Raw genomic sequence first — 115,343 nt, forward strand, 5'->3', positions numbered from 1 at the left:
ATGGCTAAGAGCAAGTTTGAACGTAACAAGCCGCACGTCAACATTGGCACGATTGGTCACGTTGACCATGGCAAGACGTCGTTGACGGCAGCGATTACGAAGTATTTTGGTGAGTACAAGGCGTACGACCAGATCGACGCAGCGCCGGAAGAAAAGGCGCGCGGCATCACGATCTCGACGGCGCACGTCGAGTACGAGACGGCCAACCGTCACTATGCCCACGTCGATTGCCCCGGCCACGCCGACTATGTGAAGAACATGATCACTGGCGCGGCGCAGATGGACGGCGCGATCCTCGTCGTTTCGGCTGCCGACGGCCCGATGCCGCAGACCCGCGAGCACATCCTCTTGGCCCGTCAGGTTGGCGTTCCGGCGATCGTCGTGTTCCTGAACAAGGTCGACCAGGTTGATGACGCCGAGCTCCTCGAGCTCGTCGAACTCGAAGTGCGCGAGCTTCTGTCGAAGTACGACTTCCCGGGCGACGACATTCCGATCGTCAAGGGTTCGGCGCTTGCCGCGCTTGAAGACAGCAACAAGGAAATCGGCGAAGACGCGGTTCGCGCGCTGATGGCGGAAGTCGACAAGTACATTCCGACGCCGGAGCGTCCGATCGACCAGCCGTTCCTGATGCCGATCGAAGACGTGTTCTCGATCTCGGGCCGCGGCACGGTTGTGACGGGTCGCGTCGAGCGCGGTATCGTCAAGGTGGGCGAGGAAGTCGAGATCATCGGCATCCGTCCGACCTCGAAGACGACGGTGACGGGCGTTGAAATGTTCCGCAAGCTGCTCGACCAGGGCCAGGCCGGCGACAACATCGGTGCACTGATCCGCGGCGTTGGCCGTGAGGACGTCGAGCGCGGCCAGATTCTGGCCAAGCCCGGTTCCGTGAAGCCGCACACCAAGTTCAAGGCGGAAGCCTATATCCTGACCAAGGACGAAGGTGGCCGTCATACGCCGTTCTTCTCCAACTACCGTCCGCAGTTCTACTTCCGCACGACCGACGTGACGGGTGTTGTGACGCTGCCGGAAGGCACGGAAATGGTCATGCCCGGCGACAACATCGCAGTCGATGTGACGCTGATCGTGCCGATCGCCATGGAAGAGAAGCTCCGCTTCGCTATCCGTGAAGGCGGCCGCACCGTTGGTGCCGGCATCGTCTCGTCGATCATTGAGTAAAATTAAGGTTTTATGCAGAGGCGCCTGTTACATGGCGTCTCCGCTAAACAAGGAAAAGATGAAATGAACGGTCAAAACATCCGCATTCGCCTCAAGGCGTTTGATCATCGGATCCTTGACGATTCGACGCGGGAAATCGTGTCGACTGCCAAGCGTACCGGTGCCAACGTGCGCGGACCGATCCCGCTTCCTACACGGATCGAGAAGTTCACTGTTAACCGGTCGCCGCACATCGACAAGAAGAGCCGCGAACAGTTCGAGATGCGCACTCATAAGCGTCTTCTCGATATCGTAGACCCAACGCCGCAGACTGTAGACGCGCTGATGAAGCTCGATCTCTCCGCTGGTGTTGATGTCGAGATCAAGCTGTAAGGCTTGAGGACGGAAGGACGAACCGATGCGTTCAGGTGTAATTGCACAGAAGCTGGGCATGACTCGCGTCTATAACGACGCAGGTGAGCATGTGCCGGTGACAGTACTCCGGATGGAGAATTGTCAGGTTGTGGCTCAGCGTACAGTCGAGAAGAATGGCTACACGGCCGTTCAGCTCGGTGTTGGTCTGGCCAAGGTTAAGAATACGACGAAGGGCCTGCGCGGCCATTTCGCGACTGCCTCGGTCGAGCCGAAGGCCAAGGTCGCGGAGTTCCGCGTCTCTGCCGATAATCTTCTTGATGTCGGCGTCGAGATCACTGCGGAGCATTACGTTGCCGGCCAGAAGGTCGACGTGACCGGTACTTCGATCGGCAAGGGTTTTGCCGGTTCGATGAAGCGGCACAACTTCGGCGGTCACCGCGCTTCGCACGGTAACTCCGTTACCCACCGCGCACACGGTTCAACTGGTCAGCGCCAGGATCCGGGCAAGGTGTTCAAGGGCAAGAAGATGGCCGGTCACATGGGTCAGACCCGCGTGACGACGCAGAATATCGAAGTCGTTTCGACCGATCTCGATCGCGGGCTCATTCTGGTTCGTGGTGCGGTTCCGGGTTCGAAGGGTGCTTGGATTCTGGTACGCGATGCCGTCAAGGTAGCGCTGCCGGACAACGCTCCGAAGCCGGCTGGTCTCCGCCAGGCAGCAAACGCGACAGCCGCTGTGTCTGATGCAGAAGTGGCGCAGACAACTGAGGGAGCCGAATAATGGACCTTTCGATTACAACACTTGAAGGCAAGGACGCCGGCAAGGTGGAACTCTCCGAGGAGATTTTCGGCCTTGAACCGCGCGACGACATCCTTCAGCGCATGGTCCGTTACCAGCTCGCCAAGAAGCAGCAGGGAACGCACAAGGCAAAGGGCCGTTCGGAAATCGCACGCACCGGCGCCAAGATGTACAAGCAGAAGGGTACGGGCCGCGCCCGTCACCATTCGGCACGTGCACCGCAGTTCCGCGGCGGCGGCAAGGCTCATGGTCCGGTTGTTCACAGCCACGAACATGCGCTGCCGAAGAAGGTCCGCGCCCTTGCGCTTCGTCATGCCCTGTCTGCCAAGGTCAAGGCTTCCGACCTGATCATCGTCGATGACCTGGCCGCAGCCGAAGGCAAGACCAAGGTTCTTGTTTCGCAGTTCGCCAAGCTTGGCCTCGAAAATGCGCTTCTCATCGGCGGTGCCGAGATCGATGCGAATTTCCGTCGCGCTGCTTCGAACATTCCGAACATCGACGTCCTGCCGATCCAGGGCATCAATGTTTACGACATCCTGCGCCGTGGCAAGCTCGTGCTTTCCAAGGCAGCGGTTGAAGCTCTCGAGGAGCGTTTCAAATGACTGATCTTCGCCATTACGACGTGATCGTCAGCCCGGTCATCACCGAGAAGTCGACCCTGGTTTCTGAAAACAACCAGGTCGTCTTCAACGTAGCCCGCAAGGCAACGAAGCCGGAAATCAAGGCCGCAGTCGAAGCGCTGTTCCGCGTGAAGGTCACTGCAGTCAATACAGCTGTGCGCAAAGGCAAGGTGAAGCGGTTCCGCGGCATCGTCGGGCGCCAGAGTGATGTCAAGAAAGCAGTCGTGACGCTCGCCGAAGGGCAGTCGATCGATGTTTCGACTGGTCTCTGAGGGGCCGTGGAGTAAAGACAATGGCACTCAAGAATTATAATCCAACCACACCAAGCCAGCGTCAGCTGGTGATCGTGGACCGTTCGGAGCTCTACAAGGGCAAACCTGTCAAGGCTCTGACCGAAGGTCTCGTATCGAAGGGTGGTCGCAACAACACGGGTCGCGTCACTGCACGCTACCAGGGTGGCGGGCACAAGCGCACCTATCGCTTCGTCGACTTCAAGCGTCGCAAGCATGATGTCGCTGCCAAGGTTGAACGGCTTGAATACGATCCGAACCGGACCGCATTCATCGCGCTCATCCGTTACGAAGATGGCGAGCTGAGCTACATCCTGGCGCCGCAGCGCCTGGCCGTTGGCGACAGCGTCATCGCCGGTGCACAGACCGACGTCAAGCCGGGCAATGCAATGCCCCTGTCGGCAATCCCGGTCGGCACCATCATCCACAATGTGGAGATGAAGCCGGGCAAGGGTGGCCAGATCGCCCGTTCGGCTGGCACCTATGCACAGCTCGTCGGCCGCGACCAGGGCATGGCGATCCTTCGCCTGAACTCGGGTGAACAGCGCCTCGTTCACGGCTCGTGCTTTGCAACGGTCGGTGCGGTTTCGAACCCGGACCATGGCAATATCAGCCTCGGCAAGGCAGGTCGCAGCCGCTGGCTGGGCAAGCGCCCGCACGTTCGCGGCGTCGCCATGAACCCTGTCGATCACCCGCACGGTGGTGGTGAAGGTCGTACGTCCGGTGGTCGTCATCCGGTTTCTCCGTGGGGCAAGCCCACGAAGGGCAAGAAGACGCGCTCCAACAAGTCGACGGACAAGTTCATCGCTCGTTCGCGTCATCAGCGCAAGAAGTAAGAGAGGTAGTCTGAAATGGCTCGTTCAGTTTGGAAAGGCCCGTTCATCGATGGCTATCTTCTCAAGAAGGCTGAGAAGGTACGTGAGGGCGGTCGCAGCGAAGTTATCAAGATCTGGAGCCGTCGCTCCACGATCCTGCCGCAGTTCGTCGGTCTGACGTTCGGCGTCTACAACGGTAACAAGCATGTTCCCGTTTCGGTCAACGAAGAGATGATCGGACACAAGTTTGGTGAATTCGCTCCGACGCGGACCTACTACGGTCACGGCGCGGACAAGAAGGCGAAGAGGAAATAACGATGGGCAAGGCTAAGGCTCCGCGCCAGCTTAAGGACAACGAGGCGAAAGCCGTTGCCCGCACGCTCCGCATCAGCCCTCAGAAGCTTAATCTGGTGGCTGCAATGATCCGCGGCAAGAAGGTCAATGCCGCTCTTGCCGATCTGGAATTTTCGCGCAAGCGGATTGCAGGCACGGTGAAAAAGACTCTCGAATCGGCTATCGCCAACGCGGAAAACAACCATGACCTGGATGTTGATGCTCTGGTTGTTGCCGAAGCCTATGTAGGCAAGTCAATCGTGATGAAGCGCTTCCATGTTCGTGGTCGCGGTCGTGCAAGCCGGATCGAGAAGCCGTTCTCGCATCTGACGATCGTCGTTCGCGAAGCACAGGAAAAAGGGGAGGCCGCATAATGGGCCAGAAGATTAATCCGGTTGGCTTCCGCCTCGGTATCAATCGGACCTGGGATTCGCGTTGGTATGCGAATACGGGTGAATACGGCAAGCTGCTGCATGAAGACCTGAAGATCCGCAAGTATCTGATGGACGAACTGAAGCAGGCTGCGATCTCCAAGGTTGTGATCGAGCGTCCGCACAAGAAGTGCCGCGTAACGATCCATGCCGCCCGTCCGGGCCTGATCATCGGCAAGAAGGGCGCCGATATCGAGAAGCTGCGTCGCAAGCTGTCAGAAATGACCAATGCCGATGCCGCGCTCAATATCGTCGAAGTCCGCAAGCCGGAGACTGACGCAACGCTCGTTGCCCAGTCGATCGCTCAGCAGCTCGAGCGCCGCGTTGCATTCCGCCGTGCCATGAAGCGCGCCGTTCAGTCGGCCATGCGTCTTGGTGCTGAAGGCATTCGTATCAATTGCTCGGGTCGCCTCGGCGGCGCGGAAATTGCGCGTATGGAATGGTACCGTGAAGGCCGCGTGCCTTTGCACACCCTTCGTGCCGATATCGATTACGGAACTGCTGAAGCTCACACTGCTTATGGCATTTGCGGCGTCAAGGTCTGGGTCTTCAAGGGCGAAATCCTTGAGCACGATCCCATGGCTTCCGAGCGCCGTGCTGTCGAGGGTGATAGCCATCAGGGTTCGAACCGTCGCCGCGAAAACGCTTAATTAGCGTCTTTCCGGATCGTGAATTTTGGAGTAGAGAACAATGCTGCAGCCTAAGCGCACAAAGTTCCGCAAGCAGTTCAAGGGCCGTATCCACGGCGCGTCGAAGGGCGGTACGGATCTTAATTTTGGTGCTTTCGGCCTGAAGGCCCTCGAGCCGAACCGCGTTACGGCGCGTGAGATCGAAGCCGCTCGCCGTGCAATTACCCGTCACATGAAGCGTGCCGGTCGTGTTTGGATCCGGGTATTCCCGGATGTTCCGGTCACATCGAAGCCTACCGAAGTCCGTATGGGTAAGGGCAAGGGTTCGGTCGATTATTGGGCAGCCCGCGTCGCACCAGGCCGCGTCATGTTCGAGCTCGACGGCGTTTCGGAAGAGCTTGCCCGTGAGGCACTGCGTCTCGGCGCGGCCAAGCTTTCGGTCAAGACGCGCTTTATTCAGCGCATCGCAGAATAAGGGGTGGATGTTATGAAATCCGCAGAAGTCCGGGCGATGAGCCTCGATCAGTTGAATGAAGAATTGGGTTCCCTGAAGAAAGAGCAGTTCAACCTGCGCTTCCAGAAGGCAACCGGCCAGTTGGAAAAAACCGCTCGCGTCCGGCAGATCCGCCGTGATATTGCGCGCATCAAGACTGTCGCCCGCCAGAAAGCGGTCGAGAGCAAGGCTTAAGGAAGAAAACCATGCCTAAACGCATTCTGCAGGGCGTTGTCGTGAGCGACAAAAACGACAAGACCGTTGTGGTCAAGGTCGAGCGGCGCTATTCGCACCCGCTCCTCCAGAAGACTGTGCGCCAGTCGAAGAAGTACAAGGCGCATGACGAGAATAACCAGTTCAAGGTCGGCGACGCGGTTTCCATCGAGGAATCCAAGCCGATTTCGAAAGACAAGCGTTGGGTTGTCGTAACGGACGCCCCGGCGAGCTAATTATCTGTATGTAAGTACGCAACAATCGCGAGGGGCAAGGAAAGCCCAGTCCGGTTGAACAAGAAGAAGGCGGCTAGTCATGATTCAGATGCAAACAAACCTCGACGTGGCGGATAATTCCGGCGCACGTCGTGTCATGTGCATCAAGGTGCTGGGCGGTTCGAAGCGGAAATATGCTTCGGTCGGCGACATCATTGTCGTTTCGATCAAGGAAGCAATTCCGCGCGGCCGCGTTAAAAAAGGTGACGTGATGAAGGCAGTGGTTGTTCGCACTGCCAAGGACATCCGCCGCCCGGACGGTAGCGTTATTCGTTTCGACAAGAACGCAGCCGTTTTGATCGACAACAAGAAAGAGCCTATCGGCACACGTATCTTCGGACCGGTTCCGCGCGAACTCCGCGCAAAAAGCCACATGAAGATCATCTCGCTGGCTCCAGAAGTTTTGTAAGGAGCAGACGATGCAGAAGATCCGTAAAGGCGACCGCGTTGTCGTTCTGGCTGGTAAGGACAAGGGCCGTACCGGCGAAGTAATCAAAGTTTTGCCGAAGGATGAGCAGGCGCTCGTTCGCGGCGTCAATGTTGTCAAGCGTCACCAGAAGCAGACACAGAACCAGGAAGCCGGCATCATTTCGAAAGAAGCGCCGCTCCATCTGTCGAACCTCGCGATCGCCGACCCTAAGGATGGCAAGCCGACCCGTGTTGGCTTCAAGGTCCTCGAAGACGGCAAGAAGGTACGTGTAGCAAAGCGTTCAGGAGATCTGATCGATGGCTGATGCAAAAATCGAACCCCGCTTGAAGAAGCAGTACCAGGACGTGGTACGCAAGGCTCTTCTCGAGCAGTTCAAATATGACAACGAGATGCAGATCCCGCGCATCACCAAGGTTGTTCTCAACATGGGCGTTGGTGAAGCTACTGCTGACTCCAAGAAGCCAACTGTCGCAGCTGAAGATCTGGCATTGATTGCCGGTCAGAAGCCGGTTATTACGCGTGCGCGCAATTCGATCGCTACCTTCAAGGTTCGTGAGAATATGCCGATCGGAACGAAGGTCACTCTTCGTAAAGAGCGCATGTATGAATTCCTGGATCGCCTGATCACGATCGCGCTGCCGCGCGTTCGAGATTTCCGCGGTCTGAATCCAAAGAGCTTTGACGGTCGTGGCAATTTCGCCATGGGCATCAAGGAGCACATTGTGTTCCCGGAAATCAACTACGACAAGGTTGATCAGATCTGGGGCATGGACATCATCGTTTGTACGACTGCAAAGACGGATGATGAAGCACGCGCATTGCTGCGCGCCTTCAACTTCCCCTTCCGGCAGTAACGGCAAGCGTAGCGAGGTATTAGAAATGGCTAAGACGAGCGCAGTCGAAAAGAACAAGCGCCGTGGTCTTCTGGTGAAGCGTTTCGCTGCAAAGCGCGCGCGCCTGAAGGCTATCGTGATGAACCAGTCGCTGCCGCTGGATGAGCGCTTCCGCGCCACCATTCAGCTGGCAGAACTGCCACGCAATTCCACCAAGGTCCGTATCCGCAATCGTTGCGAAGTTTCGGGCCGTCCGCGCGGTTACTACCGCAAGCTTAAAATGTCGCGTATCGCATTGCGCCAGCTGGGTTCGTCCGGCCAGGTGCCCGGCGTCGTGAAGTCGAGCTGGTAAGGGAGCAAACAGATGTCTGTAAATGATCCTCTCGGCGATATGCTGACCCGCATCCGCAACGCGACGATGCGCAAGAAGGGCAAGGTTTCGACCCCTGCCTCTAAGCTTCGCGCCCGCGTTCTGGATGTTCTTCAGTCCGAAGGCTATATCCGCGGATACAGCCAGGTTGATTTCGAAAACGGCAAGTCCGAGATCGAAATCGAGCTGAAGTATTTTGAGAACGTACCGGTAATTCGCGAGATTACCCGTATTTCGAAGCCCGGCCGTCGCGTTTACGTTTCGGTCAAGTCGATCCCGCAGGTTGCAAACGGCCTTGGTATTTCGATCCTGTCGACGCCGAAGGGCGTGATGGCGGATCACGAGGCACGTGAACAGAATGTTGGTGGCGAGTTGCTCTGCCGCATATTCTAATGCGTGGGCTGTAAACAGGAAGAAACGGACAGGTTGAAAAATGTCTCGTATCGGTAAAAAACCCGTGGCAGTCCCGCAGGGCGTAACAGCCAGCGTAGACGGCCAGACCATCAAGGCCAAGGGCCCGAAGGGAGAACTCTCCTTCGTCGCCAATGACGACATTGTGGTCAAGTTCGAGGATGGCGCGGTAAGCGTCAATCCTCGTGACAATACGAAGCTCGCACGCTCGAAGTGGGGCATGAGCCGCACGATGGTCGTCAACATCTTCACAGGTGTTAAGGACGGCTTCGAAAAGCGTCTCGAGATCAGCGGCGTCGGCTATCGTGCGGCAATGCAGGGCAAGAACCTGCAGCTGTCGCTCGGCTTCAGTCATGAAGTGGTCTACGAAGTGCCAGCCGGCATCACTGTTGCCGTACCGAAGCCGACGGAAATCGTCGTGACCGGTATCGACAAGCAGCAGGTCGGCCAGGTCGCTGCCGAGATCCGCGAATATCGTGGTCCGGAACCCTACAAGGGCAAGGGCGTCAAGTACGCGGGCGAGAAGATCGTTCGCAAAGAAGGCAAGAAGAAGTAAGGAATTCGTGTCATGGCATCGCCGAAAGAAATCATTCAGCGTCGCGCTGCGCGTGTTCGCCGCCAGCTCAAGGCGGTTGCCGGTGACCGTCCGCGGCTCAGCGTCCACCGTTCTTCAAAGAATATCTATGCGCAGGTCATCGACGACGCGCGTGGACATACGATTGCATCCGCATCTACCCTCGAAGCTGACCTCAAGGGCAAGCTGAAGACCGGTGCAGATTCGGATGCAGCAGCCCTCATCGGCAAGCTCGTCGCCGAGCGCGCCGTCAAGGCTGGCATCAAGGAAGTCGTCTTCGACCGTGGCGCCTATATTTACCACGGCCGCGTGAAGGCGCTTGCCGAAGCTGCTCGCGAAGCTGGCCTTAGCTTCTAGGGTCAGACTTTAAAAAACCATTCGTGCTACCGGAAAAGAAAAAGGAATTAGGAGCATGGCACAGGAAAAGAGAAGCCGCGAAGATCGCGGCCGCAACGAAGAGCGCGATAGCGAATTCGTTGACAAGCTGGTCCATATCAACCGTGTTGCCAAGGTCGTCAAGGGCGGCCGGCGTTTCGGTTTTGCTGCTCTCGTCGTCGTTGGCGACCAGAAGGGCCGCGTAGGCTTCGGTCATGGCAAGGCACGCGAAGTGCCGGAAGCCATCCGCAAGGCAACCGAGTCCGCCAAGCGTGAGATGATCTTCGTACCGCTTCGTTCGGGCCGTACGCTGCATCACGACGTCGAAGGCCGTCATGGCGCCGGCAAGGTTCTGCTGCGTGCAGCAACGGCAGGTACCGGCATCATCGCCGGTGGTCCGATGCGCGCCGTCTTCGAAACGCTCGGCGTTCAGGACGTTGTCGCCAAGTCGCTCGGTTCGTCGAACCCCTACAACATGGTTCGCGCGACCTTTGATGCCCTCAAGCATCAGATGCATCCGAAGGAAATCGCTGCACAGCGCGGTATCAAGTATTCGACACTGCAGGCTCGCCGCCGCGACGTGGTCGGTTCGGAAGAATAGGCCAGGAACTGGCGCAGCGGGGCAGGGGCCGTTGGCTCCGCCCACTGTAGACAAAGGACAAAGTCATGGTTGAGAAAAAGAAGGGTAAGACGGTTACGGTCGAACAGATCGGTAGCCCTATCCGCCGTCCGGTTGAACAGCGCGCAACGCTCGTCGGCCTGGGCCTCAATAAGATGCATCGCCGCAGCACGCTTGAAGATACGCCTTCGGTGCGTGGCATGATTGCCAAGGTTCAACATCTCGTCCGCGTCGTGGACGAGGCTTGATACCGGAGATATTCAGATGAAACTCAATGAACTGAGTGAAAACACAGGCGCCACCAAGGCTCGCAAGCGCGTTGGCCGCGGTATCGGCTCCGGTTCCGGCAAGACTGCCGGTCGCGGTGTGAAGGGTCAGAAGTCGCGTTCGGGCGTTGCCATCAACGGTTTCGAAGGCGGCCAGATGCCAATCTATCGCCGCTTGCCGAAGCGCGGTTTCACGAACATCTTCGCCAAGAGCTTCAACGTCGTTTCGGTCGGTCGTATCCAGGCTGCCATCGATGCCAAGAAGCTCGATGCGAAGGCGTCGATCACCCTCGAAGCCCTCAAGGCTGCCGGCGTCATCCGCCGCGCCAAGGATGGCGTTCGCCTGCTGGCCGATGGTGACATCAAGACGGCGGTAACGCTTGAAGTGGCCGGTGCCTCCAAGGCTGCGATCGAAAAGATCGAAAAGGCTGGCGGTACCGTCAAGCTTCCGGCAGCCCCTGCTGCTGCAGAATAAAATCTGACTATTCGAGCGGCGATCTCCTGATCGCCGCTTGTACCTTTTATCAAGGGCACATATCTGGGTAGAGCCGCCGATTCCCGTTCGGGTGGCGAGGCCCCGTCGGGCACAGACCGGAGACTATAATGGCTTCAGCCGCAGAACAGCTCGCGTCAAATCTTAATTTCTCTGCTTTCTCGAAGGCTGAAGAGCTCAAGAAGCGCATTTGGTTTACTCTTGGCGCATTGCTGGTCTACCGTCTCGGTACCTACATTCCGCTGCCGGGCATCAATCTTGCCGCTTACGCACAGGCATTCAATCACCAGGCACAGGGCATCCTCGGGATGTTCAACATGTTCGCCGGTGGTGCCGTCGCCCGTATGGCGATCTTTGCGCTCGGCATCATGCCTTATATTTCCGCCTCGATCATCGTGCAGCTGATGACGTCGGTCGTACCGGCGCTGGAGCAGCTGAAGAAGGATGGCGAGCAGGGCCGCAAGGTCATCAACCAGTATACCCGCTACGGCACGGTGCTGCTCGCAACGGTCCAGGCCTATGCGATCGCAGTCGGCCTGCAGGGCAGCCAGGGAATTGTGACCAATCCGGGTCCGTTCTTCCTGTTCTCGACCGTCATCACGCTCGTCGGCGGCACCATGTTCCTGATGTGGCTGGGCGAACAGATCACTGCCCGCGGCATCGGTAACGGCATTTCGCTGATCATTTTCTCGGGCATCGTCGCCAACCTGCCGCAGGCAATCTCCGGAACGCTGGAACTCGGCCGTACCGGCGCTCTGTCGACTACGGTTATCCTTGCGATCATCGTCCTGACGATTGCCGTCATCGGCATCATCGTCTTCGTCGAGCGCGCACAGCGCCGCCTGCTGATCCAGTATCCGAAGCGCCAGGTCGGCAACCGCATGTTCCAGGGCGACACGTCGCATCTGCCGCTGAAGCTGAATACGGCCGGCGTCATTCCGCCGATCTTTGCCTCGTCGCTGCTGCTTCTGCCTGCAACGATCGCCGGCTTCGCGCAGAGCCACAATCTGCCGGCATGGGCAACGACGGTGCTGTCGTCGCTCGGCCATGGCCAGCCGATGTACATGGCGCTCTATGCAGCGATGATCGTGTTCTTTGCCTTCTTCTATACGGCGCTCGTCTTCAATCCGAAGGACACCGCCGACCAGTTGAAGAAGCATTCCGGTTTCATTCCCGGCATTCGCCCCGGCGAGCGTACGGCTGAATACATCGATTACGTCCTGACGCGTATTACAGTTCTTGGCGCTATCTATCTTGTCATCATCTGCATGCTGCCAGAATTCCTGATTTCGTGGGCGGGTGTTCCTTTCTATCTCGGCGGTACGTCGCTGTTGATTGTCGTGAGCGTGACGCTCGATACGGTTGCACAGATCCAGGGTCACCTGATTGCGCATCAGTATGAAGGGCTGATCAAGAAGTCGAAGCTCCGTGGGGGGAAACGCAACAGATGAGATTAATACTTCTCGGACCACCGGGGGCAGGTAAGGGAACTCAGTCTCAGCGCTTGGTAGAAAAACTAGGGATTCCACAGCTCTCGACGGGCGACATGCTGCGCGAGGCGGTGAAAGCCGGAACGGAAGTTGGCCTGAAGGCCAAAGCGGTGATGGATGCCGGGAACCTCGTTTCCGACGAGATCGTCAATGCGATCGTCTCCGAACGCATCGACCAGCCGGATGCGGTCAAGGGGTTCATCCTCGACGGCTATCCGCGCACGCTGGTACAGGCGGATGCGGTTGAGGACATGCTTGCGGCCAAGGGGCTCGAGCTGGACTGCGTGATCGAGCTTGAAGTGGACGACAATGTTCTCGTCGAGCGTATTTCCGGAAGATACTCCTGCGCCAGGTGCGGGACCGGATATCACGACACCAACAAGAAGCCGCATGTTGCCGGCGTCTGCGACAAGTGCGGATCGACCGAGTTCAAGCGCCGGCCGGACGACAATGCCGAGACGGTGCGCACGCGCCTCGAAGCATACTACAAGCAGACCTCGCCATTGATTGGCTACTACTATGCCAAGGGCAAGTTGAAGAAGGTCGATGGCATGGCCGACATGGAAGATGTCACCGCGTCGATCGAAAAAATTCTGTCGGATTTATAGATCTGACATAATTTCATCGAAGGAGTTGACTTTTTGCGGCGATTCCTTCAAGTACGGCGCAAATTCGCTTGGATATGAAGCGGTCGGCGCCGATCCGGTAAAGCAGGTTCGGGGCTGATCGTTTATGTTTGTCCCGGATATAAGTTTTCATCCCGCCATCTGGCTGCCGTGTTGGCACTCCAGCTCTGCCGGTCAACAAGGAGAATAGACGTGGCACGTATCGCTGGCGTCAACATCCCGACGAACAAGCGCGTTGTAATTGCGCTTCAGTACATTCACGGGATTGGTCAAAAGTTTGCGCAGGAAATCGTCGAGAAAGTCGGCATTCCTGCAGAGCGTCGTGTCAACCAGTTGACCGATGCGGAAGTTTTGCAGATTCGCGAAACGATCGACCGCGATTACCAGGTTGAAGGTGATCTGCGTCGTGAAGTTTCGATGAACATCAAGCGTCTGATGGATCTGGGCTGCTACCGCGGTCTGCGTCATCGCCGCTCGCTGCCGGTTCGTGGCCAGCGCACGCATACCAATGCGCGTACCCGCAAGGGTCCTGCCAAGGCAATCGCGGGCAAGAAGAAGTAAGTTCATGCCGGCGCGATTGCTCGCGCCGGCTCTGCCTCTGGCAGATGCAGTGCTGGTTTCGCACTTTAAATGAAACCACGGTGGAGCCTCTGGAAATACGGAGGCGTCGAGATCAACTGAAAGGACTACCATGGCCAAGGAAGCCACGCGCGTTCGCCGCCGCGAGCGCAAGAATATTTCGTCGGGCGTTGCCCACGTCAATTCGACATTCAACAATACGATGATCACCATCACGGACGCACAGGGCAATGCGATTGCCTGGTCTTCCGCAGGTGCACAGGGTTTCAAGGGTTCGCGCAAGTCGACCCCCTTCGCTGCACAGATGGCCGCTGAAGATTGTGCCAAGAAGGCACAGGAACATGGCATGCGTTCGCTTGAAGTCGAGGTCTGCGGACCTGGTTCCGGCCGTGAATCGGCTCTGCGCGCGCTCCAGGCTGCTGGTTTCACGATTACGTCGATCCGCGACGTAACGCCGATCCCGCACAATGGCTGCCGTCCGCGCAAGCGTCGCCGCGTCTAATCTTCGCGACAGGATTTTGACCGCATGAGCTGGGTTTCCAGCTCCTCTGCGGTTTCCACGCCTCAATGCCACGATTGGATGGTGGTAAAGGCAAGGATAGGGAAAAGCTAAATGATCCAGAAGAACTGGCAAGAACTTATCAAGCCGAACAAGGTCGAGTTTCAGACCTCCGGCTCGAAGACCAAGGCAACGGTAGTCGCCGAACCGCTCGAGCGCGGTTATGGCCTGACGCTCGGCAATGCCCTGCGCCGCGTGCTTTTGTCCTCGCTGCGCGGCGCTGCCGTGACGGCGGTACAGATCGACGGCGTTCTGCACGAATTCTCGTCGATTCCGGGCGTTCGCGAGGATGTCACGGATATCGTCCTCAACATCAAGGAAATCGCAATCCACATGGAGAGCGATGGTCCGAAGCGCATGGTCGTGCGCAAGGAAGGCCCGGGCGTCGTTACGGCTGGTGACATCCAGACCGTTGGCGACATCGAGATCCTCAACCCGGAACACGTCATCTGCACGCTCGACGAAGGCGCTGAAATCCGTATGGAATTCACCGTCAACACCGGCAAGGGTTACGTGCCCGCCGACCGTAACCGCGCTGAAGACGCGCCGATCGGGCTCATCCCGGTCGACAGCCTCTATTCGCCGGTACGCAAGGTTTCGTACAAGATCGAGAACACCCGTGAAGGTCAGGTTCTCGACTATGACAAGCTGATCCTTTCGATCGAAACCGATGGCTCGATCTCCGGTGAAGATGCGGTTGCTTATGCAGCGCGCATTCTGCAGGACCAGCTTGCGATCTTCGTCAACTTCGATGAGCCGCAGAAGGAAGTTCAGCAGGAACAGGTTACCGAACTGGCGTTCAATCCGGCCCTTCTCAAGAAGGTCGATGAACTCGAGCTTTCGGTCCGTTCGGCAAACTGCCTCAAGAATGATAACATCGTCTACATTGGCGATCTCATTCAGAAGACAGAAGCAGAAATGTTGCGCACCCCGAACTTCGGCCGCAAGTCGCTGAACGAAATCAAGGAAGTTCTGGCTTCCATGGGTCTCCATCTTGGCATGGAAGTACCGTCGTGGCCGCCGGAGAACATCGAAGATCTCGCGAAGCGCTACGAAGACCAGTATTAAGAACCCGGGCAGATCGCCCGACAGTCTAAAGCCCGGGCAGTGAGCCCGAACAAAGAAACTAAGGAGAAGGCTCATGCGCCACGGTAATTCAGGCCGCAAGCTTAACCGGACTGCCAGCCACCGCAAGGCGATGTTTGCCAATATGGCCGCATCGTTGATCGAGCATGAGCAGATCGTGACAACGCTGCCCAAGGCCAAGGAAATTCGTCCCATCGTTGAAAAGCTTGTCACGCTCGGCAAGCGGGGTGACTTGCACGCTCGTCGTCAGGCCATCTCGGCTATCCGCGATGCCAAGCTCGTTGCCAAGCTGTTCGATACGCTTGCACCGCGCTATGGCCAGCGCAACGGTGGTTACATCCGCATCATGAAGGCAGGCTTCCGCACCGGTGATAATGCACCGCTCGCAGTTGTCGAATTCGTTGATCGCGACACCAGCGCCAAGGGTTCCAAGGACTTGGCTCGCGTTGCTGCCGAGCAGGCCAACGAAGCCGAAGCAGCGTAAGCACCGCGTGCCAGCTATAGCAGTTGATTTGGGGGCCTCGTGCCCCCTTTCCGCGTTAAAGGTGCTGCCGAGCTAGGACACCACGACCCGCTCCAAGACGGGCGATGGAGTACAAAGGCTGGCGGCTCTGGCGCTTGTCGGAAATCGCTTTACAACGTCCGACTTGTTGTCAAACCTGCATGGTCCGTTCCACACGTTGCAGAAGTCGGGCGCGATATGATCCCGATCAGGGAGTTCCTTGGTTATGGCACGCTTTGTAATTGGCCCTGACGTTGCCTTGCATCTTGCGGAGATCGGCGCGGCAGTCCCTGCGAAACATAAGCTGCTCGCGCCAACGCTTTTAAGGTCGCAAGTTCTGGCGCTGCTCTATAAGGCCGTTCGGCGTGGGGATATCAATCGCAACGCCGCCAACGCAAAACTTGACTATCTTCGGGCGCTGAAGCTCCGTCTGCTCGGTGATCGGGTCCTCCAGCGGGTTGCTTGGGACATTGCCCAGCAACTGGATTGGCCTGACACTTATCAGGCAGAATATCTCGCCTTGACCCGGCTTCAGGCCGATGCCTTTATCACGCTCGACTGTGATCTTGCGCAAACAGCGCAGGCCATCATACCGGTGGCGTCAATCGAAGACCTCATCACCGAGCCCGACTGATCATTGTAGGAACGACCGCAGCCCACCGTCGTGCAAGGCTCTTTCGTGATCGTGTGCCCGGCTCGGGTAACCCTTTTACGTACTTGTGTTGAGGGACCCCGACCGGCAATCTGCCCGCGGTCTATTCCGAGGGAGGGTTCGATGAACGACGACCGGGAAGCAGCATTTCAAATAACAATCAGGCATTTGCAACGCAGCGCGGCTGCATTGGGTGCGTTCGTGGCGGCTGGTATGCTGTTGCTGACGCTTCTTGTCGGAACCGCATATGCGCAGCAGCCGACAGCGGCCCAGCAAAATGCCATCAAGTCCAACTGCCGCAACGATTTCATGGCGCAATGTTCGGGCGTGCAGCCTGGAGGGCAGGCCGCCCTCTCATGTCTGCAACAGCATAGTTCATCACTTTCATCTGCCTGCAAGAGTGCGGTTGCGGCGATCGGCGGATCAAGTGCTCCCGCGGCAGGAGCGACGACACCCGCGCCCGCTGCGACCGCGCCTGCTGCGGCAGCGCCCGCTGCCAAGGCCTTTACGCCGCGCGAGGAAATGGCGATCGCCCGGCAGGAATGCGGACCCGACTTTCGTGCATTCTGTCGATCGGTGGCGCTCGGTGGTGGTCGGGGAATTGCCTGTCTGCGCGAGAACATGGCGCGGCTTTCGCCCGGATGCCAGAAGGTGCTGAGCGCCCGCTAGCGGTCGGCCAGCGCAAGCTTCATCCCCAGCACGACGAATGCGCCGGCAAAACTCCGGCGCAGCCAGGTCAATATGCGTGGCCTGGCGATGACCTGATTGCGTACCGATGCCGCGAATAGTCCATAGAGCACGAAGACGACGAACGTCATCAGCATGAAAACGCTGCTCAGCCAAAGCATGCGCAGCAGCGGATGCGGCTCGTTCGCGCTGACGAATTGCGGCAGGAAGGCGAGGAAGAAGATCGACAGTTTCGGGTTGAGGATGTTGATCAGGATCGCCTTCAGCGTAATTCCCGCCATCGAACTCTGACCGCCATCGGCATCGATCTTGAGCGAGCCGTTCTCGCGCAGCGCGTTCCACGCCATATAGAGCAGATAGGCGACGCCCAGATACTTGAACGTGTGAAACGCGACGGCGCTGGTGTGCAGGATGGCCGCCAATCCGCCGATTGCGGCCGCCATATGCGGTACAATGCCGATCGTGCAGCCGAATGCGGCAGCGACACTCGCCCAGGCGCCGCGGGAAAGGCCGGTTGCCAGCGTATAGACCACGCCCGTGCCCGGCGAAACGACGATGATGAATGATGTAATGAGGAATTCGAGACCCACTTGTGTGCTCCTTTTGTTTCTCGGCCGAAACTGGAGCAAGCCGAACGTGGCGTCTTGAATGAGATTGCAAGGTCAGGCGTATGACGCCGCGTAGGCACCCGGAGAGACCCCGAATTTGCGAACAAAGAGGCGGGTCATGTGGCTCTGGTCAGCGAAGCCGCTGGCCGCTGCGGCTTCCGCAAGGCTGGTGCGCTGCGCAATAAGGTGCCGCGCGAGGTGGAGCCGGCGTTGCATCAAATAGGCATGCGGTGAAAGACCCGTGGCCTTGACGAACCCGCGAAGCACTTGAAAGCGGCTGATACCACAGATGTCGGCGAGATCGGCAAGGCTGATATTTCTCGCAGGATCGTCATCGATCTTCGCCATGGCGCGCAGGACCGGGGCAGGGAACCTGTCCTGGCCCTTTCTTCGTTCGTGATTCATGCTCTTAAGAATGTGCAAGAGCAGTTCGTCGGATAGCAGCTTGCTGGTCCCGTGGCCGGTCGCAGTAAGCGCTTTGAACAGGCTGACAAACGGCACAGCAAATCGCGCATCATCGATCACCGGAAGCGTGAACTCGAAATCGCCATCCACACCCTCATCGAGTTCGCTTGTGGCTTCGGCAATGACGGCCGGATCAAAATAGAGCATGCGCCAGCTGCGCCCGGCATCGCCGATCGGCATCCCGTCATGGATCTCACCGGGATTGACCGTGATCATGTTGCCGGCCCCAGCTTCCACCATGCCGCGGCCGCTCGCGGATTTCTGTGCGCCTTGCTCGATGAGACCAAAACCGTATTGCTCGTGAAAGTGACGCGGAAAGGCATGGGCCGTGGAAGCAGCTACAGCTTCAACCCCGGCAATATGACTGGGGTAGATATGGAACTCGCCCTTGGCCATGCTCGTCTCGCATTGAGCGCCGGTACCACGCCCGCATTTGTTCTACGCCAAATCGCCGATCTTCAGAAGCGGCAATTTGCGCGGGGCAAGCGCACGCTTGCGTCTCAAATTTGCTTTGTTTCTTCGCTGGTATTCGGCTCTAAAAGCGCCACATTGGTCGAGAGTTTGACTGATTCATCACTTCAGGAGATCGCCATGAGTTCCAAGGTTGCCGCCTCGGCGCGGACCCTCATTCTCTGCACAGCACTGCTTTCCGGCGCTGTAGCGCCCGTTTTCGCGCAGACGGCGGCAGACACGACCAGGCAGCTGCCAGCGACGCGAAGTGACATGCAGCTTTCCTTCGCGCCATTGGTCAAGCAGACGGCGGGCGCCGTGGTGAATGTTTATGCCGCCCACGCCGTTCAAAGCCGCTCGCCTTTCGCAGGCGATCCATTTTTCGAGCAGTTTTTCGGCGGTCAGTTCAATGGGCCGCCGCGCGTCCAGTCCGCGCTCGGTTCTGGCGTCATTGCCGATGCTTCCGGCATCATCGTGACCAACAACCACGTGATCCGCGATGCCGATACAGTGAAGGTTGCGCTGTCGGACGGCCGCGAATTCGACTCCAAGGTGCTGCTGAAGGATGAATCAACAGATCTTGCCATCCTCAAGATTGAAGCGGGCGAAGCATTGCCATCGCTTCAACTGGCCGATTCCGACAAGGTGGAGGTTGGTGACCTCGTTCTTGCGATCGGCAATCCCTTCGGTGTCGGCCAGACCGTAACCAGCGGCATCGTCTCGGCGCAGGCGCGGACGCGCGTCGGCATTTCCGATTTCGACTTCTTTATCCAGACCGACGCCGCGATTAATCCGGGTAATTCCGGCGGCGCACTCATCGACATGAGCGGCAAGCTTATCGGCATCAACACCGCGATCTTCTCACGCTCAGGTGGTTCGATCGGCATCGGATTTGCTATTCCTTCCAATATGGTACGCGCCGTTGTTGAGACGGCCAAGGGCGGCGCGGATACGTTCGAGCGGCCCTATATCGGTGCTGCCTTCCAGAACGTGACGCCGGATGTCGCCGAGAGCCTCGGCATGAAGCAGCCCTATGGCGCGCTTGTGACTGCGGTGACCAAGGATAGCCCGGCCGAAAAGGGTGGACTGCTGGTCGGTGACGTCGTCCTCTCCGTCGATGGCGTGCGCATCGAGAATCCGGACGGTCTCGGCTATCGCCTGACGACGGCGGGTATCGGCAAGAGTGTAAAGTTCGACGTGCTCAGCCGCGCGAAGGAAAAGACCGTCACCGTCGCGCTAGAAAAGCCGCGGCCGGATTCTGCCGACAATCAAATGCTTATTCAGGGACGCAATCCCCTTTCCGGCGCGCATGTGATCAAACTCTCGCCCAGCAGTGCGTCGCGTCTCGACCTTCCGTCGGATACGGAGGGTGTGGCAATCGATAAGGTGTTTCCAAACACGCCGGCCGCGCGCATCGGGCTGCAACCCGGCGATATTGTTCGCGGTGTTAACGGCGCGGAGATTGCGAGCGTCTCCGACCTCAGCAAGGCGATGTCAGCGAAGCCGACGCTTTGGCGCTTCGATTTCGAGCGCGGCGGTGCCATAATCCGCCAGGTCATTCGCTGATACGGAAAAAGGAAACATGGCGGATCTCTTTTCAGTCGGCGAGGATCCGGCATTGGACAAAAGTCGGCCGCTTGCGGATCGCTTGCGGCCGAAAACATTGCAGGAAGTAACCGGCCAGGAACATCTTACCGGGCCGGAGGGCGCGTTGACGCGCATGATCGAATCCGGTTCGCTCGGCTCGATGATCTTCTGGGGGCCACCGGGGACGGGCAAGACGACGGTGGCGCGGCTCCTCGCCAATGAAACCGATCTGGCGTTCGAGCAGATTTCCGCGATATTCTCAGGCGTCGCCGACCTGAAGAAAGTCTTCGACGCGGCACGTGCGCGTAAGATGTCGGGACGGCGCACACTGCTTTTCGTCGACGAAATTCATCGTTTCAACCGCGCACAGCAGGATTCCTTTCTGCCTGTCATGGAGGATGGGACCATCGTGCTTGTCGGCGCGACCACCGAGAACCCGTCGTTCGAGCTTAACGCCGCTCTCCTGTCGCGTGCCCGCGTGCTGGTATTTCACCCGCATGATGAGGCAAGCCTCAACGCCCTGATGGAGCGGGCGGAGATTCATGAGGGCCGCGAGCTTCCGCTGACCAAGGAAGCGCGCGCCAGCCTGGTGCGCATGGCCGATGGCGATGGCCGGGCAATCCTCACACTTGCCGAGGAAGTGTGGCGGGCGGCGCGCGACGGCGAAACCTTCGATGCGGAACGGGTCCAACAGATCGTGCAGCGGCGTGCGCCCGTCTATGACAAGGGGCAGGACGGCCATTACAATCTGATCTCCGCGCTGCACAAATCGGTGCGGGGCTCCGATCCGGATGCCGCTCTCTATTATCTCTGCCGTATGTTCGATGCCGGGGAAGATCCGCTCTATATCGGCCGCCGGCTGGTGCGGATGGCGAGCGAGGATATCGGGCTTGCAGACCCGCAGGCGCTGGCGATCTGCAATGCAGCCAAGGACGCTTATGACTATCTCGGCTCACCCGAGGGCGAACTGGCGCTTGCCGAGGCCTGTGTCTATCTGGCGACCGCGCCGAAATCCAACGCCGTCTACACCGCCTACAAGGCGGCGATGCAGGCGGCAAAGCAACATGGCTCCCTCGTGCCGCCCAAGCATATCCTCAACGCGCCGACGAAACTGATGAAGGGCGAGGGCTACGGCAAGGGCTATGCCTATGACCACGATCAGCCCGACGCCTTTTCGGGCCAGAACTATTTCCCCGAAGCCCTTGGCCGCCAGACCTTTTACGACCCGCCGGAGCGCGGGTTCGAACGGGAGTTGCGCAAGCGCATCGATTATTGGAACAAGCTGCGCAAGGAACGCGGTGAGGAGTGAATACAAAAAGGGCCGCTCTTCAGCGGCCCTTGATCATTTCATGTCAGTCTTTTCAAGCGGCTTCCGGCTTGCGCGGGAAGGGCGTGACATTTGCGGTATCGTCGTCGAGCTTCAGGCCACCGGCCTTGAGCAGCGAGGTAAAGCGGCCATTCTGGCGTGCAAGCTCGTCGAAGCTGCCCTTCTCGACGACTTCACCCTGATCCATGAAGAGCACCAAGTCGGCATCACGGACCGTCGAAAGACGGTGAGCGATGATGAAGGTGGTGCGGTTCTGGCAGAGCTTGTCGACTGCAACCTTGACGCGGGCCTCGGTCTCGACGTCGAGCGCACTTGTCGCCTCGTCAAGGACAAGTATCGGCGCATCCTTGAGGATGGCGCGGGCGATAGCGACACGCTGGCGCTCACCACCGGAAAGCTGCGAACCGCGTTCGCCGACGACGGTGCCGTAACCCGCCGACTTGGAGAGGATGAAATCGCTAGCATCGGCTGCTTCCGCTGCGGCCAGAACGTCTTCGTCGCTCGCCTTCGGCCGGCCGACGCGGATATTGTCCTCGATCGAGCGATTGAACATGCCGGCATCCTGGAACACGGTCGCGATGGCATTGCGCAGCGAGCGACGGCTGATCGTCCTCGTATCGATATTGTCGACAAGAATGCGGCCTTCCTTCGGATCGTAGACTCGCTGCAGGAGGTTGATCAGGGTCGTCTTGCCGGCCCCGGTCGGGCCGACGATGGCAACTGTCTGGCCAGCCTTGGCCTTGAACGAGACGTGCTTCAGGCCCTGTGTCGAATTGGCGAAGGCGAAGGAAACGTCCTCGAACTCCACATCGCCCTTAACATTGTCGATGTCGTGCGCCGACTTGGACTCGACTTCATATGCTGCCGAAGCTTCCATCTCGAAGAAGTCTTCGAGCTTGGCGCGTGCCGCAAAGATCTGGTTGACGAAGGCGCTCAGCTGATCGAGGCGGCCGATGAGGAGGGCGGCGAAGCCGGTAAAGGCAACGACCTGGCCGACATTCATCTCGCCGTGGGCGACGAAGTAGGAGCCGAGAAACAAGACGACGATCATCGAAATGGTAGCGGCCATGCGGTTGATGCCGCTGGCAAGGGCCCACCAGTTGAGGACCGGATACTGCGAATCGAGGAGCTGCTTCGCATAGGTCTGGAGCGCACGGGTCTCCTCGTCTATGCGGTTATAGCTCTGCAACACGGAAATGTTGCCCATCGAGTCGGTCACGTGGCTGAACGCCTTGATATGATGACGCTCGACCTGCGCCTGACCATCCTTGGTCTTGGCGGTGACAACGCGGCTGACGATGACATAGACAACGCCGAGCACGGCGAGAACCGAAGCAAGACGCCAATCCTGGGCCAATGCCAGCGGTATGAGGCCAACCAGGGCGACCATCGTAGCAAGGTGCGTGCGCATGAATTCGAGCCACAGACCAAACAGCGTCTCGATGGCGCGCAACAGCGTGTGCATGGAATTAGACGTGCCGCGCTGATGATGCCAGGATAGCGGCATGCTGATGACGCGGTTATAGGATTCGGTCAACACAGCAAGCTTGCGCCGATGCGCCAGGCGATCTGCCTCGCGGGACACCAGTACGTTTGCGCCGATGTGGAACAGGCCGACGGCAGCAAGCTGCGTCAGCGGAAACAAAACGTCCGCTTTCATAGAGATTGCATAGATGACGCGGCCTACAAGAACAGGCTCGATCAGCATGGTTAAGGCCAAGGCGATGTTGACGACACAGATGAATACTGTCGCGCCTTTCTCTTCGCCAAGATATTGGAGCGATTTCCAATAGATACCTAACAATGACACTTTGCCACTCCGCTTGCTTGGGGACGCTACTCGCGCGCAGATTTGACTCTGCATCAGACTCTTGTGCACCGCAATATTCAACACCTGAAAGTCTTCGTAGTTTCAAGCTCCAGGCAGGAACAATTTTCTACGTCGCGTAACGTCCCGTGAAGATTCAACCATTTGAGTTTGCAAAATAAAGAAGCGCGCCTGAATGTAATATGAACGAAATTATACTTGTGGTTTAGGAAGCGTGTTGCCCGCGGTGCGGCGGGTAATCGCATGAGCCTCGCAATATGGCTCGCAAGAGTTGCCGCATAGTGTTATGCGCATGCCTGAAAGGTCAGGTTTATGGCAGTTGTAGAACAAAAAACAGTCGATACAGGTGAGGCGGAGATGCGCCTCGACCGATGGTTCAAGGTGCATTATCCGGGGCTCGGCTTCGGCCATTTGCAGAAATTGCTACGGTCGGGGCAGATCAGGGTCGACGGGTCGCGGGCAAAGTCGGACACCCGCCTGCAGGCGGGTCAGAGCGTGCGAATTCCGCCGCTGCCAGTCGATTCAAAGGCCGAGGGCAATCTCACCGGCAAGAGCATACGCGGCCGTGAGGATGGCGACGTCCTGTCGCAAATGTTGCTATACGAAGACCCCAAGGTATTCGTATTCAACAAGCCGGCGGGGCTCGCGGTCCAGGGTGGCTCCGGAGTCAATCGCCATGTGGACGACATGCTCGAAGCCTGGCGCAACAAGAAGGGCGAAAAGCCGCGTCTCGTGCATCGCCTCGACCGGGATACCTCCGGCGTTCTCGTCGTTGCAAGGACCCGCGGCGCCGCGCAGGCACTCACCGCGGCGTTCCGCGAGCGCGACACGAAGAAGACCTATTGGGCATTGGTGAAGGGCGTGCCGCGCAAGCGCGAGGACAAGATCACCACCTGGCTGGTGAAGGAGGCGACAGCCGATGGCGACCGAATGCGTATCGCCAAGCATGGCGAGCCGGATTCCGACCATGCCGTTTCCTACTACCGCGTCATTGAATCGGCGGGGCAGGTGCTGACCTGGCTCGAGATGGAGCCATATACGGGACGAACCCACCAGTTGCGCGTTCACGCCGCCCATATCGGCTGCCCGATCATCGGGGATCCGAAGTATTTCGAAGCGGATACCAACTGGTCGTTCCCGGGCGGGATTCAAAATCGCCTGCATCTTCATGCGCGGCGCATCCGCGTTCCCAATCCATCGGGTGGGATAATCGATGTCACAGCGCCCTTGCCGCCGCACATGGTGCAATCCTGGAACCTGCTCGGCTTTGACGAGGCCGATGCGGACGAAGAGATGTAAGCGGCTTGCCCGCGCATTCTCTCGCGCCTATATCCGCCGCAACGAATTGAACATCAATGGGTAACGACATGCGCAACGATCTCTTCAACCTCGATGCGAAAGAGGGGCTTTCTGATCCCGATCCGGTTCGGCGCGCCCAGATACAGTCGAAACTCCCACTGCCGAAGCGGTTCTACAAGGAAGCGCAGGTCGCTGAGCGCGACGGCAGGTTCGTCGTCGAACTCGACGGCCGCAGGGTCAAGACGCCGGCGCGCCAGGATCTGGCATTGCCGACGCAGGCCGCTGCGCAATTGGTAGCAGACGAGTTTGCGGCGCAGGAAAAGGAAATCGATCCAGCGCGGATGCCGGCAACGCGCATCGCCAACACGGCGATCGATGGTATCGTGCACGATCCGCAGGCGGTGCTCGAGGATGTGCTGCGCTTTGCTGCGTCGGATATGCTGTGCTATCGCGCCGGCTCGCCCGAGCGGCTGGTGGCACGTCAGACCGAACTTTGGGATCCGCTGGTCGACTGGGCCGGGGCCAGCCTCGGCGCGCGCTTCATGCTCGCGGAAGGTGTCATGCATATCGAACAGCCGCGCGAGGCACTCGCCGCTTTCAGCGTGCATCTCGGGCAGTTCAGCGATCCCTTTGCTATCGCCGCGCTCCATACGATCACGACGCTGACGGGATCTGCCATTCTCGCGCTGGCCGTCGCCAAGGGTGAAATCTCCGGCGCCGAAGCCTGGAAGCTTGCTCATGTGGACGAGGACTGGACGATCGAGCACTGGGGCGAAGATGCGGAAGCGAGCGAGCGCCGGGCGATCCGCGAGCGGGAAATGATGGCGGCCGTCCAAATGCTGGAAGCTGTCGGAATCTGATTGGTCCAAGAGAGGGCCAATAAAAAACCCCGGCCCAAGCCGGGGTTTTTCGTTTTTATATGAGGTGCTTACACCGAGTAATACATGTCATACTCGACCGGATGCGGGGTCATTTCAAAGCGCATAACCTCGGCCATCTTCAGTTCAATGAACGAATCGATCTGATCGTCGTCGAAGACGCCGCCGGCCTTGAGGAAGCCGCGATCCTTGTCGAGGCTCTGCAGGGCCTCGCGCAGGCTGCCGCAAACAGTCGGGATCTTCTTCAGTTCCTTGGCCGGCAAGTCATAGAGATCCTTGTCCATCGGCTGGCCGGGATGGATCTTGTTCTTGATGCCGTCGAGACCAGCCATCAGCATCGCGCTGAAAGCGAGGTAAGGATTGGCCGAAGGATCGGGGAAACGGATTTCCACGCGCTTCGACTTCGGCGATGAGCCGAAGGGGATGCGGCAGGAAGCCGAACGGTTGCGGGCGGAGTAGGCCAGCAGAACCGGCGCTTCGTAGCCCGGTACCAGGCGCTTGTACGAGTTGGTCGACGGGTTGGTGAAAGCGTTGATTGCCTTGGCATGCTTGATGATGCCGCCGATGAAGAACAGGCAGTTCTCGGAAAGACCGGCATATTCATTGCCGGCGAATGTCGGCTTGCCGTCCCTCCAGATCGACATGTGGACGTGCATGCCCGAGCCGTTGTCGCCGAAAACCGGCTTCGGCATGAAGGTCGCGGTCTTGCCGTAGGCATTGGCAACCTGATGCACGACGTACTTATAGATCAGCATCTTGTCGGCGTTGCGGGTGAGCGCATCGAACTTGACGCCGAGCTCGTGCTGGGCAGCCGCCACTTCGTGGTGGTGCTTTTCAACGCGCACGCCCATTTCGGTGAGGACAGTCAGCATTTCCGAGCGCATGTCCTGGCAGGAATCGATCGGCGGGACCGGGAAATAGCCACCCTTGATACGCGGGCGGTGGCCGAGATTGCCGGTCTCGTAGTCGGTGTCGTCGTTGGACGGCAGTTCGGTCGAGTCGAGCTTGAACCCTGTGTTGTAGGGATCGGCCTTGTACTTGACGTCGTCAAAGACGAAGAATTCGGCTTCCGGGCCGACGAAAATCGTATCGCCGACGCCCTGTGCCTTCATGTAGGCTTCGGCCTTCTTGGCGGTGCCGCGCGGGTCGCGATTATAGGCTTCGCCGGAAATCGGGTCGAGGATGTCGCACAGGATGACCATTGTCGACTGGGCGAAGAACGGGTCCATGTGAACCGTGTCAGTGTCGGGCATCAGCACCATGTCGGACTCGTTGATGGCCTTCCAGCCGGCAATCGAGGAACCGTCGAACATGACGCCATCGGCGAACATGTCTTCATCGACTTCTGCAATATCCATCGTCACGTGCTGCAGCTTGCCCTTGGGGTCGGTGAAACGAAGGTCAAGGAACTTTACATCGTTGTCCTTGATCTGTTTCAGGATGTCTTTGGCGGTGGTCATGTTTTTTCCTCACTCGGTGACGATGATTGGGTTTGCCGGCCCGAACGTGCCAGCAGATGGGAGAGTTAGCTTTAGATTGCGTCGATGCCGGACTCGCCTGTCCGGATACGCACGACTTCCTCGATGTTGGAGACGAATATCTTGCCATCGCCGATGCGGCCGGTTTGCGCGGCCTTGCGGATCGCCTCGATGGCGGCCTCGACGGAATCGTCGCCGAGAACGATCTCGACCTTCACTTTCGGCAGGAAATCGACGACGTACTCGGCGCCGCGATAGAGTTCCGTATGGCCCTTCTGGCGGCCGAAGCCCTTTGCTTCGGTAACGGTAATGCCTTGAAGCCCCACTTCCTGCAGTGCCTCTTTCACCTCATCCAGCTTGAATGGTTTGATGATGGCTTCGATTTTCTTCATCAGAGAATAATCTCCCTATGTACACAAAACGAGCCTCTTGCCCGCTTGCCTCAACAAAAGCAGGAACTATGCCAATTCGGCGGCGTAGTCACAAATATCGACGTTACGGCGTAGCAGGCGGCGCATTTGTCCCCGCCGCATTATTCCAAGGTATCACTGCCTCGAAAACCGGTGAGGAGGCAGATTAAAAAATAAGCACACTGCATAAAAATTATGCGGTAATCCGAGGTGCAAGTGTCGGCTTACTGCTTGATTCGCTGTGCGAGTGCCTGAGCTGCCTGCGGAGCGCGCACTTTGCCTTCATGGATGAAATAAACAAACACGTCGCGTTGGCGCTTCTGTGCCTTCTCGTTGGGAGCGGCAAGCGGCAGATCCTCGGGTACGTTGCCGTTTGCCCAATCCTTGGCGCGGTCGGCCCATTTGTCGAGCGCTTCCGTTGGATAGGCGGTCTCCACCGCATCGTCACCTTTCTGCAAACGCGCATAGACGAAATCCGCGGTCACATCGGCGATTTCGGGATATTCGAAGTGCTCGGCGTAAACCACCGCAACGTTCTTCTTGCGGGCAAGCGCAATGAACTCCGGATCGACGAAGGAGGGGTTGCGGACTTCCACGGCATGGCGCAACGCGTGACCGGCCTCCTTCTCCGGCAGAAGATCGAGAAACGCGCCGAAATCCTCGGCGTTGAATTTTTTCGTCGGCGCGAATTGCCAGACGAGAGGGCCGAGCCTGTCCCCAAGTTCGACCACTCCGGACTTGCAGAAAAATTCGATAGATTCACCGGCTTCCGCCAGCACCCGCCGATTGGTGACGAAGCGATGGCCCTTGACCGAGAAGATAAAACCATCCGGCACCTGCGAGGCCCATTTGGCGAAGGTCGCCGGCTTTTGCGTGCTGTAGTAGGTGCTGTTGATCTCAATGGTCTGGAGGTGCTGGCCGGCATATTCCAGTTCCTTGGTCTTTGACAGGCCCTTCGGATAGAAGGTGCCGCGCCAGGGCTCGAAGATCCATCCGCCGATGCCGGTGCGCACGGTGCCGCTGTCGGTCATTTATTCTCCTCCGCTATGCCAATACGAAAAACCCGCCACGGCCGTGGCGGGTTCTTGATCACTCGGCGGCGGCCTGCGCCTTATGGCCGGGACGCCGGTTCAGAAGTTCCTTGAGGAAATGACCGGTATAGGAGCGATCGACCTCGATAATGTCCTCGGGACGTCCGACCGCAACGATCTCACCGCCGCCGTCGCCGCCATGCGGCCCAAGATCGATCACCCAGTCCGCAGTCTTGATCACTTCGAGGTTGTGCTCGATGACCACCACCGTATTGCCCTGGTCGACCAGTTCGTGCAGCACTTCGAGGAGCTTCGCCACGTCGTGGAAGTGCAGGCCGGTCGTCGGCTCATCAAGGATGTAGAGCGTGCGGCCGGTAGCCTTGCGCGACAGTTCCTTGGCGAGCTTGATGCGTTGCGCCTCGCCGCCGGAAAGCGTGTTTGCTTGCTGTCCGACGTGAATATAGCCGAGGCCGACCTTGGCCAGGGTTTGCAACTTGTCGCGAACGGCCGGAACGGCGGCGAAGAACTCCGCGCCTTCCTCTACCGTCATATCAAGCACGTCGGCGATCGACTTGCCCTTGAACAATACTTCGAGCGTTTCGCGATTGTAGCGCTTGCCGTGACAGACGTCGCAGGTGACATAGACGTCGGGCAGGAAGTGCATTTCGATCTTGATGACGCCATCGCCCTGGCAGGCTTCGCAGCGTCCGCCCTTGACGTTAAAGGAAAAGCGGCCGGGCTGGTAGCCGCGGGCTTTCGCCTCGGGAAGCCCGGCAAACCAGTCGCGTATCGGCGTGAACGCACCGGTATAGGTCGCCGGATTTGAGCGCGGCGTGCGACCGATGGGAGACTGGTCGATATCGATCACCTTGTCGAGATATTCGAGCCCATCGATGCGATCGTGCTCCGCCGGATGCTCCCGCGAACCCATGATGCGCCGCGACGCAGCCTTGAAAAGTGTTTCGATGAGGAAGGTCGACTTGCCGCCGCCCGACACGCCCGTCACCGCTGTAAAGGTGCCGAGCGGGATTTCCGCCGAAACATTCTTGAGATTGTTGCCGCGTGCGCCGACGACCTTGATGCGCTTCTTGTTCAGCTTGCGCCGCTCTGATGGCACGGCCACTTCGATCGCGCCGGAAAGGTATTTGCCGGTCAGCGATTTTGGGCTCGCCATGATGTCGGCGGGCGTTCCCTGGGCGATGATTTCGCCGCCATGGATACCAGCCGCCGGTCCAATGTCGACGACATAATCAGCCGTCAGGATCGCGTCTTCATCATGTTCTACGACGATTACCGTGTTGCCGAGATCCCGCAGGTGACGCAGCGTCTTCAATAGTTGCTCGTTGTCGCGCTGGTGCAGGCCAATTGACGGTTCATCAAGGACATAAAGCACGCCCGTCAGGCCAGAGCCGATTTGCGAGGCGAGCCGGATACGCTGGCTCTCGCCGCCCGACAAGGTGCCGGAATTGCGTGACAGCGCGAGATAATCGAGGCCGACATCGTTCAGAAAGCGTAGGCGCTCGCGGATCTCCTTGAGAATGCGCGCGGCAATCTCGGTCTGCTTGTCATTGAACGTCTTGTCGATGTCGCGGAACCAGGCGTCGGCATGGCGGATGGACTTCTCGGTGACCTCGCCGATGTGCAATCCGCCGATCTTGACGGCCAGCGCCTCGGGCTTCAGCCGGTAGCCGTTGCAGGCCGGGCAGGGGGTGCCGGACATGAAGCGTTCGATTTCCTCACGCGACCAGGCGGAATCCGTTTCCTTCCAGCGACGCTCGAGGTTCGGAATGACGCCCTCGAAAGGCTTGGTCGTGCGGTACGACCGCAGACCGTCATCATAGGCGAACTGGACTTCGCGGTTCCCGGTGCCATAGAGGATGGCTTTTTGGGCCTCTTCGCTCAAATCGCTCCAACGGTCGCCAAGCTTGAAGCCATAGGCTGCGCCGAGCGCGTCCAGCGTCTGGTTGTAGTAGGGCGAACTCGACTTCGACCACGGTGCGATGGCTCCGTTCTTGAGTGTCACATTCTCATCAGGCACGATCATGGTCGGATCGATGGCCTTTTGCGTGCCAAGTCCATCGCAGGTCGGGCAGGCGCCGAATGGATTGTTGAACGAGAACAGCCGCGGCTCAATCTCGGGAATGGTAAATCCCGAAACCGGGCAGGCAAATTTTTCCGAGAACATGAGCCGTTCATGGGTCTCGTTCTTCGACTTGTTGGCGGATTCACTCGCCGTCTCGTCAGCCGGCAACGGCTTGTCGGCAAATTCCGCGATGGCGATGCCGTCGGCGAGTTTCAGGCAGGTCTCGAGACTGTCGGCAAGGCGCGCCGACATGTCCGGGCGCACGACGATACGATCGACCACAACGTCGATATCGTGCTTGTACTTCTTGTCGAGGGCGGGGACATCGGCGATTTCATAAAAGATGCCGTCCACCTTGACGCGCTGGAAGCCGCGTTTCTGCAGATCCGCCAGTTCCTTGCGGTACTCACCCTTACGGCCGCGGACAATCGGCGCGAGAATGAAAAGGCGCGTGCCTTCCTCAAGCGCCAGGACGCGATCGACCATCTGGCTGACCGTCTGGCTTTCAATCGGCAGCCCCGTTGCCGGCGAATAGGGAATACCGACGCGCGCGAACAGCAGGCGCAGATAATCATAGATTTCCGTAACCGTGCCGACCGTGGAACGCGGATTGCGGCTGGTTGTCTTCTGCTCGATCGAGATAGCCGGCGACAGGCCATCGATCTGGTCGACGTCCGGCTTCTGCATCATTTCAAGGAATTGCCGCGCATAGGCCGACAGGCTCTCGACATAGCGACGCTGTCCCTCCGCATAGATCGTGTCGAAGGCGAGCGACGACTTCCCCGATCCGGACAGCCCCGTCATGACAATCAGCTTGTCGCGCGGCAGATCGAGGTCAATATTCTTCAAGTTGTGTTCGCGAGCACCGCGAATGGAAATATACTTCTGATCGCTCATGAGTCTTGCCTTTGAGGCACGCCGTTTGGAAGGAGGGATTGCTCTCAGGCGAGAGACTTTCCCTTATTTAGAAAGTCTTTGGCGATTTGCGAGATCAAACCCGGTCGGAATCACCATAGCCATGTTGACATTGCTAGGGCAAGTGATAGAACAAAAATAGAACAAAGGGCAAGAGACTTGCCGATCGTCGCAAAGCGCTTCGCGATGAAAGTGCATTGTGCGGCATCCTGGCGACAGGTTGCACAACAATCATATGCCAAACCTCCTGACAGATTTGGCAGGAGCCTATCAGCTGGACGGCGAAGCGGGAAATGCGCGGGCTGTATATTGTGGATAGCGGTAATCAATTGCCCGCCGTCCATGCGCGTTCTGTATGATGGCCGAAATTTTTAGAACAGGGTTGATGGAGTTCATATCATGGCAGGCAGTGTCAACAAGGTCATTCTGGTAGGCAATCTTGGCGCTGACCCGGAAGTGCGGAGGCTCGGTTCGGGCGATCCTGTCGTCAATCTGCGCATCGCCACCTCAGAAAGCTGGCGCGACAAGAACAGCGGCGAGCGCAAGGAAAAGACCGAGTGGCACAGCGTCGTCATCTTCAACGACAATCTCGCCAAGGTCGCCGAGCAATATTTGAAGAAGGGCATGAAGGTCTATCTCGAAGGCGCCCTGCAGACACGCAAATGGCAGGACCAGACCGGGAATGACCGCTACTCGACCGAGGTCGTGCTGCAGAAGTTCCGCGGCGAACTTCAGATGCTGGATTCGCGCGGCGAGAGCGGTGGCCGGTCCTTCGACAACAATTCGGCGCGCGGGCAGGTTTCCGACAATGACTATGGCTCCGACTTCGGCCGTTCCAACGCATCGTCTTCGAGCAGTTCCTCCAGTTCTGGCGGGAATTTCTCGCGCGATCTCGACGACGAAATCCCGTTCTAGGCCGGAATAGTCGAGTATTTGTAAAGCAATCGCACCTACGAGCGGAAGGTACTCCTAATGCCGACGGCTATCGGCTGCGTAGCAGTTTCGGTTGCCAGATGCTCAGCGACGGGCAATCTTCGAACGCAGAGGGCTCAGATTGCCGACTCGCCTTGGCGAATTCTGAGTGCGGCCGCACGCCGATGGCCCTCCATGCCCTCCGTCCGGCTTTGCCGTACTGCCGGCGGGGCCACCGCAGCGACACCTCGCTTGTCGAGCCACTGGTGCGTGCAAACCTTGACATAGGATCCCACCCAAAGGCCGCCAGTGTAGCGTCCTGCGGCCATTGTTGGGAGGGTATGGTTTGTACCGCAGCACTTGTCGGAATACACTACACTTGCAAGCTTCCCGATGAAGAGAGAGCCGTAATTTCGTAGCTTTGCCGCAGTCGAATGGGGATCGCGGGTGTGAACCTCGAGATGCTCAGCCGCGATATGGTCGGAATATGCTATCATCGTGTCTTCATCGGCACAGACCGCGATCTGGCCGTAATCGCGCCAGGCGACGCCCGCAACGTCGGCCGTGGGCAGCGTTTCAAGCTGACGCTTGACCTCCTTCAAGGTTGCCTCGGCCAGCCCTCGATCAGTCGTGATCAGTCCCACACGGGTCCTGACATCATGTTCCGCCTGCGCCAGAAGATCGGTGGCTATCATCTCAGCGTCCCCGGTTTCGTCAGCAACCACGAATATTTCGCTCGGTCCGGCCAATTGATCGATTCCCACTTGCCCGAACACCTGCCGCTTGGCCTCATTGACATAGGCGTTGCCTGGTCCGACGATCTTGTCCACCGCGGGGATGGTTTCGGTGCCGAACGCCATGGCAGCAACGGCTTGCGCGCCACCCACCTTGAAAATCCTGTCGACACCTGACAGGTGGCAGCCGGCAATCATGGCCGGATGGGCATTGGGCGGTAGGCAAGCGATGATTTGGTCGCAGCCCGCGACCTTTGCTGGGACGATTGTCATGACTGGCGCAGACAGGATCGGATACCGTCCGCCAGGCACATAGGCGCCCACAACCTGCACCGGAATGATCCGATGTCCGAGATGCAGTCCCGGAAGCGCATCGAATTCCAGGGGGAGGATGGTGCGCAATTGCGCCTCGGCAAACGCCTTCACCCGTTCGATGGCAAAGTCTGTGTCTTTTCTGGTCTGAGGGTCGAGATTGGCAATGGCTTCCAGCCGCTCCTCCCTGCTCACTTCGAACGTGGCAAGATCTGACCCGTCAAATGTCCGTGCATACTGTCTTACGGCCTCATCTCCCCGCGCCCTCACGTTCGAAATGATATCCTTCACCGTCGTCTCGATTAGGTCGGTGTCCGATGCCAAGGGCGGCTTGGGTGACTTGAGATGTATAATATTTTCGTCCATTTTTAATCTCTTGTTGGTTTGCGCCGTAGGATATCGTCACAATCCTGCACCCGCCGGTCGACTGCAATTGCCCCCAGAGGATTGTTCAGTATACTCACCAGAAGGTGGAGGCGTCAGGTAGTCCCCGAGAGTCCCTAGGCCTTTGCGTAAGGAGGATGTCATGCCAAAGATTGGCATTAAGCTGAGGGAAATGCGGCGCAGGCGCGATTTGGGCGTGCGTGAACTCGCCGCAAGATCCGGCATATCACACTCCACTATTTCCTTGATCGAAAGGGACAAGATGAGCCCGTCGGTCGACACCCTGAGTGCCGTCCTGGACGCGCTTGGAACAACTTTGCCCGGGTTTTTCAGCGATCTCCAATCGAGCCTTCCCTATACCCCCTTTTATAGAGCCGAGGAATTGGTGGAGATAGGCAAAGTCGAGACAATTTCGTACCGGGTCATCGGCCTCAATCATCCCAACAGGCAACTCTTGATGCTGCATGAGACCTACGCGATAGGAGCTGATACCGGGGAGGCTTTTGCGCATGCTGCGCAGGAGTCAGGTATGGTGATCAGCGGATCGGTCGAAGTGACTGTCGGCAGCCAGAAAAAGGTTCTGAATAAGGGTGACGGCTACTATTTCGATAGCCGACTTTTGCATCGGTTCCGCAATGTCAGTGAGGAGAAAAGCGAGATCTTGAGCGCAATAACGCCGCCGACATATTGATGGCATGACAGCTCAATTCGGTGAATTTAATCACCAACAAATTTAATCGGGCTTTCAATCAAATCAAACTGTGATTTGTTAGCTTGTCATACAAAAACAAGGGGAATGACAATGAAAATCCTGAACGCAGCATTGATTGCATGCGCGCTGACTTCAGTTGGAATTGCAGCAGCGGAAGCGCGTGACCTGACGGTCGTGTCCTGGGGCGGCAACTATCAGGACGCTCAGCGCAAGATCTACTTCGAACCCTTCGCGAAGCAGTTAGGCAAGCCGGTGCTGGATGAAAGTTGGGACGGTGGATACGGCGTGCTCCAGGCCAAGGTGAAAGCGGGTGTTCCGAACTGGGATGCGGTACAGGTAGAGGCTGAGGAATTGGCGCTCGGCTGCGCGGATGGCATTTACGAAAAGATCGATTGGGAAAAGCTCGGCGGCAAATCCAAGTTTTTGCCCGCTGCTGTCAGCGACTGCGGAGTTGGTGCGATCGTTTGGTCTACGGGTATCTCCTATGATGGTGACAAGCTGAAAGAGGCTCCCACTTCATGGGCAGATTTCTGGGATACGAAGAAAATTCCGGGTAAACGTGGCCTGCGCAAGGGCGCCAAATATGCGCTCGAATTCGCCTTGATGGCGGATGGGGTCGCTGCCGATCAAGTCTACACCGTTCTCGCTACCCCGGAAGGTGTTGACAGGGCTTTCAAGAAACTCGATGAACTCAAGCCGAATATCGTCTGGTGGGAAGCCGGAGCACAGCCGCTTCAACTCCTTTCTTCCGGCGAGGTGGTAATGACGAGCGCCTATAACGGGCGCATAACTGGACTGAATAGGACCGAGGGCAAGCATTTCGGTTTCGTGTTTCCCGGCAGCATCTATGCAATCGATAGTTGGGTGGTCCTGAAGGATAGTCCCAACAAGGACGCGGCTTTGGACTTCATAGCTTATGCAAGCAAGCCGGATAACCAATCCCAGTTGCCCCAGTATATTGCCTATGGACTGCCTAACATCGAGGCCGGCAAGCTCGTGCCGGAAAAATATCAAGCTGAGCTTCCTACTTCGCCGGATAATCTGAAAGGCGCGATTACGCTGGATGTCGACTTCTGGACAGACAATTCCGAAGCCCTGACGCAACGTTTCAATGCCTGGCTAGCGCAGTAATGTGGACTACAAAGGCGCTGGTTCGTCGGCGCCTTTGTATTCACAGTCATGACGGACAGGTGGGTCGTTTAATGCGCCGTACCCGTCGCGCACTGTTTCGCGAGAGCCGAGGTGATCGACGATGAGCAATCCTTTCATCCGGTTGGAGGAAGTCAGCAAATCCTTCGGCGCTTTGACCGTTGTCGAGGGCCTGAATCTGGAGATCGGCAAGGGGGAGTTCATCAGCCTGCTTGGACCGTCGGGTTCTGGAAAAACGACCATACTCATGATGCTCGCGGGTTTCGAGAATCCCTCACACGGTACGATCTGGGCTGGCGGTCGGCGGATCGATTGCTTGCCACCACACAAGCGGAACATGGGCGTCGTCTTTCAGAACTATGCGCTTTTTCCGCATATGTCCGTCTCTGAGAATGTGGCTTTTCCGCTAAAAATGCGCGGTCTCTCCCGCACAGAGATGAATGGGCGCGTCGGAAAAGCGCTTGATATGGTGCAATTGGGCGCGCTCGCAGACCGGCGTCCCTCCCAGCTCTCCGGCGGCCAGCAGCAGCGTGTCGCCTTGGCGCGGGCCCTCATCTTCGAGCCAGAGGTGGTTCTGATGGATGAGCCCCTTGGCGCATTGGACAAGCAATTGCGAGAGCAAATGCAACTGGACATTCGGGAACTGCACAGGCGACTCGAACTGACGATCGTGTTTGTCACCCATGATCAGTCCGAGGCACTGACGATGTCGGACCGAATAGCAATCTTCAATGGTGGGAAGATCGAACAAATTGGCACTCCTACGAACATCTACGACCATCCGAATACGCAATTCGTAGCCGAGTTCATCGGCGAGACGAATCTCGTCCGCGGGTCAGTTCAAGGCACCGAGGGTCTCACCACCCGCGTCCGATTGCAAAGCGGCCGGGAGGTTGTCGTCGAGCTTGGTTCGAACCGTCTTCCGAAGGGTAACGTGTGCCTATCAATAAGGCCGGAACGGATAAAGGTGGGACGGGAGAAGATTTCCGGGAACATCATCACCGCGGTAATCTCGGATGTGGTCTATCACGGGGACCACCTACGGTTGATTGCGAAAACCGACGGTCAGTCGATTGTCGTCAAGACGGATCGCAGCCAGCCGGCACTCTCGATTGGCGAAGAAGTGCAACTTTTCTTTCTGCCTACCGATTGCTGGGTGGTCGGGCCATGAATCGATCAGGGCTTAACAGGCGACTTGTTTCCCTGATGCTCGTCGGGCCCCTCTTCCTCTTTCTTGTTTTGTTCTTCGCGGTTCCGCTCGTCTCGATGATGAAATCTGCAGTGTCAGACCCCGTGGCGGCGGAGGTGCTGCCCGCCACCGCTCGTGCGGTTTCGGGCTGGGACCGCACAAGTCCTCCATCTGATGAAATGAAGGCTGCTTTGGTTGCAGACCTACGCCAGATCGGGGAGGACCAGTTGTTCGGAGATCTCGTCCGACGCCTCAACAGCGCGAAATCCGGGTTCAGAACCCTGATGCCAAAGACACGCGCTGCGGCTTTGGAAGCGGGCGGCAATATCGACCTCGTCGCTTTGGACAGGCGATGGGCCGATCCTTCCTACTGGCAAGCCGTCACGGTAGCCACATCGTCAACGATTACAGACCGCAATCTTTTGGCGGCAGTTGATCTGCAACGGGATGCATCCAACACAATCGTAGCGCTGCCACCCGATGCGTCTGCGAACAAGGCTATTATGATCAGGACGTTCGTGATGTCACTGACGGTGACGTTGGCTTGCGTTTTGATCGGACTGCCGTTCGCGATGATCGCCGCGTCCGTCGACGGCTGGAAGCGACAATTGTTGCTGGGTGCAGTCCTGTTGCCGCTTTGGACGTCCCTCCTGGTGCGAACGGCCGCTTGGTTCATCCTGTTGCAGGACAGAGGCCCGATCAATTCCATGTTGACGTATCTTGGGATAATTTCCGCCCCGCTGCCGCTGATTTTCAACCGTACCGGCGTCATCATCGCCATGACCCATGTTCTACTACCCTTTATGGTGCTTCCCATCTTCAGCGTGCTTGTCGGTATTCCCAAGAATCTTATGCCCGCCGCCGCGTCATTGGGCGCTCATCCCCTCAGGGCATTCTTGAGTGTCTTATTGCCGCTCTCAATGCGCGGCGTTGTTTCCGGTGCATTGCTGGTGTTCATGAGTGCGCTCGGCTACTACATCACCCCCGCACTGATCGGCGGAGCCAAGGACCAGATGATCAGCTCGGTCATCGCATACTACGCTACGGGCGCGGCAAATTGGGGAATGGCAGGGGCGCTCGGACTGGTGCTGCTCGCCGCGACGATGATCCTCTATGCGATATACCTCAGACTCTCGTCAGACCGGGAGGCGCGTCCATGAACGTCTTGCGTGTTGCTAAGATCGTTTTCGGAGGCGCAACGATCTTCTTTCTGGTCGCACCGCTGATCGCCATCCTGCCGCTTGCCTTCACCGACAGCGTCTTCCTCAACTATCCGATTCCTAGATACTCGACACGGTGGTTTGTGGAATTGTTCACCGCTGGTGTCTGGCAACGTTCGATCGTAAACAGCCTGGTCATTGGGAGTGGCACAACGGTGCTGGCCACCGTTCTTGGCACCGTCGGTGCGCTTGGACTGCGCGACCGGCAGCTTTCGCCCGTCCTTGCGATCATCAAGACGATCTTTCTCTTGCCGATGGTGGTGCCCGCGGTAGTGCTGGGTGTCGGCATGCAATTGATGTTTGCCCGGTATGGCCTGACGAATACCTACCTTGGAGTGATTATCGCTCACACCGTAGTGGCAGTGCCTTTTGTCGTCGTCAACGTCCTTGCGGTTATCCAAGGGATAGACCGACGATTGGAGCAGGCTGCGGCCAGTCTCGGCGCGGCACCCATTACCGTGCTGAGACAAGTCACCCTGCCGCTGGCACTCCCGGGGATCATATCTGGCGCCGTTTTCGCCTTCGCAACGTCGCTGGATGAAGTCGTATTGACTTTGTTTGTGGCGGGTCCCAACCAGCGGACGCTCGCACGGCAGATGTTTTCAACGATCCGGGAAAACATCAGTCCCGCGATCGCCGCCGCGGCCTTCGTTTTTATTGTGGGCACAGTTCTGATAGCGATAGTTTTAAATCTTTCTCGAAGAACCAAGGCCACTGCGCCATAAGCTCGGCTCGCCTCTGCGCACAGCCGATTCTATCTAAAACTGGCTAATTTCTGACCACCAACTCAAATGCCGGGTCCGTTCAATTTGCCGCGAAGCAGTAGAACAGGTCGTCGCCCCCAGTGCATTTGAAGGCCTCCACCGTCCAGCGGCACGCGGGTCGGGTGTGAGGAATTCCAGGATTTCGCCTCGGGCGGCCCTCGATGCCCTAGATCCACCTTTCTCATCCTGTTCCAGTTCCGCGGCTACCACCTCGCCGATGCAGTCGGATCCGGCGCGCTGTTTGGACCCTCACAGGTCGGAGCGCAAGTCATCGAAATGCTGGCAGGCCGCCACTACCATCCTGTCTGAACGATGCTGGCGTTAGTGCTTCTGATCCGCAGGCGTCAAACTGTTGCTGACAAGTTTCCCGCTTCCGGCGATCGCCCTGATTGCCTATCCACTGGCTAATCGTCATCCGTTCTCCCGGCTTCAGGCCAGCACTGACACGCGCGGATTCGCGTGGAAACGGCCTCGGTCAGGCTGCTACTTAGACAATCCGAAGAATACGCAGATTCGCATTCACGGAAGGCGCGATGCTTTAGAGCGTCTGGTCATAAGCGGAGCGGCTGCGGCAGGAGTGCCCAGTTTTATACCGAATTGGCGCGCCCGAAAGGATTCGAACCTCTGACCCCCAGATTCGTAGAAGCCAAATTCTTGGAGTCAGAGTTATGTATTTATTGCCTTATTTTCGATTTTTCGCCAGTTGGAGAAGCGATTGGCATCGAAGCCCACCAATTGGTAATCTCCTCGACCATCTCTTGACGTCTGGCATCATCGACTTCGAAGAGATGCGACCGCCCGCCTGATAATCATCGGTTCAAACCGGATACTTCAAGACGACGTTCCCAATGAGGTCCTCCACAAAATCGATGACCTTGGACTTGTTGATCGTTACGCCAGACGGGTGAGCGCAAGAATTGCGGGTATCCAGCTTCTGATCCAGAATCTTCCGCACGTCGTTCGAGATGATTTTGGCTGTTCGGCAGAACTCGATGAATTTTGATTCCTTCATCTCGGTAAAATCGTCTCGCTGAGCTATCACCCTCACCTTGACACTCTTGTCGGTGTTCAGCGCAAGGGCAGCGTTAAAATCAGCCAGCTTATGGGCGAGTATGTGCGCAAATAGGTGGTCCATCGCCAGAATCCAAACCATGACAATGGTTCCCCGGTTCGCTCCGACCTCAAAGCAGTCGATGGCTTCTTTAAGGAAGTCCTTATCGGAGCCGTCGGGCATTTTGTTTTCGAGTCCACGCAATGTGGCGCTTGTTTGAGCGGCGACCATTTCGGCACCGAGCTTGCGCGATAGCGCTTCGCGCATGTGCCGTTGGAGCTTGTAGCCACCACCCGCCTTGATGTATTTCGGTGGCTTGCCCTTTAAGCCCTCCGACAAGCGCGCGCCAACGTTTTTAGGAACAACGAGATCACACGCCTCAAAGCAAGTAGACACCTGTTTTGGAGTTGCAGAGTCCCTGTCCCAGCTCCACTGTTAAAAAATAAACAAAGAGCTCCACAAGGGCAGCCTGGCTCTGCGCTTCGACGTTCTCAATAGAATTGTAGAAGCGGTTTACAGCGTCCGTCACTCATCACCCTTCTTTTTTAAATCAAAATGAAAATGATTATTCCCTGCTGTGGTAATCCGAATTTCAGTAGGCGGCCTATACTCTATATAACCAAAGCTTTTCCCACTTGTGTCCCGGAAAGCCTGAGCGAATGCTTTCGGAGGCTTTTGGTTTGCTTTGATATAGCAGGTATAAACTTGATCAGTATTCGGAGCTGCAATTCCCAGCTCTTGTGTCAAAAAAGTAAGAAATATCAATATCTTATCCGAATGGTTCTTGGGTTCGAATTGACCATAGAACGCAGCCAACTTGGCCGTATCGAGATCCCGGTCCAACTTAGGCGCGTCTGCACTTATACCGGAGCTTGCTTCATCTCCCGCGCCGCGCTTTTTGGGTGCGGACTTACGCTTTCCCTTAGCGCGTGGTCGACCATTATCCTCGGGTTCAATTGTCTCTTCGCGCTCGTCTTGTGGAAGAGCGGCAGGAGTGACACCGCTGAGGAGATGCGTTTTGAAATCAGCGTAAATCTCACGCACCAGTTCTGAATCACCTTCGACGTCTATGAGGCCCGGTGAAATATTGATGTGAAGCTTTGCGGTCGTCATATTTCCCGCAACAAAGCGCCTCACGCTACGTGGCGCGCGCTTTGCAGTAGTATTATGTGGCTGGGAGGTTGAGTACAAGTACAGACAGCAGCTTATAAGGATGAAAATGCAGTCCATGCACTGCTATCTGAAAACCGCAAATCTATTGTCGGAACTCCGTCTCTCTAGTCTCTTAAATTCCTGTTGCTTTAGTAGCAACATGCATGATTCACCGGGACAGAAAACTGGCCGTAGGTGCTTAAGCCAGTTCAAGGAAATGTAAGGTAGGTCAAAAACCGCTCACGCAAATTTTCCAACACTTTCCAACAGCCGATTGCGCAAGCACGAGTGGGAACGATAATCAATCTATTGAAGAACAAGAGAAATGGCGCACCAAGGATGATGAAATTGAGAACTTCGACCTCTTCCTAGTGTTTAGTTTTCCGATCGATTCAGATGAAACAGTTAAAGAAAACGCTGACTACAGAGGCGCAATGCATAGTGGCTGCGGACATCAAAACATTTTCCATTGATAACATAGACCAGACGGAGACCGTGATCTGGCTCCGAGACCAACTCGTGCGTCTTTGTGGTTTCGTCGTTCAGCATGAAGGCGACGATGATGTGCTTTAGGCTGTCGAGTATCTGATTGAAGACAAAGAATATTGGATTTTTGAGGAAGTTGAGCAAGCTTTAAGAACCGGCGCATTGTCTAAGAGCGTGGGCTAACTGCGTGTTTGTCATCTTCTCCAAACTGTGACTTTTAAAATAGCCGGATTTCAAACCCGATCGCAGTTGTTACCTCAGAATGTGATCAGGGCGCGAAGACAATGATCGCGCATTCTGTTCGGCGATAGACATTCGGAAAAGTCACGCCCTCGTTGGCCTTTGGTCCAACTACCGTTGCAAGCGAATTTGATAGAGAATCGTTGAGCAATGCGCTTGGCTTTCACTCACGGAATACACGCATGAGGCGAAAAGGACACAACCTCACGTGTTTCTTGGAGGTGGCTTAGAAGCGGCTGGCAAATGTAGTTCTGGTTGATTACTTTGGAATACGCATAAAGAATCAGTTGCAACTCACTACACTGATTTTCTTGGACAGGGGATTTGGCGCCTTTATGGCGCAGCGGTGCTCAGAAGGGGTTCGAACGTATCAGAGTATATGTTCTCAACTGTGCAGGTTTGGAATGGCCTTAAAGTCCTTACTTTTGCTTTCTACGGCTTTAATCATCGCCGGGTGCACAGTTGTCCCAAAGCCGCTCGATGAACTTGCTCTGAGCAAGATCGCCAATAGCAATTTGTCCCGTGTCGTGGCGGCACAGGAGCCGGTTAGCGGTTCCATCGACGTGTATGAAGCTACTGCCCGCGCATTGAAGTACAATCTCGATCAAAGGGTCGAGTTGATGCAGGAGGCAGTTAATCTTCAGGAACTGAACCTTGCCACTTACCAGGGGCTGCCGAACCTGGTTGTCAATTCCGGGTATACTGGCCGAGACAATGTGTTGGCGAGTTCGAGCACCTCGGTTCTGACCAATCAACAGTCTCTTGAACCATCGACCAGTACCGACAAGAACATGCTCGATTCAGACATCACACTGAGCTGGAATGTTCTTGATTTCGGCCTTTCCTATGTTCGCGCCCAACAGGCCGCGGACAAGGTGATGATGCAGCGCGAAGCGCGCCGAAAGGCACTTAACCGGATCGTCGAGGATGTGCGCACCGCCTACTGGCGCGCGATTGCCAGCGAGAAGTTGCTTTCCCGCCTCAACTCCCTCGAAGGTAAGACCCGCCGGGCGATAGCCGACTCGCGCGCGCTCGCAGCCGAGCGGCAGACCTCGCCGATCGTTGCACTAACACATGAACGCGAGTTGCTTGAAATCCGCCGTGACGCACAGCAAATCGAAGGCGAACTTCGCATTGCGCGCAGCCAGCTTGCAGCCTTGATGAATGTGCCGCCGAACTCGCATTTCCGGCTTTCCAGTGAGAGAACCCGCATGGGCAAGCCGCCCGTCGACGTGGATCCAAGCAGGCTCATTCGTGTTGCCATCATGAACCGTCCGGAAGTGCGCGACGTAGCCTATCGCCTGCGAAGCAACGAGAAGGAGCTTGATGCTGCGCTGCTCGAGATGCTGCCTGGTCTAGATGTGTTTGTCGGGCCAAGTGTCAGCACCAACTCGTTCCTTTATAACGACAATTGGGTTGGGTGGGGTGCGCAGGCGAGCTGGAACCTGTTGAAGGTTTTCCAGTATCCGCAAAAGAAGAAGCTGGTCGCATCGCAGGCAGAGTTACTGGATCAGCGCTCGCTGGCTCTGACCATGGCTATCATGACGCAGGTCTATGTAAGCCGCGCACGCTATGTGCATGCACAAAAAGAACTGTCGACTGCCGGCGAGTTGAAGAGCGTTCAGCACAGGTTGCTTGACCAGATTGCTGCGTCCACCACGACCGAACAGACCAGTGAACAGACGCTTATCCGTGAGGAGATGAACACCGTCGTCTCGGACGTCCGCTATGATCTTGCCTATGCCAATCTTCAGAACGCCTATGGCAACATCTACGCGTCGATTGGCCTTGACGCTTATCCGCCCGTCGATATTGAAAGGGCCAGCGTTTCGGAGATCAAGGATGCGTTGCGCAGAACATGGGTGGGCCGCGGCGATCTGACCACGGTGCTGGCCCAGGCGGACGCTGCCGCAACCCAATCTGCCCTTCAGTCGCCACCCGATGCCACGTCTAAACTCACGACCGGATCAGTCTCGACGGTGAAACCTTATGCAGCCGTTATGACGGCTCCCGAAACTTCCGTGGTCCAAGAGGTCGCGACGCCCGGACGAGTGATCAAGGTATCCACGACCTCACTACGGGATTGAGGCGGTGTTCCGCGCGCTATTCATCACTGGATGGATAGGCGTGGCGCTCCTTTCAAACGTAGGAACCGTATCTGCACAGGATGTGCAGCAGCCCGTGCGCGGTCTGGTCCGCGCAATCGACGACGCGCTCATTTCCACGGAGCTCAATGCCCGAATTGTGGAAATTACACGACGGGAGGGCGAAGGGTTCAAGAAGGGCGAAGTGTTGATCACGTTCGACTGTGGCAAATACCAAACCGAACTCAACGCGGCCCGCGCCGAAGTGGAGTTCAACAAGATTGCCCTTAATAACAGTATCGAACTCGATAAGCGCAAGGCTATTGGCCGGTTCGATGTTCAACAGAACCGCGCCAAGTATGAGAAGGCGCAGGCTCAAGCGGAAACGCTCGCGGTTCAGGTCGCGGAGTGTACGATTTCAGCGCCATTCGATGGAAGAATCGCCGAAATGCGGGCCAAGGCATATGAGATGTCCAAGCCAAATGAACCGCTTATGCGGCTGGTCAACACGGACCGTCTGGAAATAGAGCTGATCGTACCGTCATTGTGGCTCCAATGGATAAAGCCCGGTTTGAAATTTCGTGTTACTGTCGATGAAACGGATACCGTGCATGATGCGACCGTGCAGCGCATTGCGGCCACCGTGGACTCCGTAAGCCAGACGGTGAAGATAATGGCTGTTTTTGCTGAGAGCTCCCCGAACATATTGCCCGGCATGAGCCTCAGCGCGGAATTGAAACAACCCGGAACCCAGAGGTAGTGCCTTGACTATCCAAGCCGCGCCTAAAACGGTTGTTCGAATAGGTGGCGGTGCGCCGACAGGCGCACCTAATAACCCCAACACGCCCGTGGCCCAAGTGCCGCAAGACGATGCCGTTGCGGCACTGCGCCATTTGTTACGCGTCGAAGGAGAGATTCGGGCTTGCCGAAGCGTCGACGAGCTTAGCGTTCTGCTCGTTAACGAGGTCCGCAAGATGACGGACGCCCGCATAGCGTATTTCCTTGATACTCGTTCGGGAAATCCCCGCATAATAAAGGTGTCGGGCGCCAGCGAGATCGATCGTAACGCGCCAGCTATTCGCTGGCTTGAGAAGGAACTCAAAACGGATCCACCGCCGCTCGGGTGGGAAAAAATGTGCCCCCTGACGTTGAGGAGCGGCTCTGCGGCCGAAGAATACGAGGCACGTACATTCCCGTTTGCGCAAGCATATTGGCTGCCGCTGAGCTACCCGAATGTGAAACCGGCAGCCGGCTTACTTGTGGTTGGGGAGCAGCCTTTCCAGGAGGGACAAATCGCCATCGGCGACCGGATTGCAGGAACGGCAGCGCACGCTGCGACTGTTCTTGTACACAAGGTGCCACGCCACAAGATGCGGCCCCATTTGCGTGGCCTTTTTTACATGCTTTCAATCGCCGCTGTTGCCGCCATGTTTTATCCGGTGCCGATGACTGCGCTGGCGCCCATGGAAGTGGTTCCGCAAGATCCGTTCGTCGTCGCCGCGCCGGTTGACGGTGTGATCGATAATATTGTTTCGGCTCCCAACTCCATGGTCAAAACCGGGGACGTGGTCGTTCAGTATGTGGACACCGTTCCACGCAACCAGTTGCGCATTGCTGAAGAGGAAGTCAGCGTTGCGGTCGCCAAGCTGCGGCAACTGCAGCAAAGCTCATTTGTCGATGAGAGCGCAAAGCGCGAACTTGCACAGTCGCGTGCCGAACTGAAGCTCAAGATCGCCGAGCGCGACTTTGCGCAAGACACATTTGAAAAGTCGCAAATTCGTGCGGCGCGAGATGGGGTCGTGGTCTACGCGGACCGCAAGGAATGGGTTGGCAAGCCCGTGGTTACCGGGCAACGCATTCTGGAAATCGCCGACGTGAACAAGGTCGAATTGCGAGCCAACCTTCCGGTTGCCGAGGTGCTGAACCTCAAGCCAGGTGCCCGCGTCCGCGCGTTTCTCGATGGCGATCCGCTCAATCCGCTTGAGGCCACGGTCACGTCCACCAGCCAACAAGCCCGAATGGTGGAAGGGCAGGGACTTGTCTATCGCATCGACGGGCAGTTTGACGCCGGTCGTCCGCTGCCCCGGCCGGGCGTACGGGGTACGGCCCAGCTATTCAGTGATAAAGCCCCGCTTGGCTACTATCTTTTCCGACGGCCTCTGACCTGGCTCCGGCAGAAGGTCGGTTTGTGATGACGAATCCTCCCCAAGGCCAAGGGTCGGTTGTTGCTCCGGCATTGCGGCAGGACCTGCGCCTGCACTCGGGCTCGAGGGATAGCGGCGAGGGGCATTGGCTGGTCTACGATCCGATCGCACACCGCTATCACGAGGTCGATGAACGAGCGTACCAGATATTGCAGCACTGGCGCGGCAACGTGCAACTCGATGCGCTGGCTGTCCATTTGACCGCACAACTGGGTGATGAGGTCTCGCTTGAGGATCTCTATCAGTTGACAATGATGCTCGATCAGGCCGGCTTGTTTGCCGAACCCATTGCAGGCTGGAAGTCTGTCTACAAGAAGCAGCAGGACAGGCGGCGCGGGCCTCTCTCCTGGCTTTTGCACAATTACCTCTTTATCCGCGTGCCTTTGCTGAAGCCCGACGGATTTTTGCAGACGACGCTGCCTGTTGCCCGGCTGTTCGCATCGCGCGTGGCCCTGTCGACCATCGCCATACTTGGGCTCGCTGGCTTGTTCATGGCTTCGCGCCAATTGGACACGTTCTCTCACACGTTCCTGTTCTTCTTTTCGCTGGAAGGCGCGCTCGGCTATGCGGTGGCGTTGTTCTTCGTGAAGATTTTTCACGAACTGGGCCATGCTTACACTGCGAAGCATTTCGGCTGCCGCGTGCCAACCATGGGCATCGCATTTCTCGTACTTGCTCCGGTTCTTTATACCGACGTAACCGACACGTGGCGTTTGCAATCCCGTCGGCAGCGCCTGTTGGTGAGCGGTGCCGGCATGATGGTTGAACTCGCCATAGCGGCGATTGCAACATTCCTTTGGGCATTGTTGCCCGACGGGATCCTGAAGAGTGCCTGCTTCTTCATTGCGACCGCGAGTTGGGTGCTGAGCCTTGCGATCAATCTCAGCCCATTGATGCGCTTCGACGGCTACTATCTGCTTAGTGATTATTGGCGGATATCTAATCTGCAACCGCGCGCTTTCGCTCTATTTCGCTGGGCAATACGGGAATTTTTGTTCAACCTTGAGGCTCCGTGCCCGGAGGACTGGCCATGGCGCCGGCGAGCAATGATTGTCTTCTACGCTCTCGCCGTTTGCATATACCGCCTTGGGTTGTTCATTGGTATTGCACTCATCGTCTACCACATGACGCAGGTCAAGATGCTCGGCATCCTCCTGTTTACCGTCGAAATCTTGTGGTTCGTCGCACGACCCGTCGCCAATGAAATCAAGGTCTGGTGGGCTCTACGGGATCAGATTGCCGAGCATCGCCGGTATCGGCTTTCTGGTGCCGCCGCAGTGCTCGTCGTGTTGTCGATCATGATCCCATGGCCGCATCGCGTCGAAATGCCTGCTGTGATGGAGCCGGTTTCGGTCCAACGCATCGCGGCCCCCGTCGCAGCGCAATTGAAGCAGATCATGGTCAAGGCCGGCGTTCACGTCAAACCGGGCGACATCCTCTACAGGCTGGAATCGCCCAAGCTGGCGCTCGAACTCGTAAAGACACAAACCTACCTCGACCTGGCCTTGTTGCGCCGTGCGCGCCGGGTCGCTGACCAGCTTGACCGCAACGCCACGATCGTGATCGATCAGGAAATAGCCAGCCTTGACGAGCAGATGGCTGGCCACCGCCGTCTTGAGAACGACCTGACGATGAGGGCAACTGTTGCCGGTGTGATTGAGGACGTCACGCCTGATTTGCACGTGGATCGTTGGGTCGGCAAAGGAGAGGAGCTGGCGCTAGTGGTTGCCGACGGCGGCCACCAGGTACGCGGCTACGTGCCGGAGGATCTCGTCTCTGCAGTTCAAACCGGTGCACGAGGACAATTCATACCGGACGAACCTTTGACTGCCAAATCCGGCGTTCGTCTTGCCTCAATCAGTGCCGGAGGCGTATCGGCGCTCGATCTACCCTACCTTTCCTCCACCAACGGCGGCGCAATTGCCGTAAATGAAGACAAGGAGAAAGGCGCGGTCCCGGTGGAAGCCCAATATCAGTTCATCATGACAACCGATGCCGCCCAGCCGGTCACTTTGCCGGTCCTGCGCGGTGTCGTGAGGATCGACGCCAATCCTGAAAGTGTATTCAGCAGGACGGCAAGGCGCGCACTTGCCGTGCTCATTCGAGAGTCCGGTTTCTGAAGCATACCAGCATGACGTAGTTTGTGTTAAACCAGCGGGTCAAAGCAGGTTTTGGGGAACATGGCATTTGTGCTCCCAATGAGGTCTGCAACCCTTCGTGATCGATACGAGGTGTGTGATTATGTTCCGTGAGCGCGGTGTCAATACTTTCCCCGGTAATGTTGATCTTGGCGGCGAGAATGCCGAGAGGACGCGCAAAGCGACGAAAACGCCAATGCTGCGCACGCTCGAACCCCGCATGGTCTTCGACGCAGCGGCCGACGTTGCCACCCAGCACGCTTTGGCACCCGCACACCCCGAACCTGCCGTCGATGCAGGGCATCCTTCGATTGTCGAGCCGGCCTGGAACCATCTGGCGGAGGCACTGAAGGCCGCTCCGGTCACGCCGGTAGAGAAGTCGGCGGATGCGAACGGTCCGGCGCCAATTACGCCTGCTGCCGCCCACACAGCGGTAGCCGATAAGGCCATCGACACTGTCGCCAAATTGCCGGCGCTGAACACGATCATCGATGATGCAATCAAGCAAGCTTCTACGGCAGCCGGCGACAAGTTCGCCGAGCAGGGGGAGTTAGCCAAGACGGCAGAGCTCCATGAAGAAGAAATCCACGGTGCGATTGAGGCCGCTGTGCAGAAAGCGCTGGCGGTTGCCAACGGGGAGGTCGTCCGCGCAACCGAGCGCCTTGCAAGCGTGCCTCCCACGTCAAATTATGGGCTGGAGTCGCTGAGTTCAAAACCGATTGCTCTAGCTGAAAGGGCGATCGATAACCTTGCCGCAATAGACCCTAAAGGCGCGCCATCGCAATGGGACGATGCCGGATTTGCTGTGTTGGGGGCTTCAGCATACAGGCAGGAGGTCAGCCCCGCTCACGCCTTGACTGAACATTTAGCGAAGGTCGAACCGGCGCCTGAACACGCCGCGACTTCCGAGAAAGTACAGTCCACTGCGACGGTTGAGGCGACAACCGATCGACCGTCGGAGACGGCGAAACCAGATACGCACGCAGAGCCGACGACCGAAAACCATCTGCCGGTTGCGGCCGATCGGGTCGTCACTGATCCCCGTGCCAGCGACACAAAAAGTGCCGATGTCACCGTCGCGGCCGGAGCGACTGAAACGGCGCCGCAGGAGGTGTACTTCGTTTGGGACAATGTGAAGGACTGGCAACAGATCGTCGCGAGCCTCGGCAGCAGCGCGCGCGTTTACGTGCTCGATTCGACCAAGGATGGCGTGGAGCAGATCGCCGCCATTTTGAAAGGCGAGAGCAATATCTCTGCGATCCATCTCATATCGCACGGCTCGGAGGGTAGTCTAAGCCTCGGAACAGCGGTTCTGGATGCATCCAGCATGCAGGGGCAATATCGCGACGAACTGACAACGATCGGCCAGGCGCTGTCGCAAGATGGCGACATCCTCATCTATGGCTGTGATTTCGCCGCAGGTGATGATGGTCTTCAGGCTGCGGTCATTCTTGGTGGTACCACACATGCAGATATTGCAGCCTCGACGGATGCCACCGGGGCTGCAGCGCTCGGCGGCGACTGGGATCTCGAGCGGCAGACCGGAACGATCGAGACTGCGGTTTTGACGGATTATGCCTATCAGTCCTTGCTGGCGGCGCCTGCGATTGATCTTGATGGAGCCGCCGGGTCGACTGGCAGTTTCACAGCAGGCTACACTGAAAATTCCGCTCCCGTTCCCATTGTCGCCGATGGCGCCCTTGGCGCAACCGTTACTGACAGCGACAATGACATTCAAAGTATCGCCATTACCGCCGATGCCGCTCCAAACGGAAATGCTGAGCACCTTACGATCGGCGGCCAGATAGTGGGTCTGGGTAGTGACTTTACAGGTACGGTTGTGGTTGGGGCGACCACCTTTAACGTCGTCTACACGGCTGCGACGCGGACCTTTACCATCACCAACGCTTCCGGCGGAGCGATCCCGAGCGGCGGTGATACCAACACGCTGATACGTTCGATCACATACGATAACACTTCGGATGATCCGACCAACGGCGGGGCAAGCACCAGCCGGGTGTTTACCTTCACCGCGACGGATGCAACGGCCGTCACGTCGGCCGCAAGCACCGCGACCGTTGCAATCACTGCCGTCAATGATGCACCGGTGGCCGCCAACGACACCAACACAATTGCCGAAGATACGGTCGCGACCGGGAACGTGCTGGCCAACGATACGGATGTTGACGGTGCTCTTACGGTGACGCAGTTCGTGGCGGGCGGGACAACCCATCCGGCTGGCGAGACCGCAACGCTCGCCGGCGTTGGCACCCTCGTCATCAATGCCGACGGCTCGTATACGTTCACGCCAGAGGCCAACTATAACGGACCAGTTCCGGTCGCGACTTATACAGTATCGGACGGCAGTTTGACGGCGACGGCCACACTGACGCTGGACGTCACACCGGTCAACGATGCTCCCGTGGATGGCGATGAAACCAATACTGTCTCCGAAGACACGACCCTGACGGTGGCAGACGGTGCTGCGGGCGATCTTCTCAACAACGCCACGGATATTGACGGCGGCCCGCTGACGATCAGCGGCTTTGCGGTCGCGGGCCAGGCAGGCCCCTTTGTCGTCGGCACCGGCTATCTGATCGCTGGCGTGGGCACGATCACGATCAATGCCAACGGGTCATACTCATTTGCGCCGGCTGCCAATTTCGTCGGCACTATTCCGCTGATCACCTACACAGTGTCGGACGGTGCAGGTGGCACCGATACATCGACGTTGGCGCTGACCATGGTCGGGGCCAACGACGCACCCGCAGGCACCAATAATACTTTGACCATAAGCGAGGATACGTCTTACACCTTCACAGCGGCGTCGTTCGGCTTCACCGATCCCAATGACACACCGGCCAACGCATTCCAGGCCGTGATCATCACGACGCTACCATCGCCAAGTGAAGGCACGCTTCTCCTTAATGGCAATGCCGTGACGGTGGGTCAGACGATAGCCGTCGCCGATATCCCGAACTTGACGTTCCAACCTGCCGCCGACGTCAATGGCACCGGTGTTGGCGCGTTTACCTTCCAGGTCGTCGACAACGGTGGCACGGCGAATGGCGGGCAGGATACCGATCAGAGCCCGAACACCTTTGCCTTCAACATTACTGCGGTCAACGATCTGCCTGTTGCCACCGACGATACGGTGACCACGCCTGAGGATACGACGCTTACGGGCAATGTGCTCGCCAACGACACCGACGTGGATGGCGACACCCTGACGATTACAAGTTTTTCTGCACTCAATGTTACGGCAATACCCGGACAGACAGGGACGATACCGGGCGTTGGCCAGATCACCATGAACGCCGACGGCAGTTACACGTTCGTACCGGTTGCCAACTTCACCGGACCTGTACCGGTGATCACCTACACAATTTCTGACGGCCACGGCGGCACGGACACTGCAACGTTGAATATCACAGTCATATCGGTGAACGACCCGCCAGTTGACGGCAATGAGACCAACACCGTCATCGAGGACACGACGCTGACGGTTGCCGATGGCGGTTCGGGGGATCTCCTCAACAATTCCAGTGATCTCGACGGAGACCCGCTGACGATCACCGATTATACTATACCAGGCGTCAATGGCGGCAACCCGATCGCTGCGGGTACAGCGACCCTCATCCCGAACGTCGGCACGATCACAATCAACGCCAACGGCAGCTACTCTTTCGTACCGGTTGCAAATTATGATGGGCCCATTCCGGTCATCAGCTACACCGTCTCCGACGGTACGGACACTGACACGTCAACACTGACCTTGACCATGACGCCGGTCAACGATGCCCCAATTGCAGTGGATGACGCGGCAACGACACCGGAAAACACCCCTGTTTCGGGCAATGTGTTGGGCAACGACACCGATGTCGATGACCCGACGCTCACTGTGACGTTCTTCACGATCAACGGCACGACCTACGGCGCCGGCACGGCGGCGCCGATTCCGGGGGTCGGCACAATGCAGATCAATACCGACGGGTCGTACACCTTTACGCCGGCCCCGAACTATGACGGTCCGGTTCCGCCTGTAACCTATACCGTTTCGGACGGCGAGTTGACCGACACGGCCATCCTGACGATTACCATCACCCCCGAGAACCAGCCGCCTTTTGCCGGCGACGATACCGGCACCACGCTCGAAGATACGACACTGAGCGTGCCGGCCTCGTCCGGCCTGTTGACCAATGACACCGATGTCGATGGTGATCCATTGACGATTACGGAGTTTACCGTCGCGGGCGATCCAACGGTCTATTCGGCCGGCGATACGGCGACGATCGCGGGGGTCGGCAATCTCACCATCAATGCCGATGGCAGCTACACATTCGTGCCGGCGCCAAACTACAACGGTCCGGTTCCTGTTGCCACCTATACGGTCTCGGACGACAGTGGCGCGACCGACCAGGCTACGCTTACGCTTGACGTTACGCCCGTCAATGATCCGCCCGTCACCATCGACGATACGGGTACGACACCCGAGGACACCCCCCTCAGCGGTAGTGTTCTGACGAACGACAGCGACCCGGATGCCGGTGATACGCTCACCGTCGTCGGCTTTTCCGTAAATGGCAATACGTTCTTTGCTGGTTCGACGGCGACGCTTCCCCAAGGCACGATCACGATCAACGCCGATGGTACCTACACACTGGTTCCGGCCGCCAACTATACCGGCCCGGTGCCAGTGATTACCTATGTAGTGGTCGATGAAAATGGGGCGACATCCACCGCGACACTGACACTCAATGTGACCCCGGTGAATGATCCGCCCGTCGCCAACGACGACAATGCCACAACGCAACAAGATACACCCGTTAACGGCAACGTGCTCGCCAATGACACCGATGTTGACGGCGATGCTCTGACAGTTACCGGATTCGTGGTTGACGGCACCACATATGGTCCTGGCGAAACGGCAAATATCCCTGGCGTCGGCAATCTGACGCTAAACGCGAACGGCAGCTACACCTTCGTGCCTGAGCCCGGCTACACCGGGCCGGTTCCTGATGTGACCTACACCGTTTCAGACGGCACTACATCAGATGATGGCACGCTGACCATAGACGTTATTCCGCCGAATGAGGTGGGTGCAAACAACGACGTCGCCACGACGCCGGAAGACATAACGCTTAACGGCAATGTGCTGGCGAACGACGTCGGTCCCGATAGTGCTCCGATCTCGGTTGTCGATTTCCAGGTTGCGGGCGATCCGACCGTATACACACCCGGCTCGACCGCAACCGTTGCAGGCGTTGGCGCACTGACAATCAACCTGGACGGCAGCTACACCTTCGTTCCGGCACCCAACTATTTTGGTCCAGTTCCGGTGGTAACTTATACGGCTACGAATGGTACGGTAAGCGACGCGGCGACTCTGACCATTACGGTGACGCCGGTGAACGACCCGCCCGTGGCGGTGGATGACACAGGTGTCACTCCGGAAGATACGCCACTTAGCGGCAATGTGCTGACCAACGACACCGACGTCGATGGCAATGCGCTGACGGTCACCCAGTTCGTGGTCGGAGGCATTACTTTAAATGCGGGACAGACCGCGCCGATTCCAAACGTCGGTCAACTGACGATCAACGCGAGCGGCAGCTACACCTTTGTGCCCGCAGCGAATTACAACGGTCAAGTGCCGGTGGCAACCTACACGGTCTCCGACGGCAACGGCGGCACAGATACCGGCACGCTGACAATTACCGTCACGCCGGTGAACGACGCACCGGCCGCCGTCAATGATACCGGCACAACGCAGGAAGACACGACACTTAACGGCAATGTGCTGACGAATGACACTGATGTCGAAGGCGCTACCCTGACGGTAAGCGGATTCGAAGTCGGTGGCACGACCTACACGGCCGGCCAGACAGCGACGATAGCCGGCGTCGGCCAGCTGACGATCAACGCAAACGGTGGCTATACCTTTGTACCTGTAGCAAATTTCAACGGTCCCGTTCCATCGGTCACGTATACCGCATCCGATGGCACGTCGACCGCTACGGCGACGCTGACCATTAACGTCACACCCGTCAACGATGCACCAATTGCTAACGACGACACTGCGACCTTGGCCGAGGACACGACGCTGACGGTTCCCGCGGCCTCCGGATTGCTGGCAAACGACACCGATGTGGAGAATGCGTCACTCACGGTGGATGGGTTCGAGGTTGATGGTGTCCTCTTCGGCGCGGGCACGACCGCGACGATTCCCGGCGTCGGTCAACTGACGATCAATGCGAACGGAAGCTATACCTTCACGCCCGTCGCCAACTTCAACGGCACGGTTCCACCGGTGACCTACAGGATCTCGGACGGCAGTGGCGGAACGGACACCGCCGTGCTGACGATCACGGTGACGCCGGTCAACGACGCCCCAATCGACGGCAACGAGACCAACACTGTCGTCGAGGACACGACGCTCACGGTTACCGACGGAGCCGCGGGCGACCTGCTCAACAATGCGACGGACATAGACGGCATCGATACGCTGACGATCACCGACTACTCGATTCCAGGTGTGAATGGCGGTAATTCAATCGCAGCGGGAACGGCAACCCTTATCCCGGGCGTTGGTACGGTCACCATCAACTCGAATGGCAGCTACACGTTCACGCCTGTCGCGGATTACACTGGACCTATACCGGTCATTACCTACACCGTCTCGGACAACGCCGGCGGCACCGATACCTCGACACTGACCTTGTCGATTACACCGGTCAACGATCCGCCGATTGCCGTGAACGATATCGTATCGACACCGGAAGATACGACGCTCACGGGCAATGTACTTGGAAACGATGTGGACGTGGATGGCGATACGCTGAGGGTCACTTTGTACTCGGTGAACGGCCTTGGTGGCTTCCTTCCCGGTGCGCCGGCGGTGATCCCCAACGTCGGTACCCTTACCATCAATGCCGACGGCAGCTACACCTTCGTACCCGTGGCGAACTACAACGGCCCGGTACCGTTCGCAACCTACACAATCGCCGACGCAAGCGGGATCCAGGATACCGCCGACCTCATCATTGTCGTAACGCCGGTGAATGATCCGCCGGTTGACGGCGACGAAACCAACACCGTTACCGAGGACACGACGCTGACGGTGCCAGCGGCGGGTGGCCTGCTTGCCAATGCGACGGACATCGACGGCGGCCCACTTTCGATCACGGGATATACGGTTGCCGGCATTAACGGTACGGTGGGCAGTGCGGTGGCAATCGCCGGGGTTGGCGCGATCACTATCAACGCCGATGGCTCCTATACATTCGTGCCTGAGCCGAACTACACCGGCCCGATCCCGCTCATTACCTACACCGTCTCGGACGGCGCCGGCGGTAGCGATACCTCGACGCTGACCTTGACAATGGTTCCAGTGAACGATCCGCCGGTTGATGGCGACGAGACCAACACGGTCATCGAGGACACGACACTGACGGTTCCGGCCGGCGGCGGCCTGCTTGTCAACGCCAGTGACATTGACGGCGGCGCGTTGACGATATCGGGGTTTACCATTGCCGGCGTTACTGGCACGCAGCAGATCGGCAGTCCGGTGCCGATAACGGGCGTCGGAACGATCACCATAAACGCCGACGGCTCCTATTCCTTCGCCCCCGCCGCGAACTACACAGGACCGATCCCGGTCATCACCTATACCGTCTCCGATGGCGCCGGCGGCACCGACACTTCGACGCTGACGCTGACGATCACGCCGGTGAATGATGCGCCGGTTGACGGCGACGAGGCCAACTCGGTCACCGAAGACACGACGCTGACGGTGGCCGATGGCGCGGCAGGCGATCTGCTGAACAACGCCGTCGATGTCGAAGGCAACCCACTGACAATAACAGGCTATACGATTGCTGGCGTGATAGGCCCGCGGCCGGTGGGTACCCCGGTTGCGATAACGGGTGTCGGCACGATCACTATTAACGCCAACGGCTCCTACAGCTTTATCCCGGTTGCGAACTACGCCGGTGCAATTCCCGTGATTACCTATACCGTCTCCGACGGCAATGGCGGCACCGATACCTCGACACTGACCCTCACGATCACCCCGGTCAATGACGCACCCGCGGGAACCGACCATAGGGCGACGATCAGCGAAGATACGGCCTATACTTTTGCCGCAGCGGATTTCGGCTTTACTGATCCGAACGATAGCCCGGCGAATGCGTTGCAGGCGGTGATCATCACGACGCTCCCACCCGCGGCCGAGGGCACGCTGCTTCTGTCTGGCGTGCCGGTGACGACGGGCCAGGTCATTACACTGGCGCAGATCCCCGATCTCACCTTCCAGCCGGCGGCCAATGTAGCCGGCCTTGGCATCGGTGCGTTCACCTTCCAGGTCGTGGATAATGGCGGCACGGCGAATGGTGGCCAGGACACCGATCAGAGTCCGAATACCTTTGCCTTTAACATAGCACCGGTGAATGATCCGCCGGTTGATGGCAACGAGACCAACGCGGTCATCGAGGACACGACATTGACGGTTCCGGCCGGCGGAGGCTTGCTTGTCAACGCCAGTGATATCGACGGCGACCCGCTGACGATCACCGGCTATACGATCGCCGGCATCACCGGCACGCAGCCGGTTGGCAGTCCGGTGGTGATTGCCGGCGTTGGCACGATGACCATCAATGCAGACGGTTCCTATTCCTTCGCACCTGCGGCGAACTATACCGGTCCAATCCCTGTGATTACCTACACGGTATCGGACGGCAGAGGAGGTAGCGATACGTCGACGCTGACGCTGACGATGACGCCGGTGAACGATCCGCCGGTTGACGGCGACGAGACCAACTCTGTCACCGAGGATACGACGCTGACGGTGACCGACGGTTCGACGGGGGATCTGCTCAACAACGCCAGCGATGTCGAAGGCGACCCGCTGTCTATCACCGGCTATACGATTGCCGGTATCGCCGGCAATCAGTCGCTGGGCACCCCGGTGCTAATTGACGGCGTCGGTACAATCACCATCAATGCCGATGGCTCCTACAGCTTCGTGCCGGTTGCGAACTATGCCGGCCCGATCCCTGTCATTACCTATACCGTCTCGGACGGTAATGGCGGTACAGACACCTCGACGTTGACGTTGACCATGATACCGGTGAACGATCCGCCGGTCGCATCCGACGATACCGGCACGACGCCGGAAGACACGACGCTGACCGGCAATGTGTTGACCAACGATACGGATATCGACGGAGGGCCACTGAGGGTGACGCAGTTCGTCGTTGGCGGCACCACCTACACAGCGGGACAGACGGCCTCTATAGCCAACGTCGGCTTGCTCACGATAGATGCGCTCGGGACCTACAGTTTCGTGCCTGCACTCAATTACAACGGTCCGGTTCCGACGGCCTCCTACACAATCTCAGACGGCAACGGCGGCACCGACACGGCAACCCTGTCAATTACCATCACGCCGGTCAACGATCCTCCCGGCCCCGATCCAGACCGGGGTGCCCTTCCGCCACAGAGCAGTGTTGACGGTAGGGTCGTGGTTCCCGTCCTTGTAGCGGAACATTTCGCTGACGTGGACGGCGATGTGCTTACCTATTCCGCGCGCGGCTTGCCCCCGGGGCTCTCGATCAACCCGGTCACCGGCATTATCAGCGGCAGGCTCCCGAACGACGCCAGCCAGGCAAGTCCGTACATTGTCGTGGTAACTGCCACCGATCCCTCGGGGCTATCAGCGCGAGAAATTTTCGTCTGGACGGTTATTAATCCCGTTCCAATTGCCAATGATGACGTCGGAACAACTGCAGAAGACACCGTCCTGACCGGTACGGTGATCACAAACGACAGTGACCCTGACGGCGATGCCATCAGCGTGGCGCAGTTCACGATTGGCGGCACAACCTATGCTGCCGGACAGACAGCGAACCTTGCCGGCGTCGGCTCACTGGTCATCAATGCCGACGGCAGCTATACGTTTAGGCCAGCGCTTAACTTCAACGGCGTCGTCCCGATTGCAACCTACACGTTGCGGGACAATGACGGGGGCACAGATACTGCCACCTTGGCGCTTGTTGTTACCCCGGTCGATGACGTTCCGATCCTCGTCGATGACTACGCGAGCGGCAATGAAGACACGACAATAACCGGTAACGTTCTGACGAACGACAGCGATCCGGACGGTGACACGCTATTTGTAACGGGCTTCACGGTTAACGGAGATCCGACAAGCTACCTCCCCGGCGAGACAGCGACAATTCCGGGCGTAGGTACAATTTCCCTGCAATCGAATGGCGATTTTACTTTCATACCCGCGCCTAATTTCGATGGTCCGGTTCCCGACATCCTCTACACCGCTTCGGATGGCAATGGCGGCACTGGCCAGGCAAAGCTTGTGATCACCATCACGCCGGTTGACGACTTTGTACCAGTGCCCGACCAGAACGAACCGAACTTGCCTGTCGGCCTCGATTATGGGTTCGAACCGATCACGGCGGACGGCGCTGTGCTCGATGCGGTTGATGAACTGGGCAGTCTGAACGGCATAGACCATTTTGCCGATCGCCCGATTGATGCGCCGGTTAGGTATGTGCTTGAGCCGTTTCTCGGCGGTTCCTCAACCATTGTCGTTGATCAGCCTGGGGGAGGGGAGGAGAAGATCCACGTCGAAGTGATCAAGCACGCCGGTGTCCTTTACTTGCAGATCATCGACGAGAAGGCAGATGGTGGCGAAACCTCCGTCCTGAACTACAGATTGCGAGCGCAGGATGGCTCGCCGGTCCCGGTTTGGCTCAGGCAGGTCGGGCCGATGACCTTTGCCGGCTACCCTGACGCGAATACCGGCACGCTCGATCTCATTTTGTCGATCGTTCGGCGTGACGGGCAGGTGTCAGACTATCGATTGCAACTGGATACAGTCAGTGGACATCTATCCAGACCGCCGGCCCCGGAAAATCAAGGCTTTGAAGGCAGATTGGCGCCCACGTTCGCTCAACAGATGAATGAAAGGCCACTGAACCAGAATATAGAGCTTCTGGAGAGGGCTTTGGGTTTTCCGTGATTGCAACTCAACGCCTTCGGCCGCAAAGCGACAAGGCCTATTAAGCCGCTAGTGAGCGGCTGCCAGTGAGTTGATGGCCGTTGCAACTGCACTTCGGTCGATCGGCTTCAACAGATACCCTGCGGCACCCGCCTTGATGCACTTCTCCCGCATCTTGGGGGCGTCGGCTCCCGTTATGATGAAAGCCGGGATAGCGCTTCCTTCTGCACGCATTCGCGCCAACAGATCGATGCCATTCAGTTCGGGCATGTGCAGATCGACCAGAGCGCAATAGATGGGCTCCTCATGAAGGCCCGTCAGAAACGCTTCGCCGGAAGCGAATTCAATGGGTCGAAAGGAGAGCGATGATATCAGCCGGCGCAAGGCTCGGCGTACCGAGGCGTCATCATCCACAATTGCCACGCGCAGGCCCACCGTCTCCATACCTGTTTATTACAGCATACTGGCGGCGTGGCGTAGTTGGACTTGGGGCCAATGCCTTCCGTCAGATTTTCGCCTGCGTCACCAGACGCACCAGTTCTGCGATGGTCTTGACGTCCATTTTGACCATCATGCGGCTGCGGTGAACCTTGATCGTCTTCTCGACCGTACCGAGGTCGCCCGCGATCTGTTTGTTGAGCTGGCCCGTCACGACATGATCAAGAACTTCGCGCTCGCGCGGAGTAAGGGTCGCCAGGCGCTGTTCGAACGATTTTCGCTGCTGACCATCGTGGCGGGAGCGCTCATCCTGAGCGAGTGCGGTATCCACCGCCGCAAGAAGCGCCGGCGCGTCCACTGGCTTGGTCAGAAAATCAATCGCGCCCGCCTTCATTGCCCTGACAGTCGTCGGAATGTCTCCGTGACCGGTGAGAAATATGACAGGACGCTCAATATTGGCGGAAGAGAATGCGTCCTGGATACCGAACCCATTCAGACCAGGCAGGTTCAAATCGACAACTGCGCACCCTGGTCGTTCCGGACAATGTTGGTCCAGGAAATCTTCGGCATTGGCATAGGTTGCAACTTCATAGCCTGCGGAGGCTAAAAGTCTGTTTAAAGCGCGAAGCACACGCTCATCGTCATCGACCAGATAGATCAGGGGCGTCAAATCCATCATGTTTCGCCTCTATGCCGGTGGCAGCACCAATATAACACGTGCGCCCGGACTGTAACCTTCATCAAATTTCAGCGTACCGCCGTGGGCCTGAGCGATGGTGTTGCAGATCGCCAAACCCAATCCCAGGCTCTTTTTCTTGGTGCTGACGAATGGCTTGAACACTTGAGAACGAAGCTCCGGAGATACGCCGCGCCCCTTGTCGGAGACAGTGAGCTCGCGCGTGCCGTTCTCACGCGTCCGGGTTTCAATTTCTATCTGCCGCTCTGATGCCGGAAGGTGCGACATCGCATCTGCAGCGTTCAGCACGAGATTAAGAATAACCTGCTGCAGCTGCGGGAAATTCGCACGCACGCGGACTTCAGGCATCTCCTGCTGCAGCTCCACACCGGTTTGGCGTGCCATCAACTCGCTGCGGGCAAGAGCAAGTGTCGTTGAGACCACTTCATTGAGGTCTATGCTGTCGAGATGCGTTTCGCCTTTCAGCATCAATCGCCGCAACTGTACGATTACGGTTGCCGCTCTTTTGTCGTCTTCAATGATGTCGCCCAGAATGTCGCGGATTTCAGCGACATCGACCGGATTATTTTCAAGCAGAAGCGCTCCCGCTTGAGCGTTTGCCAGTATGGAGGTCAAGGGTTGATTGAGTTCGTGCGCCAGAGCGCCGGAAAGCTCACCTAGTTGGGTTGTTCTGGAAAGGTGGGCCAGTTCAAGCCGTTCGAGGACCAGTTCCGCCTGAAGGCGGCGCTTGCGGCGGTCTTGAATAATCAGCGCGGCGATAGTTGCACTCTGCAATACGATCACGGTCAGTGCCGCGATGATCTCGAGGTGATATTTTTCCCAGATCGATGGAGAATAATTGAGTATCTGTGAGCCTTTAGGGATGAGAGTGTGATCAATCCCCAATCTTTTGATCACATTCCAGTCGACGATTGGACCGTCCGGAACAAGCGTGGTTTGTGGCCCAGAGGTGTCTCCGTCGATAATCCGGGTTGCGATGGCCCCCATTTCTTCGCCGATGGCCTTGAACGTTCCGACGTATCCCCCGACCATGCCCGCTCCCATATACGAGCTATACACCGTGTAGACGGGGGCATTGGAGGCGGCGGCGATTTCGGCAGCTGCATCGCGCGGAACGAACTTTCGTCCGTCGGCATCTTGAAACACCGTCAACACCAGGAGCAATGTCTGTCGGGGAAGATCGTGGGCCGCCTTTTTGAAACCATCGAGTGAGAGGCCGGAAAGGTAATTGACTTCCAGCCCACCATACCGATCACCCAGGGCTTGCCGGGCTGACTCCTCCCAGCTGCGGTCGAAGGCGGATGATCCAGTGATCACGACGACCTTTTTGGCATCGGGCTGTAGTTGGGTTGCAAGGTCCACTGTCTTGCGCACGTCGAAGTGGCTGATAACCCCCTTTGCGTCAGGGGGCACTTTCCGATCCCTCATGGAATCTTCGGTTACGGCGCCGAAGACCATTGGGACGTTCGCACCGATCTGCGCGCGATGATCCAGGAGAAACTGTACCGCCCCAGGTCCGATGGCCATCACGACGTCGAAGGATACCCCTTTGTATTTTGCAGCAATTGCATCTGCCAGCCGGTTGACGCGATCCACACCCGGAAAGCGCACCGTATCGAGGTATTCGCTGTAGGATTCAAGGTTGGCGGGCATCCGCTTGTGCAAGCTGTCGGACAGTCCTTGCGCGACTTCAATGGCGGCAAACAGGGTGCTCTCGTTCTCGTATATCGCAAGCACGCGTCGAACCGGTTCAGCATGCGAATGAGAGAAGGACAATATCAATACGGCGCAACACAACACCAGCGCTCTTGTGGCGTCTCCAATTTTCTCAATCGCGGTTGCAGGCAAATCGAGAAAAAAACCGTCCGGACGTGAGCGTAGCCAAGGGCTGACCCGGCGTGCTTTCAGTCCTCCGGAAGGTATTCCTCTCGCAATCTGAAGCAAACAACCGTTCTCCTTAGCGCGCAACGTCTGGATTCGTTCGTTGTTCCTCTAGGTAAAGGCCGTGCAACCCTAAGCTGCAAGTTACGATACAGTAACAAACCCACGTGGGTTTCTCCGAAACCGATGGCGACGTGTGTGTGCGCAAACAGATACGGCGCAGTGAATGCATTTTCGGTCGACCGAATGGCTCCTGTAGGCCCAAGGTCCAACTATCGCTGGATCAGATTCCGATAAAAAATATCCGGGTAGCGATCGAACCTGCGAGTGAACAATTCCCGTTTTCAATCGGGTCCGCGCACCAGAGACCTTCGGGGCCTTCGAGATTAGAGTCGCATCAAATATCCGAGACGATCTACCAGCCCATAATCCAGACTTTCTTGAATGACCCCAGGCGGTCTCAACATGAGGAGAAAACGATGGATACCAAAGGTGATATTCAAAAGAGCAACGCCGCCGGACAGAGCAATGAAGACAGCCAGGATCTCGCCTTGAGCCGCAGAAGCCTCCTGCTCGGAGGCACAGCACTCGCCGGAGCGGCATTGCTGGAGTCTGTCGCCACCAGGGAGGCCGTTGCGCAGACTCAAGCGCAACCTGCCGCATCAGGTCGGCCCCCCAACATACTCGTCATCTGGGGCGATGATATCGGCACCTGGAATATCAGTCACAACAGCCGCGGCATGATGGGATACATGACGCCCAACATCGACCGCATCGCTCAGGAAGGCGTGTCGTTCACCGACTATTACGGCCAGCAAAGCTGTACAGCAGGGCGCGCTGCATTCATCGGAGGCATTGTACCGGTGCGCGCCGGCATGACCAAGGTAGGCCTTCCGGGCGCAAAGGAAGGTTGGCAGAAGAGCGACCCAACAATCGCGGCCCTGTTGAAGGACAAGAATTACGCGACCGGTCAGTTTGGCAAGAACCACTTCGGTGACCGCGACGAACACCTGCCGACGATGCACGGTTTCGACGAGTACTTCGGCAGCCTCTATCACCTGAACGCTTCCGAAGAGCCGGAAAATCTCGACTATCCGAAGGATCCGGAGTTTCTGAAGAAGTTCGGCCCCCGCGGTGTCTTGCGCACGAAGGCGGATGGCAAAGGCGGCCAGACGATCGAAGACACAGGTCCGCTGACCAAGAAGCGAATGGAAACCATCGACGAGGAAACACTGGCTGCCGCGAAGGATTTCATTACACGACAAAAGAATGCGGACAAGCCATTCTTTTGCTGGTGGAATGCGACGCGCATGCATTTTCGTACCCACGTCAAGGCGGAACATCGCGGCATCTCCGGTCAGGACGAGTATTCCGATGGCATGGTCGAACACGACACCATGGTTGGTGACATGCTCAAATTGATCGACGATCTCGGCATCGCCGATGACACGATCGTCATGTACTCGACAGACAATGGCCCGCACTACAACGCCTGGCCGGACGCGGGCACCACGCCGTTCCGAAGCGAAAAGAATTCCAACTGGGAAGGTGCTTATCGTGTTCCGGCATTCGTTCGCTGGCCGGGCCATTTCAAGGCCGGATCAACGCTCACCGGTCTCGTTGCACATGAGGACTGGATGGTCACGTTCCTGACCGCAGCCGGCATGCCGGATGTCAAGGAACGCCTGATGAAGGGCGATACATTCGCCGGGCGCCAATACCGCGCACATCCGGACGGCTACAACATGCTTGACTACTTGAGTGGAGATGCGAAGGAGTCGCCGCGCAATGAGTTCTGGTATGTCAGCGATGATGGTCAGGTCGTGGCTGCGAGGTGGCAGGACTGGAAGGTCGTCTTCCTGGAGAACCGCGGGGAAGCTTTCGGCGTGTGGCGGGAGCCATACGTCGAGTTGCGTGTTCCGCTGCTGTTCAACCTGCGTCGCGATCCTTTCGAGAAAGCACAGCACAACTCCAACACCTATAATGACTGGTTCCTCGACCGAGCATTCGTCCTCGTTCCGATACAAGGTCTTGCCGCGAAGTTCCTTTTAACGATGAAGGACTATCCGCCCAGCCAGACACCCGGTTCGTTCAATCTCAGTAAGATTGAGGAACAACTCAGAGGCGGCGGCGGCGATTAATCGCGTATTGCCAATAAAGTGGAGGGCCGGGTAACTGGCCCTTCTTTGCGCGCCACAACCGATCGGCATATCGCCTCGGATCGGTTCACATCAGGAGAGAACAGATGGGCGGGATATCAAGACGCTTTCTTTTGCAGACGACGCTCTTGGCTTCCACTTTAGCAATGCCTTTCACCGCTCTTGCACAGGGGGCAAAGGCGCCGCTTTCCTCGTGGTCCGACGGTGATGCCAAGGCAAGGATCATCGATTTCGTGAAGGCCGTTACCACCGAAGGGAATGCCGACTTCGTCGACCTCGACAACCGAATTGCCGTCTTTGACAATGACGGCACGCTCTGGGGCGAGCAGCCGATGTATGCCCAGCTCGCATTTGTCCTCGACCGCGTGAAAGCCCTCGCGCCGGAGCATCCGGAATGGCAGACCACCGAACCGTTCAAATCTGTCCTTTCAGGAGATTTGAACGGTGTCGCGGCGTCGGGCGAGCGCGGACTTGTCGAACTTGTGGCGGCAACCCACGCCGGCATGACGAGTGAGGAGTTCAGCAAGATTGTTGCTGACTGGATCGCCAAGGCACGTCATCCCAAACTCGACAAACCGTACACGTCGCTCATCTTCCAGCCTATGCTCGAGGTCATCGACTATCTCAAACAGAACGGCTTCAAGGTGTTCATCGTATCCGGCGGTGGCATTGAATTCATGCGTCCATGGACTGACAAAGTCTATGGGATACCAGCCGAGAATGTCATAGGATCGAGTATCAAGACCAAGTACGAAGTTCGTGACGGGAAGCCTGTAATCATTCGCCTGCCGGAGATCGATTTCATCGACGATAAGGCCGGCAAGCCGGTTGGCATTAACAGATTCATCGGGCGGCAGCCGATTGCAGCTTTCGGCAATTCCGACGGTGACTTCGAAATGCTGGAATGGACGACATCCGGTTCCGGCCGGCGACTGGGCCTTCTTGTTCACCACGATGACGGAGAACGAGAATACGCCTATGATCGCAAGTCACACTTTGGCCGCCTCGACCGTGGTCTGGACGAGGGTCCAAAGCGGGGATGGACCATCGTCAGCATGAAGACCGATTGGAAAAGCATCTATCCCGAATAGGTTGGACTTGTGCCGCCAACCAGAATGTGAGGAGAACCATGATGCCATTTCACAGGAATGCGATTGCTCTTATCGCAACGGCGGCCTTGATGCTGTCGGCGGCACCATGGTGCAGCGCCTTGGCTCAAACCCAACCTGCGCCGGCAACGGCGACCGCCGGGGTTGAAGAGCCATCCTTGCTGACGGAGGACGAACTGGAAACGCTTGTTGCGCGCATCGCCCTTTATCCCGATGACCTTGTCGCGCTGGTGCTCTCCGCAACAGTCAATCCATTGCAGATTGTGCAAGCCGCGCGGTTCATGGACCAGGTCAAAGGTAAGCCCGAGCTCAAGCCCGATTCCAGTTGGGATGGCAGTATCGTTTCCCTGCTCAATTATCCGACCGTTCTGACCATGATGAACGACGATCTCGCGTGGACCGAGCAGCTTGGCGAAGCCGTCGCCAACCAGCAGAAGGATGTCCTCGTCGCAATCCAGCAGTTGCGTGACAAGGCGGTAGCGGACGGCACGATCAAATCGGACAGCAAGGTGATCGTCGAAACCAAGAACGACAACGTCATCATCCGGCCGGCGCAAAAGGAAGTAACCTACGTTCCGACCTACGACCCGGTCATTTTGACCAACCCAACCTATGTCGCGACCGCACCGATCGTCTACGGCGACCCGTATCCTTCCTATTATTATCCTTACGCTCCCTATTGGAGCGGCTTTGTCACCGGTGCGGTCTTTGGCGCAGCGGTGGATTGGGACAACTGGCATTCCTGGGGCGGCGATGACATCGATATCGACATCGACAACATCAACCGCAACGACTTCAACTTCGACAGGAACAACATCAACAACCTCAACTTCGACAGGAACAAGTTCAATTTCGATCGCGATTCCGTCGCCAATAACATTCGCGAGAATCGGGGCAACCGCCTTGATGTGAAGAACAATCTGCAGAACCGCGAACGGACGGGTAACCTGGCCGGTGCGAAATCCAAGATCCAGGCCAGCGATATCCGGCGCGATGTGCAACAAGGCCTTAAGCAGAAAGGCGGCGGCAACATCGCCAACAAGGTTCAGGGGCAGGTTGCAAACCGCGATATCGGGCAAAGAGCAGGAGCCAATCGCCCAAACAAGGGTCAGGTCGCCAATCGGGACCGACCCCGCAATGCGGGACAGCTCAAGAACGCCAACCGTCCGACCAACAGGGCGGCCGGGCGCATTGACAACCGTCCGAGGCAGCCAAGCGCGCTGGGCAACTACGGTGCCGGCCGCGACACCCGTATTGCGTCGCAGCGTGGCAATGTCAGCCGCAATGTCGGCGGCGGAGCGAGGGTCGGGCACGGTGGTGGTGGACCGCGCATTTCCCATGGTGGTGGAGGCCGACGGCAGGGCGGCGGCGGCCGAGGTGGCGGTGGTCGAGGCGGCGGGCGCCGTTAGCTCGAACGCTGCCAACCGAGTTCCGTTTTGAAGGGATTTCAAAATGTATCGCACAACTTTAAAAATGTTCGTCCTCGCCGCAGTGCTTGCAGCGCTGCCCGTGACCACGTCGTCCGCGGCAGAGCAGTCGCTCCAGCGCTTTGTCGGCCCGGAGGCTGAAACATTCAACGATCCGGGCGAGGCGCTCGATGCGCTGAAGAAGGGGCTGGAAGCCAAGGATGTCGACGCTCTGGCGAAGTTGCTCGGACTGAATGCCGAACAGGCCAGGAAATCGGAAGATTTGGGCGAGCGGCTCGCGGAACTGCTGCAGGCATCGAAGGAACGCACGGAGCTGAAAGATCGCGATGACGGCGCCAAGGAAGTCATCCTGGGCAGCCGTGTCTGGCCGTTTCCGTTTCCACTGGTCAAGCACGATGCGGGATGGCAGTTCGACACGGTTGCAGGTCTTGAGGAAATCCTCTCGCGCCGGATAGGCGAGAACGAGTTGCAGGCGATCCAGACCGCTCGCGATGAAGTTCGCGCCCAGGATACCTACGCCGAGGAAGATCATGATGGGGACGGCGTTCTTGAATTTGCGCAAAAACTCATCAGCGAGCCCGGAAAACAGGACGGCCTCTATTGGAAATCTGATGGCGGCGAAGAAAGTCCGGCCGGCAGCTTTGCCGATCCGGCTAAGGTCGAGGGTGCAGCCGCATCGGACCATGGCTATTTCGGCTATCGCTATCGCATCCTCAAATCCCAAGGCAGCAATATTGCCGGTGGCAAATACGATTTCGTCATCAACGGCAACATGATTGCCGGACATGCCTTGATCGCCTGGCCGGCAATCTATGGCGAGACCGGCGTGATGACCTTTGTCGTCAGTCATCACGGGACGGTCTATGAAAAGGACCTTGGCCCGCAAACCGCCAAGCTGGTCAAGCAAATCAACGTCTTCAATCCCGACAAGTCGTGGGAGGAAGTCGAAGAATGAGTGAAACCAGGGCGCGCATCGGCAAACATGTTGCTCGCAGCGATCTCTTGCACGCTCAACCAAGCGCTGCCGCGGAACGGAACGACGCCATAATCCGGGTAGGCATGGTTCGCATCGACGCAAAGACATTCCTGATGGGATCCAACGATCATTATCCGGAAGAGGCGCCAGCGCATCCCGTATATGTTGACGGATTCTGGATCGATATCATGCCGGTGACGAACAGGCAGTTCCTGGAGTTCGTCAATGCTACCGGGCATGTAACTGTCGCGGAGAAAAAGCCGGTTGCCGCGGACTATCCCGGTGCGGCGCAGAAAAACCTCCGGGCGGGTTCCATGGTCTTCATCGCGCCGTCGCACGTCGTCGGCAAGCCTGATATCTACCAATGGTGGAACTATCTGCTTGGCGCAAGCTGGCGCCATCCCTATGGCCGAAAAACCAGCATCGCTACCATCCTTGACCATCCCGTCGTCCACGTCGCCTATGATGATGCCAAAGCCTACGCGGCCTGGGCAGACAAGGAACTTCCGACCGAAGCTGAATGGGAACTTGCCGCGCGGGGTGGACTGGAGGCTGCGGAGTATGCCTGGGGAAGCGAATTTATCCCCAATGGCCAACACATGGCGAACACGTGGCAGGGCCGTTTTCCCAACGAGAACCTCGAAGAGGACGGATTCTACCGAACCTCGCCGGTGGGGCATTTCCCGGCCAACGGCTATGGCATTCATGACATGATCGGCAATGTCTGGGAGTGGACAGTAGACTATTGGTCGGATGCCCATCCGGAGCCGGCCGCGAAGGCCTGTTGCATCCCGGAAAATCCACGGCGTGCCGAAGCGCAGGCGAGCTTTGATCCGCATCAACCAGAAATCAAGATTGCCCGCCGGGTTGTAAAAGGCGGTTCGCACCTTTGCGCGCCAAACTACTGCCGCCGCTATCGGCCGGCAGCGCGCCACGCGCAGCAGGAGGAATCCGCGACGTCACATATCGGTTTCCGCTGCATCGTGAGGCAATAGCAATGGCGTACGCGACCTTGCGGCCGGCGCCTTACTATGCGGTTTAATCGATCATCAGTTTTTAATTAACGTTGGCGATCGTCGGCGGTCAGATTAGCGATAAGCCTTCGAGGGGCGGCCACCGATTCTTAATGGTGTTAATGACAGCACGGTTCAGTTAGACCAAATCCAATATGTCGGGCGTAAGGTAGCGCTCGAATTGCCAAGACCCGTACGAGTGGACGGTCGTCACTATGGGCGTGTCCGAATCGAGCAGGGGTTGGATTGCAGAGAATTCTAGAAAACACTCTGGGCGATATCGTGCTGACTGATACAGCGCCATGGCTAAGGGAGTCTGTTGATAGGACCCTGCTTACCGGCGACGGGACCGTAGCGAATCTTCGAATGGGCGAATTGTTCCGTGGTAGACTCACATTGCTACGCTAGCGTCTTGTCAGTTGCGAAAGTTGTCCGGCAGTCGGGACTTGGGACAAGCTTTTTGTTCCTGGGTACCGCGCTTGCCTAGCATTCGCATCGCCTGCGGCCATGGATTGTTGACTTTTTTGCTTGTAGCCAAGGTCTGAGTCGTTCAGTAAAGCAAAAAATTCGATACAAACATCATGTTTAGCAGTGTTTGAAGCCTGTCTTTACGCGTTCCACAACCGTTTTGAGGAACGCATCGGTCCGCAGCGGGGGAACACAGTTCAGAATGAAGTCTTAGGTCCTAAACGACAGTGCAGTCTGCAATCGACTGAGGTTTTTCACTATCTTGGCCGCTTTGGCTTGTTCCCTTTGGCCCCGAAAGTGACATTCGCTCCTTCGCAGCCTGTTGCGCATAAAAAAAGAGGCTCGGTATTGATCCGAGCCTCGTGCCATTACGGGGAAATGTGCACGGGCAAATTCTGCAATGATTTCCGAAAGATAGAAATAGATCGAGTGCTCGGTAAATCGAACTACGACCAAGGGCCCGGGAGTGACCGACCTTAGTCCCAACGGATGTCACCGGCCGTCGGCCCGTCGTATCCTGACAAGTTGCAATGCCTAGGTTGCCTAGAGCCTCCTGGAAAGCCCTGAGGTGTGGCGGCATGGCGACAGTATTGGCTTTCCATGCGTGGTATAGATTGTTCGATGTAGTTGGGATTAGCGCAACATTCGGGGGCGTCGCAGTTTTCCCGATTTTCGTTTGAATGTTGCCGGTACACCCTGGGGGACCTCATGGCTGTTCGAACGCTTCTTTTCTCTTCAGTCGCAGCGATTATAACGACATCGGTGGCATATGCAGCCGATGCGGTGGTCGTCGCTGAGCCTGAGCCCGTCGAATATGTCCGCGTTTGCGATGCCTACGGCAAGGGTTTCTTCTATCTTCCAGGCACGGAGACCTGCCTGAAGGTGAACGGCTATCTGCGCGTTGATGTCGCCGGCGGCGATGATCCCTATACCGGCGGCCACATCGGTGGCGACGACGACACCTGGTATGCGCGCACGCGCGCCGAAATTCGCTTCGACGCCCGTTCCGAAACCGAGCTTGGCACGCTGCGTTCCTTTGCCGATACCCGCTTCCAATTTACCAACGGCAGTGACGGCGGCGCCTCGCTGCACCAGGGCTATATCGAGCTGGGCGGCTTCCAGATCGGCGTGAATGACGTCCTTTTCGGCTCCTGGCTGGGCTATGCGGGCGAGGCGATCATTCAGGATGACGTGATCCAATATGGCTCCGATAGCCTTTCCAGCAATCAGGTCAGCTATACGTTCAAGGGAGGCAATGGTTTCTCCGCGATTGTCGCCGCCGAGCAGGGCGAGGAGTTCAACGGCTACGATTACGTTATCGACGATTACATGCCGCATGTGCTCGCCGGCGTGAAGCTCCAGCAGGGCTGGGGCCAGATCGGCGCCGTCGTCGGCTATGATTCCGTGCAGGACGATGTCGGCGTAAAGGCTCGCCTCGACGTCAGTCTTACCGACTCCATATCGGCGTGGATCATGGCGGGATATCAATCCGACTACGATTCGGATTCCTTCAACACGAACCAGAACCGCAATTGGTACGGTCTGTGGGAGGGTGATTGGGCCGGGTGGGGCGGGTTCGCTGTAAAAGTCACCGAGAAGGCGACCATCAACGGCCAGGCGGCCTATGAAGAGCAGGGCACCTGGGCTCTTGCCCTCAACGTCAACTACGAACTTGTGCCCGGCTTCATCATCAGGCCTGAGATCGACTACACCAAGTTTGGCGGGGCCCGCAAGGAACAGGCGGAGAGCGAGTTCGGCGACGATGACGCGATCGGCGGTATTGTCCGCTTCCAGCGTAACTTCTAGATCCGCCTACGGAAAGTTACCGTAACGTACTTTTTTTAGCCGATCCAACGTGTAGGTTGTAGCTTGCGTGCGTGTGCTTGCACGCTTGGGGCCCGAACTTTCTGCATGTGGGAGGAGGCCGTTATGGCCGAAAAGATGAACCCCGCGGTGGTTGACCATCTGCCGTCGTTTATTCCTGTGCCTGGACACAGCGACTGGCTCTTCAACGCCGTCGTTGTCTTTCTGCTCATCGTGGTGCTGGTCGTCGGCAACCTTTATTTTCAGCTTCACGCAGTGCCGGAGCGCATGGCGCACCGCACGAGCAAGGTACAGATCGAGATTGTCGCCGTACTGGCGTTGATTTCGCTGTTTACCCACAATCACATCTACTGGATCATTGGCCTGCTGCTCGCGATGATCGAGTTTCCCGACTTTTCGACGCCAATGAGTTCAATCGCCCAGTCGCTGGAGCGCATCTCGGGCCGTGAGAGCTCGGCGCTTACCGACGAAGATGCTGCTGCTACCGACGCCGAGAAAATCGCCGGCAAAGGCGAGGGGATCTGAGCCATGTTCGAGTTGCTGCTCTGCTCGATGCTCACCGTGTTTCCCGACTACCTTTTTCGCCGCTATGTCCAGGGCAAGCGCATCGGCCGCGAGATTACGCTTTATACGATGTGGTATGAACTGCGCTGGGGCATAACCGCCTGCCTGCTGCTGACGGTCCTCCTGATTACGACGATTTTCTACTTTCATCCGACAACGAACAACGTCACCGCCATTTTCCGCACCGTCACGATCCTGCCCGAGACCAGTGGTCGCGTGGCCGAAGTCTATGTGACCAACAATGAGACTGTAGCGGCCGGTGCGCCGCTGTTCCGGCTTGACAGCTCGGAGCAGGAAGCCGCCAAGGAAACAGCGCAACGCGGCATTGCCGAAGTCGACGCCGCCTCGGCGGTGGCCAAAACCGAACTTGCGGGTGCGGACGGCATGATCCAGCAAGCGCAGGGCGCGCTTCAGCAGGCCATCGACGAACTCAATACGAAGCAGGAGATCATGCGGCGCAACGCCAACGTGGTCGCCCCGCGTGAGATCGAGCGTCTGCAGGTCGTCGTGGATGGCCGCAAAGGCGCCGTCGATGCCGCTGTCGCCAACAAGGAGACGCTGCAGGCGCGCATCGCTGCGCTGCTGCCCGCGCAACGATCGAGTGCCGAGGCTGCGTTGGCGCAGGCGCAGGTCGAGCTCGACAAGATGATCGTGCGCGCCGGCGTCGCGGGGACCGTCCACCAGTTCACATTGCGACCCGGAGATTTCGTCAATTCGCTGCTGCGCCCGGCCGGGATCCTCGTGCCAACCGAGGCGGGCCGCGTTGCTCTCATTGCCGGCTTCAACCAGATTGAAGCGCAGGTCATGAAGCCCGGGATGATCGCCGAGGCGACCTGTATCGGCAAGCCCTTCACCATCATTCCCATGGTGGTCACCCAGGTGCAGGACGTGATTGCCGCCGGCCAGTTGCGTCCGACCGATCAACTGATCGACGTGCAGCAGATTGCCCAGCCAGGAACCTTGACCGTCTTTCTCGAACCGATATTTGCGGGTGCCCTGGAAGGCATTCCTCCCGGAAGCAGTTGTATCGCCAATGCCTACACCAGCAATCACGCAGCTCTCGAATCAAAGGATCTTGGCAAGCTGCATCGCTTTTTCCTGCATGGCGTCGATGCCGTCGGGCTTGTCCATGCGGCGATCCTGCGGATTCAGGCCATATTGCTGCCGGTTCAGGTATTGGTGTTCTCGGGACATTGACGCGGCCCATGACGTATGGAACGAGGTGCCACGCTTCTCGTGAAAACGGTCCCGATGTTTCGCATGCCTGAACAAAATACCCGGCTGTGGCTGGTCGAGCCGCGCGCATAGCGATGCCAGCAGATTTCGCGGTCTATGCCGGACTGTTCGCCATTGCTTTTGCGGCCGCAACCATCCTGCCAATGCAGTCGGAGGCGGCACTGGCGGGCCTCCTGCTGAGCAATGCCTACCCGTCCTCCGTTCTGATTGCGGTAGCGAGTGCCGGAAATATTTTGGGCTCGGTCGTCAACTGGGGTCTTGGGCGCGGAATCGATCGCTTTCGTGACCGCAAGTGGTTTCCAGCGAACAGTGCGCAGCTCGACCGTGCCGCGTCGTGGTATCGACGCTTCGGGCGCTGGACGCTGCTTTTGAGCTGGATGCCGGTCGTCGGCGATCCGCTGACGGTGGTTGCCGGTGTTCTGCGCGAACCCCTTGCCAGTTTCGTCTTCCTGGTGGCGATAGCAAAGATTGGCCGCTACCTCGCCGTCCTTGGCCTGACGACCGGATTGCCATAGGCCGGTCTTTCCCAGGGATCACGGGTGCATGCGGGCGCCCTTGGTGATCTTGTCGACCAGCTTCTTGTCGGCGCGCATGGCAATTCCCACGACCTTTGCATCCGAAGGCGCGAATTTCGCAAAGATGGCGCGATTTGCCGCGTCATGACCGGTCGAGAACATTTCCTCGACATAGAGGCAGGTGCGGACATCGCGTTCGAGCGAGCGACGATGGATAGTCGAGATCGTTGCCTGGTCGGCCGCAAGAACGATGACGGGCTGAATGGATAAGGGATTGTAGATATTGCCTTCGCGGTCGCGATAGGGCTCGCCGATAACGTTTGGCGTCTCTGCAACTATGCCGCTCATCAGGAAAGCCGTGACATTCAGCGTCTGCCAAGGGGCAAGGTCATCGCGCAGAACAATTGCAATTTTCGTGTCGAACATAAATATACTAGCCTTTGCAGGTTCGGGTTGAGCGGATGATCAATGTTCTAGGGGAAGAGACCGCAGAGCGTCTTGGACGTTTGTGCGAACCATCGCTGAAGGACACGATCGTTGCGGCGCCTTCCAATCCGGGGCTCGAAAGGATCGAAGCGCGCTTTGCCGCCAATGCCTATGAACTGCATCGGCATGATACCTATGCGATCGGCCTGACCCTGCACGGCGTGCAATCTTTCTGGTATCGCGGTGAGCGGCGATGCAGCCTTCCCGGCAACGTCATTGTTCTGCATCCGGACGAGATGCATGATGGCGGGGCGGGGACCGAGGTCGGCCTGCGGTATCGTATGCTCTATCTGGAACCCTCATTGGCACTGGATTCGCTTGGTCCTGCCGGTTCGCTGCCATTCGTGCGCGATCCGGTGCTTAGCGATCCGATGATCGCGGCGGCGCTTTCGGCAGCGCTGGACAATCTCGATGAGGAACTGGACGAGCTTCTTGTCGATGATGTCATCTCGCGGTTGGCGCAGGGACTGTCGCGCGTCGCCCGGCAATCGCGCAAGCCGACCGACAAGCCCGCGTTAAGGCAGGTGGCACGCGTTCGCGATTATCTCGAGGCGCATGCCTTGCGTCTTGTGAAATCGGATGAACTGGAGGCAATAAGTGGCCTTGATCGCTATGCTTTATCGAGGCAATTCAGGGCGGTGTACGCCACCAGCCCGCATCGTTTCCTGCTCATGCGCCGTCTGCAACGTGCCCGCGACATGATCCGGATGGGGGAGCCTCTTGCGGAAATCGCCGCCGATACTGGCTTCAGCGACCAGAGCCACCTCAACAGGCAGTTCAAGAAGGCGTTCGGCGTAACACCCGGCCGCTGGGCGGCGCTGGTTGGTTCGAACGCATAATTGTAGTTCGCCGGGCCCTCTGCTAGACAGGCATGCGGTTTGTCCAGCGGAGCCAACGATGACGGAAGATCAGACTCCAGTGCAGCACCGTATCGTCGTTGTCGGCGGTGGTTTTGGCGGTCTCGAGACCGTCTACAATCTTCGCGGTGTCGAAGTTGCTATCACTGTCGTAGACCAGCGCAACCACCATCTTTTCCAGCCCTTGCTCTATCAGGTGGCAACGTCGACCCTCGCAACATCCGAGATCGCCTGGCCGATCCGGCATCTGTTGCGGCGCTACAAGAATGTCTTGACGCTGCTTGGCACCGTGGAAGCCGTGGATACGGCCGCCAAGACGGTGATTACGGCGGATGGCGACGTTATTCCCTATGACACGCTCGTGCTCGCTACCGGCGCCCGCCATGCCTATTTCGGCCATGACGACTGGGAGCCATTCGCGCCCGGCCTGAAGACGCTGGAGGACGCCACCACGATCCGGCGGCGCATTCTCACGGCTTTCGAAATGGCAGAGCGCGAACCTGATCCGCAAAAACGGGCACAATATCTGACGTTCGTCATCATCGGCGGCGGGCCGACCGGCGTCGAAATTGCCGGGACGATTGCTGACCTTGCCCGCGACACGCTGAAGGGTGATTTCAGGGAGATCGACCCCGCCAGCGCGCGAGTCGTGCTGATTGAAGGCGGGAGCCGCGTGCTTGGCGCCTTCAAGGAAGACATGTCCGCCTATGCCAAAATGGCGCTGGAAAAGCTCGGCGTGACCGTCCATCTCGGCAATCCGGTGACCGCGTGCCATGCAGACGGGGTCGAATTCGCCGGGCAGACACTGCGTGCCCGCACGATTATCTGGGCGGCGGGCGTGCAGGCATCGCCCGCTGCCAAATGGCTGGGCGTTCCGGCCGATCGCGCCGGACGGGTCGTCGTCAATCCAGATCTAACCGTGCCGGGCCACCCTGAGATTTTCGTGATCGGCGATACCGCAACCGTGGCGAATGGCGGCAAGGGCACGGTGCCGGGCATCGCACCTGCCGCCAAGCAACAAGGCAAGCACATAGCAAAGACAATCAAGGCGAGGCTTGCGGGCGACAATGCGCCGAAGCCCTTCGTCTACCATCACGCCGGCGATCTCGCGACCATCGGCAAGCGCGCCGCAGTGACCGATTTCGGCTGGTTCAAGCTCAAGGGCTATCTCGCCTGGTGGCTGTGGGGCCTCGCCCACATCTACTACCTGATCGGCGTGCGCAATCGCCTCGCCGTGGCGCTGAGCTGGCTGTGGATATCGGTGAGCGGCGTGCGCAGCGCCAGGCTGATCACCCAGCGCGATGCCGCGGAGGAAGACAAGTCAGCGTAGCTTGAGCCAAGCTCAGCCCTGGACGAGCGTCCGTATCCCATCGGCCACGAACTGGACCGCGAGGGCGGCCAGGATGACGCCGAGCAGGCGGGTCAGGATCGAGCGGCCGGTTTCTCCAAGGAAGCGGTCGACCCGCTCGGCGAGCAGAAAGACCACGTAACAGGCGGCAATACAGACCAGAATAATTCCGATGAGGGCAACCCGCGACGTTGGTTCGGAAAGCGTGCCGGCGAGCAGGATGGTCGCCGAGATAGCGCCGGGACCTGCAATGAGCGGGATCGCCAGCGGGAAGGCGGCAACATTGCGGATGTGGTCCTTGGTGATGGCAACCTCGGCGCTCTTTTCCTTGCGCTCGGTGCGGCGCTCGAAGATCATTTCGAAGGCGATCCAGAACAGCAGCAGACCACCGGCCACACGGAAGGCGCCAAGCGTGATGCCGAACAGCGCGAGAATCTGCGCGCCGGCGACGGCGAATATGGTGAGGATACCGAAGGCGATGATGCTTGCTCTCAATCCGACCTGGCTGCGTTCACTGCGGTTCATGCCGCGCGTCAGCGCCAGAAACAGCGGCGCCAGCCCCGGAGGATCGATGGTCACCATCAGGGTGACGAGGGCATTGAGAATGGTGTCGTAGAACGCCACGATTTTGCTTTTCTTCTCGGTTAAGAGCCCAGCCAACCTACCGGATTCGATATCCAACGTCGAGAAACATGCAATTTCACGCCCAACAATTTCACCGCATGAGAAAATCTCTTCTATCCATTTGATATCAAATGGTTTTCTGCTGTGAATTCTGACCCCGTTTGTTGGCTTTTCGCAATGAAAGCCGCTATAAGATCAAAGATTGATTCCATACGAAAGATGAGTGCCTCGTGTCTGACCTAACTCCACCATCCGGACCTGAAGACGATAAATCCGGGCCCAGTTCCGGTATCGAGCCGATTTCCATCATCGAGGAAATGCAGCGTTCCTATCTCGATTACGCCATGAGCGTGATCGTCAGCCGCGCCTTGCCCGATGTTCGCGATGGTCTGAAGCCGGTGCACAGGCGTATCCTCCACGCGATGAACGAGATGGGCCTGTCCTGGAACAGGTCGTACCGCAAGTCGGCCGGTGTCGTCGGTGAGGTGATGGGTAAGTTCCATCCGCACGGTGACGCCTCGATCTATGACGCGCTCGTCCGCATGGCGCAGGATTGGTCGCTGCGCGACCCGCTCGTCGATGGCCAGGGCAATTTTGGCTCGATCGACGGCGATTCACCGGCGGCGATGCGATACACCGAATGCCGCCTCGAAAAGGTCACGGAATCGCTACTCGAGGATATCGACAAGGAGACGGTCGATTTCCAGGACAATTATGACGGCCGCGAGCAGGAGCCGACGGTACTGCCGGCGCGCTTCCCCAATCTTCTGGTCAATGGTTCCGGCGGTATCGCCGTCGGCATGGCAACGAACGTGCCGCCGCACAACCTTTCCGAGGTAATCAACGGCTGTATCGCGCTTATCGACAATCCGGCGATCGAATTGCCGGAACTGATGGAAATCATTCCGGGTCCGGATTTCCCGACCGGCGGCCTTGTCCTTGGCCGTTCCGGCATTTATTCTGCTTACAGCACTGGCCGCGGCTCGATCCTGATGCGCGGCAGGGTTGCCATCGAAAGCATGCGCGGTGACCGCGAGGCGATCATCATTACCGAGGTTCCCTATCAGGTGAACAAGGCGGCGATGATCGAGAAGATGGCCGATCTGGTGCGCGAAAAGCGCATCGAGGGCATTTCCGACATTCGCGACGAATCCGACCGCGACGGCTACCGTGTCGTTGTCGAATTGAAGCGCGATGCGGTGGCGGATGTCATCCTCAACCAGCTTTATCGCTTCACGCCGCTGCAGACCTCGTTTGGCGCCAATATGGTGGCGCTCAATGGCGGCAAGCCCGGCCTTCTCAACCTGCTCGATATTCTGCGTGCATTCGTCAGCTTCCGCGAGGAAGTCGTCAGCCGCCGTACCAAATATCTTCTGCGCAAGGCGCGTGACCGGGCGCATGTGTTGGTGGGTCTTGCGATTGCCGTCGCGAACATAGATGAGATCATAGCGCTGATCCGCCGCGCTCCGGACCCGGCCACGGCCCGTGACCAGTTGATGGAGCGCCGCTGGCCTGCAAGCGAGGTCGCGCCACTGATCCTGCTCATTGCCGATCCGCGCCACAAGCTTAATGACGACAACACCTACAACCTCTCCGAAGAACAGGCGCGTGCCATTCTCGATCTCCGCCTGCAGCGCTTGACAGCGCTCGGCCGCGACGAAATCGCTGACGAACTCAACAAGATTGGCGTTGAAATCAAGGATTATCTGGAGATCCTCGCCTCGCGGCTGCGGATCATGGGCATTGTTAAAGACGAGCTCGCCGCGATCCGCGACGAATTCGGCACCCCCCGCCGCACCGAACTTACCGAAGGCGGCGCCGACATGGACGATGAGGATCTCATCGCCCGTGAAGACATGGTCGTCACCGTCAGCCATGCCGGCTATATCAAGCGTGTGCCGCTTGCGACTTATCGCGCGCAGCGCCGCGGCGGCAAGGGGCGCTCGGGCGTCACGATGAAGGATGAGGATTCGGTTACGCGCCTGTTCGTGGCCAACACGCATACGCCGGTCCTGTTCTTCTCGTCGCGCGGCATCGTCTACAAGGAAAAGGTCTGGCGCTTGCCGATCGGCACGCCGCAATCGCGCGGCAAGGCCCTGATCAACATGCTGCCGCTTGAACAGGGTGAGCGCATAACGACGATCATGCCGCTGCCGGAAGACGAATCCAGCTGGGCCAACCTCGATGTGATGTTCGCAACCACACGCGGCACGGTTCGCCGCAACAAGCTGTCGGATTTCATCCAGGTCAACCGCAACGGCAAGATCGCAATGAAGCTCGACGAAGAGGGTGATGAAATCCTCAGCGTCGATACATGCGACGAGTTCGACGACGTGCTGCTCACTGCCGCCGGCGGTCAGTGCATTCGCTTCCCGGTTACGGACGTGCGGGTTTTCGCCGGCCGCAACTCCATCGGCGTGCGCGGCATGAATCTGGCCAATGGCGACAAGATCATCTCGATGTCGATCCTCGGCCATGTCGATGCGAGCCCGGCAGAACGCTCGGCCTATCTCAAGCAGGCAGCGGCGGAACGCCGTGCGCAGGGCGCCGATGATGTCGAGGAGATCAATCTCGTCGGCGAAGAGGCGACAGACATTGCCGACCTCGCGCCCGAGCGCTACGCCGAACTGCGCGAACGCGAGCAAACCGTTCTCACCGTGAGTGAATTTGGCTACGGCAAACGATCGTCGTCCTATGAATTCCGTGTTTCGGGTCGCGGCGGCAAGGGCATCCGCGCCACCGACACGTCCAAGACTGACGAAATCGGCAAGCTGGTCTCGTTGTTCCCGGTGGAGTCTTCGGATCAGATCTTGCTCGTTTCCGATGGCGGCCAGCTCATCCGCGTGCCGGTCAACGGTATCCGCATTGCCGGACGCTCGACAAAGGGCGTCACGATCTTCAATACAGCGGATGGTGAGAAGGTGGTGTCGGTCGAGCGGATTTCCGAGACGGAGACCGACGAAGTCGAGACTGAAGCGGCTGCGGAAGGCGATGTCTCAGTACCGGAGGCCCCGGACGGCGCCGAGCCTAACTAAGGCTCAGGCAGGTCGGGACTCAAATGTCGCGGCGATGATGATAAACACCGAAGCGGGTGGTTCTGACAGGAGCTTCCCGCTTTTTGCTTTCTTCCACAATCATGACAATCGCCGAAACGACCATTGCAACCATCATGGCAATGCTGAGAAGAATAAACATCAATCTGTCCCTTTGCTCCTGGCCAACTTATGGATAGTAACGTGCTGACTTCGAAATGGTTTCATGCGAGCGTCTCACGCATAGTTGAACGCGGATGAATGCTTGCTGATTTATGTGTTCATCTATCGTTCATCTGGATCGTGCGAGCCATTGAAAGCTCCAAGCAAAACCGATAGGAACCGGTCATGACAATCGCGATCTACGCCGGATCCTTCGATCCGATCACCAATGGCCACATGGATGTCCTGCAGGGCTCGCTGCGGCTTGCGGACAAGGTCTATGTCTCAATCGGGGTTCATCCGGGGAAGGCGCCTCTGTTTTCCTTCGACGAGCGGATGGACCTCGTCAAGCGTGTCTCGGCCGAGGTGTTCGGCAAGGACGGTGAGCGGATCGAAGTCATTTCCTTCGACGGTCTGGTGATCGACGCGGCACGCAAATTCGGCGCATCGCTGCTCGTTCGCGGATTGCGTGACGGCACCGACCTCGATTACGAAATGCAGATGGCGGGCATGAACGGCAAGATGGCGCCGGAATTGCAGACCGTGTTTCTTCCGGCGGACCCGGCGGTGCGCACCATTACCGCCACATTGGTTCGCCAGATTGCAGCGATGGGCGGCGACGTGCGGCACTTCGTTCCCGCGCTTGTCGCTGATGCGCTTGCGACCAAATTCAAACCCTGAACAAGTCACTGATCCCGGAGAGATTTTTCATGACCTTTACTCGTAGAGCCCTCATTGCGGCTGCAGTTTCATCGCTTACCTTTGCGACGCTGAACCCCGGCTTTGCCGATGACGCCAATACGATGACGATCAAGCTTAAGGACGGCGACGTCAAGGTCGAGCTGTTGCCCAAGCTCGCACCGAAGCATGTCGAGCAGATCAAGGCGCTCGCCAAGGAAGGCGCCTATGACAATGTCGTATTCCACCGCGTCATTCCAGGATTCATGGCCCAGACCGGCGACGTTCAGTATGGCAATGCCGAAAAGGGCTTCAATGCGCAGGCCGCCGGCACCGGTGGCTCGACGCGGCCCGACCTTCCTGCAGAGTTCTCCAAGGAACCTTTCGTACGCGGCGTTGTCGGTATGGCGCGGTCCCAGAACCCCAACTCTGCAAATTCGCAGTTCTTCATCATGTTCACCGAATACCCCTCGCTGAACGGCCAGTATACAGTCGTCGGCAAGGTCACGAGCGGCATGGAATATGTCGACAAGATCAAGAAGGGTTCGGAAGCAAACAATGGCGCCGTAGAGAATCCCGACAGGATGATCAAAGTTACCGTCGGCGCCGGCAAATAATTCATATCACAGGAGATTGGCGAAAATGGCTTATAAAGATCCCGAAAACACGATCCTGCTCGAAACGACCAAAGGCAATGTCGTCATCGAGCTTTACCCGGACCTCGCGCCGGAACACGTCAACCGCATCAAGGAACTTGCACGCGAAGGTGCTTATGACGGCGTCGTCTTCCACCGCGTGATCGACGGCTTCATGGCGCAGACCGGTGACGTCAAGTTCGGCAAGAAGGGTGGCGCTTCGTTCAATCCTACGCGCGCCGGCATGGGCGGTTCGGACAAGCCGGATCTCAAGGCTGAATTTTCCAACGCCAACCACGGTCGCGGCGCATGCTCGATGGCGCGTGCGCAAAACCCGAATTCCGCCAACTCGCAGTTCTTTATCTGCTTTGACGATGCCGGCTTCCTGAACCGTCAGTACACGGTTTGGGGCCAGGTCATCGAAGGCATGGACAATGTCGACAAGATCAAGCGCGGCGAACCCGTGCAGGATCCGGATTCGATTGTTTCGATGCGCGTTGCTGCGGACGTTGAGTAAGATCGTTTCGTTGCATCATGCGTGTTGATCTTTTCGATTTCGATCTGCCGGAAGAGAACATCGCATTGAGACCAGCAGAGCCGCGCGATTCAGCGCGGCTTTTGCTTGTAAAGGCGGATGGCTCGGACCTAGGCGACGATACAGTACGCAATCTTGGCAATTATCTGCGTGAAGGCGACGCGCTCGTTTTCAATGATACCAAGGTGATACCGGCGCAACTTGAAGGCTTTCGCGAGCGTGAGGGGGTGCGCGCGCAGGTCGGCGCAACCTTGCATATGCGCACCGGCCCGGATCGTTGGAAGGCGTTTTTGCGTCCGGCAAAGCGTATCAAGGAAGGAGAGCGCATCGATTTCGGCCAGGGCAATAATGCGTGCCTGCTTGGCTCGCTGCAGGCAACGGTGGCCAAGAAGGGCGAGGCGGGCGAAGCCCTGCTCGTTTTCGATTTCAGCGGACCCGATTTGGACCAGGCCATCGCTGCGGTCGGGCATATCCCGCTGCCGCCCTATATCGCCTCGAAGCGGGCCGACGACAGCCGCGACCGCGACGACTACCAGACCGTCTATGCCCGCGAGGAAGGCGCTGTTGCCGCCCCGACGGCCGGTCTGCATTTTACGCCCGGTCTCCTTGACGATTTGAAGCAACGCGGCATCGAGGAACATTTCGTGACGCTGCATGTCGGGGCAGGGACGTTTCTTCCCGTAAAGGCCGACGATACCGCCGAACACAAGATGCATGCCGAAATCGGCCATGTCGACCAGGCCACTGCCGATGCGCTCAATGCGGTCAGGGCGCGCGGAGGGCGGATCGTCAGCGTCGGTACGACGTCGCTGCGGCTTCTCGAAAGCGCAACGGGCGAAGACGGGATTGTTCGCGCATGGTCAGGAGCGACCGACATATTCATTACGCCAGGCTACCGTTTCCGGGCCGTCGACATGCTGATGACCAATTTTCACCTGCCGCGCTCGACGCTGTTCATGCTCGTTTCGGCCTTCAGCGGCATGGATCGCATGCGGGACGCCTATGAATATGCCATCGAAAATCACTACCGCTTCTATTCCTATGGCGATGCAAGCCTGTTATGGCGATCAGAATGACCAGCACCAATTTTGAATTCAAACTGATTGCCAGCGATGGCAAGGCGCGACGCGGCGCGATCACCATGCCACGCGGCACGATCCGCACCCCCGCGTTCATGCCGGTGGGAACCGGCGGCACCGTCAAGGCGATGTATATGGACCAGGTGCGCGAGCTTGGCGCCGACATCATCCTTGGCAACACCTATCACCTGATGCTGCGCCCGACCGCTGAACGCGTTGCGCGGCTTGGCGGGCTGCACGAGTTCGCCAGATGGCCAGGACCGATCCTGACGGATTCCGGCGGGTTTCAGGTGATGTCGCTGGCGCAGTTGCGCAAGCTGACCGAAAACGGCGTCACCTTCCGCTCGCATATCGATGGCAGCGCCCACGAGATGAGCCCGGAGCGCTCGATCGAAATTCAGGGTCTGCTCGATTCCGATATCCAGATGCAACTCGATGAATGCGTTGCGCTGCCTTCGACGCCGAAGGACATCGAGCGGGCCATGGAACTGTCACTGCGCTGGGCCGAGCGATGCAAGACCGCATTCGGCAATCAGCCAGGAAAAGCCATGTTCGGGATCGTGCAGGGCGGTGATGTGGCGGATCTGCGTGTTCGTTCGGCGCAGGCCCTCAAGGCCATGGACCTCAAGGGCTATGCCGTGGGCGGTCTTGCCGTCGGCGAGCCGCAAGAGGTCATGCTCGACATGCTCGACATTACCTGCCCGGAACTGCCGGCGGAAAAGCCGCGCTATCTGATGGGCGTCGGCACGCCTGACGATATCCTGAAGTCGGTGGCGCGCGGCATTGATATGTTCGATTGCGTGATGCCGACGCGGGCAGGCCGGCACGGTCTCGCCTTTACCCGTCGCGGCAAGGTCAATCTGCGCAATGCCCGGCATGCGGACGATCCGCGGCCGCTCGACGAAGAATCATCCTGTCCTGCGGCACGTGACTACAGCCGAGCCTATCTTCATCACCTCGTCAAATCTGGTGAGGCGCTTGGCGGCATGCTGCTGACATGGAACAATCTCGCCTATTACCAGCAACTCATGCAAGGTATACGCGGCGCGATAGAGACTGGAACATATGTCCCGTTCTGTGAAGAGACGCAGGCCGAATGGGCGAAGGGGGATCTCCCCGCTTACCCATAGTCGAGATCAGGCGACGGCCGGCGTTTCCACCGGCGCGGGGTCGGCAGGTTCGAAGAGATTTTTCAGGCGGTCGATCGCAGCGATCTGTTCAGCGCGATCGAGAACATTCATCTCGAACAGCTTTAGGCTGCGCAAACCCTCGATGGTCAGGAAAACCATCATCGCCAGCATGGGGTCGGCTGCGTTTTCACGCATGCGCTGCAGCAGTTGCTTGTTGTAGCGGCGGATCGGCTCGAGAAACCCCGGATCGTTGGCGATAGCCGCGAGAATACCCGAAGGCTCGGGCTCGTTGCAGACAAATTCGGCACGGTAGACAGCGATGACGGCAAGGACGACGCTGTTCGGGCCGAAGTTGCGGGAAGCCTCTTCACGGCGAAGTGATTGGTCAAATTCCGAGACGTGCTGCTCTACCAGACCTTCGAGCAATTTGGCCTTGGTTGGAAATGTATAAAGCAGTCCACCCTTCGAAAGTCCCGCTCGTTTGGCCACAGCATCGAGTGAAAGATTCACCGGTCCCACCTCCTTGGTGATCTCCGCTGCCGCCTGCAGGATCTTGTCTCTTGTCGTTGGGATGTCCGCCACCATTCTGAAACTTTCGTCGTAGGGTTGTTGCCAAAACAATATTGACATTACCGTCCAGACGGTACAGTACTTCGCCCGCGGTAATCAAGTCCGCGTAAATCAATCCCCGTAAGAAAGGCTGGCAGACATATTTGCTGGCCATTGTTTTGTTTCGGAGCAGTCTCCTCATGATCAAGCGGTTCCTACTTCCCGTTATCATCCTCGTCCTGGTCGTATTGCTGGGCGTCGGGCTGGTCGGATTCAATCTGTTCCGTGACAAGGCAATCAAGGATTTCTTTGCGACGATGCAGCAGCCGGCTGCGCCGGTTTCGACCTACACGGTCGAGCCGACATCATGGACGCCGGAAATCGAGGCAATCGGCACGGTGAGCGCTATCCAGGGCGTCGAACTCTCCGTCGAGGTTGCCGGCATCGTCAAGGATATCCCGTTCACGGCGAATCAGGTCATCCAGAAGGGCGCCCCGCTGCTCCAGCTCGATGACGCGATCGAAAAGGCCGATATCGTTGCCGCCCAGGCGCAGAATGTGCTTATGGACCAGACGCTCGAGCGCGCCCGCACGCTGAATACGCGTGGTGTTGGTGCCGTGTCCAACGTCGACGAGGCCCAGGCGGCATCGCTCGCGAAAAAGGCAGAGATCGCCAAGCTGCAGGCCGTCATGGACCAGAAGCTCATCAAGGCGCCGTTCACCGGCACAGTCGGTATTCCGCGCATCGAGCTTGGTCAGTATCTCGCACCCGGCACTGTAGTCGTGAGCTTGCAGGACCTTTCGACGATGCGCGTCGATTTCACCGTTCCCGAGCAGACCTTGAGCCAGCTCAAGGTCGGCCAGCCAATCCGTCTCGGCCTGACCGATGGTGACATCAACATCAAGGGTGAAATAACGGCCATTGAGCCGCGCATCGATCCCGCGACGCGTCTTGTTTCGGTTCGCGCCAAGGTCGACAATTCCGAAGGCAAGCTGCGCCCCGGCCAGTTCGCACAGGTCCGCGTCGGACTGCCGAAGGAAGACGATGTTCTGACCTTGCCGCAGACGGCGCTCGTTTCCAGTCTTTACGGCGACTACGTGTTCGTTGTCCGTCCGGCCGAACAGAAGCCCGAGGAAAAGAAGCCGACCGAACCGCAGCAGCCCGGTGCCGCATCCGCCGAGACGGCAAAGCCAGCCGACGAGAAGGCAAAGGAAGAGCCGAAGCTTGTTGTCGCTCAGGTATTCGTGACGCCCGGACGCCGATCCGGCCTGAATGTCGAGATCACCAAGGGTCTTAAGCCCGGCGACATCGTCGTCACCGCCGGCCAGAACCGCCTGAACCCCGGTGCTGCCGTCAAGATTGCCAACGATGTCAATCCCGCCAACACCAAAGACGCAGGGCTGCCCACAAAATGAACTTCTCAGAAATCTTCATTCGCCGTCCGGTCCTTTCGACGGTCGTTGCTCTGATGATCATTCTGCTCGGCGCGCAGGGGCTCGTGAACCTTTCGGTTCGCGAATATCCGAAGGTCGAGGAAACGGTTATCACGATCAAGACCGCCTATGCGGGTGCCAGTGCCGATCTTATGCAGGGCTTCATTTCGGCGCCTATCGCCAAGGCCGTGACCACGACGGAAAACATCGACTACGTAACGTCGTCGTCGGGTCCGTCATCGAGCACGGTTACCGTGCAGATGAAACTCGGCGCCGATCCCGACGCCGCGCTCACCGAAGTTATCTCGAAGGTAAACCAGGTGCGCGGCGATCTGCCGGCCGAGGCTGACGACCCGGTCATCACCAAGGGCACGGGCCAGGACTTCGCGACGATGTACCTCGCGGTACAGAATCCGAACATGACCAGCGAGCAGATCACCGAATATCTGGAGCGCGTTATCCAGCCGCGCATGTCGACGATTCAGGGCGTGGCCGATGCGCAGATTCTCGGCGGCCAGGTGTTCTCGATGCGCGTCTGGATCGACCCGATCAAGCTCGCGGCTCGCAAGACGACGGCATCGGAAGTGCTGACGGCGATCAACCAGTCGAACTTCCTGTCGGCGCCGGGCAAGGTCGAAAACCTCTATACGGCCTCACCAATCACGTTGAAGACGACGTTGCAGACGCCGGAAGCCTTCGGCGCAATGCCGATCAAATCCGACGGCGACAATATTGTGCGCCTCAGGGATGTGGCGCGCATCGAGCTTGGTGCCGTCAACAAGGATACGATTGTCACCTTCAACGGGTCCAGCGGCACCTTCCTTGGCGTCTTCCCGACTCCCGCTGCAAATCCGATCGATATGACAGCGGCGGTCCGCGCCGAACTGCCATCGATCCAGGCAACCCTGCCTGACGGGATGTCGATCGTCCTGCTTTATGACGCGACGGAACAGATCAGTTCATCGATCCACGAGGTGTTCAAGACCATCGGCGAGGCGGTTCTTATCGTCGTCCTGGTGATCCTCCTGTTCCTCGGCTCGTTCAGGTCGGTCATCATCCCGGTCGTCACCATTCCGATCTCGCTTGTCGGCGTGTGCTTCTTCCTGTTCATCCTTGGCTATTCGATCAACCTTCTGTCACTGCTCGCAATGGTTCTCGCGATCGGCCTCGTCGTCGATGACGCGATCGTGGTGCTGGAGAATATCCACCGCCACATCGAGGAGGGGCTCCGGCCGGTCGATGCCGCACTGAAGGGCATGAAGGAAATCACGGGTCCGATCGTCGCCATGACCATCACACTCGCCGCGGTGTTTGCGCCGCTCGGCTTTACCGGTGGTTTGACGGGTGCGCTTTTCCGCGAGTTCGCTTTCACGCTCGCGGGTGCCGTTATCATCTCTGGCGTTGCGGCCTTGACCGTTTCGCCAATGATGTGCGCGCTTCTGTTGAAGCCTGGCAATCACAGCCGTTTCCAACGGATTGTCGACAACACTTTCGGTTGGCTGGAGCGCGCCTATGAACGCCGCGTGGCCGGGTCGCTGAATTTCCGCTTCCTGACGCTGTTCATCGTCATCGCACTGGTCTCGCTGACCGGCTTCCTCTTTACCAAGACCTCATCGGAGCTTGCTCCCGAAGAGGATTCCGGCGCCCTGTTTGCGATCGTCAACGCACCACAATATGCGACTTCGGACTACACCAAGCTCTATGCCGATCAGATCGACGCGCTGACCAAGGACCTGCCGGAACTCAAGGCCCGGTTCAACATCCTCGGTCTCGGCACGACGAATTCGGCCTTCGCTATCTGGGTGTTCAAGGACTGGACCCAGCGCGAAAAGTCGCAGAAGCAGCTTCAGCAGGAACTGCAGGGGATGATCAGCCCGATTGCAGGTGCCGAAGCCTTCATCTTCGCGCCGCCGACATTGCCGGGTACTGGTGGTGGTCTGCCGATTTCGGTCGTCATTCAGTCTACCGGACCGGCCGACAAGGTCTACGAGGTGGCCGAGGAGATCAAGAAGCAGGCGCAGGCATCAGGCCAGTTCATCATCGTCCAGAACTCCTTGTCATTCAATGCGCCGCAGGTGACAGTCACGATCGATCGCGACCGTGCTTCGGCGCTTGGCGTACCCGTCAGCGATATTGGCCAGACGCTCGGCCTGCTCGTCGGCGGCGGCAAAATCTCGAAGTTTGACCGCGATTCCAACAGCTACGACATCATTCCTCAAGTGCCGCAGGATTACCGGGCCAATCCGGAAAGCCTCGGCCAGTACTTCGTCAAGAGCGCGTCGGGCGAAATGGTGCCGTTGTCTGCGGTGATCAAGATCACCGAGAATGCGTCACCGGCGGCGATCGAACAGTTCAACCAGCTGAATTCGGCGACGATTTCCGCGCTGCCGATGCCTGGCGTCACGACAGGTCAGGGATTGCAGACGATCATCGATACGGCTCGCCCGTTGATGCCGGATGGGTTCTTCATGGACTATTCGGGTCAGTCGCGACTCGAGATCGAGCAGGGCAGCACGATCCTGATCGCGTTTGTTCTCGCCGTCGTGGTTATCTATCTCGTCCTTGCGGCGCAGTTCGAAAGCTTCCGCGACCCGTTCATCATCATGATGTCAGTGCCGTTGTCGATTTTCGGCGCGATCGTCCCGCTCAATCTCGGGCTCGGAACGCTCAACATCTATACGCAGGTCGGGCTGATCACGCTTGTCGGGCTCATAACCAAGCACGGCATTCTCATGGTCGAGTTCGCCAACCAGCAGCGCGAACTGCACGGCATATCGCGTCATGACGCCATCATCCTTGCGGCGAAGACACGACTTCGTCCCATTCTGATGACGACGGCGGCGATGGCGCTTGGTGTTATTCCGCTGATCACGGCAACCGGCGCTGGTGCCGCGGCGCGTTACTCGATCGGTCTCGTGATCTTTTCCGGCATCATCGTCGGAACGATCTTCACGCTCTTCGTCGTGCCGATGTTCTATACGTTCATCTCGCGCAAGGACGTGGCCGTCGAATCCGAGAAAACGCCGGACGCCCAGCCTGAATTCGGCCGGGCCTGACGAACTTACACTTGGAAATAAAGAGGCCCCCGAACGGCAGCGTTCGGGGGCTTTTTCTTTTGATCGCTTCGGTCAGGCGCGTTTGAAGGCGCGCAATATGACGAGAAGGATGATTGCGCCGATGGCGGCCGCGATGATGGCGCCGAGAATGCCGCCGCCAAGGGAAATGTTGAGGGCGGGAAACAGGTAGCCGGCAATAAAGGCGCCGATCACGCCGACGACGAGGTCGCCAACGAGGCCGAAGCCGCCGCCCCGGACAAGCTGGCTCGCGAGCCAGCCTGCGATCAAGCCCACCAGAAGAAAGATAAGAAGACCTTCTGCACCCATCTTGGAATCTCCATGAACCGGTTTCGTTGTGATGGTTCGCCAGCCCGTGGATGCTTCAGTCCATGCTTGGCAGGAGAATCACCTGCCCGATGCTACGACGGCAATCGATCTTTGCACAACGAATCTTGCCAACGTGGTAACTGGCACCAGCGGCACACAAAAATACCGGCCGCGGACTGCCACGGCCGGTATGTTATCAAATTTGCAAGCCTTCTTACTGAACGGTCGTTGCAGCCGGCTTGGCAGGTACCTTCTTCGTGGTGGTCTTGTGAACCTTCTTCACGTGATGCTTTGGCATGACCTTCTGCGTGGAGGTCGAGGCGGTTGTGCTGGCTGCGGCGGCGGCATAAGCGCCAGAGCTCAGGACGGGAGCCGAGACGGCGAGGGCGACAGCAAGACCGAGAGCAGTGTAGAGGGACTTTTTCATGGCATGAGTTTCCTTTTGAAGCGGGCTTCGTGGATGCGGTCAATCGTCGACCGGCCGCACCCCAAGCAGCTTCAACGCCTGGGCGTAATCTCTAATTCCCTGCGCCTGCTTGTTGCTCGCGCAGAAACTAGCCGCCTGCTTTTGAAGTGCTTTCGCCTTGGCCGCCCGTTTGGCCTCGGCATGTTCGGTGAGTGCGTGTTGAGTCTGTAGCTGAAGTTTGCCGCACAACTCTGTGCGGGTAAGTGTCTCATCGGCGTTCGACTGTCCGGCCGAGGCGGAGAGGACGATCCCCCCGGCGAGGATGGCGGTCGAAATGGCAGTGAAGGAGTTGAAGAAAGCCATTGCGGTGTTCCAGCATCCATTCTGCAAACAGTTGAAACCGACGCACCCTTTATCGGGCAGCACTGTTGCCCCGTTTTTTCTCGTTCGTGGTGTTTTGTTTCTGGAATGTTTCTGAAGCCACAATCCCGAAAATTTGCGTGGCTTTTCGGCGGCAACCGCGCGTAAGACTCGAAGTGCAATGTCAGGTCGGAAGGACTTTGGGAATAGAATATGAAATCCGAGCCGCACATACTGATTGTCGATGACGACGATGCGATCCGCGATCTCCTGCATGAGTTCCTCAAGAAGCGCGGTATGCAGGTCTCGGTCGCTCGTGACGGCGAGGAAATGCAGGCGGTCATGGCGCGCACTCCCATCGATATCCTTATCCTCGACGTGATGCTGCCCGGCAAAGGCGGTATGGAAATCTGCCGCGAGATCAGGATGCATTCGCGTGTGCCGATCATCATGCTGACGGCGATTGCCGAAACCACGGATCGCGTTGTCGGGCTGGAGATGGGTGCCGACGATTATGTCTCCAAGCCATTCGATCCACGGGAATTGCTGGCGCGGGTGCGGGCGGTGCTGCGCCGCCTCGAGACGCCCGGAGCAGACCGCCGCGCGGAACCCAAGATTTACAAGTTCGCTGGCTGGAGCATGGATTGTTCGCGCCGGCGCCTCGTTTCGCCAGATGAGGTGAGGGTGGAACTTACGACAGGCGAGTTCAATCTGCTTGAGGCGCTGGTGAAGAGTTCGCAGCGCATGCTCAGCCGCGATCAGTTGCAAGAGCTGGCCGGAAGCAGCACCGCCTATGGCTATGATCGCAGCGTCGACATTCTCATCAGCCGGCTAAGGCGCAAGATGGAAGACGATTCGCGATCCCCAAAGCTGATCTTGACGATCCGGGGCGGCGGTTATCAATTCGTGCCGGAAGTCACTGCCGAATGAACCGCTATCTGCCCCAGTCACTGCCAAGCTGGATATTGCTTGTCCTGATCGCCGGGCTTTTGACGTCGCAAGTCGCAACCCTTTCTATCGTCGCGCGCGACCGGGCCGAAAATACCGAAATCCTTGAGTTTTTCCGGCTGAACGAACGGGCTCATACGCTGGCTAAAGTGTTTTCCGCAGTGCCGGGGGCGCAGCGCAAGCAGCTTGTCACCGCCTTTTCGAATTCAGCCAATACGATGAGCCTGTCCGCCGAGCCGGTCGTCAAGTCGGCCATTGCCGCCGACGACAGCCTGGCGGAACTGGAAGACGTTCTTGTCGCGCAGCTCCAGGAATTCGGCGTGACCGATGCCCGCATCGGCCGTGTGCTCGCACAGGTTCCGACTGGACAACTTGCCGATACCAACGCGCCGGACGATCCCGACGCCGGCCTTATCGAGCGTCAACTCTCGGATATTGCCGAGGACTTGAGCCAGAGCGACGGCCTCGCCGCATCGATACGTTTCAACGATGGTCAATGGCTGAACTTCGTCACGCCCATTACGCCGCCCCATCCGATATTTTCGGGTCAGTCATTGCCGCTCTTCGGCGGCGTTGCCGCGGCGGTCATCGGCATGTCGATATGGGCGACGCGGCGGCTCACTGCACCCTACCGTGCCCTTGAGCGGGCCGTGAAGCGCATTGGAGAGGATGTGAAGGCGCCGCCGCTGCCGGTGATCGGCAGCAGCGAATACAAATCAGCGGCGAGGGCGGTCAACACGATGCAGGCCCAGTTGCGCGCCTACGTAGCGGACCGCGAGCAGCTTGCGGCGGCGCTTGCCCATGATCTGCGCACGCCCTTGACCCGCATCCGGCTGCGGCTCGAATTGCTGCGAAACGCACCGGTTCGCCAGCAGATTGCCCATGATCTCAATGATATCGAAGGGATAGCCCGGTCGGTCATAGACTTTGCCAGCTATGAGATCGTTGACGAGGCGCCGGAAAAAATCGACTTCTGGTCCCTCGTCGATGCGATTGCCGACAATTATTCGCAAGTCGCGTTCGAAACGCCGGTCTCACGCGCATTTATCTGTTCGGGGCGTCCCATGGCGCTGCGCCGATGCGTGACCAATCTCATCGACAATGCGGTGACCTACGGCAGCAAGGCGCACCTTGATCTAGCGCAGCGGGATGGCGACATCGTCCTCACGATCCGGGATGAAGGCCCCGGTATCCCGGCGGAGAAACTCGACGAGGTGTTCCAGCCATTTCGCAGGGTCGAGACGTCCCGCAATCGCCAGACAGGCGGATTTGGTCTCGGGCTGACCATAGCGCGCAATATCGCGCGACGCAGCGGCGGTGACATTACGCTTGCAAATGATCCTGCCGGGGGTCTGCGCGCGGAGTTGCGTATTCCTCGCGCTGCCTGAAGCGAAGGGGCAAATCCGTCAATGCGATGTCATGAAGGCCTTGCGGATCTCGAACAGCGCCTTGGCGATGGCAATGTCGGCTTCCGAGCCTGCATTTTCCGCCGTCGTCTCGACGAGTTGTTCTCCAAGTTCGGAGAGCGCGAGGGCGACATCATACTGGTCCCAGCCGGCGCTTAGGGCCTGGCTTACAAGATCCTCAAATCCGGCACGGAGCGCTGCCTTGCATTCGGCAGCCTGGCTCAACGGATCGTCGGTTCTTTTGGGCGGCGAAATAGTCATGGCGCTGATAGTAAAGGCGAATCGGCGACAGGCAATCCGGCAGAAAGTGGTAGGTCCTGTTCGATTGGATTAAGTAGTGCCCGGCAACGCGTAGTCGCCGCAATAAATACACCGCGTAGGAAAACGGCCGGGGGAGGCGCGCGATTTAGATCGTCACTACTCCCCTTGCACCTTTTCGAGGCTTGATGAGTAGAATGCCCGCGCATCGGCGCTCAGCGCCTGCCTTGAACCGGTGCGCGTGTAGAACATGTGGCCGCCGCGGTAGAGCTTGAGCTCCACCCTTCCTGCGCTCAGCGTCGCCGGCAGGTGATCTATGACGTATTTGTTGATCCCGTAAGGCGTGAGCGCATCGCTGTAGCCGTGGGCCACGAGCAGGCGAAACGACGGGATGACCGACAGAAGTTCGCGTATGTCGCCTGCCGCGCTTGCCCGCGTGCGGCCGCCGCCGTTCTCGTTCTGGCTCCATTTCCACTTTTCGTTGACGTTGTTGGCGAGCAGATTGTAGGTGAGCTCAGTCTTGAAGCCGAGTTCGTTGCGGGCGTAGCTTGAAAAGGCTGCGCCATAGGCACGGGTAAAACCATCGAGAACCGGGTCACCCCCCTCTTCGGAGTCGGATTCAGGATAAGGGTCCGGAGCTGCGAGCGACGCATCATAGCGGCTGACGACTTCGGACGAGGCGCTTTTCGAGTTTTTGACATAGACGTCGGTGAGAAAGCCGCGGGCGCGCGTCACCAGCGCTTCGGGTATGCCGGTCATCTGCGCGATTCGGGCATAGAGGTTTTTTGCGGCATCGCCCGAGGGTTCCGGTCCGGAAAGGGCGACGAGATAGTCGGTCATTGCAAATTTTTCGGCCTCTGCAACAGCGGCCGGATCGAAGGCGTTCTTGCGCTCAAGCTCGCCGGCGGCAAGGGAGGGCAATTGCAGCGCCGCCCATAGCGGATAGCGCCGATCGCCGAAGAGGAGATTTCCCTCGATGAGCGGCGACAGCATTACGATGCCTGATACCAGTATGCCCTGACTGTCCTTCAGCCGCGTCGCGACCTTTGCGGCGCGAAAACCGCCATAGCTTTCGCCAAGTATGAATTTCGGCACGGCCATGCGATCATTCTGCGCAACGTAAAGCGCGATCGCCTTGGCGATACTGTCGGCGTCTTCGCCGATCCCGTAAAAGTCAGCAGCGACTTTGTCGTTGCTGGCGCGGCTCCATCCTGTTCCCACCGGATCGATCAGGACGAGATCGGTGAAGGCAAGCCAGCTGTCCGGATTGTCGGTAAGAGCCGGACTGGTGCCGCCTTCGCCATGCGGCCCGAACTCCAGAATGCGCGGTCCTACCAATCCAAGGTGAAGGTATGCGGAAGCTGCGCCCGGTCCGCCATTGAAGGCAAAGGTGATTGGCCGGCCGGGCGTGCGGTCGCGCGCGGCATAGGCGGTGTAGAACATCTTCGCCATCGGTTTGCCATCCTGCCCATAAAGGACAAGCGTACCCGCGGTCGCTGTATAGGGCAGGTCGCCCGTCGCGGTTTTCAGGACGTGCTCGGTTACTGAATTTGCCGGAAGCAGGCCGAGGATGCCTGAACCGGCCGCGGCAGTGCCTACATCCGGGGAAGTATCGGCGTTGCTGGAAATATCGGTCTGGGTGCCATGGGGCGCATGGTCCTGCGAGGCGGCGGGTGTTGCCAGAAACAGCGACGCAAGTGCTAGGCACAAAAGAAAACGTTGGAGATACAATGGCTTCGTCCTTTGAAAACAGAAATACATGGCGAGTGTATTGCTGTTGATCGGCAGGAGGAAACTCAAACTAAATTGATCCCGGCCAGATGGCGCGAGTTCGCTATAGCAAACTTTCGCTGCCGAACTCGCGGCTATATTGCTCCTGGGTGATCTCCTGCACGGTGCAGGCCTTGTATTCCGGCGTATCGAGCCCGAAGCCCCGGGCGATGCATTTGCGCTCCACCGCGCCGGCAAGCTGCCCCAACCGCCCGTGGGACATTTGCTCCAGCGACGGCCGGCTCGCGCAACCGGTGAGAGCGAAGACGCCGAGCAGCGCAAGCATGATAGCGTTGGCTTTCATGCGGCGAGGGTGGCGAAAAGGGGTGAATGAAGGGTTAAGTTAATTTGATGTTGGTGAGCGCGCAGGGATTCGAACCCTGGACCTACTGATTAAAAGTCAGTTGCTCTACCGGCTGAGCTACGCGCTCCCAAAACGAGGCGCGTTCAATCGCCTCGGGAAGTGCGGCGGAACATAGGGGCGGGACGGCGATCGGTCAACAACTAACATGCAGATAACTTGCGGAAAAAAGCCTTGTTTTTGCGGGATTCGCTGCTTTTGCGGCGCGTTGTGATCTTTGAACCCGCGAGCGAAACCGCAAGGGTTTGCCAATCATGGCGAAACTGGCGAAAAGGTGATTGGCCTTCGCAGGGGATTCGGCATAATCCGCGCCCAACGAAATGCCATTTTCAAGGAGCGCGCATGGCGCTTGATGTTTCCTACCTGACGGCTATCGGCGCCGGCGCCCTGTCTTTCCTTTCGCCCTGCGTGCTGCCACTCGTCCCGCCCTATCTTTGCTACATGGCGGGCGTGACGGTTGAAGATTTCCGTTCGGGTTCGCCGCAGGCGCGCATTTCGCCGGTGCGGCAGGCGCTGCTCATGTCTTCGCTGGCCTTCGTCCTTGGCTTTACCACCGTGTTCGTTCTGCTCGGAGCCGGCGCTTCGACCATCGGCGGCTTTTTGCGCATGTGGCAGCAGGAGATCGCCATCGCCGCCGGCATCGTCATCATCCTGATGGGCCTGAATTTCCTCGGTGTCTTCAAGCTTGCTTTCCTTTCGCGCGAGGCGCGATTCCAGACGCAGGGCAAGCCAGCCAATCCGCTTTCGGCCTATGTCATGGGCCTCGCTTTTGCCTTCGGCTGGACACCTTGCATCGGTCCGGTGCTGGGGCCGATCCTCGCCCTTGCCGGCGCGCGCGATACGGTCGCCGACGGCGCAATTCTGCTTGCCGTCTACTCGCTCGGCCTCGGCATTCCCTTTATCGTCGCCGCGCTGTTTTCGGGCCTGTTCATGAAGTTTCTTGGCCGCTTTCGCATGCATCTCGGCAAGGTCGAAAAGGTGATGGGCGGGCTTCTCGTCGTCACGGGCATTCTTTTCCTGACCGGAGGACTGCAGACTTTCTCGTTCTGGCTGCTTGAAACATTTCCCATCCTCGGCCAACTCGGCTAAAGGTGCTTCAAATGTTCATTCAAATGGCGAAAGGGCCCGTGCCGGATCAGGCATGAGAATGCCCGGCCAAAACTGATCTGGAAGTCCGACATGACATCACGCTCCTGCCTCACCGTCATTCTCGCTGCCGGCGAGGGCACCCGCATGAAATCAGAACTGCCGAAGGTCCTGCACATGATCGCGGGCCTGCCGATCGTGGCGCATGTGGCCAAGGCGGTCACGGGGGCTGGCGGCAGCGACATTGCGCTCGTCGTTGGCAAGGGCGCCGAAAAGGTGGAAGCTGCGGTGCGCGCGATAGCGCCGAATGTCACAGTGCACGAGCAGACCGAGCGGCTTGGCACCGCCCATGCAGTTCTGGCGGCGCGCGACGCAATCGCGCGCGGTTACGATGATGTGCTTGTCGTCTTCGGCGATACGCCGCTCATCGAAACGGCGGCTTTGGCGCAGGCGCGGGCCAAGCTTGCCAACGGCGCCGATGTCGTCGTCATGGGCTTCCGTCCGGCTGCACCGAACGGCTATGGCCGGCTCATCGAAAAGGACGGCCGTCTCGTTGCGATTCGCGAGGAGAAGGACGCGAGCGCCGAGGAAAAGCAGATCGGCCTGTGCAATGGCGGGCTGATGGCGCTGCGCGGCAAGAGCGCGCTCAACCTGCTGGACCGGATCACCAACAACAATGCCAAAGGCGAATACTATCTGACCGATGTGGTCGAGATCGCCAATGCCGGTGGCCAGAGCGTCGTTGCCATCGAGATTTCTCCGGACAATGTCATCGGCATCAATACGCGTGCCGAACTCGCGGAGGCCGAAGCCATCTGGCAGAACCGCAAGCGCCGCGACATGATGATGGCCGGCGTGACGATGCATGCGCCGGAAACAGTGTTCTTCTCGCACGACACGCTGGTCGAGTCCGACGCCATCCTTGAACCCAACATCGTTTTCGGGCCCGGGGTAACAGTGGCGCGGGGCGCGGTTATCCATGCGTTCTGCTATTTCGAGGGCGCGAAAATCGGCGCGAATGCCAATGTCGGTCCATTCGCACGGCTGCGCCCCGGTGCCGATCTTGCGGAAAAATCCAAGGTCGGCAATTTCGTCGAGGTGAAGAATGCCATGGTCGGTATCGGCGCCAAGGTCAATCATCTGACTTACATCGGCGATGCGACGATCGGCGCAGCGGCCAATATCGGCGCGGGGGCGATTACCTGCAACTATGACGGCTACAATAAACATTTGACGGAGATCGGGGCCAACGTCTTCGTCGGGTCCAATACCTCATTGGTGGCACCGGTCAAGATCGGCGATAATGCTTATGTCGCATCGGGCAGCGTGATTACGGCAAATGTGCCGGCAGATGCCCTCGCTTTCGGGCGCGCGCGCCAGGAAATCAAGGAAGGACGCGCGATCGAACTGCGTGCCCGCTATGCCGCCGCGAAATTAGCCAAGAAGGCTGACTAGATCGCATTCCATTGTTCGTGCAAGATTGCGCAACGGAAATTGACTTCCGGCCAGGGCGATTCCGCCCTAAGGCAGGAACATAAAAAAGCTTGGGGCATCGGAGTTTTGCATGTGCGGGATCGTTGGAATTATCGGCCGGGAGCAGGTTGCGCCGCTGCTCGTGGACGCGCTGAAGCGGCTTGAATATCGCGGATATGATTCTGCCGGTGTCGCGACCCTCAACAATGGTGTCCTCGACCGCCGCCGCGCCGAGGGCAAGCTCGCCAATCTCGACAAGCTCCTGAAAGAGCAACCGCTCGCCGGCACGATCGGCCTCGGACATACCCGCTGGGCGACCCATGGTGCGCCGACCGTGCGCAATGCGCACCCGCATACAACGCCGCGCCTCGCCGTCATCCATAACGGCATCATCGAGAACTTTGCCGAACTGCGGACCATGCTCGAATCCGACGGCTATAAGTTCGAGACCGAGACCGACACGGAAACCGTCGCGCATCTGGTGACGCGCGCGCTCGACCGCGGGCTGTCGCCCATCGATGCAGTACGCCAGACCTTGCCGCAGCTGCGCGGCGCCTTTGCCATTGCCATCATGTTCAAGGGCGAGGAGGATCTTCTAGTTGCCGCCCGCAATGGCCCACCGCTTGCGGTCGGGTATGGCGACGGCGAAATGTATCTGGGCTCGGACGCGATTGCGCTTGCCCCGTTTACCGACAATCTCTCCTACCTTGAGGACGGCGATTGGGCCGTCCTGACGCGCGAAGGCGTCGTGATCTACGATGAGACGGGCATGGAGGTCGAACGCCCGGTTCAGAAGTCGGCGGGGACCGCGTTCCTGGTCAGCAAGGGCAATCACCGCCATTTCATGGAAAAGGAAATCCATGAACAGCCGGAGGTGATTTCGCATACCCTTGCCAATTATCTCGATTTCGCCAAGGGAACCGTTCGCACCGATGCAACGCCCCTCGATTTCAGCAAGGTGGACCGCATCGCGGCATCTGCCTGCGGTACCGCATTTTATGCCGGCCTCATCGGCAAATACTGGTTCGAACGCATCGCGCGGCTCCCGGTCGATATCGATGTCGCTTCCGAGTTTCGCTATCGCGAGATGCCGCTGTCGAAGGACAGCCTTGCGCTCTTCGTCTCGCAATCGGGCGAGACCGCCGATACGCTCGCCTCGCTGCGCTACTGCAAGCAGCAGGGGCTGAAGATCGGCACGATCGTCAATGTCCGCGAATCGACGATGGCGCGCGAATCGAACACGGTGTTCCCGACGCTCGCCGGTCCTGAGGTCGGCGTCGCATCGACCAAGGCTTTCACCTGCCAATTGGCGGTTCTGGCATCACTCGCAGTCGCCGCCGCCAAGATGCGAGGCACGATCGACGAGCAGGAAGAACGCCAGCTAGTGCGCGAGCTTTCGGAAATTCCGCGCTATGCCAATCACGCGCTGCGCCTCGAAGAACAGATGGAGACGATCAGCCGTGACCTCAGCCAGGTCAAGCATGTGCTCTACCTTGGCCGTGGCACCAGCTACCCGCTTGCGCTCGAAGGCGCGCTGAAGCTCAAGGAAATTTCCTACATCCATGCAGAAGGCTATGCGGCGGGTGAATTGAAACACGGGCCTATCGCACTGATCGACGAATCGATGCCGGTCATCGTCATTGCGCCGTATGACCATTGGTTCGAGAAAACGGTTTCGAACATGCAGGAGGTCGCGGCGCGCGGCGGCAAGATCATCCTGATCACCGACGAGAAGGGCGCGGCGGCGAGCACATTGAACACGCTGCATACGATCGTGCTGCCGGACATGCCGGAAATCATCGCCCCGATCATCTATGCGCTGCCGATCCAGATGCTGGCATATCATACGGCGGTGTTCATGGGGACCGACGTCGACCAGCCACGCAACCTTGCAAAATCCGTAACGGTCGAATAGTTAGCCGGCGCGCAAAAGCCTGACAGCCTCGTCGCGCTCGAAGAGATAAAGCAGTATGTGCAGCGCCTTGCCGCGCTCGCTCTGCAATTCGGGATCGCGCGCAAGAATATAGCGCGCATCCTTGCGGGCAATCTCCAGGAACTCCTGATGCGCCTCGATGCTGGCGAGGCGGAAGCCGGGCGTACCGGATTGGCGCGTGCCAAGAAGCTCGCCTTCACCACGCAGCTTCAGATCTTCCTCGGCAATGCGAAATCCGTCTTCCGTTTCGCGCATGATCTTGAGCCGCGCCTGCGCCACTTCGCCGAGCGGCCCCTTGTAGAGCAGGAGGCAGGTCGAGGGCTTGTCGCCACGGCCGACCCGGCCGCGCAATTGGTGCAGCTGGGCAAGGCCGAAGCGCTCGGCATGCTCGATGACAATGATGGTGGCGTCCGGCACGTCGACGCCAACCTCGATCACCGTTGTGGCAACGAGAAGCCGGGTATCGCCATTCTTGAACGCCAGCATGGCAGCGTCTTTCTCTGGACCGCTCATCCGGCCGTGCACCAGGCCGATCTTGCTGCCAAGCAGGGGCTTCAGCGATTCGAACCGCTCTTCGGCCGAGACAAGGTCGACGACCTCCGATTCTTCGACGAGCGGACAGATCCAGTAGATCTTCTGGCCGTCGGCAATGGCACTCCGCATGCGCTCGACAAGGTCGCTCAACCGGTCCATCGGCAGGATCGCAGTGGTGATCGGCCGCCGGCCCGCCGGCTTTTCCGTGAGTTTCGATACGTCCATATCGCCAAACGCGGTGAGGACGAGGGTGCGGGGTATGGGGGTTGCAGTCATCACCAGCATGTCCGGCGCGTCACCCTTGGAGGTGAGGAGCAGGCGTTGATGAACGCCAAACCGGTGCTGCTCATCGACAATGACGAGGACAAGGTCGCGGTACGAGACTTTTTCCTGGAAGAGGGCATGCGTGCCGACAACGATATTGATCGCCCCGGAACGCAGTCCTTCGAGAACGTCCTCGCGTTCACGGCCCTTTTCGCGCCCCGTGAGAAGAGCAACGCGCAGCCCGGCCTTCTCGGCGAGGGGCGCTATCGTAGCGTAATGCTGGCGCGCCAGGACTTCGGTCGGCACCATCAGGGCCGACTGGCCTCCGGCTTCCGCCGCATGCGCCATCGACAGCAGGCCTACGACCGTCTTGCCGGAACCGACATCGCCTTGCAACAGGCGTAACATGCGATCGGGCTGGCGCAGATCCGCGATGATTTCCTTGATAGCCTCAGATTGGCTGTTGGTCAGCGAATAGGGCAATGCGGCAATGATCCGCGCCTTGATCTCGCCATTGCCCTCGAGCTTGCGACCGGAAAGGCGCTTTACTCTTAGCCGCACAAGCGCGAGCGCCAGCTGGCCCGCGAGAAACTCATCATAGGCAAGACGCTGGCGGGCCGGGCTGTCGAGCGCGATGTCTGCCGGATCGGCCGGCCCGTGCATGATCCGCAGCGCTTCGCGATGTAACGGAAGCCGGTGGGCGGCAAGAACCGGCGCGTCGATCCATTCCGGCAGCTCCGGCACTTTGGTCAGGGCATCCTCTACGCCGCGCGCCAGAACTTTGGACGAGAGCCCGGCGGTCAAGGGATAGACAGGTTCAACGAGCGGCAGCGACGCGGCGTCGTCGAGGCGGGCGATATGGTCGGGATGGACCATGGTCGGCCGTCCGTTGAACCACTCCATCTTGCCCGAAACGATCACCGTTTCCCCGACAGGCATCGCCTTTTCGAGCCAGGCCTGCTTGGCGTGAAAGAATGTCAGCCCGATCTCCCCCGTATCGTCATGCGCATAAACCCGGTAAGGCGCATTGCTGCGTCCGCCGGGCAAGTGGCGGTCGATACGCACCTCAAGAGTGACAATGGCCCCCTCGGGCGCATGGGCTATGCCGGGCCGATGGCGCCGGTCTATGACGCTGTGCGGTGGAAGGTAGACAAGATTGGCGACGCGCGGGTCCTGACCGGGCGGCGTGCCGAGCAGGGTTGCGAGCAAGCCGGTTACCTTCGGGCCGATGCCGGAAAGTGTGCGAACCGAAGCAAAGAGGGGATCGAGCAGGGATGGGCGCATGGCAAAGGTCTAGAATGTTTCGGGTTTGGAGACCAGTCTCGTTGCTGCGTCTCCGTTGTTATGGGGGGCCTTATCCCGAGTATCCATTCGCGGAACGGGCGACCGTACCGGATTATTGGCAGCACATTGCATGAGCAAGGCTGACACGGCCGCCGGATGCGGCTATACCCTCGCCAAAACGCGCCCACTGGTCTGAACACGGAGCCGATCATGACAGGAAGCAGTCGCACCACCGCCGACCTGCCGCCGCGACAGCGCAAGCTGTTGTTCCGGTCGTGGCACAGGGGCATGCGCGAAATGGACCTGATCCTCGGGCAATTCGCCGACGTCCATATCGAGACCTTGTCAGAACGCGAACTTGACCAATATGAAGCACTCATGGAAGCTTTGGATCGCGATCTTTTGAAATGGGTCACGGGCGAAGCCGATGTTCCTGCCGAATTCGATACGCACATCTTCCACAAGATCGTCGCGTCCCGCAAAGAGATGAAATTCTGAAAATTCAATGACTGCGTTTTCCAAGCTTGGATTGAAGCCCGGTACAGCGGGCCATGTCGTTGTCGACGGTGTCGTCGATGGCTATGAGGCATTTGCACTGGCCAAGGTCGTCGCCGAGGCCGGGGCAGGCGGCCCGGTGCTTTTCATCGCCCGTGATGGACAGCGCGTTGCCGATCTTGAACAGGTCCTGAGTTTTGTCGCGCCTGAGCTCCCCGTGCTGCAATTGCCCGCCTGGGACTGCTTGCCCTATGACCGCGTCTCTCCGGGCGCCGATACATCGGCACGCCGCCTTGCGGCCCTTGCAGGTCTTGCCGCCTTGCGCGAACACAAGCATCCCGGCGTCATCCTCGCCACAGCCAATGCGATGCTGCAAAAGCTTCCGCCGCGCAAGGTGCTGGCGCAGCAGCTCTTCATGGCCAGGCCCGGCAATAGAATCGACATGAACGCGCTCGTGCAGCGTCTTGAAAATAATGGGTTTGAGCGCGTACCAACGGTTCGCGACGTCGGCGAATACGCGGTACGGGGCGGCATTCTCGATCTCTTCGCCCCCGGCGCCGAAGCACCCCTGAGGCTCGATTTTTTTGGCGATACACTGGAGACGATCCGTGCTTTCGATCCGGCAACGCAGCGGACGCTGAGCCAGAAGACCGAGTTCACCATGCAGCCGATGAGCGAAATTACGCTCTCGCCCGAAGTGATCAGCCATTTCCGCTCGCAATATGTACAGACGTTCGGTGCGCCTTCGCGTGATGACGCACTCTACCAGTCCATATCCGAGGGGCGCCGTTTTGCCGGAATGGAACACTGGCTGCCGATGTTCTACGACAAGCTGGAAACCGTGTTCGACCATACCGGCGACATGCCGGTCGTCTTCGATCATCTTGCACATGAATCCATGGCCGAGCGCCACAAGATGGTCCTGGACCATTTTGAAGCGCGCAGGCGTCAATCGGACGGCAAGGAGCCTGGCGACGCGGTACCCTACAAGCCTGTCGCGCCGGGCCTACTCTATCTGACGCCGGAAGCGGTGGAGGTAGCGGCGCAGACGTCCGGCATGCGCATCGATTTCACGCCCTTCGATGCGCCGTTTGCCAGCGGCCGGTCCATCGTCCATGCCGGAGCCCATCGCGGGCGGACGTTCGTCGAGGAGCGGACCGCCAAGGATACCAATGTCTTCGACAGCGTGGTGAAACATATCGCGGACGAGCGCGCGGCGGGCAAGAAGGTGCTGCTTGCGGCCTGGAGCGAGGGCACGCGCGATCGCCTCGTCCAGGTGCTCAACGAACATGGCCTCGAAAAGATTGAGCTTGTCGACGATCTGAGGACGGTCAAGGCTCTGTCGCGCGACAAGATCACCGCCGGCGTGCTGTCGCTGGAGACCGGTTTCGACGCCGGCGAACTCGTCGTTATTGCGGAACAGGACATTCTAGGCGACCGGCTCATTCGACATTCGAAGCGGCGCAAGCGCGACCGCGACTTCATCAGCGAAGTATCCGCGCTCAATGCCGGCGATATCGTGGTGCACGTGGATCACGGCATCGGCCGGTTTATCGGCTTGCGCACCATCACTGCCGCCGGCGCCCCGCACGACTGCCTGGAATTGCACTATGCCGGGGACGACCGGCTGTTTCTTCCGGTCGAAAATATCGAGCTGTTGTCGAGGTTTGGCTCGGAATCCTCAACCGCCATCCTCGACAAGCTTGGCGGTGGTGCGTGGCAGGCGCGCAAGGCAAAACTCAAAAAGCGGTTGCTCGACATTGCCGGCCATCTCATCAAGATCGCCGCTGAACGGCAGATGCGGGGCGCACCTGTCCTCACGCCGCCGGATGGGCTCTACGGCGAATTTGCTGCCCGGTTCCCCTATGACGAGACTGAAGATCAGGACCGCGCCATCGATGCGGTCATCGATGATCTGGCCCTCGGTAAGCCGATGGATCGCCTCGTATGCGGTGATGTCGGCTTCGGCAAAACGGAAGTAGCGCTGCGCGCCGCCTTCGTAGCCGCGCTGAACGGCGTTCAAGTGGCTGTCGTGGTTCCCACGACTTTGCTTTCCCGCCAGCATTTCAAGACGTTTTCCAACCGGTTTCAGGGGCTCCCCGTCAATGTGGCGCAGGCATCGCGGCTGGTCGGCTCCAAGGAGCTTGCGGAGAACAAGAAGGGCATCGCCGAGGGAAAGGTCGATATCGCGGTCGGTACCCACGCGCTGCTCGGACAAGGTATAACGTTCAAGAACCTTGGTTTGCTGATCATCGACGAGGAGCAGCATTTCGGCGTCAAGCACAAGGAACGGCTCAAGGAACTGAAGTCGGACGTGCATGTGCTGACCCTTTCGGCAACGCCCATCCCGCGCACGCTGCAGCTGGCGCTGACCGGCGTTCGCGAATTGTCGCTTATCACGACGCCGCCTGTCGACCGCATGGCGGTGCGCACCTTTGTTTCGCCTTTCGATCCACTCGTCATCCGCGAAACGTTGCTGCGCGAGCGCTATCGTGGGGGCCAGAGCTTCTATGTATGCCCGCGCATATCGGATCTTGCCGAAATCAAGGAGTTCCTCGACGCGCAGGTGCCGGAACTGAAGGTCGCCGTCGCTCACGGCCAGATGGCGCCGGGCGAACTCGACGACATCATGAACGCCTTCTACGACGGCCAGTATGATGTGCTCCTGTCGACCACGATCGTCGAGTCCGGTCTCGATATCCCGACGGCCAATACGATGATCATCCACCGCGCCGACATGTTCGGCCTCTCGCAGCTCTATCAGCTGCGTGGCCGCGTCGGCCGCTCGAAGCAGCGGGCCTATGCACTGTTCACGCTGCCCGCGCACAAATTGCTGACGCAGACGGCCGAGCGCCGCCTGAAGGTACTGCAGTCGCTCGATACGCTCGGCGCGGGCTTCCAGCTTGCCAGCCACGACATGGATATCCGCGGCGCCGGCAATCTTCTGGGCGAAGAACAATCGGGCCATATCCGTGAGGTCGGGTTCGAGCTTTACCAGCAGATGCTGGAAGAAGCGGTCGCCGAGATCAAGGGAACGGGCGAAATAGAAGACAGCCATTGGTCGCCGCAGATATCCGTTGGCACGGCGGTGATGATTCCCGAAGCCTATGTGCCGGATCTGCAGTTGCGCCTCGGCCTTTATCGCCGTCTCGCAGATCTCGAGGAACTGCAGGATATTGACGGTTTTGGCGCCGAATTGATCGACCGGTTCGGCCCATTGCCCGAGGAAGTGCAGCACCTCCTGAAGATCGTCTATATCAAGGCGCTGTGCCGGCGCGCCAATGTCGACAAGCTCGATGCCGGCCCGAAGGGTGTGGTGATCCAGTTCCGCAACAAGACGTTCAACAATCCCGCAGCCTTGGTCAAGATGATCGGCGAGCAGGGCTCCATGGCGAAGATCAGGCCAGATCAGAGCATCGTGCTCGTGCGCGACTGGCCGACGGCGGAAAAGCGGCTGAACGGCGCTGCGGTGGTCATGACACAACTTGCGAAACTGGCGGACGCCGCCTAGGCGGCTCCGCTTCCAGGCTCGAAACCGTCCGCCGTCTGGCGGATCGCGTCGGCCAACGTCTCGGCCGATTGCGCGCCCATCACCGCATATTTCTGGTCGAGGATGAAGCAGGGAACACCGCGCACGCCAATCTGGTTCGCCGTATCGATCTCCTGCCTTACACCAACCGCATCGGCATCCGTTGGCAGGAGGCTCGCGACGATGGCAACATCCATGCCAGCCTCTGCAGCGGCATCAAGCAGAACCTCGGCGTCGCCAATATCCTTGCCTTGCTCGAAATAGTAGGAAAACAGGATGCCGACGAGCGTGTCCTGGACATTCGGCTGAGCTTGCGATGCCCAGCGGATCAGGCGGTGCGCGTCGAGCGTATTGGGGCTTATCTCGATCGAATCGAAGTCGAACTCAATGCCGACCTCCTTGCCGAGTTCAGTAAGCTGTTGATGGATCTCGAAGATCCGGTCCGAGCTGCCGAACTTTTCCTGCATGTAACGCTTGCGGTCCTTGCCTTGCGGCGGGATCGTCGGATCGAGCTGGAACGGCCGCCAGTTCACCGACACATCGATGTCGGGGTTGAGCTCGAGCGCCTGTTCGAGCCGCTTTCGCCCGACGAAACACCAGGGGCAAACGACATCCGACACCACGTCTATGGTGAATTTCTTTTCGGGCATATCTTCAACCTATCGTTTGTCAGACCACCATGTGTTCAGCTGGTTTCCCACGAGGGAGGTCTTTTCGGGATGTTGCAGGTGCGACCACCGCGCAACCCATTGCTCCGGCTGATAATAGATCGGAATCATATAATGGCCGGAGATCAAAAGCCTGTCGAGAGCGCGGACCGTGCTGGTAAACTCTTCCTGTCCGCGCACCGCCAGCATCTTGTCGAGGAGGGCGTCGATGGCCGGATTGGCAACGCCGGCATAATTGAAACTGCCCTCGACATCCTTCGACTGGCTGCCCCAACGGTAAAATTGCTCATAGCCGGGTGACAGCGAACTCGCATAGGCGCCGAGTATCATGTCATAATCGAAGGTCTGCAGCCGTTTCTGGTACTGGGCGTCATCCACGGTCCTGATGGTGACGCCGATACCGAGCCGCTCAAGGGTGCGCTTATAGGCAAGGCCCAAGCGTTCCTCGCCAACGGATCGCGTCATGATTTCGAAGGTGAGGGGAGTTCCGTGTGGATCGAGCATCCGTTCGTTCTCGATCCTGTAGCCCCGCTCGGTCAGGATGTCGAAGGCACGCTTCATTTCCTTGCGGTCGCGCCCCGTGCCATCCGTTTGCGGCGGCACGTACGAACCGTCCATCACGTCCGGCTGGAGAGAATCGCCAAAGGGCGCAAGCCACTCACGCTCCATAGCATCGGCAGGGCGTCCCAGCGCCGAAAGTTCCGATCCTTGCCAATAGCTGCCGAGCCGCCGGTAACGCCCGGCATAGAGATTGCGGTTCGCCCATTCGAAATCGAACATCAGGGCCAGTGCCTGGCGAACCGCCCTATCCTGAAATTTCGGGCGGCGCGTATTGAATAGAAACCCGAACATGTTGGCAGGCGAGTGTTTTTCGAATGTATCCTTGATAACCCGGCCATCGCGTATGGCCGGGAAGTCATATGAAGTTGCCCATTTGTTGGGATCGCCCTCGAGAAAGACATCGAAAACGCCCTTCTTGAAGGCTTCGAACTGCGCCTGGTCGTTGCGGAAATATTCGACCGTCACAGCGTCGAAATTATTGAAGCCGATGCGGCTCGGCACATCCTTCCCCCAATAATCCGGATTGCGCTTGTATACGATGCGCTGACCCGGCTGCACCTGTGCGACCGTATAGGGTCCGCTCCCCACGGGTATCGATAGAGGCGAACTGTCGAACGTATCGATGTTGATGGCATGTTTGGGAAGAACTGGCATTAACGAGAGGATCAGGGGAAATTCCCGGTTGGCCTGGTCGTTGAACGTAAAGCGAATGCCGCGCTCGCCAATCTTCTCGATCTTCGAAATGAGCTTCATCCGGCCGCTGAAGGGTGGGCGGCCCTTTTTTGTCAGGAGGTCGAAGGTGAATATCACGTCGTCGGGCGTAACCGGCTCGCCATCAGACCATTTTGCTTTGGGATTCAGCGTAAATTCGACCCAGGTTCGCTCATCGTCGGTTTCGACTTTTTCAGCGAGCAGGCCATACATAGTGAACGGCTCATCGGCGTTGCGCTGCATCAGCGATTCATAGACGAGATCGCCGAACTCGCCGTCGCTGAACAGACCACGCGCATACGTCCGCATGCTCTTGACCAGAAACGGGTTGAGGCTGTCAAACGTGCCGACGACCCCATAGGTGATCGAGCCTTCCTTGGGGGCATCCGGATTGACATAGGGGAAATGCCTGTAGTCCGCGGGCAGGGCAGGTTCGCCGTGCATGGCGATTCCATGGCTCGGTTCGGCAAATGCACCGCTTGTGATACAACAAATCGTGGCAAGTATAGCCAGCGCCTGGGTAGTTTTCTTCAACATCGTCTCGACCTAGCATTCCCGGAAGCCGGGAATTCATTCTGATTCGTGACAGAGACTACCACTTGACGACGATTCTGCGGCGTGCGCCGTAAATCCTCGAGGGGAATCCCCAACTAGTCCAAAAGGTGGCTGGATTTGAGAGAACATGCAGTGTAACACGGCCTTCGATATTCAAAGGGTCACTCTCTTGCCGCATTTGGCAACCAAAGCCAGACAAGCAAATAAAGATGATCGAGATACACTTAGGATAAGTGCGCTGAAAGGAACCAGTTGACCATGTCCAACCCGAAGTCCATCGCGGCAACCGCATCATTCGCTGGTGCCATCGCATTGCTCGCCGCCGCGGCAGTACCAGCAGCAGCCCAGCAGCAGAGAGCGCCGCAAGGTTGGTTCAAGGTCTGCTCCAAGCAGGAAGAAAACGATATCTGCAACACCCAGAACATCGTGACTGCCGATAGCGGCCAGCTCCTGACCGCGGTCAACCTCATCGAGATCAAGGGCAAGATCAACCGCAAGATCTTCCAGGTATCGGTTCCGACCGGCCGTCTCATTCCTCCGGGCGTCGGCCTCCAGATCAATGGCGGCAAGACCCAGAAGATCGAATACGCGATCTGCTTCCCGGATCGTTGCATTTCGGAAGTCGCCTTGTCGGACGATCTGCTCAACTCGTTCAAGAAGGGCAACCAGCTGACGCTGACTTCGGTCAACTTCCAGAACAAGCCTAATCCGATCAATGTCGCTCTCACCGGCTTCAGCCAGGCCTATGACGGCCCCGGCCTGCAGCAGAACGAACTCGAACAGCGCCAGAAGACGCTGCAGAGCGAAGTTCAGAAGCGCCAGAAGGAATTCGAAGACAAGATGAAGGCCGAACAGGAAAAGGCGAAAGCCGGCAACTGATCAGTTAGCGCACACAAAAAAGGGACGCGGTGAGGCGTCCCTTTTTTATTGTCCGGATTCGGTGCGGGGCGTCAGTTGAGATGCGGCCGCTTGACCCGATAGACGCCATCCTCGATCTTTTCGAACACGTTCTTGATCTGCGGGTGGCGCAGAGGTGTTCCGGTCGTATCGGCAACGAGGTTTTGTTCCGAAACATAGGCCACGTATTCTGTCTCGGAGTTCTCGGCAAAGAGATGGTAGAAGGGCTGGTCGCGATGCGGCCTGATCTCTTCGGGAATGGACTGATACCATTCTTCGGTGTTGCTGAACTCGGGATCAACGTCGAAAATCACGCCACGAAACGCAAAAATGCGGTGGCTGACGACCTGACCGATCTGAAATTTGGCATGCCGTATCTGTTTTATCATCGTCATTCAGGATAGATATCCGTTTCTGTCCAATCCCGCGAGCCTAAAGCGTCCTTGCTCTTGTTTCCGGCGCGGCAAACCTCAAAGCCTGCTTATGCTTGATGTATTCAACCTGGTCTTACCTTTCTTTGGGCTGATTTTTCTTGGCTTTTTCGTGGCCAAGGTAAAACATCAGCCGCTCGAGGCGCTCGGGTGGATGAATACGTTCATCGTCTATGTGGCGCTTCCGGCGCTGTTTTTCCAGATTTTGTCGAAGACGCCGGTGGCCGAATTGACGCAGTGGGGCTTTATCATTGGCTGCACCGCATCGACCTTCCTGATCTTCATGGCAATGTATGTGGTCGCGTTCGTGCGCACACGCCGCATTGACGAGAGTACCATTCAGGGGCTCGCGGCGGCCTACGGCAATATTGGCTTCATGGGCCCGGCGCTGGCGATCCTTGCTTTCGGTGCGCCGGCAGCTGTCCCGGTCGCACTCATCTTCTGCTTTGACAACACGTTGCATTTCGTGATGGCGCCGTTGATGATGGCGCTTTCCGGCAACGACAAGCGCTCGCCGCGCGATCTCGCCGTCGGGGTGCTCAAGAAGATATTCGGCCACCCTTTCATAATCGCCACCATTTTCGGGGTAGGCGCGGCCATCACGGGACTGGAGCCGCCTGTGGCGGTCGACCGTATGATCGATTTTCTCGCCCGTGCGGCGGCGCCCTGCGCGCTCTTCGCCATGGGCGCGACGCTGGCGCTGCGTCCCTTGCGACGTGTGCCGAAGGAACTCTATCTGATTGTTCCGCTGAAGCTCGTCGTCCAGCCCATACTGATTTACTGCGTCTTGCGCCTGGCCGGCGATTTCCCACCGGTATGGGTCTATACGGCAATGCTCATGGCGGCCTTGCCAACCGCGACGAATGTCTTCGTCATAGCCCAGCAATACGGGGTCTGGGTCGAGCGCGCGTCGAGTTCGGTGCTCGCGACCACCCTGTTTTCGATCGTGACATTGACGCTTTGGCTCTACGCCATGACACATGGGCTGGTTGGTTGAGCCTTCATAGCTCCGCACCTGTAGTCCCCTTCGCGCCCGGCTGCTCGCTATCGGCTAGCTAGTTTGTATCAATTCTAAAGTTTTGTGGGCCACCCCCCTTGCGGCTGTAGCATCCATCTGTTTATATAGTTGCGAATGATTTGCAATTGCGTTTCGGAGAATTCATGGATCAGCTAGCGCAGCACACCCCGGCGGCCGATGGATGGCGGCATGCCCGGGGCGAGGCATCTTTGTCCGACGTTCATCGTTCGGTCGCTGTGCGCTCGACCGGACCGGGCTGGCGGCGTGCCGCGGCATTTGTCGGGCCAGGCTATCTTGTGGCGGTCGGCTACATGGACCCCGGCAATTGGGCGACATCGCTTGCGGGTGGTTCGAAGTTTGGCTATTCGCTGCTTGTTGTCGCGCTGATCTCCAACATCATGGCGATCGTTCTGCAGGCTCTCTGCGCGCGTTTGGCGATCGGATCGGGCAGGGACCTTGCGCAGGCTTGCCGGGATGCATTTCCAAAGCCCGTTGCCTATACGCTGTGGTTCCTTGCGGAAATCGCCATCATCGCAACCGATATTGCGGAAGTCATTGGCACGGCGATCGGCCTCAATCTTATTTTTGGCATTCCACTCGAAATCGGCGTCCTCATCACTGCGCTCGATGTTTTCCTTATCCTGTACCTGCAGAAGTTGGGCTTCCGCTGGGTGGAAGCGTTGATCATTACGCTGCTTGGCGTGATTGCTGTCTGCTTCGGTATCCAGATTTTTCTTGCCGATCCTGAATGGGGCGCGGTGATCAAGGGCTTTGCCCCGACGACTGAAATCGTGACCAATCCGGAAATGCTGTATCTGGCACTGGGTATCCTCGGCGCCACGGTGATGCCGCACAATCTCTACCTGCATTCGGGTATCGTGCAGACGCGCGCCTACGGCGATACGCTGCCTGAGAAACAGCAGGCGCTGAAATACGCGACGATCGATTCGACCGCGGCGCTGATGTTTGCACTTCTTATCAACGCTTCGATCCTGATCCTCGCCGCAGCGACCTTCCATACGACCGGCCGCACGGAGGTTGCGGAACTTGGCGAAGCACATTCCCTGCTTGCGCCCTTGCTCGGTCTTGCGATCGCGCCCACACTGTTCGGCATTGCGCTCTTGTGCTGCGGCATCAACTCGACGGTCACAGCGACGCTTGCAGGTCAGATCGTCATGGAGGGCTTTCTCCATATCAAGCTCGCACCATGGTTGCGCAGGCTGATCACCCGCGCGATTGCGATTGTCCCGGCTGCGATCGTGACGATCTGGTATGGCGAAAGCGGAACGGCGAAGCTGCTCGTACTGACTCAGGTGGTGCTCAGCCTGCAACTGTCATTTGCAGTGTTCCCGCTGGTCATGTTCACGGCAAGCAAGGCCAAGATGGGCGCTTTGGTCTCACCGCGCTGGCTGACCACCTTTGCCGTCATCATTGCGATCGTGATCGCCGTACTCAATGTGAAGCTGCTTTACGACTTCGTTCTTGCCTAATGTTCAGGGGCAGTGTGCTTGCGCGTAAAGCGGAAGCCGCTGCCCGGACGAAGCCCTTCACGCATGACGAAGCCGCGCAGGGGCGAAAACACCCGCAACAACTCCAGGCCCCCACTGCGGACCATCTGCACTGGAAGGAAATCAGACAAGAGCGATCTGTTCAGTGCATCGACCGCACCCGTCCGCGCAAAGATGTCAGGGATGCGCTTGCGGTTATAGGTCGAGATGACCCGTGACGAGCCGAGATCGGCCCCGTCCGTCGGGAAGGTCTCGAGCAGGGTCTCGACGTCCCTTACACCGAGGTTGAGACCTTGCGCGCCAATGGGCGGAAAAACATGAGCGGACTCGCCGGCAAGAAACACGCGATTTCGAGCGAACGATGTCGGAACGAGGCCGGAGAGCGGCCAGCTTTGCGGATCGACATCAACGGTCACTGCGCCAAGCATGGACTGCATGCGCTCTTCCACCCGCATTGCGAGTTGATCGCGGGTAAGCTCAAGCAGTTCAACCGCGTGCGCCGGCGTCGTCACCCATACGAGGCTCGACCGCTTCCCCTGGAGCGGGACCTGCGTGAACGGTCCGTGCTCGGTGTGAAACTCCGTCGAAATGTCGTGGTGATCGCGCGTGTGGCTGAAGCTCAGCACGATGGCCGTCTGGTTGTATGACCAGGTCCGGGCGGAAATGCCTGCCGCTTCGCGAGCAAGCGAGGACCGGCCATCCGCCGCAATCACAATGTTCGCAGTAATGCTCGAGCCATCATTGGCTTCCACCGCAATTGCGTCGTCGCTCGGGTGGTAGTGGCTGGCCGAGGCGGCAATGTGCCTCGCGCCTGAATGCTGGAGTGCGTCAGCAAGGACAGACGTCAGTGTCGTATTGGGAATATTGTAACCAAATGCCGGTTCATCAATCTCGCTGGCCTCGAACGTGACGGCAGGGCTGCGGATCAGACGCTGCGTGCCATCGAGGATGCGCATCGTGGTAATCGGGGCTGCGTGCGGTTCGATCGCTTCCCACAGACCGATCTTTTCCAGGAACTTGATGGCTGGCATCATCAGCGCCGTGGTGCGCTTGTCGGAGGCTTCAGGCACGACGCCGAGGCTGACGACATTGTTGAACGAGCGGGCCGTGGCGATCGCAGCAATCAGCCCGACGTGCCCAGCTCCGGCAATGACGATCGGATCGGTTCTGGTGCTGGTCATATCTGTCTCCCATTTGCGGGCCCGTGCGGGGCTTTCAACAGTTTATATGAGTTTCATTGCTTGCGCTTTCAGCCAATTTCAAGAAAAGCTGATCGCAAATCGTTCGTCGTTGCCAAGATATAACGGCAGGCGTTTAATTGTGATGCAGCAGATTGGCGCGGACCCTTGAAAAAACCTACCATGCCCAAGGGCGTCAAGCCCAAGAAAGTGACGGCGCCGCAAGCAAAGGCTTTCTCGGTCCATCTGTTGACGGCGTCCGGTTCGTTTCTGGCGTTTCTTTCCGTCGTCGCCGCCAGCGAGGAAAGCTGGACGGCCATGTTCTGGTGGCTCGGACTTGCCTTGTTCGTTGACGGCATCGATGGTCCCATCGCCCGCAAGCTGGAAGTCAAGTACGTCCTGCCCAATTGGTCGGGAGAACTCCTCGACAATATTATCGACTACATGACCTATGTGCTCATCCCCGCCTTCGCGCTCTACCAGCGCGGCTTCATGGGCGAGGGCCTGTCGTTTCTCGCAGCGGCCATCATCGTCGTATCGAGCGCTATCTACTACGCTGACACAGGCATGAAGACGAAGGAGAACTTCTTCAAAGGGTTCCCGGTTGTCTGGAACATGATTGTTTTCACTTTGTTTATCGTGCGGCCCGGTGAATGGGTGGCTTTTGCAATCGTGCTCGTTGCCGCAATCGTTTCCTTCCTGCCGATCTATTTCCTGCATCCGGTGCGCGTGCAGCGTTTGCGCAACCTCAATCTGACGATATTTTTTCTCTGGTGCGGCTTTGGGGCGTTCTCGCTGTTTCAAGAACTTGATTCGCCGCTTTGGGTGCGCATTGGCATTTCCGTTACAGGGATCTATCTTTTCTTCATCGGCGCCGTAATGCAGTTGTTCCCCAATTTGGGGCGGACGGAGAAAGCGTGATGGTCAAGGCTGTTCGTATTCATCAAACCGGCGGGCCGGAAGCATTGACTTACGAAGATGTTTCGGTTGGGGCGCCAGGACCGGGCGAGGTGCGCATCCGAAATGAAGCGATCGGCCTCAACTTTCTCGATGTCTATTATCGAACGGGTCTCTACCCGTCGCCGACTCCGCTGCCGCTGATTCCAGGCCACGAGGGCGCTGGCGTTGTGCTTGCCGTCGGCGAGGGTGCCGGATTGCTGAAGCCCGGCGACCGCGTCGCCTACACCAGTCCGATCGGTGCTTATGCGCAAGAGCGGCTTATTCCGGCCGATCGCCTAGTCAAAGTCCCGGATGAAATTCCGCTGCAACAAGCGGCAGCGATGATGCTGAAAGGCCTTACGGCCCAGTATCTCTTGCGCCAGACTTTCCCGGTGAAGAAAGGTGACACGATCCTCTTTCACGCGGCTGCCGGCGGAGTCGGTCTCATCGCCGGACAATGGGCAAGACACCTTGGCGCGACGGTCATCGGCACCGCCGGTTCAGAAGAGAAGGTGAAGCTCGCCCTCGATCATGGCTACGACCATGTCATCAATTACCGCAGGGAAAATTTTGTCGAGCGGGTGAAAGAGCTTACGGGCGGCAAAGGCGTCGATGTCGTCTACGACTCCGTCGGCAAGGACACGTTCGACGGCTCGCTGGATTGCCTGCGTCCGCGCGGAATGATCGTGTGTTTTGGTCAGTCATCCGGACCGGTGCCGCCATTCGACCTGGGCATTCTCTCGCGCAAGGGATCGCTCTACCTTACGCGTCCGACGCTCTTCGTCTACGTCGCCGCGCGCGAGGCGCTCGAAAGCGGTGCCAACGAACTTTTCGACCTCGTTGCAAAGGGCGTCATCCGTATTGAAGTCGGCCAGACCTACCCGCTGAAGGATGTCGCCAATGCGCACCGCGACCTTGAAGCCCGTAGGACGACCGGCACGACCGTGCTCATTCCTTAAGCCTCTGATGTTCGTGCACGATTAATGTGCGCAAATGGCCGCAACCACTCGTTTTGCACTTTCCAAGTTTGGCCGGGGTAGCATAGGATCAGGAACGGTCTTGGCCGCGGGGAACGATGACACAAAAAAGAATAGACGGCTCTGAAACACCGCTACTGGAAGCTGACAAGCTCACCAAAATTTTCGGCACACTCAAAGCCTGCGACGAAATCGACCTGAGAATTAGCGCCGGCGAGATTCATTCGCTGCTCGGCGAGAACGGCGCTGGAAAATCGACGCTGGTGAAGATGCTCTTCGGCGCATTGCAGCCAAGTTCCGGCAGCATTTCCTGGAAGGGAAACGCTGTCACGGTGACCAATCCAGCCATGGGAAGATCGCTCGGTATCGGCATGGTTTTCCAGCACTTTTCGCTCTTTGATGCGCTGACTGCGGCAGAGAACATCGCCCTTTCGCTCGACGAAAAAACGCCGCTCGATACGATCGCCG

Annotated in this window: 105 protein-coding genes and 1 tRNA gene (1 of these 106 running past the window's edge); 77 read left to right on the forward strand and 29 right to left on the reverse strand. The window is 58.3% G+C overall.

The features are described 5' to 3' along the window. From tuf to BR48_RS25210, 30 genes are all read left to right on the forward strand, one after another. A partial coding sequence (gene tuf / locus BR48_RS0121295) for an elongation factor Tu (RefSeq protein ID WP_027231390.1) occupies window positions 1-1,176 on the forward strand: 1,176 nt, incomplete at its 5' end. A 63-nt stretch (window positions 1,177-1,239) separates the two neighbouring features. After that, window positions 1,240-1,548, forward strand: coding sequence for a 30S ribosomal protein S10 (rpsJ, locus tag BR48_RS0121300; RefSeq protein WP_008124902.1), 309 nt, complete (start codon window positions 1,240-1,242; stop codon window positions 1,546-1,548). A 25-nt stretch (window positions 1,549-1,573) separates the two neighbouring features. Next, a complete protein-coding gene (gene rplC, locus BR48_RS0121305; protein ID WP_027233161.1) occupies window positions 1,574-2,311 on the forward strand; it encodes a 50S ribosomal protein L3 in 738 nt (245 codons plus the stop codon). Continuing rightward, on the forward strand, window positions 2,311-2,931 hold the full coding sequence (gene rplD, locus BR48_RS0121310) for a 50S ribosomal protein L4 (RefSeq protein ID WP_027233162.1): 621 nt from the start codon (window positions 2,311-2,313) through the stop codon (window positions 2,929-2,931). Before rplC ends, rplD begins: the two co-directional genes overlap by 1 nt. Then, window positions 2,928-3,221, forward strand: a complete 294-nt coding sequence (locus BR48_RS0121315) for a 50S ribosomal protein L23 (protein WP_027233163.1) — start codon at window positions 2,928-2,930, stop codon at window positions 3,219-3,221. Before rplD ends, BR48_RS0121315 begins: the two co-directional genes overlap by 4 nt. Before the next feature lie 20 nt (window positions 3,222-3,241). Further along, on the forward strand, window positions 3,242-4,075 hold the full coding sequence (gene rplB / locus BR48_RS0121320; RefSeq protein ID WP_027233164.1) for a 50S ribosomal protein L2: 834 nt from the start codon (window positions 3,242-3,244) through the stop codon (window positions 4,073-4,075). 15 nt (window positions 4,076-4,090) lie between these two features. After that, complete coding sequence (gene rpsS, locus BR48_RS0121325; RefSeq protein ID WP_008124912.1) at window positions 4,091-4,369, forward strand: 30S ribosomal protein S19; 279 nt, start codon at window positions 4,091-4,093, stop codon at window positions 4,367-4,369. A 2-nt stretch (window positions 4,370-4,371) separates the two neighbouring features. Further along, window positions 4,372-4,761 carry a 50S ribosomal protein L22 gene (gene rplV, locus BR48_RS0121330; RefSeq protein WP_027233165.1) on the forward strand — a complete coding sequence of 130 codons (390 nt, stop codon included), beginning with the start codon at window positions 4,372-4,374 and terminating at the stop codon, window positions 4,759-4,761. Beyond that, window positions 4,761-5,468 (forward strand): 30S ribosomal protein S3, encoded by a 708-nt coding sequence (gene rpsC, locus BR48_RS0121335; protein ID WP_027233166.1) that lies wholly within the window; start codon window positions 4,761-4,763, stop codon window positions 5,466-5,468. Before rplV ends, rpsC begins: the two co-directional genes overlap by 1 nt. Window positions 5,469-5,508: 40 nt before the next feature. Then, a complete protein-coding gene (rplP, locus tag BR48_RS0121340; RefSeq protein ID WP_027233167.1) occupies window positions 5,509-5,922 on the forward strand; it encodes a 50S ribosomal protein L16 in 414 nt (137 codons plus the stop codon). 12 nt (window positions 5,923-5,934) lie between these two features. Further along, window positions 5,935-6,135 (forward strand): 50S ribosomal protein L29, encoded by a 201-nt coding sequence (gene rpmC, locus BR48_RS0121345; RefSeq protein ID WP_027233168.1) that lies wholly within the window; start codon window positions 5,935-5,937, stop codon window positions 6,133-6,135. 11 nt (window positions 6,136-6,146) lie between these two features. Beyond that, window positions 6,147-6,389 (forward strand): 30S ribosomal protein S17, encoded by a 243-nt coding sequence (rpsQ, locus tag BR48_RS0121350; protein WP_027233169.1) that lies wholly within the window; start codon window positions 6,147-6,149, stop codon window positions 6,387-6,389. Between the two features lie 79 nt (window positions 6,390-6,468). Beyond that, complete coding sequence (gene rplN / locus BR48_RS0121355) at window positions 6,469-6,837, forward strand: 50S ribosomal protein L14 (protein ID WP_027233170.1); 369 nt, start codon at window positions 6,469-6,471, stop codon at window positions 6,835-6,837. A 10-nt stretch (window positions 6,838-6,847) separates the two neighbouring features. Then, window positions 6,848-7,162 carry a 50S ribosomal protein L24 gene (rplX, locus tag BR48_RS0121360; RefSeq protein WP_027233171.1) on the forward strand — a complete coding sequence of 105 codons (315 nt, stop codon included), beginning with the start codon at window positions 6,848-6,850 and terminating at the stop codon, window positions 7,160-7,162. Continuing rightward, entirely contained in the window at window positions 7,155-7,712 is a 558-nt protein-coding gene (gene rplE / locus BR48_RS0121365) for a 50S ribosomal protein L5 (RefSeq protein WP_027233172.1), read from the forward strand. Before rplX ends, rplE begins: the two co-directional genes overlap by 8 nt. A 25-nt stretch (window positions 7,713-7,737) precedes the next feature. Further along, on the forward strand, window positions 7,738-8,043 hold the full coding sequence (gene rpsN / locus BR48_RS0121370) for a 30S ribosomal protein S14 (RefSeq protein ID WP_027233173.1): 306 nt from the start codon (window positions 7,738-7,740) through the stop codon (window positions 8,041-8,043). A gap of 12 nt (window positions 8,044-8,055) precedes the next feature. Beyond that, window positions 8,056-8,454: a 30S ribosomal protein S8 gene (rpsH, locus tag BR48_RS0121375; RefSeq protein ID WP_027233174.1), complete on the forward strand. Its 399-nt coding sequence runs from the start codon at window positions 8,056-8,058 to the stop codon at window positions 8,452-8,454. Between the two features lie 40 nt (window positions 8,455-8,494). Then, window positions 8,495-9,028 (forward strand): 50S ribosomal protein L6, encoded by a 534-nt coding sequence (gene rplF, locus BR48_RS0121380; RefSeq protein WP_027233175.1) that lies wholly within the window; start codon window positions 8,495-8,497, stop codon window positions 9,026-9,028. 12 nt (window positions 9,029-9,040) lie between these two features. Next, window positions 9,041-9,403 (forward strand): 50S ribosomal protein L18, encoded by a 363-nt coding sequence (gene rplR, locus BR48_RS0121385; RefSeq protein ID WP_027233176.1) that lies wholly within the window; start codon window positions 9,041-9,043, stop codon window positions 9,401-9,403. A 55-nt stretch (window positions 9,404-9,458) separates the two neighbouring features. Beyond that, on the forward strand, window positions 9,459-10,022 hold the full coding sequence (gene rpsE / locus BR48_RS0121390) for a 30S ribosomal protein S5 (protein WP_027233177.1): 564 nt from the start codon (window positions 9,459-9,461) through the stop codon (window positions 10,020-10,022). Window positions 10,023-10,087: 65 nt separating this feature from the next. Beyond that, window positions 10,088-10,288, forward strand: a complete 201-nt coding sequence (gene rpmD, locus BR48_RS0121395) for a 50S ribosomal protein L30 (protein WP_027233178.1) — start codon at window positions 10,088-10,090, stop codon at window positions 10,286-10,288. 16 nt (window positions 10,289-10,304) lie between these two features. Next, entirely contained in the window at window positions 10,305-10,781 is a 477-nt protein-coding gene (gene rplO, locus BR48_RS0121400) for a 50S ribosomal protein L15 (protein ID WP_027233179.1), read from the forward strand. 128 nt (window positions 10,782-10,909) lie between these two features. After that, window positions 10,910-12,250 carry a preprotein translocase subunit SecY gene (secY, locus tag BR48_RS0121405; RefSeq protein ID WP_027233180.1) on the forward strand — a complete coding sequence of 447 codons (1,341 nt, stop codon included), beginning with the start codon at window positions 10,910-10,912 and terminating at the stop codon, window positions 12,248-12,250. Next, a complete protein-coding gene (locus BR48_RS0121410; protein ID WP_027233181.1) occupies window positions 12,247-12,897 on the forward strand; it encodes an adenylate kinase in 651 nt (216 codons plus the stop codon). The genes secY and BR48_RS0121410 overlap by 4 nt, the downstream gene beginning before the upstream one ends. 210 nt (window positions 12,898-13,107) lie before the next feature. Then, complete coding sequence (rpsM, locus tag BR48_RS0121415; protein WP_027233182.1) at window positions 13,108-13,476, forward strand: 30S ribosomal protein S13; 369 nt, start codon at window positions 13,108-13,110, stop codon at window positions 13,474-13,476. Window positions 13,477-13,606: 130 nt separating this feature from the next. Next, window positions 13,607-13,996 (forward strand): 30S ribosomal protein S11, encoded by a 390-nt coding sequence (rpsK, locus tag BR48_RS0121420; protein WP_008124952.1) that lies wholly within the window; start codon window positions 13,607-13,609, stop codon window positions 13,994-13,996. 111 nt (window positions 13,997-14,107) lie between these two features. Next, window positions 14,108-15,121, forward strand: a complete 1,014-nt coding sequence (locus tag BR48_RS0121425) for a DNA-directed RNA polymerase subunit alpha (RefSeq protein WP_027233183.1) — start codon at window positions 14,108-14,110, stop codon at window positions 15,119-15,121. A 73-nt stretch (window positions 15,122-15,194) separates the two neighbouring features. Then, the gene (rplQ, locus tag BR48_RS0121430; protein ID WP_027233184.1) at window positions 15,195-15,623 is read left to right on the forward strand and encodes a 50S ribosomal protein L17; all 429 of its coding nucleotides are present in this window, start codon (window positions 15,195-15,197) and stop codon (window positions 15,621-15,623) included. A 244-nt stretch (window positions 15,624-15,867) separates the two neighbouring features. Then, the gene (locus BR48_RS26745; protein WP_027233185.1) at window positions 15,868-16,275 is read left to right on the forward strand and encodes a type II toxin-antitoxin system VapC family toxin; all 408 of its coding nucleotides are present in this window, start codon (window positions 15,868-15,870) and stop codon (window positions 16,273-16,275) included. Window positions 16,276-16,416: 141 nt separating this feature from the next. Beyond that, window positions 16,417-16,962 carry a hypothetical protein gene (locus tag BR48_RS25210; RefSeq protein WP_051615360.1) on the forward strand — a complete coding sequence of 182 codons (546 nt, stop codon included), beginning with the start codon at window positions 16,417-16,419 and terminating at the stop codon, window positions 16,960-16,962. Here the strand turns inward: BR48_RS25210 and BR48_RS0121445 are convergent. Together BR48_RS0121445 and BR48_RS0121450 are read right to left on the reverse strand one after the other, a co-directional pair. Next, window positions 16,959-17,570, reverse strand: a complete 612-nt coding sequence (locus tag BR48_RS0121445) for a LysE family translocator (protein WP_027233186.1) — start codon at window positions 17,568-17,570, stop codon at window positions 16,959-16,961. The two genes, BR48_RS25210 and BR48_RS0121445, sit on opposite strands and share 4 nt — an antisense overlap. Before the next feature lie 72 nt (window positions 17,571-17,642). Next, window positions 17,643-18,449 (reverse strand): AraC family transcriptional regulator, encoded by an 807-nt coding sequence (locus BR48_RS0121450; RefSeq protein WP_027233187.1) that lies wholly within the window; start codon window positions 18,447-18,449, stop codon window positions 17,643-17,645. A gap of 195 nt (window positions 18,450-18,644) precedes the next feature. On the opposite strand from BR48_RS0121450, the gene BR48_RS0121455 reads away from it, so the two are divergent. Then, window positions 18,645-20,069 (forward strand): DegQ family serine endoprotease, encoded by a 1,425-nt coding sequence (locus BR48_RS0121455; RefSeq protein ID WP_027233188.1) that lies wholly within the window; start codon window positions 18,645-18,647, stop codon window positions 20,067-20,069. Between the two features lie 16 nt (window positions 20,070-20,085). Further along, window positions 20,086-21,399 carry a replication-associated recombination protein A gene (locus tag BR48_RS0121460; protein WP_027233189.1) on the forward strand — a complete coding sequence of 438 codons (1,314 nt, stop codon included), beginning with the start codon at window positions 20,086-20,088 and terminating at the stop codon, window positions 21,397-21,399. Window positions 21,400-21,451: 52 nt separating this feature from the next. On the opposite strand, the gene BR48_RS0121465 is transcribed toward BR48_RS0121460, so the two are convergent. After that, on the reverse strand, window positions 21,452-23,227 hold the full coding sequence (locus BR48_RS0121465; RefSeq protein WP_027233190.1) for a glucan ABC transporter ATP-binding protein/ permease: 1,776 nt from the start codon (window positions 23,225-23,227) through the stop codon (window positions 21,452-21,454). Window positions 23,228-23,557: 330 nt separating this feature from the next. Between BR48_RS0121465 and BR48_RS0121470 the strand changes: the two genes are divergently transcribed. Next, window positions 23,558-24,544, forward strand: coding sequence for an RluA family pseudouridine synthase (locus BR48_RS0121470; protein WP_027233191.1), 987 nt, complete (start codon window positions 23,558-23,560; stop codon window positions 24,542-24,544). Between the two features lie 68 nt (window positions 24,545-24,612). Further along, complete coding sequence (locus BR48_RS0121475) at window positions 24,613-25,404, forward strand: ATP12 family chaperone protein (protein WP_027233192.1); 792 nt, start codon at window positions 24,613-24,615, stop codon at window positions 25,402-25,404. Between the two features lie 68 nt (window positions 25,405-25,472). On the opposite strand, the gene glnA is transcribed toward BR48_RS0121475, so the two are convergent. The 4 genes from glnA to uvrA all read right to left on the reverse strand — a co-directional run bounded on the left by glnA (window position 25,473) and on the right by uvrA (window position 31,321). Then, the gene (glnA, locus tag BR48_RS0121480; RefSeq protein ID WP_027233193.1) at window positions 25,473-26,882 is read right to left on the reverse strand and encodes a type I glutamate--ammonia ligase; all 1,410 of its coding nucleotides are present in this window, start codon (window positions 26,880-26,882) and stop codon (window positions 25,473-25,475) included. Window positions 26,883-26,953: 71 nt separating this feature from the next. Next, window positions 26,954-27,292 carry a P-II family nitrogen regulator gene (locus BR48_RS0121485; RefSeq protein ID WP_027233194.1) on the reverse strand — a complete coding sequence of 113 codons (339 nt, stop codon included), beginning with the start codon at window positions 27,290-27,292 and terminating at the stop codon, window positions 26,954-26,956. A gap of 242 nt (window positions 27,293-27,534) precedes the next feature. Then, window positions 27,535-28,341 (reverse strand): DUF72 domain-containing protein, encoded by an 807-nt coding sequence (locus BR48_RS0121490; RefSeq protein WP_027233195.1) that lies wholly within the window; start codon window positions 28,339-28,341, stop codon window positions 27,535-27,537. A gap of 58 nt (window positions 28,342-28,399) precedes the next feature. Then, a complete protein-coding gene (uvrA, locus tag BR48_RS0121495) occupies window positions 28,400-31,321 on the reverse strand; it encodes an excinuclease ABC subunit UvrA (protein ID WP_027233196.1) in 2,922 nt (973 codons plus the stop codon). A gap of 417 nt (window positions 31,322-31,738) precedes the next feature. Between uvrA and BR48_RS0121500 the strand changes: the two genes are divergently transcribed. Further along, entirely contained in the window at window positions 31,739-32,254 is a 516-nt protein-coding gene (locus tag BR48_RS0121500; RefSeq protein ID WP_027233197.1) for a single-stranded DNA-binding protein, read from the forward strand. A 134-nt stretch (window positions 32,255-32,388) separates the two neighbouring features. Here the strand turns inward: BR48_RS0121500 and hisD are convergent, their stop codons facing one another. Continuing rightward, window positions 32,389-33,663 (reverse strand): histidinol dehydrogenase, encoded by a 1,275-nt coding sequence (gene hisD / locus BR48_RS0121505; RefSeq protein ID WP_036815248.1) that lies wholly within the window; start codon window positions 33,661-33,663, stop codon window positions 32,389-32,391. A 160-nt stretch (window positions 33,664-33,823) separates the two neighbouring features. Here hisD and BR48_RS0121510 point away from each other — a divergent pair, with 160 nt between their 5' ends. The 5 genes from BR48_RS0121510 (at window position 33,824) to BR48_RS0121530 (ending at window position 38,676) form a co-directional block, all read left to right on the forward strand. Then, on the forward strand, window positions 33,824-34,372 hold the full coding sequence (locus tag BR48_RS0121510) for a cupin domain-containing protein (RefSeq protein ID WP_027233199.1): 549 nt from the start codon (window positions 33,824-33,826) through the stop codon (window positions 34,370-34,372). A 111-nt stretch (window positions 34,373-34,483) separates the two neighbouring features. Next, window positions 34,484-35,524, forward strand: a complete 1,041-nt coding sequence (locus BR48_RS0121515; protein ID WP_027233200.1) for an ABC transporter substrate-binding protein — start codon at window positions 34,484-34,486, stop codon at window positions 35,522-35,524. A gap of 121 nt (window positions 35,525-35,645) precedes the next feature. Beyond that, window positions 35,646-36,713, forward strand: a complete 1,068-nt coding sequence (locus BR48_RS0121520) for an ABC transporter ATP-binding protein (protein ID WP_027233201.1) — start codon at window positions 35,646-35,648, stop codon at window positions 36,711-36,713. 35 nt (window positions 36,714-36,748) lie between these two features. After that, the gene (locus tag BR48_RS0121525; protein WP_036815251.1) at window positions 36,749-37,891 is read left to right on the forward strand and encodes an ABC transporter permease; all 1,143 of its coding nucleotides are present in this window, start codon (window positions 36,749-36,751) and stop codon (window positions 37,889-37,891) included. After that, window positions 37,888-38,676 carry an ABC transporter permease gene (locus BR48_RS0121530; protein WP_027233203.1) on the forward strand — a complete coding sequence of 263 codons (789 nt, stop codon included), beginning with the start codon at window positions 37,888-37,890 and terminating at the stop codon, window positions 38,674-38,676. The genes BR48_RS0121525 and BR48_RS0121530 overlap by 4 nt, the downstream gene beginning before the upstream one ends. 856 nt (window positions 38,677-39,532) lie before the next feature. Here BR48_RS0121530 and BR48_RS0121535 read toward each other — a convergent pair. Further along, entirely contained in the window at window positions 39,533-40,105 is a 573-nt protein-coding gene (locus BR48_RS0121535; RefSeq protein ID WP_197030380.1) for a hypothetical protein, read from the reverse strand. A gap of 186 nt (window positions 40,106-40,291) precedes the next feature. Continuing rightward, complete coding sequence (locus tag BR48_RS0121540) at window positions 40,292-40,879, reverse strand: hypothetical protein (protein WP_027233205.1); 588 nt, start codon at window positions 40,877-40,879, stop codon at window positions 40,292-40,294. Between the two features lie 1,052 nt (window positions 40,880-41,931). On the opposite strand from BR48_RS0121540, the gene BR48_RS25215 reads away from it, so the two are divergent. From BR48_RS25215 to BR48_RS26375, 5 genes are all read left to right on the forward strand, one after another. Beyond that, complete coding sequence (locus tag BR48_RS25215; RefSeq protein ID WP_245273666.1) at window positions 41,932-43,731, forward strand: TolC family protein; 1,800 nt, start codon at window positions 41,932-41,934, stop codon at window positions 43,729-43,731. 4 nt (window positions 43,732-43,735) lie between these two features. After that, entirely contained in the window at window positions 43,736-44,488 is a 753-nt protein-coding gene (locus tag BR48_RS25220) for an efflux RND transporter periplasmic adaptor subunit (protein WP_197030381.1), read from the forward strand. Window positions 44,489-44,702: 214 nt separating this feature from the next. Continuing rightward, a complete protein-coding gene (locus BR48_RS0121560) occupies window positions 44,703-45,920 on the forward strand; it encodes an HlyD family efflux transporter periplasmic adaptor subunit (RefSeq protein WP_155810949.1) in 1,218 nt (405 codons plus the stop codon). Continuing rightward, entirely contained in the window at window positions 45,920-48,052 is a 2,133-nt protein-coding gene (locus BR48_RS0121565; RefSeq protein ID WP_051615370.1) for a biotin/lipoyl-binding protein, read from the forward strand. The genes BR48_RS0121560 and BR48_RS0121565 overlap by 1 nt, the downstream gene beginning before the upstream one ends. A gap of 121 nt (window positions 48,053-48,173) precedes the next feature. Then, window positions 48,174-59,108, forward strand: a complete 10,935-nt coding sequence (locus BR48_RS26375) for an Ig-like domain-containing protein (protein ID WP_027233209.1) — start codon at window positions 48,174-48,176, stop codon at window positions 59,106-59,108. 48 nt (window positions 59,109-59,156) lie between these two features. Here BR48_RS26375 and BR48_RS0121575 read toward each other — a convergent pair whose 3' ends face one another. The 3 genes from BR48_RS0121575 to BR48_RS0121585 form a co-directional block, all read right to left on the reverse strand. Next, entirely contained in the window at window positions 59,157-59,510 is a 354-nt protein-coding gene (locus BR48_RS0121575) for a response regulator (protein WP_245273671.1), read from the reverse strand. An 82-nt stretch (window positions 59,511-59,592) separates the two neighbouring features. Then, window positions 59,593-60,201: a response regulator gene (locus BR48_RS0121580; protein WP_027233211.1), complete on the reverse strand. Its 609-nt coding sequence runs from the start codon at window positions 60,199-60,201 to the stop codon at window positions 59,593-59,595. 12 nt (window positions 60,202-60,213) lie between these two features. Next, complete coding sequence (locus BR48_RS0121585; protein ID WP_245273673.1) at window positions 60,214-62,166, reverse strand: ABC transporter substrate binding protein; 1,953 nt, start codon at window positions 62,164-62,166, stop codon at window positions 60,214-60,216. Between the two features lie 416 nt (window positions 62,167-62,582). Here BR48_RS0121585 and BR48_RS0121590 point away from each other — a divergent pair, with 416 nt between their 5' ends. The 9 genes from BR48_RS0121590 to BR48_RS0121630 all read left to right on the forward strand — a co-directional run bounded on the left by BR48_RS0121590 (window position 62,583) and on the right by BR48_RS0121630 (window position 73,394). Beyond that, window positions 62,583-64,244: an arylsulfatase gene (locus BR48_RS0121590; RefSeq protein WP_027233213.1), complete on the forward strand. Its 1,662-nt coding sequence runs from the start codon at window positions 62,583-62,585 to the stop codon at window positions 64,242-64,244. Window positions 64,245-64,348: 104 nt separating this feature from the next. Then, window positions 64,349-65,353: an HAD family hydrolase gene (locus BR48_RS0121595; RefSeq protein ID WP_027233214.1), complete on the forward strand. Its 1,005-nt coding sequence runs from the start codon at window positions 64,349-64,351 to the stop codon at window positions 65,351-65,353. Between the two features lie 41 nt (window positions 65,354-65,394). Next, window positions 65,395-66,780 carry a DUF3300 domain-containing protein gene (locus tag BR48_RS0121600; RefSeq protein WP_051615231.1) on the forward strand — a complete coding sequence of 462 codons (1,386 nt, stop codon included), beginning with the start codon at window positions 65,395-65,397 and terminating at the stop codon, window positions 66,778-66,780. 43 nt (window positions 66,781-66,823) lie between these two features. Next, window positions 66,824-67,753, forward strand: coding sequence for a DUF2950 domain-containing protein (locus BR48_RS0121605; RefSeq protein WP_027233215.1), 930 nt, complete (start codon window positions 66,824-66,826; stop codon window positions 67,751-67,753). 104 nt (window positions 67,754-67,857) lie between these two features. Beyond that, window positions 67,858-68,769 carry a formylglycine-generating enzyme family protein gene (locus BR48_RS0121610; protein WP_051615391.1) on the forward strand — a complete coding sequence of 304 codons (912 nt, stop codon included), beginning with the start codon at window positions 67,858-67,860 and terminating at the stop codon, window positions 68,767-68,769. Window positions 68,770-69,963: 1,194 nt separating this feature from the next. Beyond that, window positions 69,964-71,061 carry a porin gene (locus BR48_RS0121615; protein WP_027233217.1) on the forward strand — a complete coding sequence of 366 codons (1,098 nt, stop codon included), beginning with the start codon at window positions 69,964-69,966 and terminating at the stop codon, window positions 71,059-71,061. Window positions 71,062-71,184: 123 nt separating this feature from the next. Continuing rightward, entirely contained in the window at window positions 71,185-71,604 is a 420-nt protein-coding gene (locus BR48_RS0121620; RefSeq protein WP_027233218.1) for a hypothetical protein, read from the forward strand. 3 nt (window positions 71,605-71,607) lie between these two features. Then, window positions 71,608-72,840, forward strand: coding sequence for a biotin/lipoyl-binding protein (locus tag BR48_RS0121625; protein WP_027233219.1), 1,233 nt, complete (start codon window positions 71,608-71,610; stop codon window positions 72,838-72,840). A gap of 113 nt (window positions 72,841-72,953) precedes the next feature. Continuing rightward, window positions 72,954-73,394: a YqaA family protein gene (locus BR48_RS0121630; RefSeq protein ID WP_036815258.1), complete on the forward strand. Its 441-nt coding sequence runs from the start codon at window positions 72,954-72,956 to the stop codon at window positions 73,392-73,394. 18 nt (window positions 73,395-73,412) lie between these two features. Here BR48_RS0121630 and BR48_RS0121635 read toward each other — a convergent pair whose 3' ends face one another. Beyond that, window positions 73,413-73,820: a DUF2000 family protein gene (locus BR48_RS0121635; RefSeq protein ID WP_027233221.1), complete on the reverse strand. Its 408-nt coding sequence runs from the start codon at window positions 73,818-73,820 to the stop codon at window positions 73,413-73,415. A 35-nt stretch (window positions 73,821-73,855) separates the two neighbouring features. On the opposite strand from BR48_RS0121635, the gene BR48_RS0121640 reads away from it, so the two are divergent. Further along, window positions 73,856-74,719: an AraC family transcriptional regulator gene (locus tag BR48_RS0121640; protein ID WP_027233222.1), complete on the forward strand. Its 864-nt coding sequence runs from the start codon at window positions 73,856-73,858 to the stop codon at window positions 74,717-74,719. Window positions 74,720-74,777: 58 nt separating this feature from the next. Beyond that, entirely contained in the window at window positions 74,778-76,067 is a 1,290-nt protein-coding gene (locus BR48_RS0121645; RefSeq protein ID WP_027233223.1) for an NAD(P)/FAD-dependent oxidoreductase, read from the forward strand. 12 nt (window positions 76,068-76,079) lie between these two features. Here BR48_RS0121645 and BR48_RS0121650 read toward each other — a convergent pair whose 3' ends face one another. After that, window positions 76,080-76,709 (reverse strand): MarC family protein, encoded by a 630-nt coding sequence (locus tag BR48_RS0121650; protein ID WP_027233224.1) that lies wholly within the window; start codon window positions 76,707-76,709, stop codon window positions 76,080-76,082. Between the two features lie 230 nt (window positions 76,710-76,939). On the opposite strand from BR48_RS0121650, the gene gyrA reads away from it, so the two are divergent. Further along, entirely contained in the window at window positions 76,940-79,744 is a 2,805-nt protein-coding gene (gene gyrA / locus BR48_RS25225) for a DNA gyrase subunit A (protein WP_036815260.1), read from the forward strand. A gap of 19 nt (window positions 79,745-79,763) precedes the next feature. Here gyrA and BR48_RS26380 read toward each other — a convergent pair whose 3' ends face one another. Next, window positions 79,764-79,904: a hypothetical protein gene (locus BR48_RS26380; protein ID WP_153667373.1), complete on the reverse strand. Its 141-nt coding sequence runs from the start codon at window positions 79,902-79,904 to the stop codon at window positions 79,764-79,766. Window positions 79,905-80,089: 185 nt separating this feature from the next. On the opposite strand from BR48_RS26380, the gene coaD reads away from it, so the two are divergent. The 5 genes from coaD to tgt are packed head-to-tail and all read left to right on the forward strand — an operon-like array spanning window position 80,090 to window position 83,960. Continuing rightward, the gene (gene coaD / locus BR48_RS0121665; RefSeq protein ID WP_027233225.1) at window positions 80,090-80,584 is read left to right on the forward strand and encodes a pantetheine-phosphate adenylyltransferase; all 495 of its coding nucleotides are present in this window, start codon (window positions 80,090-80,092) and stop codon (window positions 80,582-80,584) included. Between the two features lie 29 nt (window positions 80,585-80,613). After that, entirely contained in the window at window positions 80,614-81,198 is a 585-nt protein-coding gene (locus tag BR48_RS0121670; protein WP_027233226.1) for a peptidylprolyl isomerase, read from the forward strand. A gap of 25 nt (window positions 81,199-81,223) precedes the next feature. Beyond that, a complete protein-coding gene (locus BR48_RS0121675; protein WP_027233227.1) occupies window positions 81,224-81,733 on the forward strand; it encodes a peptidylprolyl isomerase in 510 nt (169 codons plus the stop codon). Between the two features lie 17 nt (window positions 81,734-81,750). After that, entirely contained in the window at window positions 81,751-82,827 is a 1,077-nt protein-coding gene (queA, locus tag BR48_RS0121680; protein ID WP_027233228.1) for a tRNA preQ1(34) S-adenosylmethionine ribosyltransferase-isomerase QueA, read from the forward strand. After that, complete coding sequence (gene tgt, locus BR48_RS0121685) at window positions 82,824-83,960, forward strand: tRNA guanosine(34) transglycosylase Tgt (protein WP_027233229.1); 1,137 nt, start codon at window positions 82,824-82,826, stop codon at window positions 83,958-83,960. Before queA ends, tgt begins: the two co-directional genes overlap by 4 nt. Before the next feature lie 6 nt (window positions 83,961-83,966). On the opposite strand, the gene BR48_RS0121690 is transcribed toward tgt, so the two are convergent. Continuing rightward, window positions 83,967-84,545, reverse strand: a complete 579-nt coding sequence (locus tag BR48_RS0121690) for a TetR/AcrR family transcriptional regulator (protein ID WP_027233230.1) — start codon at window positions 84,543-84,545, stop codon at window positions 83,967-83,969. 164 nt (window positions 84,546-84,709) lie between these two features. Here BR48_RS0121690 and BR48_RS0121695 point away from each other — a divergent pair, with 164 nt between their 5' ends. Together BR48_RS0121695 and BR48_RS0121700 are read left to right on the forward strand one after the other, a co-directional pair. After that, complete coding sequence (locus BR48_RS0121695) at window positions 84,710-85,924, forward strand: efflux RND transporter periplasmic adaptor subunit (RefSeq protein WP_027233231.1); 1,215 nt, start codon at window positions 84,710-84,712, stop codon at window positions 85,922-85,924. Then, window positions 85,921-88,998 (forward strand): efflux RND transporter permease subunit, encoded by a 3,078-nt coding sequence (locus BR48_RS0121700; protein ID WP_027233232.1) that lies wholly within the window; start codon window positions 85,921-85,923, stop codon window positions 88,996-88,998. Before BR48_RS0121695 ends, BR48_RS0121700 begins: the two co-directional genes overlap by 4 nt. 72 nt (window positions 88,999-89,070) lie before the next feature. Here the strand turns inward: BR48_RS0121700 and BR48_RS0121705 are convergent, their stop codons facing one another. The 3 genes from BR48_RS0121705 to BR48_RS0121715 form a co-directional block, all read right to left on the reverse strand. Continuing rightward, on the reverse strand, window positions 89,071-89,325 hold the full coding sequence (locus tag BR48_RS0121705; protein WP_027233233.1) for a GlsB/YeaQ/YmgE family stress response membrane protein: 255 nt from the start codon (window positions 89,323-89,325) through the stop codon (window positions 89,071-89,073). A gap of 214 nt (window positions 89,326-89,539) precedes the next feature. After that, entirely contained in the window at window positions 89,540-89,752 is a 213-nt protein-coding gene (locus BR48_RS0121710; protein WP_027233234.1) for a hypothetical protein, read from the reverse strand. A gap of 39 nt (window positions 89,753-89,791) precedes the next feature. Then, a complete protein-coding gene (locus tag BR48_RS0121715) occupies window positions 89,792-90,094 on the reverse strand; it encodes a hypothetical protein (RefSeq protein WP_051615372.1) in 303 nt (100 codons plus the stop codon). 210 nt (window positions 90,095-90,304) lie between these two features. Here BR48_RS0121715 and BR48_RS0121720 point away from each other — a divergent pair, with 210 nt between their 5' ends. Beyond that, entirely contained in the window at window positions 90,305-91,021 is a 717-nt protein-coding gene (locus tag BR48_RS0121720) for a response regulator transcription factor (protein WP_027233236.1), read from the forward strand. Then, entirely contained in the window at window positions 91,018-92,427 is a 1,410-nt protein-coding gene (locus BR48_RS0121725) for a HAMP domain-containing sensor histidine kinase (protein ID WP_027233237.1), read from the forward strand. The genes BR48_RS0121720 and BR48_RS0121725 overlap by 4 nt, the downstream gene beginning before the upstream one ends. Before the next feature lie 18 nt (window positions 92,428-92,445). Here BR48_RS0121725 and BR48_RS25230 read toward each other — a convergent pair whose 3' ends face one another. From BR48_RS25230 to BR48_RS0121745, 4 genes are all read right to left on the reverse strand, one after another. Next, window positions 92,446-92,670 carry a hypothetical protein gene (locus BR48_RS25230; protein ID WP_175492280.1) on the reverse strand — a complete coding sequence of 75 codons (225 nt, stop codon included), beginning with the start codon at window positions 92,668-92,670 and terminating at the stop codon, window positions 92,446-92,448. Between the two features lie 192 nt (window positions 92,671-92,862). Then, on the reverse strand, window positions 92,863-94,332 hold the full coding sequence (locus BR48_RS25235) for a carboxypeptidase (RefSeq protein ID WP_245273678.1): 1,470 nt from the start codon (window positions 94,330-94,332) through the stop codon (window positions 92,863-92,865). Between the two features lie 205 nt (window positions 94,333-94,537). Continuing rightward, a complete protein-coding gene (locus BR48_RS0121740) occupies window positions 94,538-94,777 on the reverse strand; it encodes a hypothetical protein (RefSeq protein ID WP_155810950.1) in 240 nt (79 codons plus the stop codon). Window positions 94,778-94,828: 51 nt separating this feature from the next. Then, a tRNA-Lys gene (locus tag BR48_RS0121745) sits at window positions 94,829-94,904 on the reverse strand. 272 nt (window positions 94,905-95,176) lie between these two features. Here BR48_RS0121745 and BR48_RS0121750 point away from each other — a divergent pair. The 3 genes from BR48_RS0121750 (at window position 95,177) to glmS (ending at window position 99,308) form a co-directional block, all read left to right on the forward strand. Then, window positions 95,177-95,923 (forward strand): cytochrome c biogenesis CcdA family protein, encoded by a 747-nt coding sequence (locus BR48_RS0121750; RefSeq protein ID WP_027233239.1) that lies wholly within the window; start codon window positions 95,177-95,179, stop codon window positions 95,921-95,923. A gap of 90 nt (window positions 95,924-96,013) precedes the next feature. Next, complete coding sequence (glmU, locus tag BR48_RS0121755) at window positions 96,014-97,375, forward strand: bifunctional UDP-N-acetylglucosamine diphosphorylase/glucosamine-1-phosphate N-acetyltransferase GlmU (RefSeq protein WP_027233240.1); 1,362 nt, start codon at window positions 96,014-96,016, stop codon at window positions 97,373-97,375. 109 nt (window positions 97,376-97,484) lie between these two features. Beyond that, entirely contained in the window at window positions 97,485-99,308 is a 1,824-nt protein-coding gene (gene glmS / locus BR48_RS0121760; protein ID WP_027233241.1) for a glutamine--fructose-6-phosphate transaminase (isomerizing), read from the forward strand. Here glmS and recG read toward each other — a convergent pair whose 3' ends face one another. Then, window positions 99,309-101,408 carry an ATP-dependent DNA helicase RecG gene (gene recG / locus BR48_RS0121765; protein ID WP_027233242.1) on the reverse strand — a complete coding sequence of 700 codons (2,100 nt, stop codon included), beginning with the start codon at window positions 101,406-101,408 and terminating at the stop codon, window positions 99,309-99,311. Between the two features lie 210 nt (window positions 101,409-101,618). Here recG and BR48_RS0121770 point away from each other — a divergent pair, with 210 nt between their 5' ends. Both BR48_RS0121770 and mfd read left to right on the forward strand, forming a co-directional pair. After that, window positions 101,619-101,906 carry a succinate dehydrogenase assembly factor 2 gene (locus BR48_RS0121770; protein ID WP_027233243.1) on the forward strand — a complete coding sequence of 96 codons (288 nt, stop codon included), beginning with the start codon at window positions 101,619-101,621 and terminating at the stop codon, window positions 101,904-101,906. Between the two features lie 7 nt (window positions 101,907-101,913). Then, complete coding sequence (mfd, locus tag BR48_RS0121775) at window positions 101,914-105,414, forward strand: transcription-repair coupling factor (protein ID WP_027233244.1); 3,501 nt, start codon at window positions 101,914-101,916, stop codon at window positions 105,412-105,414. On the opposite strand, the gene BR48_RS0121780 is transcribed toward mfd, so the two are convergent. Both BR48_RS0121780 and BR48_RS0121785 read right to left on the reverse strand, forming a co-directional pair. After that, window positions 105,411-106,082 carry a DsbA family oxidoreductase gene (locus BR48_RS0121780; RefSeq protein ID WP_027233245.1) on the reverse strand — a complete coding sequence of 224 codons (672 nt, stop codon included), beginning with the start codon at window positions 106,080-106,082 and terminating at the stop codon, window positions 105,411-105,413. The two genes, mfd and BR48_RS0121780, sit on opposite strands and share 4 nt — an antisense overlap. Window positions 106,083-106,091: 9 nt before the next feature. Next, a complete protein-coding gene (locus BR48_RS0121785; protein ID WP_245273682.1) occupies window positions 106,092-107,816 on the reverse strand; it encodes an extracellular solute-binding protein in 1,725 nt (574 codons plus the stop codon). Between the two features lie 369 nt (window positions 107,817-108,185). Here BR48_RS0121785 and BR48_RS0121790 point away from each other — a divergent pair, with 369 nt between their 5' ends. After that, a complete protein-coding gene (locus BR48_RS0121790; RefSeq protein ID WP_027233247.1) occupies window positions 108,186-108,806 on the forward strand; it encodes an invasion associated locus B family protein in 621 nt (206 codons plus the stop codon). 71 nt (window positions 108,807-108,877) lie between these two features. Here the strand turns inward: BR48_RS0121790 and hspQ are convergent, their stop codons facing one another. Beyond that, the gene (gene hspQ, locus BR48_RS0121795) at window positions 108,878-109,213 is read right to left on the reverse strand and encodes a heat shock protein HspQ (protein ID WP_027233248.1); all 336 of its coding nucleotides are present in this window, start codon (window positions 109,211-109,213) and stop codon (window positions 108,878-108,880) included. 94 nt (window positions 109,214-109,307) lie between these two features. Between hspQ and BR48_RS0121800 the strand changes: the two genes are divergently transcribed. Next, on the forward strand, window positions 109,308-110,252 hold the full coding sequence (locus BR48_RS0121800; RefSeq protein ID WP_027233249.1) for an AEC family transporter: 945 nt from the start codon (window positions 109,308-109,310) through the stop codon (window positions 110,250-110,252). Window positions 110,253-110,416: 164 nt separating this feature from the next. Further along, window positions 110,417-111,763, forward strand: a complete 1,347-nt coding sequence (locus tag BR48_RS0121805) for an Nramp family divalent metal transporter (RefSeq protein ID WP_027233250.1) — start codon at window positions 110,417-110,419, stop codon at window positions 111,761-111,763. On the opposite strand, the gene BR48_RS0121810 is transcribed toward BR48_RS0121805, so the two are convergent. After that, window positions 111,760-112,962 (reverse strand): UbiH/UbiF family hydroxylase, encoded by a 1,203-nt coding sequence (locus BR48_RS0121810; protein ID WP_027233251.1) that lies wholly within the window; start codon window positions 112,960-112,962, stop codon window positions 111,760-111,762. The genes BR48_RS0121805 and BR48_RS0121810 overlap by 4 nt on opposite strands. A 180-nt stretch (window positions 112,963-113,142) precedes the next feature. Here BR48_RS0121810 and pcsA point away from each other — a divergent pair, with 180 nt between their 5' ends. From pcsA to BR48_RS0121825, 3 genes are all read left to right on the forward strand, one after another. After that, window positions 113,143-113,880, forward strand: coding sequence for a phosphatidylcholine synthase (pcsA, locus tag BR48_RS0121815; protein ID WP_036815269.1), 738 nt, complete (start codon window positions 113,143-113,145; stop codon window positions 113,878-113,880). After that, window positions 113,880-114,857, forward strand: coding sequence for a quinone oxidoreductase (locus BR48_RS0121820; protein WP_027233253.1), 978 nt, complete (start codon window positions 113,880-113,882; stop codon window positions 114,855-114,857). The genes pcsA and BR48_RS0121820 overlap by 1 nt, the downstream gene beginning before the upstream one ends. Window positions 114,858-114,973: 116 nt before the next feature. Next, on the forward strand, window positions 114,974-115,343 hold the start of the coding sequence (locus tag BR48_RS0121825) for an ABC transporter ATP-binding protein (RefSeq protein ID WP_027233254.1). 1,214 nt of this gene lie beyond the right edge of the window; 370 of the gene's 1,584 nt are visible here — the first part of the coding sequence; its start codon is at window positions 114,974-114,976; its stop codon lies beyond the right edge, outside the window.

It is taken from the genome of Phyllobacterium sp. UNC302MFCol5.2, assembly GCF_000686005.1.
Lineage (GTDB): Bacteria > Pseudomonadota > Alphaproteobacteria > Rhizobiales > Rhizobiaceae > Phyllobacterium > Phyllobacterium pellucidum.

Coding starts and splice junctions, on each gene's coding strand:
- mfd (WP_027233244.1), top strand. CDS start 101,914: ATGACTGCGTTTTCCAAGCTTGGATTGAAGCCCGGTACAGCGGGCCAT.
- BR48_RS0121525 (WP_036815251.1), top strand. CDS start 36,749: ATGCTCGTCGGGCCCCTCTTCCTCTTTCTTGTTTTGTTCTTCGCGGTT.
- BR48_RS0121640 (WP_027233222.1), top strand. CDS start 73,856: ATGATCAATGTTCTAGGGGAAGAGACCGCAGAGCGTCTTGGACGTTTG.
- BR48_RS0121450 (WP_027233187.1), bottom strand. CDS start 18,449: ATGGCCAAGGGCGAGTTCCATATCTACCCCAGTCATATTGCCGGGGTT.
- rplO (WP_027233179.1), top strand. CDS start 10,305: ATGAAACTCAATGAACTGAGTGAAAACACAGGCGCCACCAAGGCTCGC.
- rplF (WP_027233175.1), top strand. CDS start 8,495: ATGTCTCGTATCGGTAAAAAACCCGTGGCAGTCCCGCAGGGCGTAACA.
- BR48_RS0121675 (WP_027233227.1), top strand. CDS start 81,224: ATGGCTTATAAAGATCCCGAAAACACGATCCTGCTCGAAACGACCAAA.
- BR48_RS0121510 (WP_027233199.1), top strand. CDS start 33,824: ATGCCAAAGATTGGCATTAAGCTGAGGGAAATGCGGCGCAGGCGCGAT.
- BR48_RS0121315 (WP_027233163.1), top strand. CDS start 2,928: ATGACTGATCTTCGCCATTACGACGTGATCGTCAGCCCGGTCATCACC.
- BR48_RS25210 (WP_051615360.1), top strand. CDS start 16,417: ATGAACGACGACCGGGAAGCAGCATTTCAAATAACAATCAGGCATTTG.
- BR48_RS0121610 (WP_051615391.1), top strand. CDS start 67,858: ATGGTTCGCATCGACGCAAAGACATTCCTGATGGGATCCAACGATCAT.
- BR48_RS0121470 (WP_027233191.1), top strand. CDS start 23,558: ATGGCAGTTGTAGAACAAAAAACAGTCGATACAGGTGAGGCGGAGATG.
- BR48_RS0121720 (WP_027233236.1), top strand. CDS start 90,305: ATGAAATCCGAGCCGCACATACTGATTGTCGATGACGACGATGCGATC.
- rplD (WP_027233162.1), top strand. CDS start 2,311: ATGGACCTTTCGATTACAACACTTGAAGGCAAGGACGCCGGCAAGGTG.
- rpsS (WP_008124912.1), top strand. CDS start 4,091: ATGGCTCGTTCAGTTTGGAAAGGCCCGTTCATCGATGGCTATCTTCTC.
- BR48_RS0121695 (WP_027233231.1), top strand. CDS start 84,710: ATGATCAAGCGGTTCCTACTTCCCGTTATCATCCTCGTCCTGGTCGTA.
- rplB (WP_027233164.1), top strand. CDS start 3,242: ATGGCACTCAAGAATTATAATCCAACCACACCAAGCCAGCGTCAGCTG.
- BR48_RS0121410 (WP_027233181.1), top strand. CDS start 12,247: ATGAGATTAATACTTCTCGGACCACCGGGGGCAGGTAAGGGAACTCAG.
- BR48_RS0121455 (WP_027233188.1), top strand. CDS start 18,645: ATGAGTTCCAAGGTTGCCGCCTCGGCGCGGACCCTCATTCTCTGCACA.
- secY (WP_027233180.1), top strand. CDS start 10,910: ATGGCTTCAGCCGCAGAACAGCTCGCGTCAAATCTTAATTTCTCTGCT.
- BR48_RS0121725 (WP_027233237.1), top strand. CDS start 91,018: ATGAACCGCTATCTGCCCCAGTCACTGCCAAGCTGGATATTGCTTGTC.
- BR48_RS0121690 (WP_027233230.1), bottom strand. CDS start 84,545: ATGGTGGCGGACATCCCAACGACAAGAGACAAGATCCTGCAGGCGGCA.
- BR48_RS0121620 (WP_027233218.1), top strand. CDS start 71,185: ATGGCCGAAAAGATGAACCCCGCGGTGGTTGACCATCTGCCGTCGTTT.
- rplV (WP_027233165.1), top strand. CDS start 4,372: ATGGGCAAGGCTAAGGCTCCGCGCCAGCTTAAGGACAACGAGGCGAAA.
- rpmD (WP_027233178.1), top strand. CDS start 10,088: ATGGTTGAGAAAAAGAAGGGTAAGACGGTTACGGTCGAACAGATCGGT.
- BR48_RS0121540 (WP_027233205.1), bottom strand. CDS start 40,879: ATGACGACCGCAAAGCTTCACATCAATATTTCACCGGGCCTCATAGAC.
- BR48_RS0121425 (WP_027233183.1), top strand. CDS start 14,108: ATGATCCAGAAGAACTGGCAAGAACTTATCAAGCCGAACAAGGTCGAG.
- queA (WP_027233228.1), top strand. CDS start 81,751: ATGCGTGTTGATCTTTTCGATTTCGATCTGCCGGAAGAGAACATCGCA.
- BR48_RS0121605 (WP_027233215.1), top strand. CDS start 66,824: ATGTATCGCACAACTTTAAAAATGTTCGTCCTCGCCGCAGTGCTTGCA.
- BR48_RS0121615 (WP_027233217.1), top strand. CDS start 69,964: ATGGCTGTTCGAACGCTTCTTTTCTCTTCAGTCGCAGCGATTATAACG.
- rpmC (WP_027233168.1), top strand. CDS start 5,935: ATGAAATCCGCAGAAGTCCGGGCGATGAGCCTCGATCAGTTGAATGAA.
- BR48_RS0121820 (WP_027233253.1), top strand. CDS start 113,880: ATGGTCAAGGCTGTTCGTATTCATCAAACCGGCGGGCCGGAAGCATTG.
- BR48_RS0121565 (WP_051615370.1), top strand. CDS start 45,920: ATGACGAATCCTCCCCAAGGCCAAGGGTCGGTTGTTGCTCCGGCATTG.
- rpsH (WP_027233174.1), top strand. CDS start 8,056: ATGTCTGTAAATGATCCTCTCGGCGATATGCTGACCCGCATCCGCAAC.
- BR48_RS0121770 (WP_027233243.1), top strand. CDS start 101,619: ATGACAGGAAGCAGTCGCACCACCGCCGACCTGCCGCCGCGACAGCGC.
- rpsC (WP_027233166.1), top strand. CDS start 4,761: ATGGGCCAGAAGATTAATCCGGTTGGCTTCCGCCTCGGTATCAATCGG.
- BR48_RS0121705 (WP_027233233.1), bottom strand. CDS start 89,325: ATGGGTGCAGAAGGTCTTCTTATCTTTCTTCTGGTGGGCTTGATCGCA.
- BR48_RS0121595 (WP_027233214.1), top strand. CDS start 64,349: ATGGGCGGGATATCAAGACGCTTTCTTTTGCAGACGACGCTCTTGGCT.
- glmU (WP_027233240.1), top strand. CDS start 96,014: ATGACATCACGCTCCTGCCTCACCGTCATTCTCGCTGCCGGCGAGGGC.
- glnA (WP_027233193.1), bottom strand. CDS start 26,882: ATGACCACCGCCAAAGACATCCTGAAACAGATCAAGGACAACGATGTA.
- BR48_RS0121790 (WP_027233247.1), top strand. CDS start 108,186: ATGTCCAACCCGAAGTCCATCGCGGCAACCGCATCATTCGCTGGTGCC.
- recG (WP_027233242.1), bottom strand. CDS start 101,408: ATGCGCCCATCCCTGCTCGATCCCCTCTTTGCTTCGGTTCGCACACTT.
- hspQ (WP_027233248.1), bottom strand. CDS start 109,213: ATGATAAAACAGATACGGCATGCCAAATTTCAGATCGGTCAGGTCGTC.
- BR48_RS26380 (WP_153667373.1), bottom strand. CDS start 79,904: ATGTTTATTCTTCTCAGCATTGCCATGATGGTTGCAATGGTCGTTTCG.
- pcsA (WP_036815269.1), top strand. CDS start 113,143: ATGCCCAAGGGCGTCAAGCCCAAGAAAGTGACGGCGCCGCAAGCAAAG.
- BR48_RS0121580 (WP_027233211.1), bottom strand. CDS start 60,201: ATGGATTTGACGCCCCTGATCTATCTGGTCGATGACGATGAGCGTGTG.
- uvrA (WP_027233196.1), bottom strand. CDS start 31,321: ATGAGCGATCAGAAGTATATTTCCATTCGCGGTGCTCGCGAACACAAC.
- BR48_RS0121560 (WP_155810949.1), top strand. CDS start 44,703: ATGACGGACGCCCGCATAGCGTATTTCCTTGATACTCGTTCGGGAAAT.
- BR48_RS0121700 (WP_027233232.1), top strand. CDS start 85,921: ATGAACTTCTCAGAAATCTTCATTCGCCGTCCGGTCCTTTCGACGGTC.
- BR48_RS0121475 (WP_027233192.1), top strand. CDS start 24,613: ATGCGCAACGATCTCTTCAACCTCGATGCGAAAGAGGGGCTTTCTGAT.
- BR48_RS0121630 (WP_036815258.1), top strand. CDS start 72,954: ATGCCAGCAGATTTCGCGGTCTATGCCGGACTGTTCGCCATTGCTTTT.
- rpsK (WP_008124952.1), top strand. CDS start 13,607: ATGGCCAAGGAAGCCACGCGCGTTCGCCGCCGCGAGCGCAAGAATATT.
- BR48_RS0121460 (WP_027233189.1), top strand. CDS start 20,086: ATGGCGGATCTCTTTTCAGTCGGCGAGGATCCGGCATTGGACAAAAGT.
- rpsE (WP_027233177.1), top strand. CDS start 9,459: ATGGCACAGGAAAAGAGAAGCCGCGAAGATCGCGGCCGCAACGAAGAG.
- BR48_RS26375 (WP_027233209.1), top strand. CDS start 48,174: ATGTTCCGTGAGCGCGGTGTCAATACTTTCCCCGGTAATGTTGATCTT.
- BR48_RS0121750 (WP_027233239.1), top strand. CDS start 95,177: ATGGCGCTTGATGTTTCCTACCTGACGGCTATCGGCGCCGGCGCCCTG.
- rplN (WP_027233170.1), top strand. CDS start 6,469: ATGATTCAGATGCAAACAAACCTCGACGTGGCGGATAATTCCGGCGCA.
- BR48_RS0121710 (WP_027233234.1), bottom strand. CDS start 89,752: ATGAAAAAGTCCCTCTACACTGCTCTCGGTCTTGCTGTCGCCCTCGCC.
- BR48_RS0121520 (WP_027233201.1), top strand. CDS start 35,646: ATGAGCAATCCTTTCATCCGGTTGGAGGAAGTCAGCAAATCCTTCGGC.
- BR48_RS26745 (WP_027233185.1), top strand. CDS start 15,868: ATGGCACGCTTTGTAATTGGCCCTGACGTTGCCTTGCATCTTGCGGAG.
- BR48_RS0121810 (WP_027233251.1), bottom strand. CDS start 112,962: ATGACCAGCACCAGAACCGATCCGATCGTCATTGCCGGAGCTGGGCAC.
- rplP (WP_027233167.1), top strand. CDS start 5,509: ATGCTGCAGCCTAAGCGCACAAAGTTCCGCAAGCAGTTCAAGGGCCGT.
- BR48_RS0121530 (WP_027233203.1), top strand. CDS start 37,888: ATGAACGTCTTGCGTGTTGCTAAGATCGTTTTCGGAGGCGCAACGATC.
- rplR (WP_027233176.1), top strand. CDS start 9,041: ATGGCATCGCCGAAAGAAATCATTCAGCGTCGCGCTGCGCGTGTTCGC.
- rplQ (WP_027233184.1), top strand. CDS start 15,195: ATGCGCCACGGTAATTCAGGCCGCAAGCTTAACCGGACTGCCAGCCAC.
- BR48_RS0121805 (WP_027233250.1), top strand. CDS start 110,417: ATGGATCAGCTAGCGCAGCACACCCCGGCGGCCGATGGATGGCGGCAT.
- BR48_RS0121590 (WP_027233213.1), top strand. CDS start 62,583: ATGGATACCAAAGGTGATATTCAAAAGAGCAACGCCGCCGGACAGAGC.
- rplX (WP_027233171.1), top strand. CDS start 6,848: ATGCAGAAGATCCGTAAAGGCGACCGCGTTGTCGTTCTGGCTGGTAAG.
- BR48_RS0121670 (WP_027233226.1), top strand. CDS start 80,614: ATGACCTTTACTCGTAGAGCCCTCATTGCGGCTGCAGTTTCATCGCTT.
- coaD (WP_027233225.1), top strand. CDS start 80,090: ATGACAATCGCGATCTACGCCGGATCCTTCGATCCGATCACCAATGGC.
- BR48_RS0121485 (WP_027233194.1), bottom strand. CDS start 27,292: ATGAAGAAAATCGAAGCCATCATCAAACCATTCAAGCTGGATGAGGTG.
- BR48_RS0121740 (WP_155810950.1), bottom strand. CDS start 94,777: ATGAAAGCCAACGCTATCATGCTTGCGCTGCTCGGCGTCTTCGCTCTC.
- BR48_RS0121780 (WP_027233245.1), bottom strand. CDS start 106,082: ATGCCCGAAAAGAAATTCACCATAGACGTGGTGTCGGATGTCGTTTGC.
- BR48_RS0121500 (WP_027233197.1), top strand. CDS start 31,739: ATGGCAGGCAGTGTCAACAAGGTCATTCTGGTAGGCAATCTTGGCGCT.
- BR48_RS0121515 (WP_027233200.1), top strand. CDS start 34,484: ATGAAAATCCTGAACGCAGCATTGATTGCATGCGCGCTGACTTCAGTT.
- BR48_RS0121490 (WP_027233195.1), bottom strand. CDS start 28,341: ATGACCGACAGCGGCACCGTGCGCACCGGCATCGGCGGATGGATCTTC.
- hisD (WP_036815248.1), bottom strand. CDS start 33,663: ATGGACGAAAATATTATACATCTCAAGTCACCCAAGCCGCCCTTGGCA.
- BR48_RS0121600 (WP_051615231.1), top strand. CDS start 65,395: ATGCCATTTCACAGGAATGCGATTGCTCTTATCGCAACGGCGGCCTTG.
- rpsQ (WP_027233169.1), top strand. CDS start 6,147: ATGCCTAAACGCATTCTGCAGGGCGTTGTCGTGAGCGACAAAAACGAC.
- glmS (WP_027233241.1), top strand. CDS start 97,485: ATGTGCGGGATCGTTGGAATTATCGGCCGGGAGCAGGTTGCGCCGCTG.
- rpsN (WP_027233173.1), top strand. CDS start 7,738: ATGGCTAAGACGAGCGCAGTCGAAAAGAACAAGCGCCGTGGTCTTCTG.
- tgt (WP_027233229.1), top strand. CDS start 82,824: ATGACCAGCACCAATTTTGAATTCAAACTGATTGCCAGCGATGGCAAG.
- BR48_RS0121715 (WP_051615372.1), bottom strand. CDS start 90,094: ATGGCTTTCTTCAACTCCTTCACTGCCATTTCGACCGCCATCCTCGCC.
- BR48_RS0121625 (WP_027233219.1), top strand. CDS start 71,608: ATGTTCGAGTTGCTGCTCTGCTCGATGCTCACCGTGTTTCCCGACTAC.
- BR48_RS0121785 (WP_245273682.1), bottom strand. CDS start 107,816: ATGCACGGCGAACCTGCCCTGCCCGCGGACTACAGGCATTTCCCCTAT.
- rpsJ (WP_008124902.1), top strand. CDS start 1,240: ATGAACGGTCAAAACATCCGCATTCGCCTCAAGGCGTTTGATCATCGG.
- BR48_RS0121800 (WP_027233249.1), top strand. CDS start 109,308: ATGCTTGATGTATTCAACCTGGTCTTACCTTTCTTTGGGCTGATTTTT.
- rplC (WP_027233161.1), top strand. CDS start 1,574: ATGCGTTCAGGTGTAATTGCACAGAAGCTGGGCATGACTCGCGTCTAT.
- BR48_RS0121645 (WP_027233223.1), top strand. CDS start 74,778: ATGACGGAAGATCAGACTCCAGTGCAGCACCGTATCGTCGTTGTCGGC.
- rplE (WP_027233172.1), top strand. CDS start 7,155: ATGGCTGATGCAAAAATCGAACCCCGCTTGAAGAAGCAGTACCAGGAC.
- BR48_RS0121635 (WP_027233221.1), bottom strand. CDS start 73,820: ATGTTCGACACGAAAATTGCAATTGTTCTGCGCGATGACCTTGCCCCT.